This is a genomic window from Stenotrophomonas sp. 01N47, assembly GCF_056399165.1.
This window is the reverse complement of sequence record NZ_JBFTQU010000005.1, coordinates 227,380-341,625: the sequence shown is the minus strand read 5'-3', so window position 1 is coordinate 341,625 and position 114,246 is coordinate 227,380. Positions and strand designations below refer to the sequence as shown.

The 114,246-nt window shown below is 65.5% G+C and carries 101 protein-coding genes (2 of these 101 cut by a window edge); 60 read left to right on the top strand and 41 right to left on the bottom strand.

The genetic code is table 11. From position 1 onward, the window contains the following. Window positions 1–426: the 3' portion of a hypothetical protein gene (locus tag AC1DKR_RS11325; protein ID WP_108264897.1), read on the top strand. Its footprint begins 147 nt before the window's first position; only the last 426 of its 573 coding nucleotides appear in the window; its start codon lies beyond the left edge, outside the window; the stop codon is at window positions 424–426. A gap of 89 nt (window positions 427–515) precedes the next feature. On the opposite strand, the gene smpB is transcribed toward AC1DKR_RS11325, so the two are convergent. Beyond that, entirely contained in the window at window positions 516–1,019 is a 504-nt protein-coding gene (gene smpB / locus AC1DKR_RS11320) for an SsrA-binding protein SmpB (RefSeq protein WP_025878861.1), read from the bottom strand. A 57-nt stretch (window positions 1,020–1,076) separates the two neighbouring features. Here smpB and AC1DKR_RS11315 point away from each other — a divergent pair, with 57 nt between their 5' ends. Together AC1DKR_RS11315 and AC1DKR_RS11310 are read left to right on the top strand one after the other, a co-directional pair. Beyond that, complete coding sequence (locus tag AC1DKR_RS11315; protein WP_025878862.1) at window positions 1,077–1,502, top strand: type II toxin-antitoxin system RatA family toxin; 426 nt, start codon at window positions 1,077–1,079, stop codon at window positions 1,500–1,502. A gap of 3 nt (window positions 1,503–1,505) precedes the next feature. Next, the gene (locus tag AC1DKR_RS11310) at window positions 1,506–1,763 is read left to right on the top strand and encodes an RnfH family protein (RefSeq protein WP_025878863.1); all 258 of its coding nucleotides are present in this window, start codon (window positions 1,506–1,508) and stop codon (window positions 1,761–1,763) included. A 35-nt stretch (window positions 1,764–1,798) separates the two neighbouring features. On the opposite strand, the gene AC1DKR_RS11305 is transcribed toward AC1DKR_RS11310, so the two are convergent. Further along, a complete protein-coding gene (locus AC1DKR_RS11305) occupies window positions 1,799–2,194 on the bottom strand; it encodes an outer membrane protein assembly factor BamE (protein WP_428704189.1) in 396 nt (131 codons plus the stop codon). Window positions 2,195–2,297: 103 nt separating this feature from the next. On the opposite strand from AC1DKR_RS11305, the gene fur reads away from it, so the two are divergent. Next, on the top strand, window positions 2,298–2,705 hold the full coding sequence (gene fur, locus AC1DKR_RS11300; protein ID WP_025878865.1) for a ferric iron uptake transcriptional regulator: 408 nt from the start codon (window positions 2,298–2,300) through the stop codon (window positions 2,703–2,705). 63 nt (window positions 2,706–2,768) lie between these two features. On the opposite strand, the gene AC1DKR_RS11295 is transcribed toward fur, so the two are convergent. After that, window positions 2,769–4,019, bottom strand: coding sequence for an SGNH/GDSL hydrolase family protein (locus AC1DKR_RS11295; protein ID WP_478032909.1), 1,251 nt, complete (start codon window positions 4,017–4,019; stop codon window positions 2,769–2,771). Between the two features lie 97 nt (window positions 4,020–4,116). Between AC1DKR_RS11295 and AC1DKR_RS11290 the strand changes: the two genes are divergently transcribed. Continuing rightward, on the top strand, window positions 4,117–5,034 hold the full coding sequence (locus AC1DKR_RS11290; protein ID WP_394198357.1) for a LysR family transcriptional regulator: 918 nt from the start codon (window positions 4,117–4,119) through the stop codon (window positions 5,032–5,034). Between the two features lie 203 nt (window positions 5,035–5,237). On the opposite strand, the gene recN is transcribed toward AC1DKR_RS11290, so the two are convergent. Then, the gene (recN, locus tag AC1DKR_RS11285) at window positions 5,238–6,899 is read right to left on the bottom strand and encodes a DNA repair protein RecN (protein WP_100436113.1); all 1,662 of its coding nucleotides are present in this window, start codon (window positions 6,897–6,899) and stop codon (window positions 5,238–5,240) included. A 115-nt stretch (window positions 6,900–7,014) separates the two neighbouring features. Between recN and hrcA the strand changes: the two genes are divergently transcribed. From hrcA to dnaJ, 4 genes are all read left to right on the top strand, one after another. After that, window positions 7,015–8,079, top strand: a complete 1,065-nt coding sequence (gene hrcA / locus AC1DKR_RS11280) for a heat-inducible transcriptional repressor HrcA (protein ID WP_025878869.1) — start codon at window positions 7,015–7,017, stop codon at window positions 8,077–8,079. Between the two features lie 63 nt (window positions 8,080–8,142). Then, window positions 8,143–8,658 (top strand): nucleotide exchange factor GrpE, encoded by a 516-nt coding sequence (grpE, locus tag AC1DKR_RS11275; protein WP_478032906.1) that lies wholly within the window; start codon window positions 8,143–8,145, stop codon window positions 8,656–8,658. Window positions 8,659–8,861: 203 nt separating this feature from the next. Further along, complete coding sequence (gene dnaK / locus AC1DKR_RS11270; RefSeq protein ID WP_099820185.1) at window positions 8,862–10,787, top strand: molecular chaperone DnaK; 1,926 nt, start codon at window positions 8,862–8,864, stop codon at window positions 10,785–10,787. A 154-nt stretch (window positions 10,788–10,941) separates the two neighbouring features. After that, window positions 10,942–12,075 (top strand): molecular chaperone DnaJ, encoded by a 1,134-nt coding sequence (gene dnaJ, locus AC1DKR_RS11265; protein ID WP_025878872.1) that lies wholly within the window; start codon window positions 10,942–10,944, stop codon window positions 12,073–12,075. Window positions 12,076–12,174: 99 nt separating this feature from the next. Here dnaJ and AC1DKR_RS11260 read toward each other — a convergent pair whose 3' ends face one another. Further along, entirely contained in the window at window positions 12,175–12,972 is a 798-nt protein-coding gene (locus AC1DKR_RS11260) for an AraC family transcriptional regulator (protein ID WP_478032904.1), read from the bottom strand. Window positions 12,973–13,045: 73 nt separating this feature from the next. Here AC1DKR_RS11260 and AC1DKR_RS11255 point away from each other — a divergent pair, with 73 nt between their 5' ends. From AC1DKR_RS11255 to AC1DKR_RS11245, 3 genes are all read left to right on the top strand, one after another. After that, window positions 13,046–14,245 carry an MFS transporter gene (locus tag AC1DKR_RS11255; RefSeq protein ID WP_025878874.1) on the top strand — a complete coding sequence of 400 codons (1,200 nt, stop codon included), beginning with the start codon at window positions 13,046–13,048 and terminating at the stop codon, window positions 14,243–14,245. A 517-nt stretch (window positions 14,246–14,762) separates the two neighbouring features. Beyond that, window positions 14,763–15,671 carry a pyridoxal kinase gene (gene pdxY, locus AC1DKR_RS11250; RefSeq protein ID WP_032977637.1) on the top strand — a complete coding sequence of 303 codons (909 nt, stop codon included), beginning with the start codon at window positions 14,763–14,765 and terminating at the stop codon, window positions 15,669–15,671. Next, window positions 15,668–16,792, top strand: a complete 1,125-nt coding sequence (locus AC1DKR_RS11245) for a prephenate dehydrogenase (protein WP_478032902.1) — start codon at window positions 15,668–15,670, stop codon at window positions 16,790–16,792. Before pdxY ends, AC1DKR_RS11245 begins: the two co-directional genes overlap by 4 nt. Window positions 16,793–16,960: 168 nt before the next feature. Here the strand turns inward: AC1DKR_RS11245 and AC1DKR_RS11240 are convergent, their stop codons facing one another. The 5 genes from AC1DKR_RS11240 to AC1DKR_RS11220 all read right to left on the bottom strand — a co-directional run bounded on the left by AC1DKR_RS11240 (window position 16,961) and on the right by AC1DKR_RS11220 (window position 21,124). After that, window positions 16,961–17,155: a hypothetical protein gene (locus AC1DKR_RS11240; protein ID WP_025875144.1), complete on the bottom strand. Its 195-nt coding sequence runs from the start codon at window positions 17,153–17,155 to the stop codon at window positions 16,961–16,963. A gap of 68 nt (window positions 17,156–17,223) precedes the next feature. Further along, window positions 17,224–19,002 carry an ABC transporter transmembrane domain-containing protein gene (locus AC1DKR_RS11235; RefSeq protein ID WP_033830874.1) on the bottom strand — a complete coding sequence of 593 codons (1,779 nt, stop codon included), beginning with the start codon at window positions 19,000–19,002 and terminating at the stop codon, window positions 17,224–17,226. Next, on the bottom strand, window positions 18,995–19,591 hold the full coding sequence (locus AC1DKR_RS11230) for an IMPACT family protein (protein ID WP_478032900.1): 597 nt from the start codon (window positions 19,589–19,591) through the stop codon (window positions 18,995–18,997). The genes AC1DKR_RS11235 and AC1DKR_RS11230 overlap by 8 nt, the downstream gene beginning before the upstream one ends. A gap of 34 nt (window positions 19,592–19,625) precedes the next feature. Then, window positions 19,626–20,609: a hypothetical protein gene (locus AC1DKR_RS11225; RefSeq protein WP_478032898.1), complete on the bottom strand. Its 984-nt coding sequence runs from the start codon at window positions 20,607–20,609 to the stop codon at window positions 19,626–19,628. Further along, window positions 20,606–21,124, bottom strand: a complete 519-nt coding sequence (locus AC1DKR_RS11220; protein WP_229291374.1) for an RNA polymerase sigma factor — start codon at window positions 21,122–21,124, stop codon at window positions 20,606–20,608. Before AC1DKR_RS11220 ends, AC1DKR_RS11225 begins: the two co-directional genes overlap by 4 nt. Window positions 21,125–21,371: 247 nt before the next feature. Between AC1DKR_RS11220 and AC1DKR_RS11215 the strand changes: the two genes are divergently transcribed. Continuing rightward, a complete protein-coding gene (locus AC1DKR_RS11215) occupies window positions 21,372–24,218 on the top strand; it encodes a bifunctional diguanylate cyclase/phosphodiesterase (RefSeq protein WP_032977624.1) in 2,847 nt (948 codons plus the stop codon). A gap of 19 nt (window positions 24,219–24,237) precedes the next feature. Here the strand turns inward: AC1DKR_RS11215 and AC1DKR_RS11210 are convergent, their stop codons facing one another. After that, complete coding sequence (locus AC1DKR_RS11210; protein ID WP_025875132.1) at window positions 24,238–24,831, bottom strand: LOG family protein; 594 nt, start codon at window positions 24,829–24,831, stop codon at window positions 24,238–24,240. 194 nt (window positions 24,832–25,025) lie between these two features. Next, a complete protein-coding gene (locus AC1DKR_RS11205; protein WP_478032895.1) occupies window positions 25,026–26,522 on the bottom strand; it encodes an aminotransferase class III-fold pyridoxal phosphate-dependent enzyme in 1,497 nt (498 codons plus the stop codon). 210 nt (window positions 26,523–26,732) lie between these two features. Between AC1DKR_RS11205 and queA the strand changes: the two genes are divergently transcribed. The 6 genes from queA (at window position 26,733) to fabV (ending at window position 34,411) form a co-directional block, all read left to right on the top strand. After that, window positions 26,733–27,800, top strand: coding sequence for a tRNA preQ1(34) S-adenosylmethionine ribosyltransferase-isomerase QueA (gene queA / locus AC1DKR_RS11200; RefSeq protein WP_049466512.1), 1,068 nt, complete (start codon window positions 26,733–26,735; stop codon window positions 27,798–27,800). 140 nt (window positions 27,801–27,940) lie between these two features. After that, entirely contained in the window at window positions 27,941–29,071 is a 1,131-nt protein-coding gene (gene tgt / locus AC1DKR_RS11195; protein WP_478032892.1) for a tRNA guanosine(34) transglycosylase Tgt, read from the top strand. A gap of 136 nt (window positions 29,072–29,207) precedes the next feature. Next, the gene (gene yajC / locus AC1DKR_RS11190; RefSeq protein ID WP_025875124.1) at window positions 29,208–29,552 is read left to right on the top strand and encodes a preprotein translocase subunit YajC; all 345 of its coding nucleotides are present in this window, start codon (window positions 29,208–29,210) and stop codon (window positions 29,550–29,552) included. Window positions 29,553–29,613: 61 nt separating this feature from the next. Continuing rightward, window positions 29,614–31,470, top strand: coding sequence for a protein translocase subunit SecD (gene secD / locus AC1DKR_RS11185; protein WP_312786512.1), 1,857 nt, complete (start codon window positions 29,614–29,616; stop codon window positions 31,468–31,470). A 15-nt stretch (window positions 31,471–31,485) separates the two neighbouring features. Beyond that, window positions 31,486–32,466 carry a protein translocase subunit SecF gene (gene secF, locus AC1DKR_RS11180; RefSeq protein ID WP_025875120.1) on the top strand — a complete coding sequence of 327 codons (981 nt, stop codon included), beginning with the start codon at window positions 31,486–31,488 and terminating at the stop codon, window positions 32,464–32,466. A 685-nt stretch (window positions 32,467–33,151) separates the two neighbouring features. After that, window positions 33,152–34,411, top strand: a complete 1,260-nt coding sequence (gene fabV / locus AC1DKR_RS11175) for an enoyl-ACP reductase FabV (protein ID WP_223494866.1) — start codon at window positions 33,152–33,154, stop codon at window positions 34,409–34,411. 108 nt (window positions 34,412–34,519) lie between these two features. On the opposite strand, the gene AC1DKR_RS11170 is transcribed toward fabV, so the two are convergent. From AC1DKR_RS11170 to AC1DKR_RS11160, 3 genes are all read right to left on the bottom strand, one after another. Further along, entirely contained in the window at window positions 34,520–36,589 is a 2,070-nt protein-coding gene (locus AC1DKR_RS11170; protein WP_478032886.1) for an EAL domain-containing response regulator, read from the bottom strand. Between the two features lie 91 nt (window positions 36,590–36,680). Next, the gene (locus AC1DKR_RS11165) at window positions 36,681–37,865 is read right to left on the bottom strand and encodes a BaiN/RdsA family NAD(P)/FAD-dependent oxidoreductase (protein ID WP_093819896.1); all 1,185 of its coding nucleotides are present in this window, start codon (window positions 37,863–37,865) and stop codon (window positions 36,681–36,683) included. Continuing rightward, window positions 37,862–38,410, bottom strand: coding sequence for a YaeQ family protein (locus AC1DKR_RS11160; RefSeq protein WP_025875114.1), 549 nt, complete (start codon window positions 38,408–38,410; stop codon window positions 37,862–37,864). Before AC1DKR_RS11160 ends, AC1DKR_RS11165 begins: the two co-directional genes overlap by 4 nt. Window positions 38,411–38,590: 180 nt before the next feature. Here AC1DKR_RS11160 and AC1DKR_RS11155 point away from each other — a divergent pair, with 180 nt between their 5' ends. After that, window positions 38,591–39,460: a pseudouridine synthase gene (locus AC1DKR_RS11155; protein ID WP_478032881.1), complete on the top strand. Its 870-nt coding sequence runs from the start codon at window positions 38,591–38,593 to the stop codon at window positions 39,458–39,460. Window positions 39,461–39,473: 13 nt separating this feature from the next. Here the strand turns inward: AC1DKR_RS11155 and AC1DKR_RS11150 are convergent, their stop codons facing one another. Beyond that, on the bottom strand, window positions 39,474–39,962 hold the full coding sequence (locus tag AC1DKR_RS11150) for a YaiI/YqxD family protein (RefSeq protein ID WP_025875110.1): 489 nt from the start codon (window positions 39,960–39,962) through the stop codon (window positions 39,474–39,476). 304 nt (window positions 39,963–40,266) lie between these two features. Between AC1DKR_RS11150 and AC1DKR_RS11145 the strand changes: the two genes are divergently transcribed. Beyond that, on the top strand, window positions 40,267–40,476 hold the full coding sequence (locus tag AC1DKR_RS11145; protein ID WP_025875108.1) for a cold-shock protein: 210 nt from the start codon (window positions 40,267–40,269) through the stop codon (window positions 40,474–40,476). Window positions 40,477–40,554: 78 nt separating this feature from the next. On the opposite strand, the gene AC1DKR_RS11140 is transcribed toward AC1DKR_RS11145, so the two are convergent. Continuing rightward, window positions 40,555–40,974, bottom strand: a complete 420-nt coding sequence (locus AC1DKR_RS11140; RefSeq protein ID WP_478032879.1) for a hypothetical protein — start codon at window positions 40,972–40,974, stop codon at window positions 40,555–40,557. 91 nt (window positions 40,975–41,065) lie between these two features. Here AC1DKR_RS11140 and AC1DKR_RS11135 point away from each other — a divergent pair, with 91 nt between their 5' ends. The 3 genes from AC1DKR_RS11135 to AC1DKR_RS11125 all read left to right on the top strand — a co-directional run bounded on the left by AC1DKR_RS11135 (window position 41,066) and on the right by AC1DKR_RS11125 (window position 44,569). Beyond that, entirely contained in the window at window positions 41,066–41,755 is a 690-nt protein-coding gene (locus AC1DKR_RS11135) for a glutathione S-transferase (RefSeq protein WP_025875105.1), read from the top strand. Window positions 41,756–41,786: 31 nt separating this feature from the next. Then, a complete protein-coding gene (locus tag AC1DKR_RS11130; protein WP_478032877.1) occupies window positions 41,787–43,352 on the top strand; it encodes a protein adenylyltransferase SelO in 1,566 nt (521 codons plus the stop codon). Between the two features lie 680 nt (window positions 43,353–44,032). Next, window positions 44,033–44,569, top strand: a complete 537-nt coding sequence (locus tag AC1DKR_RS11125) for an adenine phosphoribosyltransferase (protein ID WP_478032875.1) — start codon at window positions 44,033–44,035, stop codon at window positions 44,567–44,569. 154 nt (window positions 44,570–44,723) lie between these two features. Here the strand turns inward: AC1DKR_RS11125 and dbpA are convergent, their stop codons facing one another. The 3 genes from dbpA to AC1DKR_RS11110 form a co-directional block, all read right to left on the bottom strand. Further along, window positions 44,724–46,100, bottom strand: a complete 1,377-nt coding sequence (dbpA, locus tag AC1DKR_RS11120; RefSeq protein WP_312787406.1) for an ATP-dependent RNA helicase DbpA — start codon at window positions 46,098–46,100, stop codon at window positions 44,724–44,726. A gap of 102 nt (window positions 46,101–46,202) precedes the next feature. After that, a complete protein-coding gene (locus AC1DKR_RS11115; RefSeq protein ID WP_312787408.1) occupies window positions 46,203–46,475 on the bottom strand; it encodes a hypothetical protein in 273 nt (90 codons plus the stop codon). 28 nt (window positions 46,476–46,503) lie between these two features. Further along, window positions 46,504–47,583 (bottom strand): YeiH family protein, encoded by a 1,080-nt coding sequence (locus AC1DKR_RS11110; protein ID WP_478032870.1) that lies wholly within the window; start codon window positions 47,581–47,583, stop codon window positions 46,504–46,506. A 102-nt stretch (window positions 47,584–47,685) separates the two neighbouring features. Between AC1DKR_RS11110 and AC1DKR_RS11105 the strand changes: the two genes are divergently transcribed. Then, a complete protein-coding gene (locus tag AC1DKR_RS11105) occupies window positions 47,686–48,561 on the top strand; it encodes a LysR family transcriptional regulator (RefSeq protein WP_313249130.1) in 876 nt (291 codons plus the stop codon). A 324-nt stretch (window positions 48,562–48,885) separates the two neighbouring features. Next, complete coding sequence (locus tag AC1DKR_RS11100) at window positions 48,886–50,766, top strand: ATP-binding cassette domain-containing protein (RefSeq protein ID WP_478032867.1); 1,881 nt, start codon at window positions 48,886–48,888, stop codon at window positions 50,764–50,766. 139 nt (window positions 50,767–50,905) lie between these two features. On the opposite strand, the gene AC1DKR_RS11095 is transcribed toward AC1DKR_RS11100, so the two are convergent. Further along, window positions 50,906–51,367, bottom strand: coding sequence for a c-type cytochrome (locus AC1DKR_RS11095; RefSeq protein ID WP_032977578.1), 462 nt, complete (start codon window positions 51,365–51,367; stop codon window positions 50,906–50,908). Window positions 51,368–51,376: 9 nt separating this feature from the next. Beyond that, window positions 51,377–51,763, bottom strand: coding sequence for a c-type cytochrome (locus tag AC1DKR_RS11090; RefSeq protein ID WP_315829314.1), 387 nt, complete (start codon window positions 51,761–51,763; stop codon window positions 51,377–51,379). A gap of 205 nt (window positions 51,764–51,968) precedes the next feature. Between AC1DKR_RS11090 and AC1DKR_RS11085 the strand changes: the two genes are divergently transcribed. From AC1DKR_RS11085 to AC1DKR_RS11075, 3 genes are read left to right on the top strand one after another with little or no spacing between them, the layout of a single operon-like run. Further along, the gene (locus AC1DKR_RS11085) at window positions 51,969–53,120 is read left to right on the top strand and encodes an efflux RND transporter periplasmic adaptor subunit (RefSeq protein ID WP_478032861.1); all 1,152 of its coding nucleotides are present in this window, start codon (window positions 51,969–51,971) and stop codon (window positions 53,118–53,120) included. Next, window positions 53,117–56,638, top strand: a complete 3,522-nt coding sequence (locus AC1DKR_RS11080) for an efflux RND transporter permease subunit (RefSeq protein WP_394198402.1) — start codon at window positions 53,117–53,119, stop codon at window positions 56,636–56,638. Before AC1DKR_RS11085 ends, AC1DKR_RS11080 begins: the two co-directional genes overlap by 4 nt. Further along, window positions 56,635–59,715: an efflux RND transporter permease subunit gene (locus AC1DKR_RS11075; protein ID WP_478032858.1), complete on the top strand. Its 3,081-nt coding sequence runs from the start codon at window positions 56,635–56,637 to the stop codon at window positions 59,713–59,715. Before AC1DKR_RS11080 ends, AC1DKR_RS11075 begins: the two co-directional genes overlap by 4 nt. Window positions 59,716–59,888: 173 nt before the next feature. Here the strand turns inward: AC1DKR_RS11075 and AC1DKR_RS11070 are convergent, their stop codons facing one another. The 6 genes from AC1DKR_RS11070 to ykgO all read right to left on the bottom strand — a co-directional run bounded on the left by AC1DKR_RS11070 (window position 59,889) and on the right by ykgO (window position 64,388). Further along, the gene (locus tag AC1DKR_RS11070) at window positions 59,889–61,109 is read right to left on the bottom strand and encodes a TraB/GumN family protein (protein ID WP_025875050.1); all 1,221 of its coding nucleotides are present in this window, start codon (window positions 61,107–61,109) and stop codon (window positions 59,889–59,891) included. Window positions 61,110–61,113: 4 nt separating this feature from the next. Then, the gene (locus tag AC1DKR_RS11065) at window positions 61,114–61,644 is read right to left on the bottom strand and encodes a GNAT family N-acetyltransferase (protein WP_312108244.1); all 531 of its coding nucleotides are present in this window, start codon (window positions 61,642–61,644) and stop codon (window positions 61,114–61,116) included. Between the two features lie 14 nt (window positions 61,645–61,658). Next, a complete protein-coding gene (locus AC1DKR_RS11060; RefSeq protein ID WP_025875046.1) occupies window positions 61,659–62,546 on the bottom strand; it encodes a carbon-nitrogen hydrolase in 888 nt (295 codons plus the stop codon). 163 nt (window positions 62,547–62,709) lie between these two features. Continuing rightward, window positions 62,710–63,747 (bottom strand): agmatine deiminase family protein, encoded by a 1,038-nt coding sequence (locus tag AC1DKR_RS11055; RefSeq protein ID WP_478032856.1) that lies wholly within the window; start codon window positions 63,745–63,747, stop codon window positions 62,710–62,712. Window positions 63,748–63,786: 39 nt separating this feature from the next. Then, the gene (locus AC1DKR_RS11050) at window positions 63,787–64,116 is read right to left on the bottom strand and encodes a hypothetical protein (RefSeq protein ID WP_025875042.1); all 330 of its coding nucleotides are present in this window, start codon (window positions 64,114–64,116) and stop codon (window positions 63,787–63,789) included. 146 nt (window positions 64,117–64,262) lie between these two features. Then, entirely contained in the window at window positions 64,263–64,388 is a 126-nt protein-coding gene (gene ykgO, locus AC1DKR_RS11045) for a type B 50S ribosomal protein L36 (RefSeq protein WP_005409283.1), read from the bottom strand. A 197-nt stretch (window positions 64,389–64,585) separates the two neighbouring features. On the opposite strand from ykgO, the gene cmk reads away from it, so the two are divergent. From cmk to galU, 8 genes are all read left to right on the top strand, one after another. Continuing rightward, entirely contained in the window at window positions 64,586–65,263 is a 678-nt protein-coding gene (gene cmk / locus AC1DKR_RS11040) for a (d)CMP kinase (protein ID WP_032977572.1), read from the top strand. Window positions 65,264–65,464: 201 nt separating this feature from the next. Then, entirely contained in the window at window positions 65,465–67,150 is a 1,686-nt protein-coding gene (rpsA, locus tag AC1DKR_RS11035; RefSeq protein WP_025875032.1) for a 30S ribosomal protein S1, read from the top strand. A gap of 89 nt (window positions 67,151–67,239) precedes the next feature. Beyond that, window positions 67,240–67,545: an integration host factor subunit beta gene (locus tag AC1DKR_RS11030; protein WP_005409286.1), complete on the top strand. Its 306-nt coding sequence runs from the start codon at window positions 67,240–67,242 to the stop codon at window positions 67,543–67,545. Window positions 67,546–67,622: 77 nt separating this feature from the next. Continuing rightward, on the top strand, window positions 67,623–67,907 hold the full coding sequence (locus AC1DKR_RS11025; RefSeq protein WP_478032854.1) for a lipopolysaccharide assembly protein LapA domain-containing protein: 285 nt from the start codon (window positions 67,623–67,625) through the stop codon (window positions 67,905–67,907). A gap of 6 nt (window positions 67,908–67,913) precedes the next feature. Continuing rightward, window positions 67,914–69,092 carry a lipopolysaccharide assembly protein LapB gene (gene lapB, locus AC1DKR_RS11020; protein ID WP_032977571.1) on the top strand — a complete coding sequence of 393 codons (1,179 nt, stop codon included), beginning with the start codon at window positions 67,914–67,916 and terminating at the stop codon, window positions 69,090–69,092. A gap of 2 nt (window positions 69,093–69,094) precedes the next feature. After that, on the top strand, window positions 69,095–70,072 hold the full coding sequence (locus AC1DKR_RS11015) for an MraY family glycosyltransferase (RefSeq protein WP_223497237.1): 978 nt from the start codon (window positions 69,095–69,097) through the stop codon (window positions 70,070–70,072). A gap of 15 nt (window positions 70,073–70,087) precedes the next feature. After that, window positions 70,088–72,001 carry a polysaccharide biosynthesis protein gene (locus AC1DKR_RS11010; protein WP_478032852.1) on the top strand — a complete coding sequence of 638 codons (1,914 nt, stop codon included), beginning with the start codon at window positions 70,088–70,090 and terminating at the stop codon, window positions 71,999–72,001. Continuing rightward, window positions 71,998–72,876 (top strand): UTP--glucose-1-phosphate uridylyltransferase GalU, encoded by an 879-nt coding sequence (gene galU / locus AC1DKR_RS11005; RefSeq protein WP_312108067.1) that lies wholly within the window; start codon window positions 71,998–72,000, stop codon window positions 72,874–72,876. Before AC1DKR_RS11010 ends, galU begins: the two co-directional genes overlap by 4 nt. A gap of 580 nt (window positions 72,877–73,456) precedes the next feature. On the opposite strand, the gene AC1DKR_RS11000 is transcribed toward galU, so the two are convergent. The 3 genes from AC1DKR_RS11000 to AC1DKR_RS10990 all read right to left on the bottom strand — a co-directional run bounded on the left by AC1DKR_RS11000 (window position 73,457) and on the right by AC1DKR_RS10990 (window position 77,830). Continuing rightward, entirely contained in the window at window positions 73,457–74,665 is a 1,209-nt protein-coding gene (locus tag AC1DKR_RS11000) for an acetyl-CoA C-acyltransferase (RefSeq protein WP_025875015.1), read from the bottom strand. A 100-nt stretch (window positions 74,666–74,765) separates the two neighbouring features. After that, entirely contained in the window at window positions 74,766–77,138 is a 2,373-nt protein-coding gene (locus tag AC1DKR_RS10995) for a 3-hydroxyacyl-CoA dehydrogenase/enoyl-CoA hydratase family protein (RefSeq protein WP_478032849.1), read from the bottom strand. 26 nt (window positions 77,139–77,164) lie between these two features. Beyond that, the gene (locus tag AC1DKR_RS10990; RefSeq protein ID WP_394198414.1) at window positions 77,165–77,830 is read right to left on the bottom strand and encodes a TetR/AcrR family transcriptional regulator; all 666 of its coding nucleotides are present in this window, start codon (window positions 77,828–77,830) and stop codon (window positions 77,165–77,167) included. A 314-nt stretch (window positions 77,831–78,144) separates the two neighbouring features. Here AC1DKR_RS10990 and ndk point away from each other — a divergent pair, with 314 nt between their 5' ends. From ndk to der, 7 genes are all read left to right on the top strand, one after another. Next, the gene (gene ndk, locus AC1DKR_RS10985) at window positions 78,145–78,570 is read left to right on the top strand and encodes a nucleoside-diphosphate kinase (RefSeq protein ID WP_008265389.1); all 426 of its coding nucleotides are present in this window, start codon (window positions 78,145–78,147) and stop codon (window positions 78,568–78,570) included. A 10-nt stretch (window positions 78,571–78,580) separates the two neighbouring features. Beyond that, entirely contained in the window at window positions 78,581–79,786 is a 1,206-nt protein-coding gene (gene rlmN, locus AC1DKR_RS10980) for a dual-specificity RNA methyltransferase RlmN (RefSeq protein WP_025875003.1), read from the top strand. Continuing rightward, complete coding sequence (gene pilW / locus AC1DKR_RS10975; RefSeq protein ID WP_428704208.1) at window positions 79,773–80,558, top strand: type IV pilus biogenesis/stability protein PilW; 786 nt, start codon at window positions 79,773–79,775, stop codon at window positions 80,556–80,558. Before rlmN ends, pilW begins: the two co-directional genes overlap by 14 nt. A gap of 18 nt (window positions 80,559–80,576) precedes the next feature. Then, window positions 80,577–81,437, top strand: a complete 861-nt coding sequence (locus AC1DKR_RS10970) for a helix-turn-helix domain-containing protein (RefSeq protein ID WP_478032846.1) — start codon at window positions 80,577–80,579, stop codon at window positions 81,435–81,437. A gap of 64 nt (window positions 81,438–81,501) precedes the next feature. Continuing rightward, the gene (locus tag AC1DKR_RS10965; RefSeq protein ID WP_025874997.1) at window positions 81,502–82,140 is read left to right on the top strand and encodes a YfgM family protein; all 639 of its coding nucleotides are present in this window, start codon (window positions 81,502–81,504) and stop codon (window positions 82,138–82,140) included. Further along, complete coding sequence (gene bamB, locus AC1DKR_RS10960; RefSeq protein WP_088100629.1) at window positions 82,140–83,348, top strand: outer membrane protein assembly factor BamB; 1,209 nt, start codon at window positions 82,140–82,142, stop codon at window positions 83,346–83,348. The genes AC1DKR_RS10965 and bamB overlap by 1 nt, the downstream gene beginning before the upstream one ends. Before the next feature lie 15 nt (window positions 83,349–83,363). Beyond that, on the top strand, window positions 83,364–84,761 hold the full coding sequence (gene der, locus AC1DKR_RS10955) for a ribosome biogenesis GTPase Der (RefSeq protein ID WP_478032843.1): 1,398 nt from the start codon (window positions 83,364–83,366) through the stop codon (window positions 84,759–84,761). A 78-nt stretch (window positions 84,762–84,839) separates the two neighbouring features. Here der and AC1DKR_RS10950 read toward each other — a convergent pair whose 3' ends face one another. Then, window positions 84,840–85,361: a GNAT family N-acetyltransferase gene (locus AC1DKR_RS10950; protein WP_478032841.1), complete on the bottom strand. Its 522-nt coding sequence runs from the start codon at window positions 85,359–85,361 to the stop codon at window positions 84,840–84,842. Between the two features lie 64 nt (window positions 85,362–85,425). Between AC1DKR_RS10950 and moeB the strand changes: the two genes are divergently transcribed. From moeB to AC1DKR_RS10895, 11 genes are all read left to right on the top strand, one after another. Further along, window positions 85,426–86,562: a molybdopterin-synthase adenylyltransferase MoeB gene (gene moeB, locus AC1DKR_RS10945; protein WP_478032839.1), complete on the top strand. Its 1,137-nt coding sequence runs from the start codon at window positions 85,426–85,428 to the stop codon at window positions 86,560–86,562. 217 nt (window positions 86,563–86,779) lie between these two features. After that, a complete protein-coding gene (locus AC1DKR_RS10940) occupies window positions 86,780–88,615 on the top strand; it encodes a monovalent cation:proton antiporter-2 (CPA2) family protein (RefSeq protein WP_478032838.1) in 1,836 nt (611 codons plus the stop codon). Window positions 88,616–88,788: 173 nt separating this feature from the next. Next, window positions 88,789–89,667, top strand: coding sequence for a bifunctional methylenetetrahydrofolate dehydrogenase/methenyltetrahydrofolate cyclohydrolase FolD (gene folD, locus AC1DKR_RS10935; RefSeq protein ID WP_025874985.1), 879 nt, complete (start codon window positions 88,789–88,791; stop codon window positions 89,665–89,667). Between the two features lie 177 nt (window positions 89,668–89,844). After that, window positions 89,845–91,302: an IMP dehydrogenase gene (gene guaB / locus AC1DKR_RS10930; RefSeq protein WP_140227099.1), complete on the top strand. Its 1,458-nt coding sequence runs from the start codon at window positions 89,845–89,847 to the stop codon at window positions 91,300–91,302. A 108-nt stretch (window positions 91,303–91,410) separates the two neighbouring features. Continuing rightward, window positions 91,411–92,976, top strand: coding sequence for a glutamine-hydrolyzing GMP synthase (gene guaA / locus AC1DKR_RS10925; protein WP_478032837.1), 1,566 nt, complete (start codon window positions 91,411–91,413; stop codon window positions 92,974–92,976). A gap of 383 nt (window positions 92,977–93,359) precedes the next feature. Then, window positions 93,360–96,188, top strand: a complete 2,829-nt coding sequence (locus AC1DKR_RS10920) for a class I SAM-dependent DNA methyltransferase (RefSeq protein WP_478032835.1) — start codon at window positions 93,360–93,362, stop codon at window positions 96,186–96,188. Next, window positions 96,185–98,278 (top strand): DEAD/DEAH box helicase, encoded by a 2,094-nt coding sequence (locus AC1DKR_RS10915; protein WP_478032834.1) that lies wholly within the window; start codon window positions 96,185–96,187, stop codon window positions 98,276–98,278. The genes AC1DKR_RS10920 and AC1DKR_RS10915 overlap by 4 nt, the downstream gene beginning before the upstream one ends. After that, a complete protein-coding gene (locus AC1DKR_RS10910) occupies window positions 98,271–99,458 on the top strand; it encodes a GIY-YIG nuclease family protein (RefSeq protein WP_478032833.1) in 1,188 nt (395 codons plus the stop codon). Before AC1DKR_RS10915 ends, AC1DKR_RS10910 begins: the two co-directional genes overlap by 8 nt. A 2-nt stretch (window positions 99,459–99,460) precedes the next feature. After that, window positions 99,461–100,741, top strand: coding sequence for an abortive infection family protein (locus AC1DKR_RS10905; RefSeq protein WP_478032831.1), 1,281 nt, complete (start codon window positions 99,461–99,463; stop codon window positions 100,739–100,741). A 140-nt stretch (window positions 100,742–100,881) separates the two neighbouring features. Next, on the top strand, window positions 100,882–101,283 hold the full coding sequence (locus tag AC1DKR_RS10900; RefSeq protein WP_478032829.1) for a hypothetical protein: 402 nt from the start codon (window positions 100,882–100,884) through the stop codon (window positions 101,281–101,283). Beyond that, window positions 101,280–102,086, top strand: a complete 807-nt coding sequence (locus tag AC1DKR_RS10895) for a hypothetical protein (RefSeq protein WP_478032827.1) — start codon at window positions 101,280–101,282, stop codon at window positions 102,084–102,086. The genes AC1DKR_RS10900 and AC1DKR_RS10895 overlap by 4 nt, the downstream gene beginning before the upstream one ends. Window positions 102,087–102,176: 90 nt before the next feature. Here AC1DKR_RS10895 and AC1DKR_RS10890 read toward each other — a convergent pair whose 3' ends face one another. Further along, complete coding sequence (locus AC1DKR_RS10890; protein ID WP_478032825.1) at window positions 102,177–102,533, bottom strand: hypothetical protein; 357 nt, start codon at window positions 102,531–102,533, stop codon at window positions 102,177–102,179. Between the two features lie 553 nt (window positions 102,534–103,086). Further along, window positions 103,087–104,010 (bottom strand): LysR family transcriptional regulator, encoded by a 924-nt coding sequence (locus tag AC1DKR_RS10885; RefSeq protein WP_478032823.1) that lies wholly within the window; start codon window positions 104,008–104,010, stop codon window positions 103,087–103,089. Window positions 104,011–104,106: 96 nt separating this feature from the next. On the opposite strand from AC1DKR_RS10885, the gene AC1DKR_RS10880 reads away from it, so the two are divergent. From AC1DKR_RS10880 to AC1DKR_RS10865, 4 genes are all read left to right on the top strand, one after another. Beyond that, window positions 104,107–104,946 carry a type 1 glutamine amidotransferase domain-containing protein gene (locus AC1DKR_RS10880; protein WP_478032821.1) on the top strand — a complete coding sequence of 280 codons (840 nt, stop codon included), beginning with the start codon at window positions 104,107–104,109 and terminating at the stop codon, window positions 104,944–104,946. A gap of 252 nt (window positions 104,947–105,198) precedes the next feature. Next, window positions 105,199–105,609 carry a hypothetical protein gene (locus AC1DKR_RS10875; protein WP_049453228.1) on the top strand — a complete coding sequence of 137 codons (411 nt, stop codon included), beginning with the start codon at window positions 105,199–105,201 and terminating at the stop codon, window positions 105,607–105,609. Window positions 105,610–105,858: 249 nt separating this feature from the next. Further along, window positions 105,859–106,596, top strand: a complete 738-nt coding sequence (locus tag AC1DKR_RS10870; protein WP_478033244.1) for a hypothetical protein — start codon at window positions 105,859–105,861, stop codon at window positions 106,594–106,596. Window positions 106,597–106,701: 105 nt separating this feature from the next. Further along, on the top strand, window positions 106,702–107,160 hold the full coding sequence (locus AC1DKR_RS10865) for a hypothetical protein (RefSeq protein WP_430766857.1): 459 nt from the start codon (window positions 106,702–106,704) through the stop codon (window positions 107,158–107,160). 88 nt (window positions 107,161–107,248) lie between these two features. On the opposite strand, the gene AC1DKR_RS10860 is transcribed toward AC1DKR_RS10865, so the two are convergent. The 3 genes from AC1DKR_RS10860 to AC1DKR_RS10850 all read right to left on the bottom strand — a co-directional run bounded on the left by AC1DKR_RS10860 (window position 107,249) and on the right by AC1DKR_RS10850 (window position 111,253). After that, complete coding sequence (locus AC1DKR_RS10860; RefSeq protein WP_478032819.1) at window positions 107,249–110,455, bottom strand: zeta toxin family protein; 3,207 nt, start codon at window positions 110,453–110,455, stop codon at window positions 107,249–107,251. Next, a complete protein-coding gene (locus AC1DKR_RS10855; RefSeq protein WP_394196413.1) occupies window positions 110,456–110,803 on the bottom strand; it encodes a hypothetical protein in 348 nt (115 codons plus the stop codon). Window positions 110,804–110,905: 102 nt separating this feature from the next. Next, complete coding sequence (locus AC1DKR_RS10850; RefSeq protein WP_394196412.1) at window positions 110,906–111,253, bottom strand: hypothetical protein; 348 nt, start codon at window positions 111,251–111,253, stop codon at window positions 110,906–110,908. Between the two features lie 320 nt (window positions 111,254–111,573). Here AC1DKR_RS10850 and AC1DKR_RS10845 point away from each other — a divergent pair, with 320 nt between their 5' ends. Next, the gene (locus tag AC1DKR_RS10845; RefSeq protein WP_478032816.1) at window positions 111,574–112,356 is read left to right on the top strand and encodes a 3-hydroxybutyrate dehydrogenase; all 783 of its coding nucleotides are present in this window, start codon (window positions 111,574–111,576) and stop codon (window positions 112,354–112,356) included. 205 nt (window positions 112,357–112,561) lie between these two features. Here the strand turns inward: AC1DKR_RS10845 and AC1DKR_RS10840 are convergent, their stop codons facing one another. The 4 genes from AC1DKR_RS10840 to AC1DKR_RS10825 form a co-directional block, all read right to left on the bottom strand. After that, window positions 112,562–112,933 (bottom strand): chemotaxis protein CheW, encoded by a 372-nt coding sequence (locus AC1DKR_RS10840; protein ID WP_478032814.1) that lies wholly within the window; start codon window positions 112,931–112,933, stop codon window positions 112,562–112,564. Between the two features lie 241 nt (window positions 112,934–113,174). After that, complete coding sequence (locus tag AC1DKR_RS10835; RefSeq protein WP_394196408.1) at window positions 113,175–113,633, bottom strand: SRPBCC family protein; 459 nt, start codon at window positions 113,631–113,633, stop codon at window positions 113,175–113,177. 2 nt (window positions 113,634–113,635) lie between these two features. Then, window positions 113,636–113,950 (bottom strand): ArsR/SmtB family transcription factor, encoded by a 315-nt coding sequence (locus AC1DKR_RS10830; protein ID WP_100436164.1) that lies wholly within the window; start codon window positions 113,948–113,950, stop codon window positions 113,636–113,638. Window positions 113,951–113,959: 9 nt separating this feature from the next. Then, a protein-coding gene (locus AC1DKR_RS10825; RefSeq protein WP_312108479.1) for an SRPBCC family protein crosses the window boundary here: on the bottom strand, window positions 113,960–114,246 show its 3' portion. The gene runs 169 nt beyond the window's last position; 287 of the gene's 456 nt are visible here — the last part of the coding sequence; its start codon lies off the right edge, out of view — the gene reads right to left on this strand; it ends in the stop codon at window positions 113,960–113,962.

Below are 114,246 nucleotides of genomic sequence, written 5' to 3'. Positions count from 1 at the left end.
ACGGCTGCAGCTGCGCTGATCGCCAGTGCGGTGGTGGTGCACTGGCCGCGGCGTGGCCGCTTCCACTGGCTGGGGTGGCGGCTGCCGGCGCTGGCGGTGCTGGCCGCGCTGTTGTGGGGCCCGGATGTGCTGTCACAGTGGTTCGAGCACGGCCTTGCCTTGACCCTGATGTCGCTGGCCAGCCTCAGCATCGGCGTGCACGTGTGGCAGTCGCGGCAGTTGGCGCGGCAGCTGCAGGCGTCCGCCGATGCGCTGGATGATGCCCAGTTGCTGGCCTTGCTGCCCGTTGATGCTGCGCGGCTGGCGCAGCAGTGGAGGGCGGGTGATGATCGCCATGCCCCGGAGCTGTCGGTGGTGATGCACCTGGCGGTGATGCACGCGGCGCTGTCACCGCGTCTGCGCGGGCAGGGCCTGCTGGCAGGCTGATCGGGGTCTTGTAGAGCCAGCCTGCGCTCGGCTGCTTCTTTGCCGAAGCCGAGCATGGCTCGGCTCTACACGAAAGCGGGTAGGCGTCCTTATGCGTCGCGGTTGCCGCGACGCATCACCCGCTGCTTCTCGATCGCCCAGTCACGATCCTTGGCGGCATCGCGCTTGTCGTGGGTCTGCTTGCCCTTGGCCAGCGCCACTTCCAGCTTGATCTTGTTCTTGCTCCAGTACATGGCCGTGGGCACGATCGTGTAGCCATCGCGCTCGACCTTGCCGACCAGCTTGTCGATCTCGCTCCGGTGCAGCAGCAGCTTGCGCTCGCGCCGGTCGTTGGCCACCACGTGGGTGGAGGCCTGGATCAGCGGGGTGATCTGCGCGCCGATCAGGAAGATCTCGCCATCCTTCACGTAGGCGTAGGCGTCGACGATGTTGCCGCGGCCAGCACGGATCGACTTCACTTCCCAGCCCTGCAGGGCCAGGCCGGCTTCAAAGCGGTCTTCGATGTGGTACTCGTGACGGGCACGCTTGTTCAACGCGATGGTCTTGTTGGCCGTCGCGCTCTTTGCTTTATCCTTGCCGGTGTTCTTGCTCATTTCCGTATTGTCTCCGATTCGGGCCCGCCCGGTCGATTGCCGAAGCGTCCTGTATTCATGCCTACTATCCGCCGCAGTGCCCTGGTCGAACATTCGGCCGCGCGCATGTTCGATCTGGTCAACGACGTCCAGGCCTATCCGCGCCGCTTCCGCTGGTGCTCCGACGCCCGCATCCTCGAGCAGGGCGAAGACCGGCTGGTCGCTCGCCTGGACCTGGGCCTGGGTTCGTTCAGCACCTGGTTCCAGACCGAAAACACCCTGCAACGCCCGCACAGCATCGACATGCAGCTGCGCGAGGGGCCGTTCAAGCAACTGCACGGCCGCTGGGAATTCCACGCCCTGGCGGAAGATGCCTGCAAGGTCACCCTCACCCTGGACTTCGAGCCGAGTTCACGCCTGCTGGGTCCGGCGCTGGCCATCGGCTTCCAGGGATTGGCCGATCGCATGGTCAACGATTTCGTCCGCGTCGCCGACGAGGGCTGAACGATGATCGAGGTCGAGGTCGTGCTGGCCTGGCCACAACAGGTGCTGTCGCGCCGGCTGCAGCTGGAGGAGGGGGCGACCGTAGCTGATGCCGTGGCAGCGGCCCGGCTCGAAGGCAGTGCCGACTGTCCTGCCGCCGCCGTGCATGGCGTACTGGCGCAGCCGCATCAGGTGCTGCTGGATGGTGATCGTGTGGAGCTGCTGCGTGGCCTGCAGGCCGACCCGAAGGACAACCGCCGGCGACGCGCGCGCGGCGGTTGATCTCCAAGGCCCGTCCGGAGGACGGGCAGGGTGGCTCAGCGGCCGCCCTTCTTCTTCTTGTCCTTCGGCAGATTGCGGCCGAACTGGCGCACGGTCTGCTGGGCAAGGGCCTTGTCGTTGGCCGGGAAGTAATCGCCATCCCAACGGGTGACCACATCATTTTCGAAGTACACGACGAAATTCTTCACGTCGGTACGGCCCAGGCGGTTCACGCGTTCGGTCGAGGTGTAGTCCCAACGCTGGGCGTGGAACGGATCCGGCACCGACGGGGTGCCCAGCAGGGCAGTGACCTGCTGCTTGCTCTGCCCGACCTGCAGTTTGGCAACGGCATCTTCCCGGATCAGGTTGCCCTGGTAGATGGGTTGCTTGTAGATGATGCCGCACCCGGCGGTGGACAAGGCGACGGCGGCGACCAACAGGAGATTGCGCATCGGGACTGGCGGTTGGGGAAATCAATCCGATGATACACTCCCGGCGTGCCACCGCGACCCAATCCGAGGCAGCTGGCGCTAAATCGCCAATGAACGGAGACCTATGGAAACCCACGACCTGCGTAAAGTCGGCCTGAAGGTGACCCATCCGCGGATGCGGATCCTGGCGCTGCTCGAGCAGCGCAATGCCCAGCACCACATGACCGCCGAAGACATCTACCGCCAGCTGCTGGAGCATGGCGACGAGATCGGCCTGGCCACGGTGTACCGGGTGCTGACCCAGTTCGAGGCCGCCGGCCTCGTGCTCAAGCACAATTTCGAAGGTGGCCAGGCCGTCTACGAACTCGACCGCGGCGGCCACCATGACCACATGGTCGATGTGGACAGCGGCAAGATCATCGAGTTCGAAAGCACCGAGATCGAAGACCTGCAGCGCAAGATCGCTGCCGATCACGGCTACGAGCTGGAAGAACACTCGCTGGTGCTGTACGTGCGCAAGAAGCGCAAGTAAGCCCCGCAGCCAGCTGATTGCGACGAAACCCCGGGCATACCCGGGGTTTTTGTTTGTCTGGCCTCAGCGTCGCGGTAGATCCACGCCATGCGTGGATGGCCCCATCAGGACGTCCAGATCCACCGCCTCGGCCATCGCCCGGTTCCCCGCATCGCCCGGGTGCAGGTGGTCACCGGAGTCGTAGGCAGCCGCCATCCGTGAGGGATCGGCCGGATCGCGCAGGGCCGCGTCGAGGTCGATCACCGCGTCGAACGGGCTGTCCGTGCGCAGCCAAGCGTTGAGCCGCTGGCGCAGGGCGTCCTTGTCCGCGGCGTAGTAGTCGTCCAGCGGGGTGCCGGGCAGGGCGCCGGCAAACGGGGTCAGGGTCGCGCCGAGGATGCGCAGGCCGCGCGCATGGGCGCGCTGGGCCAGGTCGCGGTAGCCGGCATGCAGCTCGGCCAGGCTGGGCCGGGCCAGCGTGCGGGCAAAGGCCGTGCCCGGCCAGCTGATGTCGTTGATGCCGATCAGCACGATCACACTGGCGACACCGGGCTGGTCGAGCACGTCACGCTGGAAGCGCTTGCGGGCCGATTCGCCCATGCCATCGCGCAGCAGGCGACCGCCGGATATGCCGGCATTGACCACCGCTACACCTTCTGGTGCCAGCCGCGCGGCGAGGTGATCGGTCCAGCGCTGGTCCTGGTCGAGGCTGGCGGTGGCGCCATCGGTGATTGAATCGCCGATCACCACCACGCTGCGCGCGATGGCCGGGGCCTCGACGTCGATAGCCGACAGGAGCAGGCGGGCCGTGGTGCTGCTGGCGTCCCGCAGCGCGGGCCGTTGATGCTGGTCGCCCGGCGCAATCCAACTGGTCTGCCGCCCTTCCCAATGGAAGGTCTGCAGCGGCGTGCGGTCGGGCAGGTAAACGCTGACCTGCACCGCCTGCCGATCAGCGGTGGGAAGGGGGAGCGGATCGCTCAGGCGGTCCTGCCCGGGCGCAATCACGACCCCGGGCTGGCCGTCGAAGCGCAGCGGCTGCGGCGTGTCCCCCGTATGGGCGGCGATGCTGGCAGCGCCGATCCGCAAAGGTTGGGTGCCGTAGGCATTGCTCAGCCGGACCCGCAGGCGCGACCCGCCCAAGCTGATGCGAGCGCTCTGGCGGAAGGTCTGGTCCTGCAGTTGGCCGGGAATGCGGGTAGGAAACAGGAAATCGCTGGCCCACACCGGCTGCGGACTGGCTTGCCAGCTGGCGACCCAGTGCGGGGCAGGTGACGCAGCGGCGGCGCCGGACAGGGCAAGCAGGGCGGTGGCGGTCAGTTGGCTCAGGCGATTCATCGGGATGACCCGGTGGGAGGGACGACCATGGTGCGTCCGGGGTCATCTGTGACCTAGACTGCGCATGGACAATCATCTGTGAATCGAATTCATTGACATGGCACGCACCGACATCAACCGATCCGGCGAACTGGAAGTGTTCGTGCGGGTGATCGAAACCGGCGGCTTTTCCGCCGCCGCCCGCAGCCTGGAGATGACGCCGTCGGCGGTCAGCAAGCTGGTTGCGCGGCTGGAGCAGCGGCTGGGCACGCGCCTGCTGCAGCGCTCCACCCGCCAGTTGCAGCTGACCCCGGAGGGCTGCGCGTTCTATGAGCGCGGCCTGCGGGTGCTGGCCGATCTGGAAGAGGCCGAACGCTGCGCCAGCGCCCACGCCGAGCCGCGTGGGCGGCTGCGGGTCAATGCCAACGTGCCGTTCGGCCAGCACTTCCTGCTGCCGCTGCTGCCGGAATTCCTGCAGCGCCATCCGCAGGTCGGTGTGGACCTGACGCTGACCGACGAGGTGATCGATCTGCTGGAGCAGCGCACGGACGTGGCGGTGCGGGCCGGTCCGTTGAAGAGTTCCAGCCTGGTCGCGCGCCGGCTGGGTGCAACGCGGATGATGATCGTGGCGGCACCGGCCTATGCGACACGACACGGACTGCCGGCCAATGCCGACGCGCTGCTGGCGCACAACCGGTTGGATATCGGCCATGCACGGTCGGTGCAGGGCTGGCCGCTGCTGCAGGATGGCCAGCAGTTGCGGGTGCTGCCGAGCGGGAATGCGCGCGCCAGCAATGGCGACGCGCTGCGTCAGCTGGTGTTGGGTGGGCTGGGCCTGGCCCGGCTGGCGGCGTTCCAGGTGCAGGCCGACATCGCGGCAGGCCGGTTGCTGCCGGTGCTGGAGGACGCCAACCCGGGCGACCTGGAAGAGGTGCACGCGGTGTTCCTGGGGCAGGGGGGCTACCTGCCGCTGCGGGTGCGCGCGTTCCTTGATTTCCTGGTGGAGAACGTCGACCTGACGCAGCCGCGGGGGTAGTGCCGGCCGCTGGCCGGCAGCGTCATGACCGTCGCCCATGCGCATCGGGTTGCCGGCCAGCGGCCGGCACTACCAGGTCCTCGTCCACGTGCGTCGGGTTGCCGGCCAGCGGCCGGCACTACCAGGCGTCAGGCCTGCAGTAGATCCACGCCATGCGTGGATGAATGCCCGCGATTCACGCGCGCCAACAGGCGTGCAGGGGCCTACACCTGCAGCAGCTTGCGCGCGGCGGCGCGGGCTTCCTTGCTCACTTCCACGCCACCCAGCATGCGCGCCAGCTCTTCCTCGCGGGCCTTTGCGTCGAGCTTCTCCACCGCGCTCTGGGTCATGCCTTCCACCGGTGCCTTGCTGACCCGGTAATGCGCGTGGCCCTTGGAGGCGACCTGCGGCAGATGGGTCACGCACAATACCTGGCGCTTTTCGCCGAGGGCGCGCAGCTTCTGGCCGACGATATCGGCCACCGCGCCACCGATGCCGGAGTCGACTTCGTCGAACACCATGGTCGGCACTGCATCCAGGTCGAGCGCGGCCACTTCGATGGCCAGCGAAATACGTGACAGCTCGCCACCGGAAGCGACCTTGCGCAGCGCACGCGGTGGCTGGCCCGCATTGGCTGCCACCAGGAACTCGACGCGCTCGGCGCCCTGCGGGTCCGGCTTGCCGTTGTCCTGCGGCTCCAGCTCGATCAGGAACTGGCCGCCGCCCATGCCCAGCTCGGCGATGATGCCGGTGGTGGTGGCCGACAGCTCGGCAGCAGCGGTGCGACGGCTGGTGGTCAGTGCTGCAGCCTCGACACGCCAGGCCGCTGCGGCCTTCTCAATTTCGCCGGCCAGACGCTGCAGGCGCTCGTCGGCGCCGCGCAGCTGTTCCACTTCGGCGTGCATGCGCTCACGCTGCGCACCCAGCTCATCCATCGGCACGCGGTGCTTGCGGGCCAGGTCGTGCAGGCGGCCGAGGCGGCGCTCGTTCTCCTCGAACTGGTCCGGATCGGCGTCCAGATCGTCATGCACCCGGTCGAGCAGGGCCAGGGCCTCGTGCAGCTGGATGGAAGCGCTGTCGATCAGGGCATCGACGTCGCCCAGCCGCGGGTCATGTTCGGCCACCCTGGCCAGTTCATGCCGCACCTGCTGCAGCAGATCCAGCGCCGAGTGGCCTTCGTCGCCGTTGAGCTGGTCCGAAGCTGCCTGGCAGGCGGCCAACAGGGCGCTGGCATGCGCCTGACGGCGATGGCTGGCGCCGAGCGCGGTGATCGACTCCGGCTCCAGATCCTCACGGTCCAGTTCGCGCAGCTGATGTTCGAGGAAGCCGATGCGGTCACTCACGTCGCCCTGTTGCGACAGTGCGAGGGATTCATCGACCAGCGCCTGCCAGGTGGCGGCAGCGCGGCGCACCTGGCGGCGTTCGCTTTCGTTGCGGGCATAGGCGTCCAGCAGGGCCAGCTGCGACGGGCGCGTCAGCAGGGCCTGCTGCTCATGCTGGCCATGGATTTCCACCAGCAGGCCGGCGAGGTCGGCCAGCTGCGCCAAGGTGACCGGGCGGCCGTTGATCCACGAGCGCGAGCCGCCGTCGGCGCGGATCACGCGGCGCAGCTGGCATTGGTCTTCATCGTCCAGCTCATTGCTGGCCAGCCACTGGCGGGCGGCCTGCAGCTGGTCCAGCGCGAATTCGGCCGACAGTTCGGCCCGGGCCGCGCCATGGCGGACCACGCCGCTGTCGGCGCGCAGGCCGGACAGGAAGCCCAGAGCGTCGACCATCAGCGACTTGCCCGCGCCGGTCTCGCCTGAAATCACGGTCATGCCCGGCCCGAACTCCAGTTCGGTGGCGCGGACGACGGCGAAATCCTTGATTGAAAGATGTCTGAGCATGGGTAAGGGGGTGTCTGCAGCCGCGCAACGCTAGCACGCGCAGCGGGGTCGTCCAATGACTTGCCAAGGGGATGCGTCGCCATTATCTAATGTCCCTGTCTCACAGGTTGATTCCATGCACGGTTCTCCCGACCAACTTGCCCCGCGCGCGCGGCACCTGCTGCGCACGCTGATCGCGCGCTACATCCAGGATGGCGAGCCCGTGGGTTCGCAGACGCTGGCGCGCGTGGCCGGCCTGGAGGTCAGTCCGGCCACCATCCGCAACATCCTCGGTGACCTGGAAGACCTGGGCCTGCTGGCCTCGCCGCATACGTCGGCGGGCCGGATTCCGACTGCGCATGGCTACCGGGTGTTCGTCGACAGCCTGTTGCAGATGCAGCCGCCGGGCGAAGGGGAGCTGGCCCGACTGCGTCAGGAGCTGGCCGGAGGCGGCAGTACCCAGGCGCTGCTCGGCAGTGCGTCGGAGCTGCTGTCGGCGATGAGCCACTTCGTTGGCGTGGTCAGCGCGCCGCGCCGCGAGCAGTTCGCCTTCCGCCAGATCGATTTCGTGGCGCTGGACGGGCGCCGGGTGCTGGCGATCCTGGTGTTTGCCGACAATGAAGTGCAGAACCGGGTGATCGAGACGCGCCAGGACTTCGCACCGGGGCAGCTGGAGCAGGTGGCCAACTACCTCAATGCCCACTTTGCCGGGCTGCCCCTGGCCGAGATCCGTACCCGCCTGCTGCTGGAGCTGCGCGACGCCCGTTCCGAGCTGGAACAGGTGCTGGCGCACAGCGTCGAGCTGGCCGAGCAGGCCTTGCAGCCGCCGGCCGACGACATGCTGGTGGCCGGCCAGACGCGTCTGATGGGGGTGCAGGACCTGTCCGACCTGGAGCGCCTGCGCGAGCTGTTCGAGCTGTTTTCCAGCAAGCGCGAGATCCTGCAGCTGCTGGAGCGGACCATCCAGGCCCCCGGCGTGCGCATCTTCATCGGCGAGGAAACCGGCGTGGTACCCCTGCAGGGCGTCTCGCTGGTCACCGCGCCGTACACCGCCAACGGCCAGGTACTGGGCGTGCTGGGCGTGATCGGGCCGAAGCGGATGGCCTACGACCGGATGATTCCGCTGGTCCAGGCCACCGCCGATGTGCTCGGCGCGGCCTTTTCGCCGGGCGGGCGAACTCCGGGTGCATCGGACGCTTGAAACGCAGCATCCCGCCCACACTAGGGTGGGTGGAGGCGGAGAGTGACCGCCAGGGACCCAGACATGAATCAAGATCAGCCAGACATCGCCGCCCAGCAGGCCGCCGCCGACGCAGCTGCCGCCGAGGGCGTCAACGAACAGATCGAACAGCTCCGTGCCGAAGTGGAGCAGGTCAAGGCCGAAGCGCTGCGTGAGCGCGCCGACCTCGACAACCAGCGCAAGCGCGTGGCCCGCGACATCGAACAGGCGCGCAAGTTCGCCAACGAGAAGCTGCTGGGCGAACTGCTGCCGGTATTCGACAGCCTCGATGCCGGCCTCAAGGCCGCCGGTGACGATGCCCACCCGCTTCGCGAGGGCCTGGAGCTGACCTACAAGCAGCTGTTGAAGGTCGCTGGTGACAACGGCCTGGTGCTGCTGGACCCGACCGGGCAGCCGTTCAACCCGGAACACCACCAGGCGATCAGCCAGGTCGCTGCCCCCGGCGCCGCCCCGGGCACCGTGGTGACCGTGTTCCAGAAGGGCTACCTGCTCAACGAGCGCCTGCTGCGGCCGGCGCTGGTGGTGGTTGCCGCCGATTGACCGCGGGCGCCGGGCCTGGCCTGGCGCGGGTTTTCCCGCCGCGACCGGGGCATCGGCACGACCGACGCTGAACGTGTTGGGCGAACGGAAACACAGCGTTCGGGGGATGGCTTGAATGTTCCACGAGCCTCCCCCACATCCCATTCATCCACCGGCCGAACGGCCGGACTGACAAAAACAACATCCTTCAAGGAGTCTCCCCCATGGGCAAGATCATTGGTATCGACCTCGGCACCACCAACTCGTGCGTGGCGATCATGGACGGCGGCAAGGCCCGCGTCATCGAAAATTCGGAAGGCGATCGCACCACCCCGTCGATCGTCGCCTACACCAAGGACGGCGAAGTCCTGGTCGGTGCCTCGGCCAAGCGCCAGGCCGTGACCAACCCGAAGAACACCTTCTACGCGGTGAAGCGCCTGATCGGCCGCAAGTTCACCGACGCCGAAGTGCAGAAGGACATCGCTCACGTCCCGTACAGCATCCTGGCCCATGACAATGGCGATGCCTGGGTGGCCACCAGCGATGCCAAGAAGATGGCACCGCAGGAAATCTCGGCCAAGGTGCTGGAGAAGATGAAGAAGACCGCCGAGGACTTCCTCGGTGAGAAGGTCACCGAAGCGGTCATCACCGTGCCGGCCTACTTCAACGACAGCCAGCGCCAGGCAACCAAGGACGCTGGCCGCATCGCCGGCCTGGACGTCAAGCGCATCATCAACGAGCCGACTGCGGCCGCGCTGGCCTATGGCCTGGACAAGGGCGACAACAAGGATCGCAAGATCGTTGTGTACGACCTGGGCGGCGGCACCTTCGACGTTTCGGTGATCGAGATCGCCAATGTCGACGGCGAGAAGCAGTTCGAAGTGCTGGCCACCAACGGCGACACCTTCCTGGGTGGCGAAGACTTCGACAACCGCGTCATCGAGTACCTGGTTGAAGAGTTCAACAAGGACCAGGGCATCGACCTGCGCAAGGATCCGCTGGCCCTGCAGCGCCTGAAGGATGCTGCCGAGCGCGCCAAGATCGAACTGTCCAGCGCCCAGCAGACCGAAGTGAACCTGCCGTACGTCACCGCCGACGCGTCGGGTCCGAAGCACCTGAACATCAAGCTGACCCGCGCCAAGCTGGAGTCGCTGGTGGAAGAGCTGATCAAGAAGTCGATCGAGCCGTGCCGCGTCGCCCTGAACGATGCCGGCCTGCGTTCGAGCGACATCAGCGAAGTGATCCTGGTCGGCGGCCAGACCCGCATGCCGAAGGTGCAGCAGGCTGTCACCGAGTTCTTCGGCAAGGAACCGCGCAAGGACGTCAACCCGGACGAAGCCGTGGCACTGGGTGCTGCGATCCAGGGCGGCGTGCTCGGCGGCGACGTCAAGGATGTGCTGCTGCTGGACGTGACCCCGCTGTCGCTGGGCATCGAAACCATGGGCGGTGTGTTCACCAAGATCATCGAAAAGAACACCACCATCCCGACCAAGGCCTCGCAGGTGTTCTCCACCGCCGAGGACAACCAGTCGGCCGTGACCGTGCACGTGCTGCAGGGTGAGCGCGAGCAGGCCCGCTTCAACAAGTCGCTGGCCAAGTTCGACCTGTCCGGCATCGAGCCGGCCCCGCGCGGCCTGCCGCAGGTGGAAGTGTCCTTCGACATCGACGCCAACGGCATCCTGCACGTGTCGGCCAAGGACAAGAAGACCAACAAGGAACAGAAGGTCGAGATCAAGGCCGGTTCGGGTCTGTCCGAGGAAGAGATCGCACGCATGGTCGCCGACGCGGAAGCCAACCGCGAAGAAGACAAGAAGTTCCAGGAGCTGGTGCAGGCCCGCAACCAGGCCGATGCCCTGATCCACGGCACCCGCAGCGCGATCACCGAGCACGGCAGCAAGGTTGGTGGCGAAGTGATCGGCAAGGTGGAAGCGGCCCTGGCCGATCTGGAAACCGCGATGAAGGGTGACGACAAGGCGCAGATCGAAGCCAAGTCGAAGGTGCTGGAAGAAGCTGGCCAGTCGCTGTTCGCTGCGGCTTCGGCCGACCAGGGCGGTGCCGCCCCGGGTGCCGATGCCGGCAACGCTGGCAAGGCGCAGGACGATGTGGTGGACGCTGAGTTCACCGAAGTGAAGGACGACAAGAAGTCCTGATCCGGACCGACACGGGACGCTGGTTGCCAGCGTCCCGTTGTCGTACCAGGGTCCTGACCGCCCTCTGGCGTGTCGGGGCGCCCGACGCAAGAGCGGACATGGTTCCGCTCTTCCGCTTTGACGAATCCCGACTTTCCGGAATGCGATCCACGATATGAGCAAGCGCGATTACTACGAAGTGCTGGGCGTTGCCCGCACCGCTACCGACGAAGAACTGAAGAAGTCCTATCGCCGTTGCGCGATGAAGTTCCACCCGGACCGCAACCCGGGTGATGCGGCGGCCGAAGCCTCCTTCAAGGAGTGCAAGGAAGCCTACGAAGTCCTGTCCGACGGCAACAAGCGCCGCATGTACGACAGCCATGGCCACGCCGCGTTCGAACACGGCATGGGCGGTGGTGGCGGTGGTCCGGGCGGCCCGGACATGAACGATATTTTCGGCGACATCTTCGGCAACATCTTTGGTGGTGCCGGCGGTGGTGGCCCGCGCCAGGCGCGTCGCGGCGCCGACATCGGTTACGTGATGGAGCTGGACCTGGAAGAAGCGGTGCGTGGCGTCGAGCGCCGCATCGAGATTCCGACCCTGGCCGAATGCGGCGACTGCGATGGCAGCGGCTCGGAAGACGGCAAGGTCGAGACCTGCAACGTCTGCCATGGTCGTGGCCAGGTGCGCATCCAGCGCGGCATCTTCGCCATGCAGCAGGCCTGCCACAACTGTGGTGGCCGTGGCCAGATCATCGCCAAGCCCTGCAAGACCTGCCACGGCAACGGCCGTGTCGAAGAAGACAAGGTGCTATCGGTGAAGGTGCCGGCGGGCGTGGATACCGGCGACCGCATCCGCCTGGCGGGTGAGGGCGAGGCAGGCCCTGCGGGGACGCCACCGGGCGATCTGTACGTGGAAGTGCGCGTGCGTGAGCACCACATCTTCCAGCGCGACGGCGACGACCTGCACTGCGAAGTGCCGATCCGCATTTCGCAGGCCGCACTGGGCGATACCGTGCGCGTGGCCACCCTCGGTGGCGAAGCGGAAATCCGTATCCCGGCCGAGACCCAGACCGGCAAGCTGTTCCGCCTGCGCGGCAAGGGTGTTCGTTCGGTACGCAGCCGCAGCGAGGGCGACCTGTACTGCCGCGTGGTGGTGGAGACGCCGGTCAACCTCACCAGCGACCAGCGCAAGCTGTTGGAGCAGTTCGAAGCCACCTTCAACGGCGAGGATGCGCGCAAGCATTCGCCGAAGTCGGCGACCTTCATCGACGGCGTCAAGGGCTTCTGGGATCGGATGACGTCCTGATCCCTTGAGGGAAATGTTGAACGACAGCGCCGGGCCATGCCCGGCGTTTTCGTTTCCGGCGCAGCAGATCCGCGCCATGCGTGAGCGCGGTGCAACGGATCAACGGAAAAACGCCGCTGGCGTCTGCCCCAGCTGGCGCTTGAACATGCTGGTGAATGCACTGGGGCTGTCGTAGCCCATCGCCAGCGCCACATCGATCACCTTCTCGCCGCGGGCCAGCCGTTCCATCGCGGCCAGCAGGCGCGCCTGCTGCCGCCACTGGCCAAACGTCATGCCCAGTTCGCTGGCGAAGTGGCGCTGGATGGTTTTCACGTCGATCGCCAACGCCTGCGCCCAGTCCTGCAGGGTCGCCTCGTCGCCGGGATGTTTCTGGATGTGCTGGCAGATCCTGTGCAGGCGCGGGTCGACGGGCTCGGGCAGGTGCAACGGCAGTACGTCCATGCGGCGCAGTTCGTCGAGCATCAGCCGCACCACGCGGCCATCGCGGCTGTCTTCTTCATGCGGCCCGTCGATCAGGATGGCTGCCTGCAGCAGTTCGCGCAGCAGGGGTGCCACCTGCACGGCGAAGGGCTCGGCGGGAAGCTGCGGGGCGAATGACGGTTCGATGTACAGGCTGCGCATGTGCACCTCGGCGATGCAGTCCACCGCATGCGCCATGCCCGCCGGCATCCAGATGGCGCGGGTGGAGGGCACCACCCAGCGGCCGACCTCCGAGCGCACCACCATCAGCCCGGACATGGAATAGACCAGCTGGTGCCGTCGGTGCTTGTGCGCCGCGATGTGGGTGCCGGCGCGGTAGTCGCGTGCGCGGCAGGTGACCGGGCGATGCACCGGCACCTCGTTCCACGGCGCGGTTTCGCGGACGGGGCAGGGGGTGTCCTTTTTGCGATAGGCCATGACCAGAACGCGGCAGAAGGGAGCGGATGCCCACCGTAGCATGCACGGCTCGCCCCCATCCTGACCGTGCGCAATGTCGACTCTGGCTTCTCCCGCCGTATCCGCCCGCCCCGTATCGCCAGGAGTGCTGGCGGCCATCTCCAGCTCGCACATGGTCAACGACATGATGCAGTCGCTGATCCTGGCCATCTATCCGGTGATCAAGGGCGGCTTCAATCTCAGCTTCACCCAGATCGGCCTGATCACGCTGACCTACCAGCTCACCGCCTCGATCTTCCAGCCGCTGGTCGGCCTTGCCACCGACCGCCGGCCGGCCCCGTACTCGCTGCCGATCGGCATGGCCTCGACCTTGTGCGGCATGCTGCTGCTCGGCTTTGCGCCCAACTACGCGATGGTGCTGCTGGCCGCCGCGTTGGTCGGCATCGGTTCGGCCATCTTCCATCCGGAAGCCTCGCGCATCGCACGTCTCGCCTCCGGCGGCCGTCATGGCCTGGCGCAGTCGGTGTTCCAGGTGGGAGGCAACTTCGGCACGGCGCTGGGGCCGTTGATCGCCGCAGCGGTGATCGTGCCCTATGGCCAGCATTCCGCATCTTGGTTTGCCGGTGCAGCGTTGATCGGCATTGCCCTGCTGACCTATGTCGGTCGCTGGTACTCGCTGCATCTGGGTGCGCCCCGGCCAGCAGCACACGGTGTGACTGCCGCGCGCCATCCGCCGCGCACGATCGCCCGGGTGCTGGCCATCCTGCTGGTGCTGATCTTCAGCAAGTATTTCTACATGGCCAGCATCGGCAGCTACTTCACCTTCTACCTGATGCATCATTTCGGCATTCCGGTGGCGCAGGCGCAGCTGCATCTGTTCGCCTTCCTGGTGGCGTCCGCCGCGGGTGGATTCTTCGGCGGTCCGCTGGGCGATCGTATCGGTCGCAAGCCGATCATCTGGGCCTCGATCCTGGGCGTGGCACCGTTCGCGCTGATGCTGCCGCATGCCGACCTGCTGTGGACGACGGTGCTGGCGGTGCTGATCGGCTTCGTGCTGTCTTCGGCCTTCTCCGCGATCGTGGTCTATGCGCAGGAAATGATGCCGCATCGCATTGGCATGGTGTCCGGGTTGTTCTTTGGCTTTGCCTTCGGCATGGGCGGCCTAGGCGCAGCGGTGCTTGGTCTGCTGGCTGACAAGACCAGCATCGAATTCGTTTACCAGCTGACCGCGTTCCTGCCGTTGCTGGGCATCGTCGCGGCCTGGCTGCCGCCGTCCAGGCCTACTGCGCACTGAGGGGTGTTCTTCGGCAGGGCTGCGCCCTGCACCGTCCGGTTGCGGGGGACGCTGCAAGTACGTCCCTGTAAGCTCGGTCGCGCCATCCATGGCGCTCACGCCCCCGCAACCGGACCCACCCCGCCTTCGACAGATTTCTGCAATCTGTCGGGATGGCATGACTTGCTGTTGGTGGGTGTCGACCTTGGTCGACACGTGGATCCACGCCATGCGTGGATGATTTTCGATTTGGATCTGAATATTCGATTTGGACAGAGATTGATCCACGCATGGCGTGGATCTACTGCTCGCGGGGTACTGTCGAAGGCGGGGCACTGTGGGTTTGCGGGGTGTGAGCCGCATGGATGCGGCGACCAAGCCTCCATGGACGGATTCACGGCGTCCCCGCAAACCCACAGTGCCCCGCCATCCCTCGGAGTGCCGCTGTTGCTGTTGCCTTGGCTGTGGCTGTTGCCTCTGCAGGTGCAGGTGCAGGGCGCAGCCCTGCCGAAAACCCCCTTGGGCGTAGAATGCGGGCATGAGCGAATCCCTCGACAACCACCTGGTCCACGGCCGCCGCCAGCGGCCCGACGGCCCTTCGCCGATCGATGTCATTTCGGTCCAATCACAACTGGTCTACGGCCATGCCGGCAACAGCGCCGCGCTGCCCCCGATGCGTGCGCTCGGCGTGCGCGTGGCCTCGATCCCGACCACGCTGCTGAGCAATGCGCCGTTCTACGAGACCACCCGTGGCCGTGTGCTGCCCAGCGACTGGTTTGCCGATCTGCTGCTCGGCACGCATGAACGTGGTCTTCCGCAGCGGGCGAAGATGCTTGTCTCCGGTTACTTCGGCAGCGCTGCCAACGGTGCTGCGTTTGCTGATTGGCTGGACGAGATCCTGCCGGCATGTCCGCAGCTGCGCTACTGCCTGGACCCGGTGATCGGCGATACCCACACCGGTCCCTACGTGGAGCCAGGACTGGAAGCGATCTTCGCTGAGCGCCTGCTGCCGCATGCATGGCTGGTTACCCCGAATGCCTTCGAACTCGGTCGCCTGACCGGCATGCCGGCGCTGGCCGAAGCCGATGCCATTGCTGCTTCGCGCGCGCTGCTGGCACGGGGGCCGCAGTGGGTGCTGGCACACAGCGTCGGCGGCAATCCGGGCGAGCTGGTGACGCTGGCTGTGGGGCGCGAGGAAACCTGGCGCTGGACCTCGCCGCTGCTGCCGGTGGATGTGGCAGGCACCGGCGACGTGCTGATGTCGCTGATGGTGTCCTTCCTGCTGCGTGGTGAGCCGATGCAGATGGCCATCTCGCGGGCCATCGCCGGCACCCATGCGGCGCTGGAGGCGACCCTGGCCCACGGCTTCGAAGAGTTCGACGTGATCGCGGCCGCACCGGCGGCACTGGCCGACGGCTTGCGCTTCCGCGCCGAACGGCTGGCATGAGCGATCTGCACGAACGCACGCCGCGCACGGTCGGCATCGTAGGCAGTGCCGGCGCCTATGGACGCTGGCTGACCCGGTTCTTCGAACAGCACATGCAGGTGCGCGTGATCGGCCACGATCCGGCCGATCCGGGTTCGCATGCGCCGGAGCAGTTGCTGGAACAGGCCGACGTGTTGGTGTTCTCCGCACCGATCCGGCACACGTCCACGTTGATCGCCGAGTACGCGCGCCTGTCCGCGGGCCGCGAGCAGGAACGCTTGTGGCTGGATGTGACCTCGGTGAAGGAAGCGCCGGTGCAGGCGATGCTGGCCTCGTGCGCCGAAGTGGTGGGCCTGCATCCGATGACGGCGCCGCCCAAGGCGCCGACCCTGAAGGGCCGGGTGATGGTGGTCTGCGAGGCGCGACTGCAGCACTGGCGGCCCTGGGTGGACGCGTTGTGCCTGGCACTGCAGGCCGAATGCGTGCGCGCCACCCCGCAGCACCACGACCAGATGATGGCGCTGGTGCAGGCGATGGTGCATGCGACCCACCTGGCCCAGGCGGGTGTGCTGCGCGAGTACCAACCGCAGCTGGGCACGCTGGCGGCGATGCTGCCGTATCGATCGGCCTCGTTCGAACTGGATACCGCGATCATCTCGCGCATCCTGTCGTTGAATCCGGCGATCTACGAAGACATCCAGTTCGGCAATCCCTATGTGGCGCCGATGCTGCAACGCCTGATCGGCCAGCTGCAGACGCTGCAGGTACAGGTGGGGCAGGGCGACGACGCTGCGCGGGGCGCGTTCCGCGATCACCTGCTGGAGGCCAACAGGAGTGCCTTCGGCGATCAGGCCCTGGCTGCGGGCAACTACACCTTCGAGCGCGTCGGCTATCTGCTGGCCGACCTGACGGAGCGCAATGCACTGTCGGTGCATCTGCCTGAAGACCGCGCCGGTTCGTTGCGTGAGCTGCTGAACGTGTTCGAGCAGCATGGCATCAGCCTCGCCTCGATCCACTCCTCGCGCACGCCCGCCGGCGAAGTGCATTTCCGCATCGGTTTCGTGGCCGGGAGCGAGCCAGGGGCTATCGCGGCAGCCGCCGCCGAAGTGGGTGCCAGCGGGATCGGCCGGGTGCTGGCGTAACGCCATTCATCCACAGGGCGTGTGGATGGCTTCTGCGCAAACATGTGGATAACCTGCGGCAGGTCTTGGCGTGCAAGGCTGTCAAGATGGTTGGTCAAAAAATGACCAACCTTTTTTCTGTCCGGAACAGCAGTAGAGCCGGGGCATGCCCGGCTCTGCGGTGGATCGCTAGATCGACAACCTGACCTCGCCGCCGCTGGTGGTGAACTCGCGGCCGTTGCGTACCAGCTGGCGTCCGTCATCAAGCTCATAACGCGGCGTCGCTTCGGAGCCATGCCCACTGCCGCTGGCCTCGGGCTTGAACTCGATGATGATGTGGCTTTCGCCATTGCTGTCGACAGCAGGGAACTGACGGAACGACATGCCTGGCCTCCTTCAGTGGTTCTTCGCTACGCCACCAGAGTGATCCGGCCGGTGTTAGCCGGCCGTCATCAATCGATGAACTGCAGGCGTGCAAGCTCCGCATACAGGCCGCCTTCAGCCAGCAGCTGCGTATGCGTGCCTTCGGCCACGATACGGCCATGGTCCATCACCACGATGCGGTCGGCCTTCAGCACGGTCGCCAGCCGATGGGCGATGACCACCGTGGTGCGCCCCGCCATCAAGCGTTCCAGCGCCTGCTGCACGCCATGTTCGCTCTGTGCATCCAGCGCGCTGGTGGCTTCGTCGAGCAGCAGGATCGGTGCGTCCTTCAGCAAGGCACGGGCGATCGCCACGCGCTGCTGCTGGCCACCGGACAGGCGGGCACCGCGCTCGCCCAGTTCGCTGTCGTAGCCCTCTGGCAGCGCACGCAGGAAGGCGTCGGCCTCGGCGGCACGGGCTGCGTCCTCCACCTCGGCGTCACTGGCCTCCAGCCGTCCATAGCGGATGTTGTCGCGTGCGCTGGCGGCGAACAATGTCGGTTGCTGCGGCACCAGCGCCAGCTGCGCGCGAAGCTCGGCCGGATCGACCTCGCGCACATCGATGCCGTCCACGCAGATGCGACCGCTTGCCGGATCGTGGAAGCGCAGCAGCATCGACAGCACCGTGCTCTTGCCGGCGCCTGACGGGCCGACCAGGGCGACGGTTTCACCCGGCCGCACGTGCAGGTTGAAATGATCCAGCGCTGCCTGATCCGGTCGCTGCGGGTAGTTGAATAGCACGTCGTCGAAACGGATCTCGCCACGCAGCGGCTGCGGCAGCGCACGCGGCTTGGCCGGCGCACGGATCTCGATGTCTTCCTGCAGCAGCTCGCCGATGCGGCCCATGCCGCCGGATGCGCGCTGCAGTTCGTTCCACACTTCGGCCAGCGCACCGACCGAACCACCACCGATCAGTGCGTACAGCACGAACTGGCCCAACGTACCGGCACTGAGCCGCCCGTCGATGACGTCGTGCGCGCCCAGCCACAACACCCCGACAATCGCACCGAACACCAGCAGGATGGCGCTGGCGGTCACCAGCGACTGCGCGCCGATGCGCCGGCGCGCGGCACGGATCGCATCGCCCAGCGCATGGTCGAAACGGCCGCGTTCATAGGGCTCGCGCGCATGCGCTTGCACGGTTCGCACCGCGCCCAGCGTTTCGCTGGCCAGGCTGTTGGCATCGGCAATGCGGTCCTGGCTGCTGCGCGCGATGGTACGCAGCTTGCGCGCGCCGATGATGATCGGCAGCACTGCCAGCGGGATGCCGAGCAGCGACCAGGCGGCCAGCCGCGGACTGGTGACGAACAGCATCGCCAGGCTGCCGACCACGGTGACGCTGCTGCGCAGCGCCACGGACATGGTCGAGCCGACCACGCTGCGCAGCAGTTCGCTGTCAGCGGTCAGGCGCGACACCAGTTCGCCGCTGCGGCTGCGGTCGTGGAAGCCGGCGCCGAGCTGGATCAGGTGGGCGTACAGGCGGCTGCGCAGATCCGCCACGACCTTCTCGCCGAGCAGCGAAACAAAGTAGAAACGCGCAGCCGTTGCCAACGCCAGCACCACGGCGACCAGCATCAGCAGAGCAAAGGCACGGTTGATCTGGCCACCGCTGCTGAAGCCGTGGTCGATCATCTGCTTCACCGCCGGCGGCAGGCTCAGGGTCGCCGCTGACGAAACGGCCAGGGCCAGCAGCCAGGCGCTGAACAATCCGCTGTGGCGGCGCACGAACGGCCACAGTGTGCGCAGGCTGCCGAGGCGGCGCAGCGGCGGGGAGGCCGGGTCGGTCGCCGGTGCGTCCTTGTCAGTCATCGAGGGGGTCATCTTGGATACGGATACGATCACGGGTGGCGTCGCGCAGGCGGATTTTCAATGCGTCGACCTGCTCTGCGGGCAATTCCACCCGCAATCTCACGCCATTGGCATCAAACTGTTCATCGCGTTTTTCGGCCGCGTGGGCCGGCAGGGCCGCATGCAGCGCGCCCAGGTCCTCGAATCCAGCCACCAGCTGCAGCCGCACCATCGCGACCAATGGCAGGCGTGGCGCGGTGCGCAGGCATTCGGCAGCGGCGCCGCCGTAAGCCCGGACCAGCCCACCGGCGCCCAGCTTGATGCCGCCGAACCAGCGGGTGACCACCACCATCACCCGGTCGAATCCCTGGCCATCGATGGCAGCCAGGATCGGGCGGCCCGCGGTGCCGGCGGGCTCGCCGTCATCGCTGGAGCGATAGTCCTGGCCGTGCCGGTAGGCCCAGCAGTTGTGGGTCGCATCGGCTACCGATACGTCCTGCAGAAATGCCATCGCCGCAGACGCGCTCTCGATCGGCGCGGCATGCGCGATGAAGCGGCTGTGCTTGACGTCCAGGGTGTGGTTGACCGGTTGGGCGAGGGTGTCGGGCATTCCCTTCATTCTACGGGCTTGCCGCCGACGTGCTTCAGTCGTCCAGCAACGGTCGCACATCCTTTGGCAGGCGTGCCTCTGGATAGGTCTGCAGGTAACGCTCCAGGCTCGCCCGGGCCAGGTCGCGCTGGCCGGCGTCGCGGCGCTCGCGGATCTTCTGCAGCCATTGCCGGCGTGGCAGCCCGGCATCGGCCTGCACTTCGGCCTGTACCGCGTCCGCGCTGAGGTTCGCGTCGCTTGCGCGGCGCATGACGCCAGGCGCGGTTCTGCCGGCCGCGTCCTGCTTGGCCGCGGTGAGCGCGACGCGGTCTTCGGCCGTGGCCTGCGCGGAGGGCATGGATTCGGCCGCCGCCGCAGTGGCCTTGCGGGCCCTCATCGTCGCGGCAGGAGCTGCAGGCGCAGGCGCCGAATAGGCTTCGGCTGCGGGGGGCGCCGCCGCCGGCATCGGAGGCGGCGCAAACGCTGTGTCGGCTGCAGGCGCAGGTGGCGGTGCCGGCGCCATCATCGGAGCAGGTGCCTGCCGGGGTGCGGCAGGCGCGGGTTTCACCGCCTCCGCGATGGCTGGTGCCGGAGCCGGTGCTGCCTTGGCTGCCGCAGGTGCCGGTGCTGCGGCCGGTGCAGGTACCGGTGCGGCTTCGGTGGCCGCGACGTCGGCGGCCGCGCTGTCGTAGGCCGTGCCTTCGGCGCTCGCATCGGCCGCCATTTCCTGTGCAGCCGGCGCGGTGGCAACTGCCTCGGCAGGGGCCGAGGGCGGCTCTGGACGCATCTGCCAGGCGATGCCAACGGCGAACACCGCCGATGCGGCCACGCCGAACACGGCCGGCCAGCGGCGGCGCGGGCGCAGCGTGCGCGGTGCCACCGGCGCTGGGGCCGCCTCGCGTGCTGGCGTCTCCACGGCCGCACGCGCAGCGGCGAGGATCGCCGCGTCCAGTGCCGGCGGAGGGCCCTGTTCGGTGCGGCGCCCAAGCAGGCGTACCAGTTCGCGTTCTTCCGGCGTCAGTGCATCGTCTCGGTTCATGCGTTCAGTCCCGCACGCAGCTTGTCCATCGCATAGCGCAGCCGCGATTTCACGGTTTCCCGGCCAACGCCGGTGATCTGGCCGATCTCCTCCAGGCTCAGTTCCTGTTCCAGCCGCAGCTGCAGCACTTCGCGCTGTTCTGCGGGCAGTTCTTCCATCGCCAGCTGGATGCGGCGACGTTGCTCGAATTCGGACAATTCCGCTTCCGGTGTCTGCCCATCTTCCAGCGCGGCCAGGCGCAGATCGGCATCGGCCGGTGCAGGGGGGCGATGGCGGGCGGCGCGCCAGTGGTCGTTCAGGCGGTTGTGGGCGATGCGGAACAGCCAGGTGCTGAAGGCTGCATCGGCCTGCCAGCCTGCACGCGCGCTGATCACCCGCTGCCAGACGTCCTGGAACATCTCCTCGGCCAGCGCGGTGTCGCGCAGCTGCCGCAGCAGGAAGCCGAACAGGCGCTTGCGATGACGGGCATACAGGCTTTCGAACGCGTGCACTTCACCGGCGGCCCAGGCCAGCATCAAGGCTTCATCGGTTGGCAGGGCGCTGGCATCCACGCCGTACAGGGTAAGCCCTGCAGGCGGTGGCGCATAGCCAGCGATGGGGTGGGACAGGGCGACAGTCACGGCAGGAACCGGGAGGGGATCGAGAGGAAAAACGCCCGAGGGCACGTTTCGGGGTTGCCGGGCTTCCATTGCCCCCCGGGTGGCGCGTTATGCTCGGTAATTCAGGGGAGGCGGCGCTCAGGCGGCGCCAAGAGAACGTCATTTGTCCACCGAAGCCGACCGCGCGCTGGAAGCGTCAAACAACGAGCCTGTGCTGAGCGCAGCGCTGGTGCGCGCGCTGCATGCGCTGCTGCCGGAAACGGCGATCGTGCGCGTCGGCTGGGACGATCCGCAGCTCGGCAGCGGGCAGGGCGGTTGGCCGATCGGCGGTGGCGAGGAGGACATCTGGCAGCCGCTGGCCGACCATGCTGAAGGCCGCCACGGCTGGGAATACGACGGCGCCCGGCTGCTGCTGTCGGTACGCGGCGCGACGCCTTCCCCGGCCTGGTGGGGGCTGGCCCGGCAGGCCATGGAGCTGGCCCTGCAGCGGGGCCGCCAGGCGGGGCAGATCAAGGCGCTGGAAGAAGCTGAGCGGTTGCAGCAGGCCCTGTTCCAGATTGCCGACCTGGCCGGTGCCGACCTGGAAATGAGCGAGATGCTGCGCCACGTGCATGGCGTGCTGGGCACGCTGATGTACGCGCAGAACTGCTACATCGTCGAGTATGACGATGCCCGCCGGCAGATCCGCTTCCTGTACTTCGCCGACCAGGTCGATGACTTCGTCGCCGATCCGGCGCAGGGCTACGACATCGACCAGATGCCGCGCAGCCTGACAGTGGCGCTGCTGCGGCATGGCCGGCCGTTGAGCGGGCCTTCGCGCGAACTGCTGGCGCGGGTAGACCAGGAGCACGACCCGCAGCGCGGCCCGGAGAGCCTGGACTGGCTGGGCGTGCCGATGCTGCGCGATGGCCGGGTGTGTGGTGCGATCGTGGTGCAGAGCTACGAGCATGCCGACCGCTACGGCGAGGCCGAACGGGCCCTGCTGGGTTTTGTCGCCCAGCACGTGCAGACCGCCATGGACCGCCGCCAGGCGCAGGTGCGGCTGGAGCAGCAGGTGGAACGGCGCACGCAGGAGCTGCAGCGCGCCAATCTCAGCCTGCAGGATGAAGTGGCCGAGCGCCGCCGCGCCGAGCAGTTGCAGACCGCGCTGTACAACATCGCCGAAATGGCGATGTCGGCCGACAGCCTGGCGCAGTTCTACGGGCAGGTGCACGGCGTGGTCGGGCGCTTGCTGGATGCGCGCAATTTCTATATCGCGCTGGTCAATGCCGAGGGCGATGGGCTGGATTTCGTCTATTCGGTCGATGAGCACAACGCGAGTCGTGCGCCCCGAGCGTTCAGTCGCGGCCTGACCGAATATGTAGTCCGCCATCGTCGGCCCTTGCTGGCCTCGCGTGCGCAGATCGATGCGCTGCTGGAAACCGGCGAGGTGCGCGAATCCGGCGCACGTTCGCAGTGCTGGCTCGGCGTGCCGTTGCTGCGCGACGACGAAGTGGTCGGTGCGATCGTGGTGCAGAGTTACACCGAGCAGATCGCCTTCAGCGTGCATGACCAGCGCCTGCTGATCTTCGTTGCGCAGAACATCGGCACCGGTCTTGCGCGCCAGCGCGACCAGCAACGACTGCGCTCGGCGCATGCCGAGCTGGAAAAGCGGGTGGAGGAGCGCACCCGCGAGCTGGGCGAGGTGAACGAAAAGCTGCTGGGCCAGATCGGCGAGCGCCTGCGCGCCGAGCAGCGACTGACCCACCAGGCGATGCACGACGCGCTGACCGGACTGCCCAATCGCCTGCACCTGCTGGACAGGCTGCAGGATGCGCTGGCGCTGGCCCGGCGCGAAGGTGGCCCGGTGTTCGCGGTGCTGTTCCTGGACCTTGACCGCTTCAAGCTGGTCAACGACAGCATCGGTCACGCCGCCGGCGATCGCATGCTGGTGGAAGTAGCCAAGCGCATCGTGTCCATGGCCGGCGACAATGATGTGGTGGCGCGCCTGGGCGGTGATGAGTTCGCCGTGCTGCTGCACTGTCCGGAGGGCCTGGCGCAGGCCCTGGATTTCGGCCAGCGGCTGTTGCTGGCGCTGCAGGAATCGATGTGGATCGCCGGTCGCGAGCTGTTCCCCTCCGGCAGCCTGGGCATCGCCTTGTGGAACCCGCGCTATCGCACCGGCGAGGAACTGCTGCGCGACGCCGATGCGGCGATGTACCGGGCCAAGGCCCAGGGCCACGACCGCTGCTCGATCTTCGATGAGGAGATGCGCGAGCAGGCGCTGCGCAGCCTGGATCTCGAGGCCGACCTGCGGCGGGCGATCAACAACCGTGATTTCGTGCCGTTCTACCAGCCGATCGTGCGCCTGTCCGACGGCGAGGTGGTCGGCCATGAGGCCCTGTTGCGCTGGAAGCACGAGCGCCGCGGCCTGTTGCTGCCGGGCGCGTTCCTGGAGCTGGGCGAGGAAAGCGGCCTGATCGAACAGGTCGACTGGTTGATCTACGAGCAGGTTATCGCCGGCCTTGCCGATGGTGGGCGTGGCTATGTGTCGGTCAACGTGTCGCCGCGGCATTTCCGCTCCGCCGAGTTCAGCGGGCGCCTGTATGGCCTGCTGGAGGCGAGCAACGCGGACCCGCGGCGGCTGCGCCTGGAGATCACCGAGGTGGCGCTGCTCGATGACGGTCCACACACGCTGCGCATCCTGAAGGGCCTGCGTGAACGCGGCATCCAAGTGCAGCTGGACGATTTCGGCACGGGCTTCTCGGCGCTGTCCTACCTGCACCGTTTCCCGATCAGCACGTTGAAGATCGACCAGAGCTTCATTGCCGGCCTGCACGGCCCGGAGGCGCAGAGCACGCGCGCGCTGGTCGAAGGCGTGCTGTCACTGGCACGCACGCTGGGCATCGAGACGATCGGCGAAGGCATCGAGACCGAGGCGCAGCGTGACACGCTGTTCGAGCTCGGCTGCGACTACGGCCAGGGCTACCTGCTGGGCCGGCCGGCACCGTGGACGCGCGCGGCAGCCTGAGCCACCGCGCACGTAGTCTTCAACGCAGCGCCGCGCGGCGCTTCTCGTCGATCCACTTCGAGGCCTGGGCCGGCTGGTAGTTCTTCATCCAGGCCAGCATCTCCTCGATGTCCGAGCCGTACCACAGGTCCTGGCGCTGCTCGGGGTGCAGGAAGCGCTCTTCCACCATGCGATCAATCATGCCGATCAACGGCGCATAGAAGCCGTCCACATCGAGGAACGCGCAGGGCTTGTTGCCGATGCCGAGTTGGCGCCAGGTCAGCATCTCGAAGATCTCTTCCATGGTGCCGAAGCCGCCGGGCAGGGCGACGAAGCCATCGGACAGATCGAACATGCGCGACTTGCGTTCATGCATCGAACCGACGATCTCCAGTTCGGTCAGGCCGCGATGGGCCACTTCCCAGTCGGCCAGCTGGCGCGGAATCACGCCGGTGACCTCACCGCCGGCGGCGAGCACGGCATTGGCCACGGTACCCATCAGGCCGACATTGCCGCCGCCGTACACCAGGCGCATGCCGTCGCGGGCGATGCGATCGCCCAGCGCGATGGCGCGTTCGGTGTAGACCGGCTTGCTGCCAGCGTTGGAACCGCAGTACACACAGATCGACTTCATGGATCTTCCTGTCTTGGCCGGAAACGAAAACGCCCCGCGGTCAACCAGTGAAGCCGGTCGCAGGGCGGGGTGTCCGGGCAATTATGAGGCTTTGCCGTTGTTCTCTGTAGCGCCGGGCTTTGCCCGGCGATATTTCGTTCAGATCAGGGCCAGCCCTTCAGCCGGGCAGCGCCCGGCTCTACGAGGGTCTGGGATTACGCGGCGGCAGCCTGTTCGCGGCGCGGCCCTTCACGCAGCGCACGGCCCACCATGCCTACCAGCAGGTCCAGCTCGCTGCTGTCCATGCCGAAGTGCGGGGTGAAGCGCAGCGAGTTCTCGCCACCATGGATCACGTTGATGCCGTGCTGGCGCAGCCATTCCTCGGTGGAATTGGCGCCATAGCACTTGAACTGCGGGGCCAGTTCGCAGGAGAACAGCAGGCCGGTGCCCTGCACCTTGGTGATCAGGCCGCCCAGTTCGTTCTTCAGCTGCTCCAGCTTGCGCACGGCCTCGGCACCGCGCTCGGTGATCGCTGCGCGGACCTGCGGGGTCAACTGGGCCAGGGTGGCGCAGGCCACGTCCAGCGCACGCGGATTGCTGGTCATGGTGTTGCCGTAGATGCCCTTGCGGTACAGCTGCGCGGCGTGCTCGGTCACGGCCAGCACCGACAGCGGATACTGCGCGGCGTTCAGTGCCTTGGAGTAGGTTTCCATGTCCGGCGCATCCAGCCCTTCGAAGCCGGGATAGTCGACCACCGACAGCACGCCATGGGCGCGCAGGCCGGCCTGGATCGAGTCCAGCAGCAGCAGGCTGCCGTGAGCGCGGGTCAGTTCGCGGGCCAGCGCATAGAACGCCGGCGGCACGGAGCGGCCCGGGTCACCTTCGCCCATCACCGGTTCCAGGAACACCGCTTCGATGAACCAGTTGTTCTGCGCGGCATCCTCGAACACCTTGCGCAGGCCGGCCTCGTCGTACGGGGCGACGGTGATCACCGACTCCTCGCCACGGTAGCTGGCCAGGTGCTGCATGTAGGTCTTGCGGCTGGAATCGGAATACAGCGCCGGTCGGTCGGTGCGGCCGTGGAAGCTGCCCTTGATGACCACGCGCTTGATTGCCGCACCGGCATGGCGGGCACCCGGGTCGGTCTGCAGCTTGGCGTTGACGTCGGCGATGCGTGCGGCCAGCCCAACCGCTTCAGAGCCGGAATTCAGGCACATGAAGCGCGTGAACGGGCAGCCGCCACGACGGTGGCCGATCTCGGCCCGCAGCGCGGCGATGAAGCGCTGCTGGGACAGGCTGGGGGTCATGATGTTGGCCATCACCTGCGGCCGTGACATCGCTTCCATGACGGCGTCCGGGGTGTGGCCGAAGCCCAGCATGCCGTACCCACCGGCGTCGTACAGCACCGCGCCCTTCAGGGTCACCACCCACGGACCGCGCGCGGCCAGCGCCACGTACGGGGTCACCGCATCATCGGCGTAGAAATTGACGAAGCCGTCCTGCATGGCATCGATCTGCGCCTGCTCATCCTGTGCCAGCAGCGGCCCCAGCTCAGCCTGCACGCGCGCGAATTCGGCAGCAGCGGCATCGACCGCGGCGACCAGCTGCGGGTGGTTGGCGGCGAGGGCGGTCAGGGTTGCGTCATCCAGGCCGTTTGTGAGGCGGGTGCCGGGCTGGGCGCGGAGGGGGGCGAGGCGTTCGATGAAGCTCATTGCAGATCTCCTGAAACGTTGGGTCGCACGGGCCTTCAAAAGCAAAACGCGCGTCTTCACGCGCGCTTGGGGCGGGCTCGTGCAGCGGACTTCCTCGTCGATGCTAGCACTTGTTTTTTTGCGCGATAACCCCGCAAAAGACTGCTGCATAGCAGCATTTTGCGCGACGTTCGGGTGCGCCCGTGCCGGCTCGCAGACGCTGGCCGTACAATGCGCGCCATTGTCGACCTGTTGCCGTCCACTGCCTTGAAGAAGTCCGATTTCCATTACGAACTGCCGGCCGAACTGATCGCCCAGGCCCCCTTGGCCGAACGCTCTGCGAGCCGCCTGCTGCTGGTGCCGCCGGCGCCGGCTGCCTTCACCGACCTGCAGGTGCGCGACCTGCCATCGCTGCTGCAACCGGGCGACCTGCTGGTGTTCAACGACACCCGGGTGATTCCGGCGCGCCTGTTCGGGCAGAAGGCCAGCGGTGGCCGCGTGGAGATCCTGATAGAACGCCTGCTCGGCGGCCAGCAGGCCCGGGCCCAGGTCGGTGCCAGCAAGTCGCCGAAGGCCGGCAGCCGCATCGCCCTGGATGCCGGTGGCGAAGCTGAAGTAATGGGCCGCGACGGCGAGTTCTACGTGCTGCAGTTCCATGTGCCGGAATCACTGGAACAGTGGCTGCTGCATGCTGGCCGGTTGCCGTTGCCGCCCTACATCCAGCGCGAGCCCGGTGTGGACGACCGCGAGCGCTACCAGACCGTGTTCGCGCGCGAAGTGGGCGCCGTGGCGGCGCCGACTGCAGGCCTGCATTTCGACGAGCCGCTGCTGGCCGCGCTGAAAGAGAAGGGCGTGGACTTCGGCCACGTCACCCTGCACGTGGGCGCGGGTACCTTCCAGCCGGTGCGCGCCGACGACCTGAAGGACCACGTCATGCACCGCGAGTGGCTGAACGTCGGTGCCGAGCTGGTGCAGCAGGTGCGACGCACGCGTGCGGCCGGTGGCCGGGTGATCGGCGTCGGCACGACGGTGGTGCGCGCGCTGGAAAGTGCGATGCGTGAGGGGGAGCTGCTGCCGTTCGCGGGCGAAACGCAGATCTTCATCACCCCGGGCTACCGGATCCGCAGCGTCGACGCGATGGTGACCAATTTCCACCTGCCGGAAAGCACGCTGCTGATGATGATCTCCGCGTTCGCCGGCAAGGACCGCGTGTTCGAGGCCTACCAGCACGCGATCGAACAGCGCTATCGCTTCTTCAGCTACGGCGACGCGATGCTGCTGTTCCCGCAGGCGGGGTAGGGCGCCGGCATTCGCTTGTGGTGGGTGCGTACCGTTGGTGCGCACTTGCGGGTCATCCGCCGGGCATGGCCCGGCGCTACCGGAGCAGGAAAGGCGGTTTTGGGAGACAATGGGCGACTATTTGCCCGAACGACCGCTCCATGTCCCGATTGCAGTTCCAGCTCCAGACCCGTGATGGCCGCGCCCGCCGTGGCCGCCTGACCTTCCCGCGTGGCACGGTGGAAACGCCGGCCTTCATGCCGGTGGGGACCTATGGCTCGGTCAAGGGCATCCTGCCGGACCAGGTGCGTGCGCTGGGCGCCGAGATCATCCTCGGCAACACCTTCCACCTGTACCTGCGACCGGGCCTGGACATCATCGCCGACCACGGCGGCCTGCACGGCTTCTGCCGCTGGGATGGCCCGATCCTGACCGACTCAGGCGGCTTCCAGGTGTTCTCGCTGGCCCACCGCCGCAAGATCACCGAGCAGGGCGTGACCTTCGCCTCGCCGACCGACGGTGCCCGGGTGTTCCTGGGCCCGGAGGAGAGCATGAAGATCCAGAGGGTGCTCGATTCGGACGTGGTGATGATCTTCGACGAGTGCACGCCGTACCCGGCCACCGAGGACGTCGCCCGCCGGTCGATGGAACTGAGCCTGCGCTGGGCCCAGCGCAGCCGCAATGCGCATGACGAGCTCGGCAATGACGCCGCCCTGTTCGGCATTGTCCAGGGCGGGGTGCATACCGACCTGCGCAGCCGTTCGGCCGAGGCCCTGCAGGGGATCGGCTTCGACGGCTATGCCATCGGCGGCCTGGCCGTGGGTGAGCCGGAAGACGAGCGCAACGCCATGCTCGACCATCTGGACCCCGAATTGCCCGCCGACCGTCCGCGCTACCTGATGGGCGTCGGCCGCCCCGAGGACCTGGTCGAGGGTGTCGCACGTGGCGTGGACATGTTCGACTGCGTGATGCCGACCCGGAATGCGCGCAACGGCCACTATTTCACCTCGTTCGGCACCGTCCGCATCCGCAATTCACAGTACGCGCGGGACATGGACCCGATCGAGCCGGGCTGTGGCTGCGTGGCCTGCGCCGGCGGCTATACCCGCTCGTACCTGCGTCATCTGGACCGCTGCAACGAGATGCTGGCGCCGATGCTGGGCACCCAGCACAACCTCTTCTATTACGAAAAACTGATGGCTGACATCCGCGCGGCCATCGAGGCGGGAACCTTCCTGGCCTTCCGCGAGTCCTTCTACGCAGCACGCGGGGCGGTAGCGCCGCCCCTGTAAACCCGCAGCACCCCCTGCCAAACGGCCCAAGGACGAATGCCCGGGGCCGTGGCATACTTCAAGGCTGACCCAGATCCGCGGTCGACACCTCGTGCCCGTGAAACGGCCGAAGCGCCGCCCAACCAAAGGACCAACGATGAACCTGCTTGCCTTCCTGATTCCCGCCGCCCACGCCCAGGCCGCTGGCGGCCAACCGCAGGGCATGGGCCTGACCACGCTGCTGTTCCCGATCATCCTGATCGCCATCATGTACTTCCTGATGATCCGCCCGCAGATGAAGCGGCAGAAGGAGCACAAGGCCATGCTGGAGAAGATCAAGCGCGGCGACGAAGTGCTGACCAACGGCGGCATCGCCGGCAAGGTCACCGATATCGGCGACAACTTCGTCACCGTCGAAGTGGCCGAGAACGTGCGCATCCGCGTGCAGAAGGGCGCTGTCGGCAGCGTGCTGCCGACCGGCACCCTGGATTCGGCCAAGTAAGCCACTCCCTTTCTGAAGCACAACCGCGGCGCCGGGGATGGCGCCGCGCGGGACCCAAGCAATGCTCGAATTTCCACGCTGGAAGTACGTCGTCATCGTGATCGTACTGGCGCTCAGCACGCTGTACGCACTGCCCAACATCTACCAGAAGGACCCGGCCATCCAGATCACCGCCAACCGTGGCGGGCAGATCGACGATGCGCTGCGCGACCGTGTGCTGGCCGACCTGAAAAAGGCCGGTGTCACCACGATCGGTGCAGAGAAGGAAGGGGACAGCCTGATCGTCCGCCTGTCGGACCTGAAGTCGCAGTCTGCCGCCAGCGATGCGCTGCGTGACAGCGTGGGTGAGAACTACACGGTGGCCCTGAACCTGGCCTCGACCGTGCCGGACTGGCTGGCCAAGCTCGGCGGCCGCCCGATGGTGCTGGGCCTGGACCTGCAGGGCGGCGTGCACTTCGTGCTGCAGGTCGACCAGAAAGCCGCGCTGGACAAGCGCCTGGACGCCTACACCGAGGACGTGCGCAGCACCCTGCGTGATGCGCGCATCGCCTACCAGTCGGTCGAGCGTCGTGCCGACAACACCATCGTCGCCAACCTGAGCCCCTCGGCCGGCGAAGACGCCGGTACCCGTGCCCGCGCCGCGCTGGCCAAGGCGCAGCCGACCCTCGGCTATGACGTCAGTGGCAACCGCATCACGGTCTCCATTCCGGAAGCGGAAATCACGCAGATCGCCAACGGCGCCATCGAGCAGAACATCAACACCCTGCGCAACCGCGTGAACCAGCTCGGCGTGTCCGAGCCGATCATCCAGCGCCAGGGTGCTGATCGCGTGGTGGTGCAGCTGCCGGGCGTGCAGGACACGGCCGAAGCCAAGCGCATGATCGGTGCCACCGCCACCCTGGAATACCGGGCCGTGGTGGAAGGCAACGCGCAGGACGCCATCGCGTCGGGTCGTATTCCGCCGGAAGCGAAGGTCTACCAGCGCCGTGACAACGGCGGTCCGGTGCTGCTGAACAAGCGCGTGATCGTCACCGGTGACCAGATGGTGGCCGCGCAGGCGGTGACCGACTCCACCAGCGGCACCCCGGCAGTCAGCGTGACGCTGAACAACGTCGGTGGCCAGCGCATGTTCGACTTCACCAGCGCCAACGTTAACAAGCCGATGGCAGTGGTCTACACCGAGCGCGTGCCGACCGTGACCGTCGTCGACGGCCAGGAAGTGCGTGGCTTCAAGGTCAACGAGGAAGTGATCTCGGTGGCCAACATCAACGGCGTGTTCGGCAAGAACTTCCAGACCACCGGTCTGCAGAAGAAGGAAGCCGAGGACCTGGCCAAGCTGCTGAAGTCGGGCTCGCTGGCTGCACCGATGGACTTCGTCGAAGAGCGTGTGGTCGGCCCGAGCCTGGGTGCGGAGAACGTCAAGAACGGCATCACCGCGGTGGTCTACGCGTTCATGTTCACTCTGGTGTTCTTCACCATCTACTACCGCATGTTCGGTCTGATCACCTCGATCGCGATGCTGTTCAACCTGCTGATCGTGGTGGCGGTGATGTCGCTGTTCGGCGCGACCATGACCCTGCCGGGCTTTGCCGGCCTGGCGTTGTCGGTCGGTCTGTCGGTCGACGCCAACGTGCTGATCAACGAGCGTATCCGTGAAGAACTGCGTGCCGGCGTGCCGGGCAAGACCGCGATCGTGACCGGTTACGAGCGTGCGTCGGGCACCATCCTCGACGCCAACCTGACCGGCCTGATCGTCGGTGTGGCCCTGTTCGCATTCGGTACCGGTCCGCTGAAGGGCTTCGCGCTGACCATGATCATCGGTATTTTCGCTTCCATGTTCACCGCGATCACCGTATCGCGTGCACTGGCGACGCTGATCTACGGTCGTCGCAAGAAGCTCCAGAACGTGGCCATCTGACGGGACGACACGCACATGAAACTGTTTCCGCTGCACATCCTCCCGAACGATACCAAGATCGACTTCATGCGCTGGCGCCATGTCGCGATGGTCGTCACGATCATCGTGTTCCTGGCCTCGATCGGCATCATCGGCTTCAAGGGCTTCAACTACGCTCTGGACTTCACCGGCGGCACCCTGATCGAAGCCCGCTTCGAACACGCGGTGGATGTCGAGGACGTCCGCAGCAAACTTGAGCAGAACGGCTTCGACGGCGCCCAGGTACAGAGCGTCGGTGGCAACACCGACCTGCTGATCCGCCTGGCCCCGCACGGTGAGCACGCTCCGGGTACCGGTGGCGCCTCGGCCGAGGACAAGGCGACTGCCGCGGCCGTGGTCAAGGCGGTCTCTTCGGCTGACAACCAGGCCACCGTGCTGCGCAACGAGTTCGTTGGTCCGCAGATCGGCAAGGACCTGGCGATGAATGGCCTGTACGCCACCATCTTCATGCTGGCCGGCTTCCTGATCTACATCGCGGTGCGTTTCGAATGGAAGTTCGCGGTCACCGCGAGCATCGTGGCGATGTTCGACCTGATCGTGACGGTGGCCTACGTGTCGCTGCTGGGCCGTGAGTTCGACCTGACCGTGCTGGCCGGCCTGCTGTCGGTGATGGGCTTTGCGATCAACGACATCATCGTGGTGTTCGACCGCGTCCGCGAGAACTTCCGCAGCCTGCGCGTGGAGCCGATGGAAGTGCTGAACCGTTCGATCAACCAGACGCTGTCGCGTACGGTGATCACCGCGGTGATGTTCTTCCTGTCCGCACTCGCCCTGTACCTGTACGGCGGCAGCTCGATGGAAGGCCTGGCCGAGACGCACATGATCGGTGCGGTGATCGTGGTGCTGTCCTCGATCCTGGTGGCAGTGCCGATGCTGACCGTGGGTGCCCTGCGCGTGACCAAGCAGGACCTGCTGCCCAAGGCCAAGGACGTCGAGGCCCTGGCGCGCCGTCCGTAAGCATCTGCTGCACGCAGTACACAGAGAACCCCGCGCAAGCGGGGTTTTTTGTTGGCAGGGCTGCGCCCTGCACCTGCCGAAGCAACAGCAACAGCCAAATCCAAAGCGAAGCGGCATTCCGTGGGATGGCGGGGCACTGTGAGTTTGCGGGGACGCCGTAAACCCATCCATGGGGGCTTGGTCGCCGCATCCATGCGGCTCACACCCCGCAAACCCACAGTGCCCCGCCTTCGACAGGTTCACGCGGCTATTGGTGGGTGCCGACCGTTGGTCGGCACATCTGTCAGATATCGATACAAACAAATGGGGTCAGATCCGTTTTCCTTCGGAAAACGGATCTGACCCCAAGAGCTGTTCCAACAGATCGCGGAAGACTGTCGAAGGCGGGGTGGGTCCGGTGGAGGGGGTGTGAGCGGCATGGATGCCGCGACCAAGCCCCCATGGACGGGTTCACGGCGTCCCCCTCCACCGGACCCATCCCGCCATCTCACAGGAACCCAGCTTTTGACGTTGCTCCGGTCTCTGCAGGTGCAGGGTGCAACCCTGCAAAAGAAATACCACCCTACGCCGCCGTCGGTTGTGCAATCTCTCCCCGCGCACTACGATCCTGCGGTTCGCGCGCACGCGCGCGCCACGTATTCCTGCTGAGCGCCCCGTGCGCCGCACCTGCCAACCCGAGGTATCCATGGTCATCAAACCGCGCGTCCGCGGCTTCATCTGCGTCACCACCCACCCGACCGGCTGCGACGCCGCCGTCAAGCAGCAGATCGACTACATCCGTGCGCGCCCGCCGATCCAGAACGGCCCCAAGCGCGTGCTGGTGATCGGCGCCTCGACCGGCTACGGCCTGGCCGCGCGCATCACTGCCGCCTTCGGCAGTGGCGCGGCAACCCTGGGCATCTTCTTCGAGCGCCCGGGCAGCGAAACCAAGCCGGGCACGGCGGGCTGGTACAACTCGGCGGCGTTCCACAAGTACGCCGACGAAGCGGGTCTGTATGCCAAGAGCATCAACGGCGATGCGTTCTCCGATGAGGTGAAGGCCAAGACCATCGAGATGATCAAGGCCGATCTCGGCCAGGTCGACCAGGTGGTCTACAGCCTGGCTGCACCGCGCCGCAAGCATCCCAAGACCGGCGAGATCATCAGCTCCACGCTGAAGCCGATCGGCGAGCCGATCACCCTGCGTGGCCTGGATACCGACAAGGAAGTGCTGACCGAAACCCACCTGCAGCCGGCCACCCCGGAAGAAATCGCCGGCACCGTCGCGGTGATGGGCGGCGAGGACTGGCAGATGTGGATCGACGCGCTGGCCGATGCCGGCGTGCTGGCCAACGGCTGCACCACCACGGCCTTCACCTATGTGGGCGAAGAGATCACCCAGGCGATCTACTGGAATGGCTCCATCGGTGCTGCCAAGAAGGATCTGGACGACAAGGTGCTGGGGCTGCGCGAGAAGCTGGCCAAGATCGGCGGCGATGCGCGCGTGTCGGTGCTGAAGGCGGTGGTGACCCAGGCCAGCTCGGCCATTCCGACCATGCCGCTGTACCTGTCGCTGCTGTTCAAGGTGATGAAGGAAAAGGGCACCCACGAAGGCTGCATCGAGCAGCTCGACGTGCTGTACGACATCCTGTACGGCGCCAAGGCTGATGGCGTGGCGGTCGATCGCCTGCGCCACGACCTGGTCGACGGCGATGGCCATACCGTTGCGCTGATCGATGAGGAAGGCCGCCTGCGCGCCGACTACAAGGAAATGGCCGCTGACGTGCAGGGCAAGGTGCTGGCGCTGTGGCCGCAGGTGACCAACGAGAATCTGTACGAGATCAGCGACCTGGCCGGCTACAAGGCCGATTTCCTGCGCCTGTTCGGTTTCGGTGTCGAGGGCGTCGATTACGAAGCCGACGTCAACCCGGATGTGAAGATCGATAATCTGGTCGATCTGACCTGATCGAAAAAGGCCGGCGCAAGCCGGTCTTTTTTTGCGCTGGGGTGCCGGTCGCTGGTCGGCAACCCAAGGCTTCCCGAGCTGCCGGCCAGCGGCCGGCACTACCTTCTGTCAACCGAACTCGAAGTTCATCGCCGGCGCTGCCGGGCCGACGAAATCGCCCTGCACGTAATCGACGCCGGCACTGAACAGCAGTGTCATCGAGTTGGCGTCGCTGACGAACTCAGCCATGGTGCGGATGCCGGCTTCCTGCGCGCGTGCGGTGATCTGGCTGACCCGGTCGATGTTCTCGCGGGTGGCGGCCAGGTCGCTGGTGAAACCGCGATCGAGCTTGAGGAACTGCGGCTGGAAGTGGGCCAGCAACTGGAACGAATCCAGGCCCGAGCCGAACTGTTCCAGGCCGATCCGGCAGCCGAGCGGTGCCGCTTCCGCCAGGAACTGCTGGGCGCTGCGCAGGTGGGTGAACACCTTCGATTCCGGCGCATGCAGCCACAGGCGTTCGCCCGGCACGCCGTGTGCCTGCAACTGCTGGCGCAGCGTGGCGATCATCTTTGGATCATCGAACGATTCCGGCGTGACCTTCACCAGCATCTGTGTGGGATGACCCGCGCGGGCACGCGCACCCAGTTCCGTGATTGCCTGCGAGACGACCCAGCGATTGATGTCCGCCAGCAGGCCATGCTCTTCGGCAATGCCGAGGAACGCGGTCGGGCTCAGCAGCTCTCCGTTGTGTTCCAGCCGCAGGTAGGCTTCGTACAGCTCCAGCGACTCGCCCTGCAGGTTCAGCACCGGCTGGTAATGCAGGTGGAAGCCATCGCCTGCCAAGGCTTCGCGGATGCGCGCGACCCAGCGTTGCACGCGCTCTTCCTCCACGCGATCAACAGCGGCTGGGTCGAAGATGCGGCAGGTATTGCCGAGGGCGGCTGCGGCCTGCGTGCATTCGCTGGCGCGCGCCAGCACCTGGCCGATGCTGGCGATCTTCTCGCCCACCTGCACCCCGCCAATGCTGACGGTCACCGTGGCCGAGCGCGCGCCGATGCTGAAGACGTGTGCGGCGTAGGCTTCACGGATGCGCTCGGCCAGTGCCACAGTCTGTGCATAGGGGCCGGACTGCAGCACGGCGAAACTGTGTTCGCCGAAACGGGCCAGCTGCGCATCTTCGCCAACGACGTCGGCCAGTAGCGCGGCGAGTGCGCCGATCAGGGCGTCGGCCGAGGCCAGTCCGATATCCGGGATCAGGCGCGCGTAGTGGTCCGGCTCGACCATCAGCAGGCCGAACTGACCCTCGCTGCGCCCCGCCTGGGCAACTGCGTCCTCGACCTGCAGCATGAAGGTCGGGCGGTTGAGCAGGCCGGTGACCTGGTCGCGTTGGCGCAGGTCTTCGACCTCACGCGCCAGCTCCGGGTCGAATTCCATGCGCCGGCGGAACACCACCTGCAGGCAGGATTCGCCCTCGTAGGTGGCCGCGGTGAACTCCATCGTCGCCGGGAAGGCGCTGCCGTCCTGGTGGCGGGCATCCAACTGGTACTGCGGCGGCGGTGCTTCGCCGCGGCTCAGTGACTTCAGCAGCTGCTTGAAATCATCCACGTGCTGGGCGGCGACCATGTCCAGCAGCGAGATGCCTTCGACTTCCTCGAAATCCTCGTAACCGAACATTTCCAGGTAGGCATCGTTGGCGCGGATATGCATGCCTTCGTGGACATAGGCAATCGGCTCGCGCGACGAGGCGATCAGCGCGTCACAGCGACGCTCGGTCTCGCGCATCTGCGCTTCGATCCTGCGCAGGCCGCGGCGTGCCTGCAGGTCGACCCACTGGTCGCGGACCACGGCCAGCAGGTGTTCGGCGCGCTGGCGCAGGGCGAGGGCGCGAACGCCGTTGCTGCTGGCCTGTACCAGTTCGTCCTCGTCGATGCGCTCGGCCAGCAGCACCAGCGGGATGTCCTTGCCGCTGGCGGCGATGTGCTGGGCCACCAGTGGCAGCGGGATGCTCTGCGAGGGCGCAGCCAGCACCAGGTCGATCGCCTGGCTGGCCAGTACCTGCGACAGCTCGGCCGAGTCCTGCGGGCGCCATGGGCGCACGGCGATGCCGCTGTTGCGCAGGGTGCTGACGATGGCTTCGGCGTTCTCGCCGCTGTCATCGACGATCAGCAGGCGGATGGTGATGTCGTTCGCGTTCTGCATGCACTGCTCCCCAATCTGCAAATCTAGATACACGATGCGTGGCGGCGCGTCCATGCGCGCAACGCTTGCGTGCCCGGAACGGCGATGCGGTTCACACCACGCCGCCGGCCGCGTGCCCGCTGGCCCAGGCCCACTGGAAGTTGTAGCCGCCCAGCCAACCGGTCACGTCCAGCACCTCGCCGACGAAATGCAGGCCGGGTACGCGCTTGGATTCCAGCGTCGAGGAAGAGACCTCGTTGGTATCGACACCGCCCAGGGTGACTTCGGCGGTGCGGTAGCCCTCGGTGCCGCTGGCCACCAGTGGGAACGCTGAAAGTACCTGTGCTGCCTTGCGCAGGTCCGGCTCGTCCAGCTGGCGTACCGGGCGGTCGGGCAGCCAGTGCTCGCACAGGCGCTGCGCCAGTCGCTTGGGCAGCACATCGCCCAGCACCGTACGCAGTTCCGCGGCGGGGCGTTCACGCTTCATCTGCCGCAGCCACTCGGCGGCATCCTGGCCAGGCAGCAGATCCAGCGACAGCGCGTCACCGGGTTGCCAGAACGAGGAGATCTGCAGGATGGCCGGGCCACTGACGCCGCGATGGGTCAGCAGCATGAAGTTGCGGAAACTCGTGCCATTGCAGCTGGCCTCGACCGGCAGGGCGACGCCGCTGAGCTCGGCCAGACGCTCCTGGTGGGTGCCGCTGAGGGTCAACGGCACCAGGCCGGCACGGGTGGGCAGCACCTGGTGGCCGAACTGGCGCGCAATCTCATAGCCGAACCCGGTTGCACCCAGGCTGGGAATGGACAGGCCGCCGGTGGCGACCACCAGCGAGGCGCAATGGAACAGGCCGTGGGTGGTGTGCACGCGGAAGCCGTCAGTGCCGTGCTCGATGCGCTCCACGCTGCACTGCGTGCGGATCTGCACGCCGGCCTGCTGGCACTCGTCCACCAGCATCTTCACGATCTGCTTGGACGACACATCGCAGAACAGCTGGCCCAGTTCCTTCTCGTGATAGGCGATGCCATGGCGCTCGACCATCTCAATGAAGTGGTAGGGCGAGTAACGCGCCAGTGCCGATTTGCAGAAATGCGGATTGGCCGACAGGAAGTTGGCCGGAGTGGTGCCGGTGTTGGTGAAGTTGCAGCGGCCACCGCCGGACATCAGGATCTTCTTGCCGATCTTGTTGGCGTGGTCGATCACCTGCACATGCCGGCCTCGCTGGCCCGCCGTGATCGCGGTCATCAGCCCGGCCGCGCCGGCACCGATCACCAGCACGTCGCAGCGGATCGTGCTCATGCCTTGGCGCGCTTGCGCCAATTGGGGATCACGTCCAGCTGCATCTGATCGTTGAGCAGCTGCACTTCGGCGTCCTGGATCAGCACGCTCCAGCGCATCGCACGCTGGATCTGCTGGCCCCACAGATCGACGAAGCCGCCGTCCAGGTCGACCACCGACAGGTTGTCGAAGCGGGCCAGGCCCTTGCCCTGCTTCTGCCACCAGATGTCCGATGCATTGCCGCCGTAGTTGACCACCTGCACCTGCCGGCTGCGATTGCTGGCCTTGCGGATGCGTGACTCGTCCGGATGGCCGAGGTCGATCCACTGCAGGATGTCGCCGGTGTAGTCGTGCTCCCAGAGGTCGGGCTCATCGTCGGTGCTCAGGCCGCGGCCGAACTCCAGGCGGTCGCCAGCGTTCAGCGCGAAGGCGAGCAGGCGCACCATCAGGCGTTCGTCGGTTTCAGACGGATGCTGGGCCAGGGTCAGGTTGTGGGTCGCGTAGTAGCCGCGATCCATGTCGCTGATCTGCAGTTCGGCCTTGCGGATGGTGGCGGTGAGGGCCATGAAGATCCAGAGGGGTAAAGACCGTCAATGATAGAGGTTTGCCCCGGGGGTGTCCGGTATGGGGGTGTCGGCAGGGCGTGATCGGTGGCACGCTGGCCGTCCTGATTCTTCCGACTTGCCCTGTCGTATGTCCCTTTCACGTCCGCGCCGACTGCAGATCGATGGCGCCCCGATCGCGCCATGACCACGCCCAGCCGACTGCAGCTGCCGCCCGGTGACTGGGGTTCCCTGCTGGAGGGGTTGTGCGCGCGCTTCCCGCGCATCGACCGGCTGCAATGGGAGAGTCGCTTCGCACGCGGGCGGATACAGGACGCACAGGGCAGGGCGCTGGCACCGGACATGCCGTGGCAGGTGGGACTGGAGATACGCTACTTCCGTGAAGTGGCCGATGAGCCGGTGATTCCCTTCGAAGAGAACATCCTGCATCACGACGCGCACCTGCTGGTGGCCGACAAGCCGCACTTCCTGCCGACCGCGCCGGCCGGCGCATTTGTGCGCCAGACCCTGCTGGCGCGCCTGGTCGAGCGCACTGGTAACGCCGACCTGGTGCCATTGCACCGGCTGGACCGGCTGACGGCCGGCCTGGTGCTGTTTTCCACCCAGCCGCAAACGCGCGACGCGTACCAGAGGCTGTTTCGTGAGCGCCGCATCGAGAAGACCTACGAGGCGCTGGCGCCGGCCTTGCCGAACCTGCGGTTTCCGCTGGAGCGGCATAGCCGGCTGCAGCCGGGGGAACCGTTCTTCCGTATGGCTGAAGTTCCCGGCGAGCCGAATGCGCTGACCCGTGTCGAGGTCATTGATGCGCACGGTCCGGTCTGGCGCTACCGGCTTGCGCCCGAATCCGGCCGCAAGCATCAGCTGCGCGTCCATATGGCCGCGCTCGGGGCGCCGATCCTGGGGGATGAGCTCTATCCGCAGCTGCAGGAGCGCATGCCGGGTGGGAGCGGGCAGCCCTTGCAACTGCTGGCGCAGGCGCTGGCCTTCGATGATCCGCTGACCGGCCAGCGACGCAGCTTCCGCAGCACGCGCACCTTGTGCGTTCCCGGCTGACGCACCGCCGGATTCACCTGCCCGGTCGTCGCGCCAGCCAGCGGTCCAGCTCGGCAGCGAACAACTGGCGGTCGCGCGCGCCGAGCGGCGGCGGCCCGCCGGTCTGGACGCCGGCGCCACGCAGTTCTTCCATGAAATTGCGCATCGACAGCCGCTCGGCCATGTTGTTCGGGGTGTACAGCTGGCCGCGCGGGTTCAGGGCCACGCCCTTCTTCTCCAGCACCAGGGCCGCCAAGGGGATGTCCTGGGTGACCACCAGGTCGCCGGCAGCCATCCGTTCGACAATGGCGCTGTCAGCCACATCCAGTCCCTGCGGTACCTGGATGGAGCGCAGCCAGCGCGAAGGTGGGGTGCGGATCCACTGGTTGGCGACCAGGGTCAGCTCCACGCCGACCCGTTCAGCTGCGCGGAACAGGATGTCGCGGATGACAACAGGGCAGGCGTCTGCGTCCACCCAGATGCGGGGGAGCAGGGGTTCAGCTCGGGTTTCAGCTTCAGTCATTTACCCAGTGTAGGGTAGGAAAAACCTGAATGGGGGCCCGGGTTTAGCCTCGATCTGGTGCAACCCCTTGGCCTGTCTAGGGGCTAGCCGTTTGACGCTGAATATCATGGCTATCGCTTTTTGCTCAAAACACGCGTATCGTCTGGCCCACTGTGTTTGCTAGGGTCACCGTGAATCGTGGCCTGGTGCAGTTGATCTCACGATCCGCTCATCGATCCGCTTTACCAACGCCTGCAACTCAGTCTCGGCCCCGATACCCGGTGGCTGCGATTTTTTTCAACATGTGTTTCAGGAGTTAGTAAATATGTCTGATCGTCAGACCGGCACTGTCAAGTGGTTCAACGACGCCAAGGGCTTCGGCTTCATCACCCCGGAAAGCGGCCCGGACCTGTTCGTGCATTTCCGCGCGATCCAGGGCACCGGCTTCAAGACCCTGCAGGAAGGCCAGAAGGTTACCTTCGTCGCCGTCCAGGGCCAGAAGGGTATGCAGGCTGACCAGGTGCAGGCGGTCTAATCCGTCTGCTACCGTTTGGTAGCCAGAACGCCGGGAGCGAAAGCTCCCGGCGTTTTTCGTTTGCGTCGCACGACGGGTTCAACCCGCAGCCAGCGCCCGCTCCAGCAGCTGGGTTATTTCCTGGTACTCGGCGCGTTCGGCTGCCGGAATGCGCGACAGGATCTCGCGCAGGGCATCAACCACCTCCGGACCCACCGGCACTTCCATCCATTGCAGGTGATAGGCCGCCAGTATCCGGCTGTCGTCATCGCTGGAATGGAGCTGACTGAACAGCAGCGGCAAGGCTTCGGGCCTCATGCATTCACCCAGCGCGTCGGTGCAGCGTTGCTGCCAGAACGCGGGCTGCGCTGCGATCATCTTCTGCAGGCGCTGCCAATCGTGCGCTTCGAATCTGCGCAGGACGCCCTTGGCGACGTGTTCGCAGATGTACTGCGTCCAGTTGTGGTCCTCGGATTGCCCGAGGTAACCAAGCAGTGCATCGAACGGCGGGGTGTCCATGCTGGCAGGCCTTCCACGGCCGGGCAGGGTAGCAGACACCTGCGTGCACCAGGCCGCGCTACCATCGGGCACCTTTCTGCGGAAGCCGCCCATGCGCATCGTCCATCATCTGGAAAATTCCCGTTCGCTTCGCGTGCTGTGGATGCTGGAAGAGCTGGGACTGGACTACGAACTGCGCCGCTACCCGCGCGACCCGAAGACCCTGCTGGCGCCGCCGGAACTGCGCCAGGTGCATCCGCTGGGCAAGGCGCCGGTGCTGCAGGATGGCGACCTCATCCTGGCCGAATCCGGCGCCATCCTCGACTACCTGGTTGACCGCTACGACGTGCATCGCCAGCTGTCGCCGTCGCCGGTACCGGCCGAAGGCAAAGAGCGCATCGATTACCGCTACTGGCTGCACTATGCCGAAGGTTCGGCCATGCCGCCGATGCTGCTGACCCTGGTGATCAGCCGCATCCGCAGCGCGCCGATGCCGTTCTTCGCGCGGCCGATCGCCCGCAGCATCGCCGACAAGGCCGAGCGCGGTTTCATCGGCCCGCAGCGACGCCTGCATCTGGACTGGATGGAACGGCGTCTGGCCGAAAGCCCGTGGTTTGCAGGCGAACGCTTCACCGCTGCGGACATCCAGATGAGCTTCCCGATCCAGGCGGCGGCCGCACGCGGCGGCGGGCTGGACGACAAGCCGGCATTGCGTGGCTTCCTCAAGCGCATCGGCGAGCGACCGGCCTACCGGCGCGCCGAGGCGCACGGCGGGGCATTGCAGGCCCTGCGCGGCGATTGAGGATGGCCGTCGCCGCCCCCATGCTGTGCTCATGGATACCACAGCTCCCCAGTTCGACAACCGCCTGCTGAATCTGCTGCCGGGCGATCCCGAGTCCGGCCCGCGTCGGCGCGAAGTGCTGGGTGCGGCCTGGTCGTCGGTGATGCCGACGCCTGTCGCAGCGCCGGTGCTGTTGGCGTGGTCGCCTGAGGTTGCCGGGATGCTGGGGTTCGATCCTGCGCAGGTCGATGACGAAGGCTTCGCCGAGGTGTTCGGCGGCAACGCGTTATATGCGGGCATGCAGCCGTGGGCGGCCAACTATGGGGGCCATCAGTTCGGCCATTGGGCCGGCCAGCTCGGTGATGGCCGCGCCATCTCGCTGGGCGAGGTGATCGCCCCCGATGGCCGGCACTGGGAGCTGCAGCTGAAGGGTGCCGGGCCGACGCCGTATTCGCGCGGCGCCGACGGCCGTGCGGTGCTGCGCTCGTCGATCCGTGAATTCCTGTGCAGCGAGGCCATGCATCACCTGGGTGTGCCGACCACGCGCGCCCTGTCGCTGGTCGGCACCGGCGAAGACGTGGTGCGCGACATGTTCTACGACGGTCATCCGCGTGCGGAACCTGGCGCGATCGTCTGCCGGGTATCGCCCTCGTTCCTGCGCTTTGGTTCGTTTGAACTGCCTGCTTCACGTGGCGAGACCGCACTGCTGAAGCAACTGGTCGAGGCGTGCATCGCCCGCGATTTCCCGGAACTGACGGGGCAGGGCGAAGCGCTGTATGGCGACTGGTTCGCACAGATCGCCGTGCGTACCGCAGAGATGATCGCGCACTGGATGCGCGTCGGTTTCGTGCATGGGGTGATGAACACCGACAACCTCTCGGTGCTCGGCGTGACCCTCGACTATGGCCCCTATGGCTGGGTCGAAGACTTCGATCCGGACTGGACCCCGAACACCACCGATGCGCAGGGACGCCGCTATCGTTTCGGCACCCAGCCGCAGGTGGCGTACTGGAATCTCAACCGGCTTGCGCAGGCGCTGTCGCCGTTGTTCGCCGACGTGCAGCCGCTGCAGGCAGGGCTGGCCGCTTACCAGGCGACCTTTGTCGCCTGCACCCGTCGCGATGTTGCGGCCAAGCTGGGTCTGGCGGCGGCCGACGATGCCGACCTGCAGCTCTACCAGCGTTGGCAGCAGCTGATGCAGGATGGCGGCATGGACATGACCCTGGCATGGCGTGCGCTGATGCGCATCGATGCCAATGCACCCGATGCGGGGGTACTGGCCGAAGTCTTCTATGACCCCGAGCAGCAGCACGCGGTGCAGGAACTTCTGCAGCAGTGGTTGCAGGATTACGCGGCCCGGCTGCGTGCCGATCCGCTGCCGGCACCCGAGCGCGTCGCGAAGATGGGCGCAGCCAATCCGCTGTATGTGCTGCGCAACTGGCTGGCACAGGAAGCGATCGATCGCGCCGAACAGGGAGACCTGGGCGGTGTGCACGCCCTGCAGGACGTGTTGCGTGATCCGTACACTGAACGCCCGGGGCTGGAGCACTACGCCGGCAAGCGCCCGGCGTGGGCAGACAATCGCGCAGGCTGTTCAATGCTGTCCTGCAGTTCCTGAGGGTGGGTTTTGGCAGGGCTGCGCCCTGCACCTGCAGAGGCCAGGTCAACAGCCAGAGCAAAAGCTGGATTCCGTGGTTTGGCGGGGCGGTGTCGGAGTGCGGGGACGCCGCAAGTACGTCCTTTTAGGCTTGGCAGCCGCTTGCTCGTGTGCGCGTTCCTGCGCACACGGCAAGACCGGGGTTGGGCGTCCTGCCCAACCCGCCCGACGCATGCGTCGGGCCCATGCGGCTGACACCCCGCACTCCGACACCGCCCCACCTCCGACAGATTCCCGCTGCTGTGGGTGGGTGTCGACCTTGGTCGACACGGTAGATCCACGCCATGCGTGGATGCTCTTCGTTCAATTCTCGAAATATTCGATTTCGATAGAGATTCATCCACGCATGGCGTGGATCTACTGGCTACCGGCAAACTGTCGAAGGCGGGGCACTGTGGGTTTGCGGGGTGTGAGCCGCATGGATGCGGCGACCAAGCCTCCATGGACGGATTCACGGCGCCCCCGCAGACCCACAGTGCCCCGCCATCCCACGGAATGCACGCCGTTGCTGTTGCCGTTGCCGTTGCTTGGCTTGGCTTGAAAGCCTCTGCAGGTGCCGGGCGCAGCCCGGCCGAACCCCTCAACAGGCAGCCGGCGCCCGGAACAGGTACCCTATGCCGCCATCAGACAACCGAATCGCCATGACCGACGCCATCGTCGCTCCGCAGTGGGCCTCGCGCCTGCGCGACATCGCCGACTTCCCCAAGCCGGGCATCCTGTTCAAGGACATCATGCCGCTGCTCGCCCACAGCGACGATTTCCGTGGCGCGATCGTTGCGATGTCCGAGCGCTGGCGCGAGCAGAAGCTGGACGCAGTGGTCGGCATCGAATCGCGCGGCTTCATCCTTGGCGCCGCCATGGCGCTTGAGCTCGGCGTGGGCTTCGTGCCGGTACGCAAGCCGGGCAAGCTGCCGGGCAAGGTGCTGCGCGAGGAATACACCCTGGAATACCGCAGCGACTGCATTGAAGTGCATGCCGACGCGCTGCCCGCAGGTGCGCGCGTGGCGATCATCGACGACGTGCTGGCAACCGGCGGTACGCTGGTTGCTGCGTTGTCGCTGGTGCGCCGCCTGGGCGTGGACGTGGTCGGCGCCGGCGTGCTGGTCGAGCTGGACGGCCTGGGCGGCCGTGGCCGCTGGGAAGCGGATCTGCCGCTGCACACCGAACTGGTGTTCTGATTCCGCAGGTGCCAACCAAGGTTGGCACCTGCCCGAGCCAATCGCGGCGAACCGGTAGTTGCCAACCTTGGTTGGCACTGCATGGATGGGCCAACCAAGGTTGGCCACTACCAGGTCACCTCGCTGCCAACCGTGATCGGCAGCGCTCCTTCAATCACATCATCCGCACGCGGAAACGACGGCCCTTGATCTTGCCCGCTTCCAGCTTCGCCACCGCCTTGTTGACCTGCTCGCGGGCGATCGCCACGTAGGAGCGGGTCGGGAAGATCGCGATCTTGCCGATGTGCTTGGCCGACAGGCCCGCGTCACCAGTCAGTGCGCCGAGGATGTCGCCTGCGCGCAGCTTGTCGGTCTTGCCGCCATCGATGCGCAGGGTGCGCATCGCCGCCTGCGGCAGCTCGGCCGGGCGCGAGGTCGCCAGCGGCGTCTTCTGCCAGTCCAACGGCTGGCCCATTTGGGCTTCAACGGCGTCGGCACGAGTCTTCTCGCGTCCGGCCACCAGGCTGATCGCCAGCCCGCTGGCGCCGGCACGACCGGTGCGGCCGACGCGGTGCTGGTAGCTCTCGACGTCGGTCGGCAGCTCGTAGTTGATCACCGCGGCCAGTTCTTCCACATCCAGCCCGCGTGCGGCGACATCGCTGGCAACCAGCACGTTGCAGCTGCGGTTGGCCAGGCGCAGCAGCACTTCCTCGCGGTCGCGCTGCTCCATGTCGCCATGCAGGGCGAGCGCGGAGAAGCCGAACTGCTGCAGCGAGTTGGCCACTTCGTCCACGTCCTTGCGGGTGTTGCAGAACACCACGGCCGATTCGGGCGTGTACTTCAGCAGCAGGCCGGCCAGCGCCTTCTGCCGGTGCGCCGGTTCGACCTCGCAGAACAGGTGTCGGATGGCCGGTGCCTGGTCGGCGCCTTCCACGGTCACTTCCACGGCCTCGCGCAGCAGGTCGCGGGCCATGGCGCGGATGGTGTCGGGGAAGGTGGCCGAGAACAGCAGGCTCTGGCGATCGCGGTGGGTACGGCCGGCGATCTCACGGATCGGTTCCTCGAAACCCATGTCGAGCATGCGGTCGGCCTCATCCAGCACCAGCGTGCGCACGGCGCCAAGATTCAGTGCGCGCTTGCGTGCCAGTTCCTGTACGCGGCCGGGCGTGCCGACCACCACGTGCGGATCGTGGCTTTCCAGCGATGCCAGTTGCGGGCCCAGCGGCGTGCCGCCGGTCAGCAGCAGCAGCTTCAGGTTGGGGATGCCGGTAGCCAGCTTGCGGATCTGCTTTGCGACCTGGTCGGCCAGCTCGCGGGTGGGGCACAGCACCAGCCCCTGCACGCGGATCAGGCTGGGGTCGATGGATTGCAGCAGGCCAAGGCCGAAGGCGGCGGTCTTGCCGCTGCCGGTCGGGGCCTGGGCGATCACATCGCGGCCATCAAGGATGGCGGGCAGGCTCTGCGCCTGGATCGGCGTGAGGGTGGTATAGCCGAGGGCATCCAGGCCGGGCTGCAGGGCCGGGCTCAGCGGCAGGGTCGAGAAATCAGTCATGGCGCATTGTACCTGTGCGCGCGCCCGCTCCCGCCGTCGTTCACGATTGTGGGGGCGCCCGGTAGCGGCCGACCTTGGTCGGCACCTTGGCCGAACGTCTCCTCAGCCCAGCCCGATGGCCACCAGCCGCGCAGCCATCGCCTGCAACTGCTCCCGGGTGGCCGGTTTTCCAGCGACCCGGGGCTCCAGCAGCAGCTGGTGGAACCACGGGTTGGCGTGCCGCGTGTCGACGTCGAACGAGCAGGTCGCCTGCGCGCCCATCACCGCTTGAACGATCTCGACCAGCGTGTCTTCGGCTTCATCGACATTGCCCCGCCCATATCGATCATCCAGCAGGCGCAGCGGGATCTGCAGCAGGGCGGGGGAGACTGGCATGCCTCAAGTCTAACGATCCACGTTGCCCTCAGCCCAGCACCGCCAGCACACCCTGGTGGATCGCCAGGCCACCCAGCAGCAACCAGGCGAACAGGATCGATGCCAGCAGCAGCGGCTTCAAGCCGGCCTGGCGCAGCGCAGACACATGGGTGGTCAGGCCCAGCGCGGCCATCGCCATGGCCAGCAGCACGGTATCCAGCTGCACCAGCCCGGCCTGCACACCCGCCGGCAGCAGATGCAGCGAGTTGATCCCGGCAACCGCCACGAAACCGAACGCGAACCACGGCACCACGATCCGGGCCTTGCCACCGTCCGCCGCTGCCTTGCCACCACGCGCCAGCCACAAGGAAAGTGCGATCAGGAACGGTGCCAGCAGCATCACCCGCACCATCTTGGTGATGACCGCGGTATCGGCGGCTGACTCGCCCACCGCACGTCCGGCAGCCACGACCTGTGCCACTTCATGCACGGTGGCACCGGTGAACAGGCCGTACTGCCGCGCGTCCATCGCAAGCCAGCCGTGCGACTGCACCAGCGCATACAGCGCCGGGTACAGGAACATGGCCAGCGTGCCGAACACCACCACCGTCGATACCGCTACCGTCACCTGCGCAGCACGGCCGCGCACCACCGGCTCGGCGGCCATCACCGCCGCCGCACCGCAGATCGCGCTGCCGGCACCGATCAGCATGGCGGCCTCGCGCTCCATCTTGAACACCCGTACACCCAGCCAGCACGCCAGGCCGAAGGTGCTCGCCACCACCAGCACGTCCATCAGCACGCCGGCGACGCCGACGTGGCCGATGTCCTGGAAGGTCAGCCGCAGGCCGTACAGCACGATGCCCGCACGCAGCAGCCAGTGCTTGGAGAAGCCCACGCCCGCCGCGCTGGCAGGGGCCAGTCGCGGGTACACGGTGTTGCCGACCACGATGCCGGCGACGATGGCGACGGTCAGCGCACTCAGGCCATGCGCCTGCAGCCAGGGCAGCTCGGCCAGGTACAGCGACGCCGCCGCCACCAGGCCGACCAGCAGCAGGCCGGGCAGGCGCGGTTGCCAGCGTTGGCGCAGGGCGGGCAGAGACCAGGGGGACAGGGCAGGCGCGTTCATGGCGGGTGGGATGCGGGAGAGATGCGTACAGCCTGCATCCATGCGATCGACCCGTAAAACGAATAATATCGGTGAAACCTACCCATAACACAGGTAATGGGCATGCGCCTGACGCTCCGCCAGCTGCAGGTCTTCGTTGCCATCGCCGACCAGGGCAGCACCACCGCCGCTGGCCAGGCCATCGCGCTTTCCCAGTCCGCCAGCAGCGCCGCCCTGCAGGAGCTGGAGGCGCACTTCGGCACGCCGCTGTTCGACCGCATCGGCCGTCGCCTGGCGCTGAACGGCCACGGCCGGGCCTTGCTGGAACCGGCGCGCGCGTTGTTGGTCAATGCCGCCGATCTGGAGCGGCAATTGGCGGCAGGCGGTGACCCGTCCCAAGGCGCGCCGCTACGGCTGGTGTTGGCGGCCAGCACCACCATCGGCAACTACCTGCTGCCGCCGCGTATCGCCGAGCTGCTGCGTCAGGCACCGCAGGCCGAGGTCGATCTGCGCATCGACAACAGCGCAGGCGTGGTCGCGGCCGTTCAACGGTTGGACGTGGATGCAGGATTGATCGAAGGCCCATGCCACGAACGCGGGCTGCAGGTGACCGCCTGGCAGCAGGACCCGCTGGTGATCGTGGCGGCTGCGGATGCGCCCCCGCGCTGGTCCCTGGATGAACTGCGCGCAGCGCGCTGGCTGTTGCGCGAACCCGGCTCAGGCACCCGCGAGGCTGTCGAACAGGCATTGCTGCCGCATCTGCGCGGCTTCGCCCAGACCCTGCAGCTGGGCAATACCGAAGCCATCAAGCAAGCCGCCATCGCCGGCCTCGGCCTGGCCTGCCTGTCGCGCCATGCCCTGGAAGAGCCCTTGGCCCTCGGCCGCCTGCGCGTGCTCGAGACCCCGCTTCCTATCCTGCAGCGCACCCTCTGGCTGGTACGCCACCCCGGCAAGCAGTGGTTGCCGGGTTTGCAGGCGTTGTTGGGGGAAGTGCAGTAATCCGCCCAATCCAGTCGATTCCATCAATTCACCCTGCAGCGATCATTCACGCATGGCGTGGATCTACGTGTCGACCAAGGTCGACACCTACCAACAGCAGCGGCGATCTGTCGAAGGCGGGGTGGTGTGGGGCTGCAGGACCGTTGGCGCCATGGATGGCGCCATCGAGCCCCCATGGAAGGGTTTACGGCGTGTCCTGAAGCCCCACACCACCCCGCCATCCCTCCAGCAAGTCGGGGTTGGCTGTTGCTGTTGCTGCGGCCGTGGCCTCTGCGGGTGCCGGGCGCCGCCCGGCCAGGCCCCGCAACCCGCTACAATGGCCGGATGCCTCTGATTACTCTGCAAAACGTCGACTTCAGCGTCGGCGGCCCGCTGTTGCTGGAAAAAGCCGAACTGTCGATCGAGCCGGGCGAGCGTATCGCCCTGATCGGCCGCAACGGCGCCGGCAAATCGACCCTGCTCAAGCTGCTGTCCGGCGACCACAAGCCCGATGACGGCGAAGTCCGCGTGCAGCAGGGCGTGCGCGTCACCCGCCTGGAGCAGGAGGTGCCGCATGGCGCCGCTGGCAGCGTGTTTGACGTCGTCGCCGATGGCCTGGGCGAACTGGGCCAATGGCTCGCCGAATTCCATCACCTCAGCCACGCCGACGTGTTCGATGGCGAAGCGCTGGGCAACGTGCAGGCGAAGATCGATGCCGCCAACGGCTGGGGCCTGGACCAGCGCGTCAGCGAGACCCTGACCAAGCTCGACCTCGATGGCGACGCGGAGTTCGCGCGCCTGTCCGGCGGCATGAAGCGCCGTGTGCTGCTCGGCCGTGCGCTGGTCTCCAGCCCCGACCTGCTGCTGCTGGACGAACCGACCAACCATCTGGACATCGAAGCCATCGACTGGCTCGAAATGTTCCTCAAGAACTGGAATGGCAGCGTGGTGTTCGTCACCCATGACCGCCGCTTCCTGCGTGCACTGGCCACCCGTATCGTCGAGATCGATCGCGGTCAGGTCACCAGCTGGCCGGGAGACTGGGCCAACTACGAGCGCCGTCGCGAAGAACGCCTCAATGCGCAGGCGCAGGAAAATGCACGTTTCGACAAGCTGCTGGCGCAGGAAGAAGTGTGGATCCGCCAAGGCATCAAGGCACGCCGCACCCGTGACGAAGGCCGCGTGCGCCGCTTGAAGGCGATGCGCAACGAGCGTTCGGAGCGCCGCGACCTCAGTGGCAACGTCAAGATGGAAGCGGCCCAGGGCGTGAGCTCGGGCAAGAAGGTCATCGACATCAAGGACATCTCGTTCGCCTTCGGTGATCGCACGATGGTCCGCGATTTCTCCACCACCATCCTGCGTGGCGACCGCATCGGCCTGATCGGCCCCAACGGCAGTGGCAAGACCACGCTGCTGAAGCTGCTGCTGGGCGAACTGCAGCCGCAGAAGGGTGAAGTCAACGCCGGCACCAACCTGCAGGTTGCGTACTTCGACCAGTACCGTGCAGTGCTGCGCGAGGACTGGAGCGCGATCGAGAACGTGGCGGAAGGCCGCGATTTCCTCGAGTTCAATGGCAAGCGCAAGCACGTGCACGCCTACCTGCAGGACTTCATGTTCACCCCCGAGCGCGCGCGTGCGCCGATCACCCGTCTGTCCGGTGGCGAGCGCAACCGCCTGCTGCTGGCCAAGCTGTTCGCGCAGCCGTCCAACCTGCTGGTGATGGACGAACCGACCAACGACCTGGACGTGGAAACCCTGGAGCTGCTGGAAGAGCTGCTGGGCGAATACAACGGCACCTTGCTGCTGGTCAGCCATGATCGCGACTTCATCGACAACGTGGTGACGTCCACCCTGGTGATGGAAGGCGATGGCGTGATCGGTGAGTACGTGGGTGGCTACAGCGACTGGCAGCGCTACGCGGCCAGCGTCGCTGCCGCGCCTGCGGTGGTTGCCGCGGCCAAGCCCGCTGCCGCTGCGCCGGCGGCGGCTGCGGAGCCGGCAGCGCCCAAGCGCAAGCTTCCCTACAAGGAGGCACGTGAGCTGGAGCAGTTGCCGAAGACAATTGAAAAGCTCGAAGGCGATGTCGAAGGCCTGACTGCAGCGATGAACGATCCGTCGTTCTACACGCGCAGCAGCGCCGAAGTGACCGCGCACACCCAGCAGCTGGCCAAGGTGCAGGCCGAACTGGATGCCGCGTACGCACGCTGGGAAGAGCTGGAAGGCTGAGCGAGAGCCGGGTCATGCCCGGCTCAGTAGATCCACGCCATGCGTGGATATCCGGATCCGTGCGGACCAACGGTCCGCACCCACGTGGATGCCTGGATCAGTGCGGACCAAGGTCCGCACCCACCGGGGCGCCCGGCGATCATTTGACCCCGTGCAGATCCCGCAGCTGGCTCGGCCGGCTGCCGAAGTAGGCGGCCAGATCGGCGATGTCCTGATCGCTCAGGTCCTTCGCCTGCGGTGTCATCAGCGCGTGCTGGCGGTCACCGGCACGGTAGGCCTGCAGCGCGTGCGCCAGGTAATCGCCATATTGCCCGCCCAGTTTCGGGTAGGTCGGATCGATCGGCGCATTGCCGTCGGCACCGTGGCAATCGATGCAGCTCTGGCTGGTGGCCTTGCTCTTGACCTTGGCGCGGGCCTCACCGGCGGCTTCACGTCCGGCAGGCAGGCCTGCGGATGAAGACGATCCGTGCTCGCCGCTGGCATGGCCGGGATCGCCGGCGGATTTCTCGCTGTTCTCCACCTGTGACTGCGAGCAGGCCGCCAGCAGCAGGGCGACGGACAGGGCGATGGCGTGACGCAGTGGATGCGCGGCTTTCGACATGGGCGGGCCTTACTTGACGGTGGACAGGTAAACAGCGAGATCGGCGATCTCCTGTTCGCTGAAACTCATCGACTGCGCCTGCATCGTCGGATGCCGGCGCTTGCCCTGGCGGTACTCGGTCAGGGCCTGGGTCAGGTACTGCTGGGTCTGGCCACCGATCTTCGGTACCCGGTAACTGGGGTAGGCGTTCTTGTAACCGGTGATGCCGTGGCAACCCTGGCAGGTGTAGGCCAGCACACGGCCATTGTCGAAACTGCCGGTGGGCGTGGCAGCCGCCGGCACAGGGGCCGGTGCCGGGGCGGGTGGTGCTGCAGGAGCAGGTGCGGGCTGTGCGGCGGCCCCGAGGGGCAGGAGGACGGCCAGAGCGAGACAAGCGGCGAGCGGCTGCGGGCGCATGGTGTCTTTTCCGGGGATTCGGGTCTGGTCGTTCCGGCGTGGGGTACGGAACGACCCGAGTATAGCCTCAGGTTTCATCTAGCTGAAATGGGGTCGGCCCGACCGGCGGCGTGAAGACACCATGACCTTTGGGATATGGTGTTGCCGTGAAGTGGTGCATTACTTTGCTACCACACCTGCCCACGCATCCTCCAGGGATCTGACGATGTCGCACCAAACCTTCCTGCCCGGCCCCCGCAGCGGACTCTGCGCTGCCGCGCTGCTGCTCTCCACCTCCCTGCTGCTGAGCGGTTGCGCCGCTGGGCCCAACAACGAGGCCAAGGCGGCCGAGACCAAGGACGAGAAGAAGGTCGACGCGGTGCCGGTGGAAGTGGCCGTGGCCAGCCACCGCGCGGTGGCCGCCAGCTACACCGGAACGGCGGCACTGGAGCCGCGCGCCGAATCGCAGGTGGTCGCCAAGACCTCGGGCGTCGCGCTGGCGGTACTGGTCGAGGAAGGGCAGCGGGTCAGCGCCGGGCAGCCTCTGGTGCGGCTGGATCCGGACCGCGCACGCCTGGCCGTTGCCCAGAGCGAGGCGCAGATGCGCAAGCTGGAGAACAACTACCAGCGCGCACAGAAGCTGGTCGGCCAGCAGATGGTCAGCGCTGCCGATGTCGACCAGCTGCGCTACGACCTGGAAAACGTGCGCGCGCAGTACCGCCTGGCCACGCTGGAACTGTCCTACACCACCGTGGTCGCACCGATTTCCGGCGTGATCGCCTCGCGATCGATCAAGACCGGCAACTTCGTGCAGATCAACACGCCGATCTTCCGCATCGTCGACAACTCGCGGCTGGAAGCCACCCTCAACGTGCCCGAGCGCGAGCTGGCGACCTTGCGCGCAGGCCAGCCGGTCACGCTGTCGGCCGATGCGCTGCCGGGCCAGACCTTCACTGGTGTGGTGGACCGTATCGCGCCGGTGGTGGATTCGGGCAGCGGTACCTTCCGTGTGGTCAGTGCTTTCGATGGCGCCGCGCAGTCGCTGCAGCCGGGCATGTTCGGCCGTATCCGCATCGACTACGACCAGCGTGCCGATGCACTGGTGGTACCGCGCCTGGCGCTGCTGGACGATGGTGAGCCGGCAGTGTTCCGCGTGCGCGAGGGCAAGGTCGCGCGGGTGCCGGTCAAGCTTGGCTACGCCGAAGGGCCGTGGGTGGAAGTCCGTGAGGGACTGGCGGCGGGTGACCAGATTGTCACCGCCGGCAAGGTCGCCCTGCGCGACGGCACCGCGGTGCAGGTGATCGCCGATCCGAAGGCCAAGGCGAAGACCGTAACCGCCTCGGCCAAGCCGGCAGAGAAGGCCGGGAGCACGCAATGACCGCGCCCGGCCACGATCACGGTGCCTCGCCCGGGAGCGATGGCGCCGCCGCAGGCATGCGTGGCGGCCTGGTGGAGTTCGCCACCCGCCGCCGCGTCACCATCGCCATGTGCACGGTCACCCTGCTGCTGTTCGGCCTGATCGCACTGGGCAACCTCAAGGTCAACCTGCTGCCCGACCTGAGCTATCCGACGCTGACCGTGCGCACCGAGTACACCGGTGCGGCGCCGACGGAAATGGAAACCCTGATCACCCAGCCGGTCGAAGAAGCCGTGGGCGTGGTCAAGAACCTGCGCAAGCTGAAGTCGGTCTCGCGCACCGGCCAGAGTGATGTGGTTCTCGAGTTCGCCTGGGGCACCAACATGGACCAGGCCAGCCTGGAAGTGCGCGACAAGATGGAAGCGCTGAACCTGCCCCTGGAAGCCAAGGCGCCGGTGCTGCTGCGCTTCAATCCCTCCACTGAGCCGATCATGCGCCTGGTGCTGTCGACCAAGGCCGCGCCTGCGACCGACGAAGAAGCGATCCGTGAACTGACCGGCCTGCGTCGCTATGCCGACGAAGACCTGAAGAAGAAGCTGGAGCCGGTTACCGGCGTGGCGGCGGTGAAGGTTGGCGGTGGCCTGGAAGACGAGATCCAGGTCGACATCGACCAGCAGAAACTGGCCCAGCTCAACCTGCCGATCGACACCGTCATCAAGCGGTTGAAGGAAGAGAACATCAACATTTCCGGCGGCCGCCTGGAGGAGGGCTCGCAGCGCTTCCTGGTGCGCACCGTCAACCAGTTCGCCGACCTGGAAGAAATCCGCAACCTGCTGGTCACCACCCAGTCCGCCAACGGCAGCGCGGCCGACTCGGCGCTGCAGCAGATGTTCAACATCGCTGCCTCTACGGGCTCGGCTGCAGCCGTCGCCGCCGCTTCCGCTGCACAGAGCGCTTCCTCTGGCGGCGCCTCCAGCGTGGTCGCCAACGGCGTGCCGGTGCGCCTGAAGGACGTGGCCACCGTGCGCCAGGGCTACAAGGAACGCGAAGCGGTCATCCGCCTGGGCGGCAAGGAATCGGTCGAACTGGCGATCTACAAGGAAGGCGACGCCAATACCGTGGCCACCGCCGAAGCGCTGCGCAAGCGTCTGGAGCAGATCAAGGCAACGTTCCCGGCCGATGCCGAACTGACCACCATCGAAGACCAGTCGCGCTTCATCGAGCACGCCATCGCCGACGTCAAGAAGGATGCGGTGATCGGTGGCCTGCTGGCGATCCTGATCATCTTCCTGTTCCTGCGCGACGGCTGGAGCACGTTCGTGATCAGCCTGTCGTTGCCGGTCTCGATCATCGCCACGTTCTTCTTCATGGGCCAGCTTGGCCTGAGCTTGAACGTGATGTCGCTGGGCGGCCTGGCACTGGCCACCGGCCTGGTGGTGGATGACTCCATCGTGGTGCTGGAGAGCATCGCCAAGGCGCGCGAACGCGGCCTGGGCATCCTGCAGGCGGCGATCGCCGGTACCCGAGAAGTGAGCATGGCCGTGGTCGCCTCGACCCTGACCACCATCGCGGTGTTCCTGCCCCTGGTGTTCGTCGACGGCATCGCCGGCCAGCTGTTCCGCGACCAGGCGTTGACCGTGGCCATCGCCATCGCGATTTCGCTGCTGGTGTCGATGACCCTGATCCCGATGCTGAGCTCGCTGAAGGGCCGGCCGCCGCTGGCCTTCCCGGAAGAAGCCGCGGCCGAGCCGTGGCAGCCGCAGAGCCGCTGGCAGAAGCCGGTCGCACTCGGCCGTCGTGGTGTGGTGGCGACGATACGCTGGAGCTTCTACGCGCTGGCATGGCTGGTGGTGCGCCTCTGCCGTGGCGTGTCTGCAGTGGTCGGCCCGGTGATGCGCAAGGCCAGCGACATCGCCATGAAGCCATACGCCGGTGCCGAACGTGGCTACCTGCGGCTGCTGCCGGGTGCGTTGGCCCATCCCGGCAAGGTGCTGGGCCTGGCCGCACTGGCGTTCGTCGGCACGATGGCGCTGGTGCCGATGCTCGGCGCCGACCTGATCCCGCAGCTGGCGCAGGACCGTTTCGAAATGACGGTCAAGCTGCCGGCCGGCACGCCGCTGAAGCAGACCGATGCGCTGGTGCGTGAGCTGCAGTTGGCGCATGGCAAGGGCGAAGGCGTGGCATCGCTGTACGGTGTCAGCGGCAGCGGTACCCGCCTGGATGCCAGCCCGACCGAGAGTGGCGAGAACATCGGCAAGCTGACCATCGTGATGGAAGGCGGCGGCAACCCGCAGACCGAAGCGGAGATTACCGAGCGCCTGCGCGACACCATGGGCCAGCACCCGGGTGCGCAGGTCGACTTCGCGCGGCCGGCATTGTTCAGCTTCTCCACGCCGCTGGAAATCGAACTGCGCGGGCAGGACATGGCGACCCTGGAAGTGGCAGGCCAGCGCCTGGCGGCGCTGCTGCGCGGCAATGCGCACTACGCCGACGTCAAATCCACCGTGGAAGAGGGCTTCCCGGAAATCCAGATCCGCTTCGACCAGGAGCGAGCCGGTGCACTGGGCCTGACCACGCGGCAGATCGCCGATGTGGTGGTGAAGAAGGTGCGCGGCGATGTCGCCACCCGCTACAGCTTCCGCGACCGCAAGATCGACGTGCTGGTGCGCGCGCAGGAAACCGATCGTGCCAGCGTGGAGAGCATCCGCCGCTTGATCGTCAATCCGGGCAGCACCCGTCCGGTCACCCTGGATGCGGTGGCCGACGTGGTGGCCACCACTGGCCCCAGCGAAATCCATCGTGCCGACCAGACCCGGGTGGCCGTGGTCTCGGCCAACCTGCGCGACATCGACCTGGGAGCGGCCATGCGCGAAGTACAGCAGATGGTGTCCGAACAGCCGCTGGGCGCTGGCGTGGGCCTGCACATCGGCGGCCAGGGCGAGGAACTGGCACAGGCGGCGAAGTCGCTGATCTTCGCCTTCGGCCTGGCGATCTTCCTGGTCTACCTGGTGATGGCGTCGCAGTTCGAATCGCTGCTGCATCCGTTCGTGATCCTGTTCACCATCCCGCTGGCGCTGGTCGGCGCGATCCTGGCGCTGATGCTGACCGGCAAGCCGATCTCGGTGGTGGTGTTCATCGGCCTGATCCTGCTGGTCGGCCTGGTCACCAAGAACGCGATCATCCTGATCGACAAGGTCAACCAGCTGCGCGAGGCCGGCGTGGCCAAGCACGAGGCACTGGTGGAAGGTGCGCGTTCGCGCCTGCGGCCGATCATCATGACCACCCTGTGCACGCTGTTCGGCTTCCTGCCGCTGGCGGTGGCGATGGGCGAGGGCGCCGAAGTGCGCGCACCGATGGCGATCACCGTGATCGGTGGCCTGCTGGTGTCGACCCTGCTGACCCTGCTGGTGATCCCGGTGGTGTACGACCTGATGGACCGCCGCGGCGATGCCTACTATCGCGAACGTGGCCGCAAGCATGCCGGCGAAGGTCTGCATGCCGCGCAGGGCAGCAGCGCGGGCGGGGAGGAGCCAGCATGAGTATTGCCGAGTTCTCCATCCGCCGCCCAGTCACCACCATCATGTGTTTCGTGTCGCTGGTGGTGGTCGGCCTGATCGCCTCGTTCCGGCTGCCACTGGAAGCGCTGCCGGACATCTCCGCACCGTTCCTGTTCGTGCAGATTCCCTATACCGGCTCCACGCCGGAAGAAGTCGAGCGGACCATCATCCGGCCGGTGGAGGAGTCGTTGGCGACGATGACCGGCATCAAGCGCATGCGGTCGTCGGCGACCTCCGAAGCTGCGTCGATCTTCATCGAGTTCAGTGACTGGGATCGCGATATCGCCATCGCCGCTTCAGATGCGCGCGAGCGCATCGACGCGATCCGCAGCGACCTGCCTGACGATGTGCAGCGCTACAACGTGTTCAAGTGGTCCAGCAGCGACCAGCCGGTGCTGAAGGTGCGCCTGGCCAGCACCACCGACCTGACCACTGCCTATGACATGCTCGACCGCGAATTCAAGCGGCGTATCGAGCGGATTCCGGGCGTGGCCCGGGTCGAGATCACCGGCGCGCCGCCGAACGAGGTGGAGATCGCGATCGATCCGAACCGCCTGAACGCCCACGGCCTGAGCATCAATGAGCTGAGCGATCGCCTGCGGACGCTGAATTTCTCGATCTCGGCCGGGCAGATCGATGACAACGGCCAGCGGGTGCGCGTGCAGCCGGTGGGCGAGATCACCGACCTGCAGGAAATGCGTGACCTGGTCATCAATGCCAAGGGGCTGCGCCTGGGTGACATTGCCGATGTGCGGCTGAAGCCGGCGCGGATGAGCTACGGCCGGCGCCTCGATGGCAATCCTGCCGTCGGCCTGGACATCTACAAGGAGCGCAGCGCCAACCTGGTGGACGTCTCGCGCGGCGCGCTTGCCGAGGTTGAAGCAATCCGCGCGCAGGACTCGATGCGCGACGTGCAGATCAAGGTGATCGACAACCAGGGCAAGGCAGTGACCTCGTCCCTGCTGGAGCTGGCCGAGGCCGGCGGCGTCGGCCTGATCCTGTCGGTGACGGTGCTGTTCTTCTTCCTGCGCCACTGGCCGTCCACGCTGATGGTGACCTTGGCCATTCCGATCTGTTTCACCATCACCCTCGGCTTCATGTACTTCGCCGGCGTCACGCTCAACATCCTGACCATGATGGGCCTGCTGCTGGCCGTGGGCATGCTGGTCGACAACGCCGTGGTGGTGGTCGAGAGCATCTACCAGGAACGCGAGCGACTGCCGGACCAGCCACGCCTGGCCTCGATCATCGGCACCCGCAACGTTGCCATCGCGCTCAGCGCCGGCACCTTGTGCCACTGCATCGTGTTCGTGCCCAACCTGTTCGGCGAAACCAACAACATCAGCATCTTCATGGCGCAGATCGCGATCACCATCTCGGTCTCGCTGCTGGCCTCGTGGCTGGTGGCGGTCAGCCTGATCCCGATGCTGTCCGCACGCATGGCCACACCGAAGCTGGTGCACTCGCAGACCGGCGTGATCGCGCGCCTGCAGCGTCGATACGCGCAGCTGTTGGACTGGTCACTGCGCCATCGTGGCTGGAGCCTGCTGGGCATCCTGCTGGTGGTGCTGGTCAGCCTGGTACCGATGAAGCTGACCAAGATCGACATGTTCGGTGGTGATGGTGGCAAGGACATCTTCATCGGCTACATGTGGAAGGGCGCCTACACCTACCGGCAGATGTCCGAGGAAGTGGCCCGCGTCGAAGCCTGGGTCGAGCAGAACCGCGAGCGTCTGCACGTGCAGCAGGTCTACTCCTGGTACAGCGAGCAGGAAGGCAGTTCGACCGTGGTCACCCTGGACGAGAAGTACGCCAAGGACATCAAGGCGCTGCAGGAGGAGCTGCGCAAGGGCCTGCCGAAGTCCGCGCGCACCGACTACTTCGTCGGCAACCAGGGCGGTGATGGTGGTGGTGGCGGCAACCAGGGCGTGCAGGTGCAGCTGGTCGGCGACTCCAGCGCGATGCTGCAGGAGATCGGCCAGGAAGTCCTGCCGCTGCTGGCCCAACGCACTGAGCTGCGCGATGTGCGCATCGACAATGGCGAGAAGGGTGGCGAGCTGAAAGTGCACGTCGACCGCGAGCGTGCAGCGGCGTTCGGATTCAATGCCGAGCAGGTGGCCAGCTTCGTCGGCCTGGCGCTGCGTGGCGCGCCGATGCGCGAGTTCCGTCGTGGTGACAACGAAGTGCCGGTGTGGGTGCGCTTTGCCGGTGCCGAACAGAGCAGCCCCGAAGACCTGGCGGGTTTCAGCGTACGCACCGGCGATGGCCGCAGCGTGCCGCTGCTGAGCCTGGTCAGTGTCGACGTTGGTTCATCGGCGACCCAGATCGGCCGCACCAACCGCCAGACCACGTTGACCATCAAGGCCAACCTGGCCGAGAAGATCACCGCGCCGGACGGCCGCAAGGCCATGGAAGCAGTGCTCAAGCCGATGAACTTCCCGGCCGGCTACGGCTTCACCTTCGACGGCGGCGACTACGGCGATGACAACGAGGCGATGCAGCAGATGGTGTTCAACCTGCTGATCGCGCTGGTGATGATCTACGTGGTGATGGCTGCGGTGTTCGAATCGCTGCTGTTCCCGGCGGCGATCATGAGCGGCGTGCTGTTCTCGATCTTCGGCGTGTTCTGGCTGTTCTGGATCACTGGCACCTCGTTCGGGATCATGTCCTTCATCGGCATCCTGGTGCTGATGGGCGTGGTGGTGAACAACGGCATCGTGATGATCGAGCACATCAACAATCTGCGCCGGGGCGGGATGGGCCGTACCCAGGCGCTGGTGGAGGGCTCACGCGAGCGTCTGCGCCCGATCATGATGACCATGGGCACGGCGATCCTGGCGATGGTGCCGATTTCGCTGACCGATACGCAGATGTTCGGCAACGGGCCGGAGTACTCGCCGATGGCGCGTGCGATTGCCGGTGGCCTGGCGTTCTCGACCGTGGTCAGCCTGCTGTTCCTGCCGACGATCTACGCGGTGCTTGATGACCTACGCAATGCGGTGGTGCGGCTGATCCAGCGCGCTCGCGGCCGCGAGGTCGTGGCGGGAACCCCTGTGTAGTGGTCGAGCTTGCTCGACCGTAGGGGCGGAAACGTGTTGTGGTGGGGGGAGACCGGTCGTAGTGGGGCGGTCTCCCCTTTTTTTTGCCGGGCATGGCCCGGCTCTACCATCGCCGTGGGTGTAAATGACGTGCCTACCGGTAGCGCCGGGCCATGCCCGGCGGGGCAGCCCGATCAGCTCGCCACCTTGCTCCACACCTTGCCTGCAGTCAGCCACAGGCCCAGCATGCTGCCCAGGTTGGTCAGCATGAAGGTCAGCACCACGCGGGTCACGCGATTGCGGTACCAACCCTTCAACGACTGTGCATCGTCACGCAGCTTGAGGAAATCCTCGTAGGTCGGCTTGCGCAGGCGCGCTTCCACCAATGCCGCGAATGCGCCGGTGGGGATGCTCAGGCGGAACGGCTTGAACGGAGCCACCACAATCGCGGTGAGGATGCTCAGCGGGTGGCTGCCGGCCACCAGGCAGCCCAGGCCAGCCAGGCCGCCGGTATACATCGCCCAGGTCGCCAGCAGCTCGGTGCCCACGCCCAGTCCACCACGATAGAAGCCAACACCGATGCCGGTGGCCACGATGGCGAGGATCGCCAGGGTGAACCACGGGATGTTGCGCTTCTTCGGCACCGCTTCCAGTTGCTCGCGCAACGGCGCAGGCGCCTCGGTATCGGTTTCCAGGTAACGCGCCAGGCCGGCCAGATGGCCGGCGCCGACCACCGCCAGCACTTCGCGCTGCTGCGGATCATGCGCTTCACGCAGGCGCGTGGCCATGTAGCGGTCGCGCTCGCCGATGATCGTTTCGTACAACGCCGGGTTCTCGCTGGCGAACTCGCCGAAGCTCGATTCCAGCATGTCGCCCTGCTTCAGCTTCTCGATCTCGTCTTCGCCGACATCCTCGGACGAGAACAGGCCGGCGCCAAGCCCGGCGACCAGCTTCAGCTTGCCGAAGAAGCCCAGTCGCTGCGAAGCACGGCGGAATGTCAGGCCGACTTCGCGGTCGATCAGGTGCACCGGCAGGTTGCGCTCGCGCGCCAGGTCCACCGCACGCTTCAGTTCCGCGCCTGGCTCGATGCCGAGCTGTTCGGCCAGTCGGCGCTGGTAGGCCGACAACGCGAGGTTGGCCGCGAACAACGCGACGCGGCCCTTGCGGATCACTTCCACCAGGTCCAGTTTGGCCAGCGTGTCCGGGTCGCTCAGCGCCTGCAAGCGCTGCGGGTCCAGCTCGACGGCCACCGCATCGAATCGTCCGCTATCGATGGCTTTCTCCACCGCCTCGACGCTGGCATGGGAGACGTGGGCAGTGCCCAGCAGGGTGTAGCGCACGCCATCGCGCTCGACGACGCGCACTGGCTGGCCGGCGAACAGATCGTCGCCGGTTTCGGGAAGGGTTTCGGTCATGGAATCATTCATTGGAAGGAGCGGAATCGGCGCCATCGCCGAGCGCGCGCTGCATCTGTACGGTGTCCAGCCAGCGGCCGTGCTTGCGGCCGAGGCCACGGAACACGCCCACCAGTTCGAACCCGAAGCGTTCGTGCAGCTTGATGGAAGCGGTATTGGTCGGTTCACCGATCACCGCGATCATCTGTCGGAAGCCGTGTGCGGTGCAGGTATCGATCAGCGCCTGCAGCAGGCCCTTGCCGACGCCACGGCCCTGGAAGCGGGCATCGACATAGACCGAGTTCTCAACGGTCCACTGGTACGCGATGCGCGTACGGTAGGTGTTGGCATACGCATAGCCGGCCACCTGGCCGTCGACCTCGGCCACCAGGTAGGGGAAGCCGCGGTCGATGATGTCACGCATGCGGCGCAGCATCTCGGCCTGGTCGGGAATCTCGTACTCGTAGGTGTTGACGAAGTCGGTCACTTCCACCGCGTAGATCGCGGTGATCGCAGCGATGTCGGCAGGGCCGGCATCACGGATGAGTACGGCCATGCGCGGGCTCCGGGTCAGTCGATGTAGCGCTTGAGCAGGTCGCCGTAGGCGTCGATGCGACGATCGCGCAGGAACGGCCAGATGCGGCGCACGTGTTCGCTGCGCTGCAGGTCGACCTCGCACATCAGGATGGTCGCGTCGGTGCCGGCTTCGGCCAGGAACTCGCCCTGCGGGCCCAGCACGTGGCTGTTGCCCCAGAACTGGATGCCCGAGGCGCCCAGCGGCGAGGCCTCGTGGCCGACGCGGTTGCAGCTGAGCACCGGCACGCCATTGGCTACGGCATGGCCACGGTGGCTCAGTACCCAGGCATCGCGCTGGCGGGTCTTCTCGTCCTGCACATCATCCGGGTCCCAGCCGATCGCGGTGGGGTAGAGCAGCAGCTCAGCACCGGCCAGCGCCATCAAGCGCGCCGCTTCCGGGTACCACTGGTCCCAGCACACCAGCACGCCGAGGCGGCCGACCGAGGTGTCGATCGGCTTGAACCCGATATCGCCCGGGGTGAAATAGAACTTTTCGTAGAAGCCCGGGTCATCCGGAATGTGCATCTTGCGGTACTTGCCCAGCAAGGTGCCGTCCTTCTCGAAGACCACGGCAGTGTTGTGGTACAGACCGGCAGCGCGGCGCTCGAACAGCGAGCCGACCAGCACCACGCCGTGCTTCTTTGCCAGCGCGCCCAGGCGCTCGGTGCTCGGGCCCGGAATCGGCTCGGCCAGGTCGAATTCATCGACCGATTCGTGCTGGCAGAAGTAGGGACCGTTGTGAAGTTCCTGCAGCAGCACCAGCTTCGCGCCCTGTGCCGCGGCGTCGGCAACACGCGCTTCGATCACCGCCAGGTTGGCGGCGGCATCACCGTGGTTGCGCTCCTGGATCAGGGCGACGGTAAGGGGGCTGCGCGAGTTCATGCGGGGCGATCCTGCGGGGGAAAACCCGCATGTTAACGCGGATGCGCCACAACAGCGTGTTGGCTGCTGAATGGTTGAAGGGAGGTGCCGGCCGTAGCCGGCAACTCCGTCAATCCATCAGGCATCGCCTTGGTTGCCGGCCAGCGGCCGGCACTACCGTGGTTTATGCCTTCAACAGCCCAGCCGGCAGCTGCATGGTGATGCAGTGCAGGCTGCCGTTCTGCCAGATCAGCGAGCGGCAGGGCACCTGCACGATCTCGCGGCCCGGGTGGGCCTGTGCCAGCACCTCGCGGGCCAGGTCGTCGGCCGGGTCGCCATAGGCCGGCATCAGCACCGCGCCGTTGACGATCAGGTAATTGGCATACGAAGCAGCCAGGCGGCGGCCTTCATCGATCACCGGCTTTGCCCACGGCAACGGGAACAGGCGGTACGGCTTTCCGTCAGCCGTGCGCATTGCGGCCAGCTCGGCGCCCATCGCCTGCAGCTCGGCGTAGTGCGAATCGCTGGCGTCGTCGCAGGCCTGGTAGACGATGCTGTCGGCCGAGGCGAAGCGGGCGAGGGTGTCGATATGGGCGTCGGTGTCGTCGCCTTCCAGATAGCCATGATCCAGCCACAGCACGCGTTCCTGCTGCAGCCAGTCGGCCAGGTCGGCGCTCAGGCTGTCGCGGTCACGGTCGGGATGGCGCTCGTGCAGGCACTTCCAGGTGGTCAGCAGGGTGCCTTCGCCATCGGTCTCGATGCCGCCGCCCTCCAGCGCGAACGGAATGCTGCGCACCGTCGCGTCGTTGAACACGCCGGCCTGGTCGAGCGCGCCGACCAGCTGGTCATCCAGGGTGGCGTCGAACTTGCCGCCCCAGCCGGTGAAGCGGAAGTCCAGCAGCTGGAAGCTGCCGTCGGCACGGCGCAGGGTGATCGGGCCCGAATCACGCAGCCACGTGTCGTCGTAGGCGGCGGTGGTGAAGTGGACCTTGTCCATGTCGATGCGGTTGGAGCGCAACCGCATTTCGGCGTAGGTCTCCACGTCATCGTCGGCCACGCAGATCAGCACCGGCTGGAAGCGGGTGATCGCTGCAACCAGGGCGATGTAGGTCTCTTCCACCTGGCCCAGGCGGTCGGCCCAGTCGGTGTCGGCGGTGGGCCAGGCAATCAGGACGCCGCTCTGGGCTTCCCATTCGGCAGGAAAACGAAGGGTCTGGTTCATGGTCTCGCTACACGCGCCCGCCGGTGGCGGGCATGGGGGTCAACGGATCGGCGGCTTGGGGCCGATTTCGTTCGGATCCGCCTGGTTTGCCACCACGTCGATCACCTTCTGCTTCTCGAAGTAGACGGTGAACTGCGGGTACACCCAGCGGTGGATGGTCGGCCATTGCCGTTTCTGCCCGCCGCGCGGCTGCAGCTGCTCTGCCGGCGCGCCGAACTGGGACTGCACCTGCTGCATGCTCTGGCCGCGGACGGGCAGGGCGCCGGCCGGCTTTTCGCGGGCGCGGTCGACAAGCAGGGTATCGGCCATCGCCGGAGTGGCGGCAGCCAGGGTGGCCAGTACGGCCAGGGTGCACAGGTAACGCGTCATCTCGATCTACTCCCCAGTGGTCAAGAACAGCGATTACAGCAAAAACGGCAGGAAAAAACCGCATAAACAAAAAACCGCCCGAAGGCGGCTTTTTGCATCGGGTCGGCCCCGCGTGGGGCCAGCCGCGGTCACAAGGACCGTTGGGCTTAGCGCTGACGCGCCTTGAAACGCGGGTTCGACTTGCAGATGACGAAGATCTTGCCACGACGACGCACGACCTTGCAGTCACGGTGACGGGCCTTCGCCGACTTCAGGGAGGACAGAACTTTCATGGCATACCTCGGCGTAAACAGTAGTTGTTCGGGTGGAGCGTGGCCGCGATATGCGAAAGACAATCGGCAGTGGACGCTCGTTCAAGCCCGCCATTCTACCGGGCTTTTCCCCATGGTTTCAAGTGGTTGCACAAAAGGCCCGTTGCGGGGTGTCTGGCAGGGGCTAGAATGCCCCCTTCACACGCGCAAGGACCCCCATGAATCCACTCGTTCCCGTCCTGACCATCGACGGCCCGTCAGGGGCCGGCAAGGGTACCATCAGCCGCATCGTGGCGCGCCGGTTAGGCTGGCACTACCTGGATTCGGGCGCTCTGTACCGCGCGGTCGGCGTAGCGGCCAGCTGGGCCGACATCGACACCTCCGATGCCTCCGCGCTGGTGCGCTGCACCTTTGATACGCATGTCCAGTTCGTCGAGCAGGGCGATGCCATGCGGGTCCTGGTCAATGGCACCGACGCCACCGACGAGCTGCGGCTGGAGACCACTGGGGCGCTGGCGTCGGCGATTGCCGCCATCCCCGAGGTCCGGGCCGCCCTGAAGGAGCGCCAGCGCGCATTCAGGATGGAGCCGGGACTGGTCGCCGACGGCCGCGACATGGGTACGGTGATCTTCCCGGACGCCCCCTACAAGGTCTTCCTGACCGCCAGTGCCGAGGAGCGCGCCGAGCGCCGGCATAAGCAGTTGAAAGACAAGGGGGTTTCTGTTAACTTTGAAGACCTCCTGCGCGAGATCATGGCCCGCGACGCCCGTGATGCTCAGCGTACCGTGGCGCCCCTGAAGCCGGCAGACGATGCTGTCCTCATCGACACCACAGGCATCGGCATCGAAGATGTCGTTGCCAGAGTGATGGATCTGCTTCCGGTTCCGGCTGCCTGATCCGTTCGCGCGGGAGCTCTGCCAGCAGCATCGGTGGAGGTCGCGCATCTGCAGTGCTGTAAAAGCTCCGTCGCGCAATGATGCGTGGCGGTTTTCCTACTTCCACACACGACCTGCATTTCCGGGGTCGACCAACAGGCGGGCGGTAGCCATTCCCTGAAGGGAAGCCAACCGACCCATGTGTCCAACAGAGTAAATCTAATGACCGAATCATTTGCCGAACTGTTTGAAGCCAGCCAGGCCAACCTGGCCAAGCTGAAGCCGGGCGCCATCGTCAGCGGTACCGTTGTTGAAGTCCGCGGCGACGTCGTGGTGATCAACGCCGGGCTGAAGTCGGAAGGCATCGTGCCGATCGAACAGTTCCGTAACGACGCTGGCGAAATCGATGTTGCCGAAGGCGACATCGTCAAGGTCGCCCTCGACTCGATCGAGAACGGCTTCGGTGAAACCGTCCTGTCGCGCGAGAAGGCCAAGCGCGCGATGGTGTGGGACGAGCTGGAAGAAGCGTTGGAAAAGAACGAAACCATCACCGGTCGCATCAGCGGCAAGGTCAAGGGTGGTTTCACCGTGGACATCAAGGATGTCCGCGCCTTCCTGCCGGGTTCCCTGGTCGATGTGCGCCCCGTGCGCGATCCGGCCTACCTGGAAGGCAAGGAGCTGGAATTCAAGCTCATCAAGCTTGACCGCAAGCGCAACAACGTCGTGGTCTCGCGCCGCGCTGTCGTCGAAAGCGAGCACTCGGAAGAGCGCGAGCAGCTGATGGACAAGCTGCAGGAAGGCGCGATCCTGAAGGGTGTCGTCAAGAACCTGACCGATTACGGCGCATTCGTGGACCTGGGCGGTATCGACGGCCTGCTGCACATCACCGACATGGCATGGAAGCGCGTGCGCCATCCGTCCGAAGTCGTGAACGTCGGCGACGAGCTGGACGTGCGCGTGCTGAAGTTCGACCGCGAGCGCAACCGCGTTTCGCTGGGCCTGAAGCAGCTGGGCGAAGATCCGTGGGATAACATCGCCCGTCGTTACCCGGCCAACAGCCGCGTGTTCGGCAAGGTCTCCAACGTCACCGATTACGGCGCATTCGTCGAAATCGAGCCGGGCGTCGAAGGTCTGGTGCACGTTTCCGAGATGGATTGGACCAACAAGAACGTCAACCCGTCCAAGGTTGTGCAGGTCGGTGACGAAGTTGAAGTCATGGTCCTGGACGTCGACGAGGAGCGTCGCCGCATCTCGCTGGGCATGAAGCAGGTTGCCGCCAATCCGTGGGAAACCTTCGCTGCCACCCACAAGAAGGGTGACAAGGTGTCGGGCCAGATCAAGTCGATCACCGACTTCGGCATCTTCATCGGCCTGGACGGCGGCATCGACGGCCTGGTTCACCTGTCCGACATCAGCTGGGCGACCACTGGCGAAGACATCGTTCGCAACTTCAAGAAGGGCGACAACCTGGACGCAGTCGTCCTGGCCGTCGATCCGGAGCGCGAGCGCATTTCGCTGGGCGTCAAGCAGCTGGAGCAGGATCCGTTCGGCCAGTACATGGCGACCAATCCGAAGGGCTCCAAGGTCGAAGGCGTGGTGAAGGAAGTCGACGCCAAGGGCGCGATCATCGAGCTGTCCGACGGCATCGAAGGCTATGTTGCAGCTCGCGACATCGCCAACGAGCGTGTCGACGACGCGACCCAGCACCTGAAGGTCGGCGACAAGGTTGAAGCCAAGTTCGTGGGCATGGATCGCAAGGGTCGTACCCTGCAGCTGTCGATCAAGGCCAAGGACGACGCGGAAATGCGCGAAGTGCTGGAGGAATACCAGTCCTCTTCGGCTTCCAGCGGCACCACCCAGCTGGGCGCGCTGCTGCGTGCACAGCTGAACGGCAACAAGTCCGAGTAATATCGGCCTTACGCTGTTCGTTGTTTCCTGGACGGCCCGGGCACTGCCCGGGCCGTTTCAGGCTGAGATGCCCCTGATGTGAGCCGGTAATGACCAAATCCGAACTGATCGAAATCCTTGCGCGCCGGCAGGCGCACCTGAAGGCCGATGATGTCGATCTGGCGGTCAAGTCATTGCTGGAAATGATGGGGGGCTCACTGTCGGCCGGCGATCGCATCGAGATCCGCGGCTTCGGCAGCTTTTCGCTGCACTACCGTCCGCCGCGCCTGGGTCGGAACCCGAAGACCGGCGAATCGGTTGCCCTGCCGGGCAAGCATGTCCCTCATTTCAAGCCAGGCAAGGAATTGCGCGAGCGGGTCAGCAGTGTGCTGCCGCTGGACGCAGATCCGGCCTGAGCCATCCGTCGCGCGACTTCGTGCGAATCCCACCACGAGTCGGATAAGCTACGGCCTCCTGCCAATGGAGCTGTCGCATGAAAGTTTTTCGTCTGCTGGTCCTGCTGGCGGTTCTGATCCTTGGTCTGATCATCGGTGCGGTCAACATGACGGCCATGTCGATCAACCTGCTGTTTACCCAATTGAACACGTCCGTCGGCGTGGCGCTGATTGCCGCCCTGCTGATCGGTGTCGTGGTCGGCGCTGGCCTGGTGCTTGTAAGCGTGGTCATTCCGCTCTACAGCCAGCTGCGCCGTGCCAACAAGTCGGCGGTTGCACCGTCGACGCCGGTGGCCCCCTCCCAATCTTTTGATGGACGTTGATCGAAGATGGAATTCGTTTCCGAGTGGTTCTGGTTCTTCCTCTGTCTTCCGTTGGCGGCTCTGGCCGGCTGGGTGATCGGACGCCGCGGTGGTCAACGCCACGGTGACAACCAGGTCAGCCACCTGTCCAGCACCTATTTCCGTGGCCTGAACTACCTGCTCAACGAGCAGCCGGACAAGGCCATCGAACTGTTCCTGCACATCGCCGAGCTGGACAAGGAAACCTTCGAGACCCAGGTCGCGTTGGGTCATCTGTTCCGTCGCCGTGGTGAAGTGGATCGCGCGATCCGTCTGCACCAGGGGCTGGTCAACCGCCAGGACCTGAGCGACGCGCAGCGCGTGCAGGCGCTGCTGGCACTGGGCGAGGACTATATGAAGTCCGGCCTGCTGGACCGTGCCGAAACCGTGTTCACCGAACTGGCGCAGCTGGATCAGCGCGCACCGCAGGCACTCAAGCACCTGATCGGCATCTACCAGGCCGAGCGCGACTGGGAAAAGGCGATCGACAACGCTACCCGCTTCGAAGATGTCACCGGCGAGCCGATGGGCAAGCTGATCGGACAGTTCGAATGCGAGCTCGCCGAGCGCTTCCGTGGTGCGGGCAAGCTGGAAGAGGCGAGGGCGGCCATCGCCCGCGCCTACCAGGCCGATGCCATGTCGGTCCGTGCCGGCATCATCGAGGGTCGCCTGGAAACCGATGCAGGCAATGCCGAGGCCGCCGTGCGCGCCTTCGAGCGTGCTGCCCGCAACGATCCGGAATACCTGCCGGAAGTGCTGCCGGCACTGATGGAGAATTACCGCAAGGTCGGCGACCTGGGCGGCGCGCGCGCCTTCCTGTCCGAGATGACCGAGCACTACCGCGGTATCGCCCCGGTACTGGCCCTGACCCGCCTGATGGAAGAGCAGGAAGGTGTCGCGCCTGCCCGTGCCTACCTCGGCCGCCAGCTGAAGGATCGCCCGTCGGTGCGTGGCGAATCGGCACTGATCGACCTCACCCTGGCCGAGGGCGCAGATTCCACTGCCACCCTGCACGACCTCAAGCACATCACCGACCAGTTGCTGGTGCGCAATCCTGCCTACCGCTGTACCCGCTGCGGATTTGGCGCGCGCACCCATCACTGGCAATGCCCGAGCTGCAAGGAGTGGGGTACGGTCAAGCCGCTGCTGAATTACGCGGTGCTCTGATCATGCCCTGGCTCGTGATGGCCGCGTTGCTGGGCGTGGCCCTGCTCAGCGCGGCGTTGACCTGGGCGGCGCGCGTGTATGCCCTGCGCAGGCAGTTGCTGGACCAGCCCGGCGAGCGCCGCAGCCACAGTGTCGCCACCCCGCGTGGTGGCGGCATCGCCATCGTGATCAGTCTGCTGGTTGCTGCGGCCGTGGCCGCTTGCGTCTGGCCGGGCGCTGCGCTCAGCCTCGCTGTCGCCGGTCTCGGCCTGTTGCTGGTCGCCGGCATCGGCTGGTGGGATGACCATCGACCGCTGCCAGCCATGCGCCGGTTGCTGGTGCATTTCCTCGCCGCCGCCCTGCTGGCGGGGCTGGTCAAGATGCACGGCGGCGGCTGGTTGTTGAGCCTGTTGGTGCTGTTCTTCACCGCCTCGCTGATCAACATCTGGAACTTCATGGATGGGATCAACGGGATCGCCAGCAGTCAGGCGGTCATCGTTGCGCTGGGCTTCGCGACGGTGCTGCCCTGGCCCTATTCGCTGGTGGCCATCGTGCTTGGCCTGGCCTGCCTGGGTTTTCTGCCATTCAATTTCCCGCAGGCGCGGATCTTCATGGGTGATGTCGGCAGTGGCGCGCTGGGTTATGCCGTGGCGGTGGTGCTGGCCGTCGCTGCAGTGCACACCGACATCAACTGGATCCTGCTGCTGCTGCCGTTGTCCGCCTTCCTTGTGGACGCGGGCTTCACGCTGTTGGCGCGCATGCTTTCCGGGCAACGCTGGATGGAACCCCACACCCAGCATGTCTACCAGCGCGCGGTCCAGGCAGGAGCCAGCCACGCTCTGGTGACAGGGATGTACTTTGTTTTGGGCCTGTTCAGTATTACAGTGTTCAATATCTGCACCAATTTGCAGCCGAGGTGGGAGGCTGTCGTAGCGGTCGCGTGGTTTGTCGCGCTGACCCTGCTGTGGCTACTCCTGCGCAATGGATTGCGCCACCGATAAGGAATTACTCGATCTATGTCTTCACCCTGGCGGGACAGAATCCTCGGCCTGATGCCGCGTACGGCCATCGTCTGCCACGACTTGTTCATGGTATGGGCCTGTTGGCAGCTGTTGCATGCGGGTCGCTACTCGATCCTCGCCGACGCTCCCGCATTGCCGCTGTGGAACGTGGATACCACGCTGGTGCTGGCGCTGCAGGGCCTGGTGTTCTGGCGTATCGGCCTCTATCGCGGCCTGTGGCGTTTTGCCAGCGTCAGCGACCTGCTGAACATCTTCAAGGCCAGCTTCATCGGCCTGATCGCCATTGTTCTGGTGCTGGCCTGGAAGCGCTTCAACGGCGTGCCGATGTCGGTGCTGGTGATCTATCCGTTCGCGCTGTCGGCACTGCTGGGCGCGCCGCGCCTGTTGTACCGCGCGTGGAAGGACTACCAGTCGCTGCAGTCCGATTCGACCGCGCGCCGGGTGCTGATTCTCGGCGCCGGCCAGGCTGCTGAAACCCTGGTGCGCGACCTGCGCCGATCCGGCAATTTCGAGCCGGTCGGCCTGCTTGATGATGCACCGCACCTGCGTGGCGCCAAGCTGCAGAGCCTGCCGATCCTGGGCACGCTGGACGACGCACCGGCGGTGGCCCGCGAGACCGCGGCCAAGCTGCTGGTGATTGCCATGCCCTCGCTGGATGCCGTCGGCATGCAGCGCGTGGTGGCCATCTGCGAGAGCACTGGCATTCCGTTCCGGACCGTGCCCAAGCTCAGCGACATCCTGCAGGGACAGTCGCTGCCGGGCCAGTTGAAGGAAGTGGCGATCGAAGATCTGCTCGGGCGCAAGCCGATCATGCCGGACTGGAACCTCATCCGCGGCTGGTTGGGCGGGCGCACGGTGATGGTGACCGGCGCCGGTGGCTCGATCGGATCCGAGTTGTGCCGCCAGTGTGCGCGCCACGGTGCGGGTCGTATCGTGCTGCTGGAGATCAGCGAACTGCTGCTGTTGACCATCGAAGGCGAGCTGCGCCGCAGCTTCCCCGATGTCGAGATCGAAGCCGTGCTCGGTGACTGTGGCGATCCCGCAGTGATCCGCCATGCGTTGTCGCTGCACCCGGTGGACACCGCTTTCCATGCGGCTGCCTACAAGCATGTGCCGGTGCTGGAGCGTCAGCTGCGCGAAGCCGTGCGCAACAACATCCTGGCCACCGAGAACGTGGCCCGCGCCTGTCTGGAAGCGCGCGTCGAGCACTTTGTGTTCATTTCGACCGACAAGGCGGTGGACCCGGTCAATGCGCTGGGCGCCAGCAAGCGCTATGCGGAGATGATCTGCCAGAGCCTGGACCAGAAGTCCACACACACCCGTTTCGTGACCGTGCGCTTCGGCAACGTGCTGGCGTCGGCCGGCAGCGTGGTGCCGTTGTTCCGCGAGCAGATCCTCAAGGGCGGGCCGGTCACGGTGACCGATCCGGAGGTCAGCCGCTATTTCATGACGATTCCCGAGGCGTGCCAGCTGATCCTGCAGGCGGCCGCGTCGGCGTCGCACGGCGCGATCTACACCTTGGACATGGGCGAGCCTGTGCCGATCCGGGTGCTGGCCGAACAGATGATCCGCCTGGCGGGCAAGCAGCCCTACAAGGAAATTCCGATCATCTATACCGGCCTGCGCCAGGGCGAGAAGCTGCACGAGACGCTGTTCTATTCCGACGAGGACTACCGGCCGACCGCGCACCCGAAGATCCTCGAGGCCGGCGTCCGTTCGTTCTCGCGGGACATCGTGCTGGGCAACGTGCCGAAGCTGCGCGAGGCCATTGCCCGGTACGACATCGATACGATCCAGGAAATCCTGTTTGCGACCATGCCGGAATTCTCGCCAATCGAACAGGATGCTTACATTTCATCCGCTAAGGTTGTGCCCTTTCCGGCACGTGAGGCCAACAGGCACCAATGAGCAAGCGCATTCGCAAGGCGGTATTCCCGGTAGCGGGTCTGGGCACGCGTTTTCTTCCGGCGACCAAGACGGTGCCGAAGGAGATGCTGCCGATCATCGATCGGCCGCTGATCCAGTACGCCGTGGATGAGGCGATCGAAGCAGGCTGTGACACCCTGGTGTTCATCACCAACCGTTACAAGCACGCCGTCGCCGACTATTTCGACAAGGCCTACGAACTGGAGCAGAAGCTCGAGCGCGCGGGCAAGCACGAACAGCTCGAATTGATCCGCCATGTGCTGCCGGAAGGCGTGCGCGCGATCTTCGTCACCCAGGCCGAGGCTCTGGGCCTGGGCCATGCGGTGCTGTGCGCCAAGGCGGTCATCGGTGACGAGCCGTTCGCCGTGCTGTTGCCAGATGATCTGATCTGGAACCGCGGCGCGGGTGCACTGAAGCAGATGGCCGACCTCAACGAAGCCAGCGGCGCCAGCGTGATCGCCGTGGAAGACGTGCCACACGACCAGACGGCCAGCTACGGCATCGTTGCTACCGAGGCGTTCGATGGCCGCAAGGGGCGTATCTCGCAGATCGTGGAGAAGCCCAAGCCGGAAGACGCGCCGAGTGATCTGGCTGTGGTGGGGCGCTACGTGTTGAGCCCGAAGATCTTCGAGCTGCTTGAGCAGACCCGGACCGGTGCCGGTGGCGAGATCCAGCTGACCGATGCGATCGCCGAACTGCTGAAGACCGACGAGGTCGATGCCTATCGTTTCGAGGGCACCCGTTTCGACTGCGGCACCCATCTGGGGCTGGTCGAGGCGACGATCCGCTTTGCGCTGGACAACCCGAAGCTGGCCGGGCCGGCGCGGGAGAAGCTGGCGGCGATGCTGGCGGAGTAAGGGTTTTTCGAGCGCTCCGGCAGCGCCTTCCTGCATAGCTGGGGGAGGCGCAGGCAGGCCGCTGCAGGACACGCCGTAAACCCATCCTTGGGGGCTCGATGGCGCCATCCATGGCGCCAACGGTCCTGCAGCGGCCTGCCCACGCCTCTCGACAGTTTCCTGCGGGCGCGGACGGGCAGGGCGGAATCAAAGGCAGAAGCAAGAGCAAAAAGGCAGCCATTGGCTGCCTTTTTTCGTGGGTTGGGGTCGGATCCCTTTGCGCAGCAAAGGGCTCTGACCCCAAGGCCGAAAGCATCCACGCATGGCGTGGATCTACTACCTTTGCTCACCCCTCCGCCGCGCGGAATGTTGGGTGGCGCGGGTGGGTGAGGCTGGCCGGGACTGTCAGCGGCATGGGCCCGAGGTGCACCTCGGGCGGGTTGGGCAGGACGCCCAACCCCGGTCTTGCCGTGTGCGCAGGACAGCGCACACGAGCAAGCCGCTGCCAAGCCCCCAGGGACGGGTTTACGGCGTGTCCCGGGCAGCCTCACCCGCCCGGGCCTTCCGCAAACCGACAGGTCCGCCGGCAACGCCTTGAACCTTACAGCGCCTCGAAAATGCCCGCCGCACCCATGCCGGTGCCGATGCACATCGTCACCATGCCGTACTTCTGCTGGCGACGGCGCAGGCCGTGCAGCAGGGTCGCGGTACGGATCGCGCCGGTCGCACCCAGCGGATGGCCCAGCGCAATCGCGCCGCCCAGCGGGTTGACCTTGCTCGGGTCCAGGCCGCAGTCACGGATCACGGCCAGCGACTGCGCGGCGAAGGCTTCGTTGAGCTCGATCCAGTCCAGCTGGTCCTGGGTCAGGCCGGCCTGCTTCAGTGCCTTCGGAATCGCGGCGATCGGGCCGATGCCCATCACTTCCGGGCGCACGCCGGCCACCGAGAAGCTGACGAAACGGGCAAGCGGGGTCAGGCCGTAATCCTTGATCGCCTGTTCCGACGCCAGCAATACCGCACCGGCACCATCGCTCATCTGCGAGGAGTTGCCGGCAGTGACGGTGCCGCCGAACTGGCCGTTGCGGAACACCGGGCGCAGCTTGGCCAGGCCTTCAGCGGAGGAATCCGGACGCGGGCCTTCGTCGGTGTCGGCCACCTTGTTGCGGGTGATGATGCGCTTGCCGTCGGCGAGGTCGGGCTGGTGCGAGACGATCTCGTACGGGCTGATCTCATCCTTGAAGTCGCCATTCTGGATGGCGGCCATGGCCTTCTGGTGCGAGGCCAGGGCGAACGCGTCCTGTTCTTCGCGTGAGACCTTCCACTCTTCAGCGACCTTCTCGGCGGTGATGCCCATGCCGTAGGCGATGGCGACGTGGTCGTTGTCGAACACGCTCGGGGCCATCGCGATCTTGTTGCCCATCATCGGCACCATCGACATCGATTCGGTGCCGCCGGCCAGCATCAGGTCGGCGTTGCCAAGGCGGATCGCGTCGGCCGCCTGCGCCACGGCCTGCAGGCCGGAGGAGCAGAAGCGGTTCACGGTCTGCGCGGCGATGGTGTTCGGCAGGCCGGCCAGCAGCACGCCGATGCGGGCCACGTTCATGCCCTGCTCGGCTTCGGGCATCGCGCAGCCGATGATCGCGTCATCGATGCGGTTGACGTCCACGCCCGGCGCCTGCGCCACGACGCTGCGCAGCACGTGGGCGAGCATGTCGTCGGGGCGGGTGTTGCGGAACATGCCCTTGGGCGCCTTGCCAACCGGGGTACGGGTGGCGGCGACGATGTAGGCGTCCTGGATTTGCTTGGTCATTGCAGTGATCTCTCGAAGTTTTGTACCGGTGTGCCCACCAAGGTGGGCACCTACCAGAAGCAGGGGGTGGTGCCGACCTGGGGCCGGCACCCGCCATCAATCAGTTGCGCAGCGGCTTGCCGGTCTTGAGCATGTGCGCGATGCGGGCCTGGGTCTTTTCCTGCTGGGCCAGTTCGACGAAGTGCTTGCGCTCCAGGGTCAGCAGCCACTCTTCGTCGACCAGGGTGCCGCGGTCGACCTTGCCGCCGCACAGCACGGTGGCGATGCGCTCGGCGATCTCGTAGTCGTACGGGCTGATGAAGCGGCCTTCCAGCATGTTGACCAGCATCATCTTGAAGGTCGCGATGCCGACGTCACCGGCCACCTGGATGCGGCGTGCCGGCAGCGGCGGACGGTAGCCCGCTTCGGCCAGGGCGCGTGCTTCGGCCTTGGCGATGTACAGGGCCTCGTAGCTGTTGAACACCACCTTGTCGGTGCTGCGCAGCAGGCCCAGTTCCTGGGCGTTGACCGCCGAGTTGGACACCTTGGCCATCGCCACGGTCTCGAAGGTCTTCTTCAGTTCGGCGAACACGTCACCGCCCGGGCCAGCGGCCTGCGAGGCACGCACGGCCAGCTCCTTCAGGCCGCCGCCTGCCGGCAGCAGGCCGACGCCGGCTTCGACCAGACCAATGTAGCTTTCCAGGAAGGCCACGGTCTTGGCGCTGTGCATCTGGAACTCGCAGCCGCCACCCAGGGCCAGGCCACGCACCGCAGCCACCACCGGCACCAGCGAGTACTTGATGCGCTGGCTGGTGCGCTGGAAGTTGTGCACCATCGCTTCGAACTGGTCGACCTTGCCGGCCTGCAGCAGGCCGAGCGCGCCGGCCAGATCGGCACCGGCGGAGAAGGGCTCCTTCTGCTGCCAGATCACCAGGCCCTGGAAGTCCTTCTCGGCGCGGGTGACGCATTCCTGCAGGCCATCCAGCACGTGGTCGGACACGGTGTTCATCTTGGTCTTGAAGCTGACCACGGCGATGCCATCGCCGTCGTGCCACATGCGCAGGCCGTCGTTCTCGAACACGGTCTCGCCCGGCGCGAACTTCTCACCCAGCAGCGGATCGGGGAAGCGCTGGCGCTGGTACACCGGCAGCGACGAACGCGGCAGCTTGGCGTTGCGCGACGGGCTGTAGCTGCCCTCGGCGGCATGCACGCCGTCACGGCCGTCAAATACCCAATCCGGCAGCGGGGCGTTGCTCATGCTCTTGCCGGCCACGATGTCATCGGCAATCCACTGCGCGACCTGCTTCCAGCCGGCAGCCTGCCAGGTTTCGAACGGGCCCAGCGACCAGCCGTAGCCCCAGCGGATGGCCAGATCGACGTCGCGCGCGGTCTCGGCGATGTCGGCCAGGTGGTAGGCGCTGTAGTGGAACAGGTCGCGGAAGGTCGCCCACAGGAACTGCGCCTGCGGGTGCTGGCTCTCGCGCAGCTTGGCGAACTTCTCGGCCGGGTTCTTGACCTTCAGGATCTCGACCACTTCCGGTGCGGCGGCGCGGTCGGCCGGACGGTAGTCCTGCTTTTCCAGGTCCAGCACCACGATGTCCTTGCCGACCTTGCGGAAGATGCCGGCGCCGGTTTTCTGGCCCAGTGCGCCCTTGGCGATCAGCGCGTCCAGCCACTTCGGCGACTTGAAGAATTCATGCCACGGGTCGTTGGGCAGGGTATCGCCCATGGTCTTGATGACGTGGGCCATGGTGTCCAGGCCGACCACGTCGGAGGTGCGGTAGGTCGCCGACTTCGGGCGGCCGACCAGCGGGCCGGTCAGGCCGTCCACTTCGTCGAAGCCCAGGCCGAATTCCTGGGTGTGGTGGATGGTGGACAGGATCGAGAACACGCCGATGCGGTTGCCGATGAAGTTCGGGGTGTCCTTGGCGTACACGACGCCCTTGCCCAGGGTGGTGACCAGGAACGCTTCCAGGCCTTCCAGCACGCTGGCGTCGGTGGTGGTGGCCGGGATCAGCTCGGCCAGGTGCATGTAGCGCGGCGGGTTGAAGAAATGCACGCCGCAGAAGCGGTGGCGCAGCTGTTCGGGCAGCACGTCGGCCAGCTTGTTGATGCCCAGGCCCGAGGTGTTGGAGGCCAGCACGGCGTGGTCGGCCACGAACGGGGCGATCTTCTTGTACAGGTCCTGCTTCCAGTCCATGCGCTCGGCGATGGCCTCGATGATCAGGTCGCAGTCCTTCAGCTGTTCCAGGCCGGTCTCGTAGTTGGCCGGGGTGATGGCTTCGGCCAGCGACTTGCTGGCCAGCGGCGCCGGGCTCAGCTTGCCGAGGTTGGCGATCGACTTCAGCACGATGCCATCGGCCGGACCTTCCTTGGCAGGCAGGTCGAACAGCACGGTGTCGACGCCGGCATTGGTGAGGTGGGCGGCGATCTGGGCACCCATGACGCCGGCACCCAGCACGGCGGCGCGGCGGACTAGCAGGGAATTGGACATGGTGTAGGGCCTTTGTTGGTCAGCAGTTACTGGGTGGAATCAATGGAAGCGGGCGGTGCGCTGTCGCGTGCGGCGGCGCGGAACCCGGCTTCGGCGAAATGGATCAGCTCATGGGCGGCATGGGCACGATGCGCCGCTTCGGTGACACCGGCGGGTCGCTTGATCAGCCCGAAGTCGGCCATGGCGTAGGTGAGCGAACCGGCGAGGAAGTCCAGGCGCCAGTAAAGCTCTTCCTTGCTCAGGCCCGGCACGCACTCGGCGATGGCCTTGCCGAACGCGCGCAGCACGTGGCCGTAGTGGTCGGACAGGAACTTGCGCAGGTTGTCGTTCTTTTCGGCGTAGGCCCGGGCGATCACGCGGACGAAGGCGCCGCCGTTCTGGCGGTCCTGGGCCAGTGCCAGGGCCGGCTCGACGAAGGCGGCGAGCACCGGCCGCAGTTGCCCGGGGTGTTCGTTGCGGGCACGCTCAAGCTGGGCCAGGCGGGCGCCGGTCATCTCGTCCATGCGGCGGCGGAACACCTCGTTGACCAGGTTTTCCTTGGAGCCGAAGTGGTAGTTGACCGCAGCGATGTTGACGTCGGCCTGGCTGGTGACCTGGCGCAGCGAGGTGCCGGCGAAGCCGTGCTGGGCGAACAGCTCCTCGGCGGCGCCGAGGATCCGGTCCTTGGTCGAGAAGTGGGCGGGCTTGGCCATCGGGCGGGCGGACCTTAATCAAACGATTGTTTGATACTAGAACCAGACGGTACCGTATGGCATTTTGCAGTGCAGCAAAAATGCCTTGGCTGGTCAGAATCCGCTCAGGTGGGTGAATGGGGGTAGTGCCGGCCGCTGGCCGGCAGCCCCGAGGTTGAATGGCGGCCAATGCCGGCCAGTGGCCGGCACTACCACCCTGCCGCGTTATCTTTTACAATCCGCGCACGTTTATCAGGCTAAGCCCGCGTTTCGACGCGGCTTTTTTTTTGTTACCCTTCGGGCCATCAGCGGCCCGATTCCATTGGAGACATCCCATGGCGCTGGAGCGCACCCTTTCGATCATCAAGCCGGACGCCGTTGCCAAGAACGTCATCGGCGAAATCTACGCCCGCTTCGAAAAGGCCGGCCTGAAGGTCGTGGCCGCCAAGTACAAGCAGCTGTCGCGTCGTGAAGCCGAAGGCTTCTACGCCGTGCACCGCGAGCGTCCGTTCTTCAACGCACTGGTCGAGTTCATGATCTCCGGCCCGGTGATGATCCAGGCCCTGGAAGGCGAGAACGCCGTCCTGGCCCACCGCGACCTGCTGGGCGCCACCAACCCGAAGGAAGCCGCTGCGGGCACCATCCGCGCCGACTTCGCCGAATCCATCGATGCCAATGCCGCCCACGGCTCGGACTCGGTCGAGAATGCCGCGATTGAAATCGCGTACTTCTTCGCCGCCACCGAAGTCGTCTCGCGCTGAGAGTAATGCCGTGAACGAGGTCGTACAGAAAATCGCCATCCAGCCGCTGCCGAAGTCGGCACCCACGGCTGGCAAGCAGAACCTGCTCGACCTCGATCGCGCGGGCCTGGAGAAGTTTTTCGTCGAGGTTCTCGGCGAGAAGAAGTTCCGCGCCCATCAGGTGATGAAGTGGATCCACCATCGCTACGTCACCGAGTTCGATGAGATGACCGACCTCGGCAAGGTCCTGCGCGCCAAGCTGCAGGAGCATGCCGAGGTCCTCGTCCCGAACATCATCTTCGACAAGCCCTCCGCCGACGGCACCCACAAGTGGCTGCTGGCGATGGGCGTGGATGGCAAGAACGCCATCGAGACCGTGTACATCCCCGACAAGACCCGCGGCACGCTGTGCGTGTCCTCGCAGGTCGGTTGTGGCCTGAACTGCACGTTCTGCTCCACCGCCACCCAGGGCTTCAACCGCAACCTGACCACCGCCGAGATCATCGGCCAGGTGTGGATCGCGGCGCGCCACCTGGGCAACGTGCCGCACCAGATGCGCCGCCTCACCAACGTGGTGATGATGGGCATGGGCGAGCCGCTGATGAATTTCGACAACGTCGTGCGCGCCATGAGCGTGATGCGCGACGATCTGGGCTACGGCCTGGCCAACAAGCGCGTGACCCTGTCGACCTCCGGCCTGGTGCCGCAGATCGACCGCCTGTCCACCGAAAGCGACGTGTCGCTGGCGGTGTCGCTGCATGCGCCGAACGACGAGCTGCGCGAGACCCTCGTGCCGCTCAACAAGAAGTATCCGATCGCCGAGCTGATGGCTTCGTGCGCACGTTACCTGCGCGCCAACAAGCGCCGCGAATCGGTCACCTTCGAATACACCCTGATGAAGGGCATCAACGACAAGCCCGAGCATGCCCGCGAGCTGGCCCGCCTGATGCGCCAGTTCGACAACGCGGTGCAGGCCAAGGATTCGGGCAAGGTCAACCTGATCCCGTTCAACCCGTTCCCGGGCACCCGCTACGAGCGTTCCGAAGAGGCGCATATCCGCGCTTTCCAGAAGATCCTGCTCGACAGCAACGTGCTGACGATGGTGCGCCGTACCCGTGGCGACGATATCGACGCCGCCTGCGGACAGCTCAAGGGCCAGGTGATGGATCGCACCCGCCGCCAGGCTGAGTTCAACAAGACACTGCAGGCAGGGAAGGGGAGCGATGCCGCGGCCTGATCGCTTCTGGCTGGCACTGCTTGCAGGCGTGCTGGCCCTCTCGGTCACCGCTTGCAAGTCGCAACCCAAAGCCAAGCTGGGCCCCAGCCAGGCGACGGTCTATTCGGTCCGCGACCCCGAAGGTGTTCGCCGGCAGGTCCGCGCCGCGGATCTGCTTGCCCTGGCTGTCCGCGACATGCAGAGCGGCAACCTGGATGCTGCCGAGCGCAAGACGCGCGACGCGATCAAGCTGACCCCTGCTGACCCCGATGCCCTGGTGCTGCTGGCCGGCATCGATGATCAGCGTGGCCGCACCCGGCAGGCCGGGGAAGGCTTCCGCATGGCCGCCGAGCTGGCGCCGCAGCGGGGTGACGTACTCAATAATTATGGTGCTTGGCTGTGCCAGAACGGGCAGGCCGCCGAGTCGTTGGCCTGGTTCGACCGTGCGCTGCAGGCGCCCAACTACACCACGCCGGCCGAGGCGCAGGCCAACGGCGGCAGCTGTGCGTTGGACGCTGGCCAGCTTGAACGTGCCGAACGCAACCTGCGTGCCGCCCTGTCCCAGGTGCCTGGCAACCCGGTCGCGCTGGAGGCAATGGCCCAGCTGAGCTTCCGCCGCGGTCAGTTCATGGAGGCCCGCGCCTTCGCCGAACGTAGGATTGCGGCTGCACCGGCCACGCGTTCCGTGTTACAACTTGCGTCTCAAATCGAGGCGCGGCTGGGTGATCAGGCGGCATCTGATCGCTATCTTCAGCGGATTCGACAGGAATTTCCGCAGGACGCGGGCTCCTAACTCCAGGGTTGATGCATTGTGATTGATGACCAGACTGTGAGCGATCTCGAGACTGTGGCCGGCTGCGGCACCCGCCTGCGCCAGGCCCGCGAGGCCGCCGGACTGACCCTCGAAGACGTCGGCCAGCGCCTGCGCATGCCGGTTCAAGTGGTGAAGTCGCTCGAGCAGGAGCAGTGGCAGAAGCTCGGTGCGCCGGTGTTCGTGCGCGGCCAGCTGCGCAGCTATGCCCGCCTGCTCGGTGTCGACGTCAGCGAACTGCTGGAACAGGCCCAGGTTGGCCCGGTGGTTCCGCCGACCCTGGTCAGTCACACCCATACCCCGCGTGCGCGCCGCATTGCCGAGAATCTCGGCCGCCGTGCGCTGTATGTCGGTATTACCGCCGTGCTGGCCGTCCCGGTCTGGTTCGCCACCCGTGGCCACTTCGATGGCGTCGCGCCCTCGCCGAACACCGCCTCGCTGGACGTGATCCCGGCCGCCGTACCGGTAACCCCGGCTGGTCCCGGGTCCGCCGCCGCGGCGCCCGCCGAAGTGGCGGCCGCACCTGTCGTCAAGCCGACTGCTACCCCCTACGTTGCCTCGCTGGCCCCGGTGCCGCGCGCTGCGCCGGCCGCTGCCGCCAATCTGGACATGCAGTTCAGTGGCGACAGCTGGGTCGATATCGCCGGTCCGGATGGCGGCAGCGTCGAGAAGGCGTTGATCAAGGCGGGCGAGACCCGCAGCTTCACCCCCGGCCAGGTGGCCCGGGTCACCTTGGGCAACGCCTCGGCGGTCCAGGTTCAGCAGAATGGCGCTATCGTCGATCTGACGCCCTATCAGCGAGCCAACGTGGCACGCTTTCAGGTATCCTCTGAAGGCTCCGTTGTCCCGGTTTCACACTGAGGCGCGGTTTCACCACCTTCGATAATCCCAATAGTCCCTCCCGATGGGCGGGGCGAGAGTACGCATGGCGATCGACGACCTGCTCGACGAGCACGAACAAAGTGAACGCGTCCGCAGCTGGCTGCGGAAGAATGGTGCCAGCATCCTCGGTGGCGTAGTCATCGCCATCGGTGCCATTGCCGGCTGGCAGTGGTACCAGAAGGATCAGGGCGGCAAGCTGGCCTCGGCCAATGTCGAGTACCAGAAGGCCCTGGTGGGCCTGCAGCAGAACAAGCTCGACGACGCTGCGAAGGCGGTCAAGGCGCTGGAGGCTGGCCCGTCCAGCATCTACGGCGACCTGGCTGCGCTGCAGCTGGCCAAGGCCCAGGTCGATGCCGGCAAGAATGAAGAGGCGCTGGCCACCCTGCGCGCGGTGAAGGTCGAAGGCGACCTGCAGCGCGTGGTCGACCAGCGCGTGGCACGCCTGCTGGTGGCTACCGGCAAGGGCGATGAAGCGATCAAGCTGCTGGGCAGCGCCACCGACAGCAGCAGCCTGGAAATCCATGGCGATGCGCTGATGGCGCAGGGCAAGCGTGACGCGGCCCGCGAACAGTATGAGAAGGCGCTGAAGACGCTGGACGTGGCAGCGCCGCAGCGGCGACTGCTGGAAACCAAGGTTATGGACGCCGGCGGCACCGTCGCCGCCCCTGCGGAGTCGGTTTGATGAGTCAGAAGGTCATGATCACGCGCGTCGCCACCGTACTCCTGCTCGGTATGGCGCTGTCCGGTTGCAGCACCATGAAGGGCTGGTTCGCGGGCAAGGACGCAGCAGCGAAGAAGGCACAGGAGCCGGCGGAACTGGTCAAGTTCGAGCCGACCCTGAAGGTCAACAAGGCCTGGTCGGTCAACCTGGGCAAGGGCGAGCGCCGCATCGGCGTACGCCAGGGCCCGGCAGTGGCCAATGGCCACGTGTTCGCCGCGGCGATCACCGGTGGCGTGCACGCCATCGACCTGCAGACCGGCAAGAAGGTCTGGACCTGGGAGCCGAAGAAGGAAAAGAAGAAGGCCAAGCTGCGGCTGTCCGGTGGTCCGGGCGTCGGCGAGAACCTGGTGGTTATCGGTACCCTCGATGGCCAGGTGATCGCGCTGGACATCAACGATGGCAGCGAGAAGTGGCGCGCACGCGTGCCGAACGAAGTCATCGCCGCACCAGCCATTGCCCAGGGCATGGTCTTCGTGCGCAGCAATGATGGTCGCGTCACCGCGTTCGATGCCGGCAACGGCACCCAGAAGTGGTTCAACCCGAGCGAGCTGCCGGCGCTGACCGTGCGTGGCAACGCGGCGGTGGTGGCCGGTCCGGGCGTGCTGTTCATCGGCAAGGACGAGGGCAGCGTTGCTGCGCTGGCCATGCAGGACGGCCGCACGCTGTGGGACCAGAACGTGGGTACCGGCGAAGGCCGTACCGAGCTGGACCGCATGGCCGACGTCGATGGCGCCCCGGTGCTCGACGGCAATACGCTGTTCGTGAGCAGCTTCAAGAACCAGACCATGGCCATCGAAGGCCCGACCGGTCGCCCGATGTGGGCGCGTGACCACGGCGGTGCCGGCGGTGTGGCGGTGTCTTCGGGCAATGTTTTCGTTACCGACAACAAGGGCGGCGTGTTCGGCCTGGACAAGGCCAGCGGCGCGGCGATGTGGTCGCAGACCGCACTGGCCCGGCGCTCGCTGACCGGTCCGGCGCTGCACGGCGACTACGTGGTGGTCGGTGACTACAAGGGATACCTGCATTGGCTGCAGGCCTCCGATGGCGCGATGGCGGCGCGGGCGAAAAGCGGCGGTGATGCGCTTCTGGCCCAGCCAATCGTCGTCGATGGAGTGCTGCTGGTGCAGAACGTTGATGGCAAGCTGACCGCATTCCGGTTGGCAAATTAATACGGAGTAATCGCGATGCTGCCTTTGGTCGCCCTGGTTGGACGGCCGAATGTCGGCAAGTCGACCATATTCAATGCACTGACCCGTACACGTGACGCCCTGGTCCATGACCAGCCCGGCGTCACCCGGGACCGCAACTATGGCGTCTGCCGGCTTGACGAGGACAACCATTTCCTCGTCGTCGATACCGGCGGCATCGCAGAGGAAGAAGAAGGCCTGGCTGGTGCTACCACGCGCCAGGCCCGCGCTGCCGCTGGCGAAGCTGACCTGATCCTGTTCGTCGTCGATGCCCGCGAGGGTACCTCGGCGATGGACGATGAGATCCTGGCCTGGCTGCGCAAGCTGTCGCGCCCGACGCTGCTGCTGATCAACAAGATCGACGGCACCGACGAGGACACCGTGCGTTCGGAGTTCGCCCGCTACGGCTTCAGCGAGATGCTGACCGTGTCGGCTGCCCATCGCCAGGGCCTGGACGACCTGCTGGACGAGGTCATCCAGCGCCTGCCGGAAGAGGGCAGCGGCGAAGAGCTGGACAACGATCCGAATCGCGTGCGCATCGCCTTCGTCGGCCGCCCCAACGTGGGCAAGTCGACCCTGGTCAACCGCATCCTCGGCGAAGAGCGCATGATCGCCTCGGACGTGCCGGGCACCACCCGCGATTCGATCTCGGTGGACCTGGAGCGTGACGGCCGCGAGTACCGCCTGATCGACACCGCCGGCCTGCGTCGCCGTTCGCGCGTGGACGAGGTCGTCGAGAAGTTCTCGGTGGTCAAGACCATGCAGTCGATCGAGCAGTGCCAGGTGGCCGTGCTGATGCTCGATGCTACCGAAGGCGTGACCGACCAGGACGCCACCGTGCTCGGCGCCGTGCTGGATGCCGGCCGCGCGCTGGTGATCGCGATCAACAAGTGGGACGGCCTGACCGACTACCAGCGTGAGCAGGCCGAAACGATGCTGTCGCTGCGCTTGGGCTTCGTGCCGTGGGCCGAATCGGTGCGCATCTCGGCCAAGCATGGCTCGGGCCTGCGTGAGCTGTTCCGTGCGGTGCACCGCGCGCACGAATCGGCGAACAAGACCTTCACCACCAGCGAAGTGAACAAGGCGCTGGAAGTGGCCTACGAGACCAACCCGCCGCCGACCATCCGCGGCCACGACTCCAAGCTGCGTTACGTGCACCCGGCCGGCGCCAACCCGCCGACCTTCATCGTGCACGGCACCCGCCTGAAGGAACTGCAGGAGTCGTACAAGCGCTACCTGGAGAACTTCTTCCGCAAGCGCTTCAAGCTGATCGGTACGCCGGTGCAGTTCATCTTCCGCGAGGGTGCCAACCCGTACGAAGGCAAGAAGAACGTGCTGACCGAACGGCAGGTCAAGGCCAAGCGGCGCTTGATGAAGCACGTCAAGGGCAAGTGATCCACGAGAAGGCGGCCGCAGGGCCGCCTTTTTCGTTGTGGCGATCCTGTCGGTAGTGCCGGCCGCTGGCCGGCAACCTCAGCCAGGCAGCCCCGGCACCGGAATCCGATAGACCACCGACGCAAACTTCGCGTTCTGCTCGGTGCCGACCACCTGGCCGCCCAGTGCTTCGGCAATCCGCCGGCTGGCCACGTTGTCCACCGCCACCGGGTAGCGATAGCTGACCGCAGCGAGCCGTTCCGCGCACCAGTGGACGACGGCACGCACGGCCTCGCGGCCGTAGCCCTGTCCCTGCTCGCGCTCGCTTATCCAGATGCCAAGCTCGGGTTCGCCCTCGGTAGCGCGGTGCACGGCGGCGATGCCCACAAAGCGTCCGTCCTGCAGATGTCGGATCACGAACGTGTATTCCGAGCCTTGCTCGATCAGGCGCAGCCATTGCTGGCCGATCTTTTCGAATGCCGCAAAAGAGTCCGGCGTGTCGAATGCCATGAAGCGGGTCAGCGTTGGCGTGATGCCGGCGAAGACCTCGGGGCCGTCGGCGCATGAGAACGGCCGGAGCAGCAGGTGCTCGGTCTGTACGGGATTGATCGATGGTTTCACCGGCCAGAGGGTCCTGCGCGCCGTCGGCTCCGTCAACATGGGCCCCGGCTCTACAATGGACGCCATGAGCATTCCAGAGCTTTCCCCCGAGCGGGCGCGCGCGCGCGTGGCCCATGGTGCGGTGCTGATCGACGTGCGCGAGGCGCATGAGCGGGCCGGCGGCATGGCCGAGGGCGCGCGTGGCGTGGCCAAGGATGAACTTCTGGCCGACCCCGCCGCGCACCTGCCTGTGCCGGAACAGGAAATCCTGCTGATCTGCCATAGCGGCAAGCGCTCTGCCGATGCAGCGCAGGCGCTGCTGGATGCGGGCTATACCAACGTCGCCTCCGTTGCCGGCGGGACGGTGGCCTGGCGCGAGCAGGCGCTGCCGCTGGTGCAGCCACTGAGCAGCGCCGCCGACCGCGATTTCTATGACCGCTATTCGCGCCACCTGCTGCTGCCGCAGGTGGGCGAGGCTGGCCAGCGCCGCCTGCAGCAGTCACGGGTGCTGGTGCTGGGCGCGGGCGGCCTGGGCGCGCCGGCCGGGTTCTACCTGGCGGCCGCCGGGGTAGGGCACCTGCGTTTTGCCGACCACGACCGTGTCGAGCGCAGCAACCTGCACCGGCAGATCGTGCATACCGAGGCCAGCGTCGGCCAGCTGAAGGTCGATTCGGCACGTGAGCGGCTGCTGGCGTTGAACCCGTCCATCGAGGTCGAGGCCGTGCCCGAGCGGGTCACCTCGGAGAACGTGGACCGCCTGCTGCAGGACGTCGACGTGGTGCTGGACGGTTCGGACAACTTCCCGTTGCGCTACCTGCTCAACGACGCCTGCATCAAGCACGCCACGCCGATGGTCTACGCCGCCATCGAGCGTTTCGATGGCCAGGTGAGCGTGTTCGATGCCGGCCGCCAGCGTGGCGTGGCGCCGTGCTACCGCTGCCTGTTCCCGGAGCCGCCGCCGCCGGAGTTCGCGCCCAACTGTTCCGAGGCCGGCGTGCTGGGCGTGCTGCCCGGCCTGGCGGGTGTGCTGCAGGCCACCGAGGGGCTGAAGCTGCTGCTGGGCATCGGCGAACCGTTGGTGGGGCGCCTGCTGCGCTTTGACGCGCTGGGCATGCGCTTCCGCGAGACCGGCATCGGGCCGGACCCGCAGTGCCCGGTGTGCGCGCCGGGTGTGCCGTTCCCGGGGTATATCGATTACGCCGCGTTCTGCCGGGGCGGGTGAACCGGTCGGCGCGTCATCCACGCATGGCGTGGATCTACTAATGCGTTGGTAGATCCACGCCATGCGTGGATGGATGCGTCCGGTTTCGGGATGATATTGGGGGTCATCCCTGGCATCGTTCCATCTCCAAGACAATAAAACGCAACACACGTGCTATTGCCGTCATCGGTGTTGCTCTATCGTTGAGGCCGATTTCGATTTCCGGGGAACCCACCGCATGGCGGTAGAAGCAGCGACCAGCGAGCTGGTCAAGGTCGTCGCCCTGTTGGGCGCAGCGGTGGTGATGGTGCCGCTGTTCCGTCGGCTCGGCCTGGGCTCGGTGCTGGGCTACTTCGCCGCCGGCCTGGCGATCGGCCCGTTCGGGCTGGGCTGGTTCTCCGACCCGCAGGCGATCCTGCATACCGCCGAACTCGGCGTGGTCATGTTCCTGTTCGTCATCGGCCTGGAAATGCGGCCCTCGCACCTGTGGAGCCTGCGCAAGGAAATCTTCGGGCTGGGCACGCTGCAGATCGTCACCTGCGCGCTGGTGCTGACCAGCATCGCCAAGCTGTTCGGGCTGCCGTGGCAGATCGCTTTCATCGGCGCCACCGGTTTCGTGCTCACCTCCACCGCAGTGGTGATGCAGCTGCTGGCCGAGCGCGGCGATATCGCGCTGCCATCGGGGCAGAAGATCGTCTCGATCCTGCTGTTCGAAGATCTGCTGATCGTGCCGTTGCTGGCGCTGGTCGCGTGGATGGCGCCGGCGGCCGGCAGTGCCGATGGCGAGGGCTCGCGCTGGATGTCGGTGGCGATCGGCGTGGGCGCCATCGTCGGCCTGGTGCTGGTCGGCCGCTTCCTGCTTAATCCGCTGTTCCGCGTGCTGGCCGAATCGAAAGCGCGCGAAGTGATGACCGCCGCCGCACTGCTGGTGGTGCTGGGCGCGGCGCTGCTGATGCAGCTGTCCGGGTTGTCGATGGCGATGGGCGCGTTCCTGGCCGGTGTGCTGCTGAGCGAATCGACCTTCCGCCACCAGATCGAAGCAGACATCGAACCGTTCCGCGGCATCCTGCTGGGCCTGTTCTTCCTCAGCGTGGGCATGGCGCTGGACCTGGGCGTGGTGGCCGGCAACTGGCCGATGATCCTCGGCCTGGTGGTCGCGCTGATGGCGGCCAAGGCGCTGTGCATCTATGTTGTGGCGCGCTTGATGGGCAGTGACCATGCGCAGGCACTGGACCGTGGCGTGCTGATGGCGCAGGGCGGCGAGTTCGCCTTCGTGCTGTTCTCGGCCGCAGCCAGTGCCGGGGTGATCAGCCTGGACATCAATGCCAACTTCACTGCCGTGGTGGTGCTGTCGATGGCGCTGACGCCGCTGGTGGTGCTGGTCTACAAGCGCGTGGCGCCGACGCCGACCGTCAGCCTGGAAGGCGTGGATACCGCCGATGGCCTGTCCGGCAGCGTGCTGCTGATCGGCTTCGGCCGCTTCGGCCAGGTGGCCAGTCAGTCGCTGCTGGCCCGCGACGTGGACGTGACCATCATCGACAACGATGTGGAGATGATCCACAACGCCGAGCGTTTCGGTTTCAAGATCTATTACGGCGACGGCACCCGGCTGGACGTGCTGCATGCCTCCGGCGCGGGCAGTGCGCGGGCGATTGCGGTGTGCGTGAACAATGCCGAGGACGCCGACCGCATCGTCGAACTTGTCGCGCATCAGTTCCCGCAGGCCAAGCTGCTGGTGCGCTCGTTCGACCGCGAACATTCGCTGCAGTTGATCCATGCTGGCGTGGACTTCCAGATCCGCGAAACGTTCGAGTCGGCACTGCTGTTCGGGCAGGCGGCACTGGTGGAGCTGGGCGCGGACGAAGATGACGCGCGCGAGATTGCCGAGCAGATCCGCGAGCGCGATGCCGAGCGCTTCGAACTGGAAATGGCCGGTGGCAGCCTGAGGGCCGGCGCGCACATGGTGTTCGGCAGCGCGCTGCCGGGTGTGCCGACGCCGACGCCGTTTACCGCGCCCAAGCGCAAGGCACGCACGCTCAATGCGGATGAAGTGCCGGAAGAAGAAGAGGAATGATCTGAAGCATGGTAGTGCCGGCCGCTGGCCGGCAACTGCACGGTGCGTCCTGCGCTCATGAGGTTGCCGGCCAGCGGCCGGCACTACCGAAGCGGCGGCGGCCCGCATTCCCGGTGGGCGAGGGGGCGTGAATCGGGGACAATAGCGTCCCCGCCGCCCCACGCCCGCACCCGATGACCGACTCCGCCCCCCAGCTTCCTGCCCGAATCCTCGATGGCCGCCGTATCGCCGAGGACCTGCTCGACAGCCTGAAGGTGCGGGTCGACGCCCGTGTCGCCGCCGGTGGCAGCCGCCCGGGCCTGGCCGTGGTGCTGGTGGGGGGCGACCCGGCCTCGACCGTGTACGTGCGCAACAAGCGCCGCGCGGCCGAGAAGGTGGGCATCGAGGCCTATGACTACGACCTGCCGGCCGGCACCACCGAGGCCGAGCTGCTCGACCTGATCGACCAGCTCAACGCCGACCCGAAGATCAACGGCATCCTGATCCAGCTGCCGCTGCCGGGCATTCCCGATGCGCGCCGGCTGATCCAGCGCATCGACCCGCGCAAGGACGTGGACGGCTTCCACCCGGAAAACGTCGGCCACCTGGCCCTGCGCGAGTTCGGCCTGCGCCCGTGCACCCCGCGCGGCATCACCACGCTGCTGGGCCACACCGACCAGCCGGTGCGGGGCCGCAACGCCACCATCGTCGGCGTCAGCAACCACGTTGGCCGGCCGATGGGCCTGGAGCTGCTGATTGCGGGTTGCACCGTGACCAGCTGCCACAAATTCACCCCCAAGGACGTGCTGGAACAGGCCGTGCGCAACGCCGACATCCTGGTGGTGGCGGTCGGCCGGCCGGACATCGTGCCGGGCGAGTGGGTGAAGCCGGGCGCGGTGGTGATCGACGTGGGCATCAACCGCTTGGATGACGGCCGTCTGGTGGGCGATGTCGGGTTCGAGGCCGCAGCGCAGCGGGCGAGCTGGATCACCCCGGTACCGGGTGGCGTAGGCCCGATGACCGTGGCCACGCTGATGCAGAACACGTTGGAAGCGGCGGAAGCTGGGGTTTGACGACCCGGTATGCCATCCGAAGGTTCATGAGGTTGCCGGCCAGCGGCCGGCACTACCCGCTTCGGTAGGTGCCCTGAACAGATCTTCGCCCGCGCGACACTGCGTCGCATCTACCCCCTGCCACAGGCCGCGAAAACAGGGTAAAATGTCGCGCTTCCCCACATCTCGGGTATGCCGATGCTGCGCATCCAGGCTGAAGCACTCACTTACGACGACGTCTCGCTCGTCCCCGCTCATTCGACCATCCTGCCCAAGGACGTCAACCTCGAAACGCGGTTGACGCGCGACCTGAAGCTCAAGCTTCCGATCCTGTCCGCCGCCATGGATACCGTCACCGAAGCACGCCTGGCCATCGCCATGGCACAGCTGGGTGGCATGGGCATCATCCACAAGAACCTGAGCGTGGAGCAGCAGGCCGCGGAAGTGGCCAAGGTCAAGAAGTTCGAGGCCGGCGTCATCCGCGACCCGATCACCGTCGGCCCGGAAACCACCATCCGCGACGTGCTGGCCCTGACCCAGGCGCACAACATCTCCGGCGTGCCGGTGGTGGGCAGCGACGGCCTGCTGGCCGGCATCGTGACCCATCGCGACATGCGCTTCGAGACCGAGCTGGACGATCCGGTCCGCCACATCATGACCAAGAAGGATCGCCTGATCACGGTCAAGGAAGGCGCCGCGTCGGATGAAGTGCTGCAGCTGCTGCACCGCAACCGCATCGAAAAGGTGCTGGTGGTCAATGACGAGTTCGCCCTGCGTGGCCTGATCACCGTCAAGGACATCCAGAAGAACACCGACTTCCCGAACGCTGCCAAGGACATCGCCACCCGCCTGCTGGTCGGCGCGGCCGTCGGCGTGGGCGGCGATACCGACCGTCGCGTGGAAGCGCTGGTGGCTGCCGGCGTGGACGTGATCGTGGTCGATACCGCGCACGGCCATTCGCAGGGCGTGCTGGACCGCGTCAGCTGGGTCAAGAAGAACTTCCCGAACGTGCAGGTCATCGGTGGCAACATCTGCACCGGTGAAGCCGCGCTGGCGCTGCTGGACAGCGGCGCGGATGCAGTGAAGGTCGGCATCGGCCCGGGCTCGATCTGCACCACCCGCGTGGTGGCAGGCGTGGGCGTGCCGCAGATCACCGCGATCGACCTGGTGGCCGAAGCGCTGCAGGACCGCATCCCGCTGATCGCCGACGGTGGCATCCGTTACTCCGGCGACATCGGCAAGGCACTGGCCGCCGGTGCTTCCACCATCATGATTGGTGGCCTGCTGGCCGGTACCGAGGAATCGCCGGGTGAAACCGAGCTGTTCCAGGGCCGTTCGTACAAGAGCTACCGCGGCATGGGCTCGCTGGCTGCGATGGAGAAGGGGTCCAAGGACCGCTACTTCCAGGACGCCGCCACCGCCGACAAGCTGGTACCCGAAGGCATTGAAGGCCGCGTGCCGTACCGCGGCCCGGTGGGCGGCATCATCCACCAGCTGATGGGCGGCCTGCGCGCCACCATGGGCTACGTGGGTTGCGCCACCGTCGAGGACATGCGCAGCAAGCCCAAGTTCGTGAAGATCAGCGGCGCTGGCCAGCGCGAGAGCCACGTCCACGACGTGACGATCACCAAAGAGCCGCCGAACTACCGCTCCTGATGCGGGACGAGCAAAGAGGAACGAGGAAGCTGATTCCCGTTCCTCTTTCTCCATCTGCCGCTGAAAAATCTGACGTTTTCGTTTTCCCTACTGCATTGCCGGGGCGCCATGACCAACATCCATAACGACAAGATCCTCATCCTCGATTTCGGCGCGCAGTACACGCAGCTGATTGCCCGCCGCATCCGCGAGCTGGGCGTCTACTGCGAAATCTGGGCGTGGGACCACAACCCGGCCGAGATCGCCGGCTTTGGCGCCAAGGGCATCATCCTGTCCGGTGGCCCGGAATCGACCACGCTGCCGGGCGCGCCCGCCGCGCCGCAGGAAGTGTTCGACAGCGGCCTGCCGATCTTCGGCATCTGCTACGGCATGCAGACCCTGGCCGCGCAGCTGGGCGGTGCCACCGAAGCGGCTGACCAGCGCGAATTCGGCCACGCCGAAGTGAACGTGATCAACCCGGATGCGCTGTTCAAGGGCCTGAGCGACCACGGCGGCGAGCCGAAGTTGAATGTCTGGATGAGCCACGGCGACCACGTTTCCGTTGCGCCGCCGGGCTTCACCATCACCGCCACCACCGACCGCATTCCGGTGGCCGCCATGGCCAACGAAGAAAAGCGCTGGTACGGCGTGCAGTTCCACCCGGAAGTGACCCACACCCTGCAGGGCCAGGCGCTGCTGCGCCGCTTCGTGGTGGACGTGTGCGGCTGCCAGACCCTGTGGACCGCCGCCAACATCATCGACGACCAGATCGCCCGCGTGCGCGAGCAGGTGGGCGATGACGAAGTGATCCTGGGCCTGTCCGGCGGCGTCGATTCGTCCGTGGTGGCTGCACTGCTGCACAAGGCCATCGGCGAGAAGCTGACCTGCGTGTTCGTGGACACCGGCCTGCTGCGCTGGCAGGAAGGCGACCAGGTGATGGCGATGTTTGCCGAGCACATGGGCGTGAAGGTGGTGCGCGTGAATGCCGCCGACCGTTACTTCAGCGCGCTGGAAGGCGTGACCGACCCGGAAGCCAAGCGCAAGATCATCGGCAACCTGTTCGTTGAGATCTTCGACGAAGAGTCGAACAAACTGAAGAACGCCAAGTGGCTGGCGCAGGGCACCATCTACCCCGACGTGATCGAGTCGGCCGGCAGCAAGACCGGCAAGGCCCACGTGATCAAGAGCCACCACAACGTGGGCGGCCTGCCGGAGCACATGAAGCTGGGCCTGGTCGAGCCGCTGCGTGAGCTGTTTAAGGACGAAGTGCGCCGCCTGGGCGTTGAGCTGGGCCTGCCGCGCAGCATGGTCTACCGCCATCCGTTCCCGGGCCCGGGCCTGGGCGTGCGTATCCTGGGCGAAGTGAAGCGCGAATACGCCGAGCTGCTGGCCAAGGCCGATGCCATCTTCATTGATGAGCTGCGCAAGGCGGATCTGTACGACAAGACCAGCCAGGCGTTTGCCGTGTTCCTGCCGGTGAAGTCGGTGGGCGTGGTGGGCGATGCGCGGGCGTATGAGTGGGTGATTGCGCTGCGGGCCGTGGAGACGATCGACTTCATGACGGCGCATTGGGCGCATCTGCCGTATGAATTCCTGGGTACGGTGAGCAACCGGATCATCAATGAGTTGCGGGGGGTGTCGCGGGTTGTCTATGACATCTCGGGGAAGCCTCCGGCGACTATTGAGTGGGAATGAGTTGAAAGAACGAGGGCGCCGAGAGGCGCCCTTTTTTTTGCTCAGGGCCACCGGCTGGGCCGTCCGAGGACATCCCTCTGCCTAAGGTGCCCCGGCCAGACCGTGGAGGTCGAAAGGGTATGCAAGGCACGGCTGCCGGCGGACCTTGGGTCTGCGCAATCGGTGGTGAAGCTCATCTGTCAGCGATCGGGCAACCCTTGGAAAACAAAGGGTTGTGGCGTCTCACGGCTTGCGAAACTGGCCCTCCATCCTGCGGCTGAACGATACTAGGCGCTTGCCTTACGAGATCAGCGGATGCCACGTTTTCACGCCCCCATGGGACAGTCCCACCGCCCCATTGAACCTGCCACTGACGGCATGGTTGTCCGTGGAGGTTGCTCTGCATGAATGCGGTGGAGATGGAGGTGGCCTTGGCCGAAGTGGCTGCAGGTGTGTTTGACCCAGGCGAGTTCCCATTCCAGTTCCTTGCCGCGTTCGGCAATAACGGCATCACGCTCCAGCGCTTGCGCAAGGTAGGTGCGGGCGGGAGCAACTTTTCGGACGTGCCCGGCGGGGTGCTTCAGCGCAACAACATACACTTGGCCGCGTGCGCGCCGGGCGACGTGCATGCCACGCTGGAAGCGCTGCGGGCTAGCCCTAGGAACCGGCCCAACAAGGCCAAGTTGATATTGGTCACTGACGGCGAATCGGTGGAAGCCGAATACCTGGCCACGGGGGAGCCCCTGTCCTGCCCGTTCGCGCAGCTGGCCGACCACTTCGAGTTCTTCCTGCCCTACGCCGGCATCACCACGCTGCAGGCGATCAAGGACAATCCCATTGACGTTCGGGCGACGGTTCGCCTGAACAAACTCTACGTGGAGTTGCTGACGAATAACCCCGATTGGGACACCGAAGAACGCCGCTCGGACATGAACCACTTCCTGGCGCGTCTCATCTTCTGCTTTTTCGCCGAGGACACGGACATCTTCCACGGCGACAGCCTGTTCACGCGCGCCGTAGACCGCATGACCGAGCCAGATGGCTCCAACACGTGCCACGTGCTCGAAACGCTGTTCGCCACCATGAACCTGGAGATGGCCGAAAGGGCCGCAGCGGAGCTCCCCACGTGGGCCCAGCCGTTCCCCTACGTCAACGGTGGGTTGTTCGCCGATCGCATCGACGTGCCGCGTTTCACACGCGCTGCGCGCTCCTATTTGTTGCGCGTGGGCGAGTTGAACTGGCGCCAGATCAACCCCGATATTTTCGGGTCCATGATTCAAGCGGTTGCAGACAAGGAACAGCGTGGCGCGTTGGGCATGCACTACACCAGCGTGCCCAACATCCTCAAGGCGCTCAATCCGCTGTTCCTGGACGGCTTGCGCGCCCAGTTGGAGGCCGCTGGGGAACACAAGGGAAAGTTGCTGGCGTTGCGCCGGCGCATGGCCCACATCCGCGTCTTTGACCCCGCGTGCGGTTCGGGCAACTTCCTGGTCATCGCCTACAAGGAGTTGCGCAAGATCGAGGCCGAGGTCAATCGTCGGCGCGGGGAGGAAGATCGCAAGTCCGACATCCCGATCAACAACTTCCGCGGCATCGAGCTTCACGACTTCCCGGCCGAGATTGCGCGCCTGGCGCTAATCATCGCCAAGTTCCAGTGCGACGTGCTCTACCGCGGGCAGCAGCAAGCCCTGGCCACGGTGCTGCCGCTGGACCGCATGAACTGGATCACCCGCGGCAACGCCCTGCAAATCGACTGGCTGACCGCGTGCCCGCCCACCGGCACGGAGGTCAGCGTCCGGGGCGACGACCTGTTCACTACCCCGGCAGACCAGCCCGACATCGACTTCGAGAACGAGGGCGGGGAAACCTACCTGTGCGGCAACCCACCGTATGTCGGTTCCAACGCCAAGCCGCCGAAGGGGGCTACCAAGGAGCAGAAAGCCCGTATGAAACGGGAGGCCGAGTCGCGCAAGGCCGACATGAAAGCCGTGTTCGACAAGCGCACCAAGAAGTGGGGCTCGCTGGATTACGTGGCCGCTTGGTTTATGAAGGCCGCCGACTATGGCAAGGCCACGAAGGCTGCAACCGCGTTCGTGGCCACCAACTCCATTTGCCAAGGGCGTCAAGTCGCCACCCTCTGGCCCCTGGTGTTCGACACCGGCCACGCCATTGCGTTTGCGCACACCTCGTTCAAGTGGAAGAACCTGGCGGCAAAGAACGCCGGCGTATCGGTGGTCATCATCGGCATTTCGAACGCGCCGGGGAAGGAGCGGTTACTCTACAGCGATGGCGAGGACGGCCAGACGGTTCTCAAGGCCACAGACAACATTAATGCTTACTTGCTAGCCGGGCCGAATGTGTTTGTGGAGGAGCGCTCAAAGCCAGTGAGTGAGCTGATTCCCATGAGTTTCGGAAACATGGCCAACGATGGTGGCGGTTTGTTGCCCACGTCGGAGCAAGTTGAAGACGCTGTTGTTAACCACGGCGTGCCACGGCGTTTCATCCGGCCGTTTTTGGGGGCGGAGGAGGCTATTGGCGGAAAATGGCGCTATTGCATCTGGGTGGACGAGGCCTCGTATGGAGAGGCAGCGGCCAACCCATGGTTGGCTGATCGCTTCGCCATCGTGCGAAACCACCGCGCAGCTAGTGATCGAGCAACCACCCAGACACTCGCAAAAACTCCTCATCGTTTTGGTGAGGTCCGGCAAACGGGCGACGAAATCCCCGTTGTCGTGCCGCGCCACAGTTCTGAAAACCGTGATTATTTGCCTTTTGCTTTGGCGAGTTGCGGAGACATCGTGGCCGATAGTGCGTCGGCCTTGTTTAATGCGCCTTTGTGGAACGTTGCGGTTTTTGCCTCGCGCATGCACTTGGTGTGGATCGCCACCATTTGTGGAAAGATAAAAACAGACTTTCGCTATTCCAGCACTTTGGGCTGGAATACCTTCCCAGTGCCCAAGCTCACCGATCAGCAGAAGGCTGATCTGACGCGCTGCGCCGAGGGCATCCTGCTGGCGCGCGAATCTCACTTCCCCCAGACGATCGCCGAGCTCTACGACAAGATGCCGGAGGACCTGCGCCGGGCGCATGAGCGCAACGACGAGGTGATGGAGCGAATCTACGTTGGGCGAAGGTTTCGTAACGACTCCGAGCGCTTGGGCAAGTTGTTCGAGCTCTACACCAAGATGGCGCCTGCCCAAGGCAAGCCCCGATACAGAGGCAAAAAGGCATGACCGACAACCCGACCAATCAAAACTCGGTGCCCTCCGTTGAGATGGCCCTCGCGCGCACGGGCGCGTCGAGCAAGGTGGACGCCTACGGCATGCGCCCCATGCAAGCCCGCGCGTTCGCCAGTCGAGGCGCCCAATACCTGTTGATTAAGTCGCCGCCAGCGTCGGGCAAATCCCGCGCGCTGATGTTCATCGCCTTGGACAAGTTGAAGAATCAGGGCTTAAGGCAGGCTCTCATCGTTGTGCCAGAGCGCTCCATCGGTGGCAGCTTCGCCGACGAAATGCTGACAGAACACGGTTTCTGGGACGACTGGGTCGTGCGCCCGCAGTGGAACTTGTGCAACGCCCCGGGTGAAGACAACGGCAAGGTCGCGAAGTCCAAGATTCAGGCGGTAGGAGCGTTTCTGGCCAGTGACGACTCCGTACTCGTGTGCACCCACGCCACGTTCCGGTTCGCCGTGGATGAGTTCGGTATCGAGGCTTTCGACGACCGTCTGATCGCGGTGGACGAGTTTCACCACGTCAGCAGCAACCCGGAGAACAAGCTGGGCAGCCAGCTGGGACAGCTCATCGCGCGCAACCGGGTCCACGTGGTTGCCATGACCGGCTCTTACTTTCGTGGCGACACGGTGGCCGTGCTCGCGCCGGCGGATGAGGCGCGTTTCGAGACGGTGTCCTACACCTACTACGAGCAATTGAACGGCTACACCTACCTCAAGTCGCTCAAAATCGGCTATTTCTTCTACACCGGCCGCTATCTGGACGCGATCGTGAAGGTGCTGGATCCCGCGCTGAAAACCATCGTCCACATCCCCAACGTCAACGCCCGCGAAAGCCTCAAGGACAAGCACCGTGAGGTCGAGGAAATCATGTCCCGCCTGGGAATCTGGAAAGGCTTGGATCCGGTCACTGGCTTCCACCAACTCCAGCTGCCCGACGGGCGCATGCTCAAGGTCGCCGACCTAGTCGACGACAGCGACGAGGCCCAGCGCTCCCGGGTGCTGGCCGCGCTGAAAGATCCGACGCAGAAAGACAATCGTGACCACGTGGATGTCATTATCGCACTGGGCATGGCGAAAGAGGGGTTCGACTGGATCTGGTGCGAGCATGCCCTGACCATTGGATACCGCAGCAGCCTCACCGAAATCGTGCAGATCATCGGTAGGGCCACCCGGGACGCACCGGGCAAGGAGATTTCCCGGTTTACCAACCTCATCGCCGAACCCGCGGCCGACGAAGCGATGGTGGTAGACGCCGTGAACGACACCCTCAAGGCAATCGCGGCCAGCCTACTCATGGAGCAGGTGCTTGCGCCGCGCTTCGAGTTCACGCCGAAGAATGTGGGCGAAATGACGGGCTTCAACTATGGGGAGAATGGTTACCAAGAGGGCGGCAGAAACGTGGGTGTGAACGAGGCTACCGGTCAGGTTCACGTTGAAATTGGCGGGCTGGCCATGCCGAGCTCGCCCGAGGCTACCCGCATTTGCCGCGAGGATCTGAACGAGGTCATCACCACGTTCATCCAAGACAAGACGGCGTTGGAGCGGGGCCTGTTCGACAAGGAGAACACGCTGCCGGAGGACCTGACCCAAGTGCAGTTGGGCAAGATCGTGCGCGACCGCTATCCGGAGTTGAGCGCCGAGGACCAGGAGGCGGTGCGTCAGCACGCCATCGCCGCCCTCAACGTGACGCAGCAAGCCAAGCAGATTTTGGCCGAGGAGGTCCCCGGGGGCGAGACCGGCAGCACTTCGCTCATCGATGGCGCGCGCAAGTTCGTCAACGTTCGCGACCTGAACATCGATCTCATCGACCGGATCAACCCGTTCGACGCCGCCTACGCGGTCTTGGCCAAGGCCATGGATGAGAAGATCCTGCGCCAAGTTCAGGCCAGCATTTCGGCAAAGCGCGTGGCAATCCCCTACGAGGAGGCCAAGGCCTTGGCGCTGCGCGCACGCGCCTTCCAGGCCGAGAAGAAGCGCCCGCCGGATATCACGTCCACGGATCCGTGGGAGCGCAAGATGGCCGAAGGCGTCGTGGCCCTCCACAAGCACGTCCAGCAGCGCAAAACCGCCGGGGGCGATGGCAATGGTTGACATCGACGACGAGGCCCTGCTGGCGGAACTGGGCTATCAACCCAACCCCGTCAAGGTAGCGGCGCGCACGCCACAGGAAGAACGCATCTTGGTGGGCTTCCAGGAGATCGTGCGTTTTGCCGCCGACCACGGCCGGGCCCCGCAGCACGGCGAAGATCGCGACATCGGCGAGCGGTTGCTTGCTGTGCGCCTGGATCGATTGCGCGCGTTGAAGCAGGCGCACCCACTCCTGCTGCCGCTGGACACTCACCGGCTGCTCCAGGACGCGCCCACCTTGCCCGCGGACGACTCCGGCGACGCCGTGGACGACGAGACACTCCTGGCCGCGCTGGGCGCGCCATTGGGTGGGGAGGACGACATTACCCAGTTGCGCCACGTGCGGACCTTCGAGGAGCGCAAGGCTGCAGAGGAAATTGCCAATCGCACCGAGTGCGAAGACTTTGATCGCTTCCAGCCCCTGTTCGAGCGCGTGGAAGCTGATCTCAAGTCGGGCCTCCGCAAGGCCTTGCGGTTCGGCAGAGACGCCAGCGTAGAGAAGGGCAACTTCTTCATTCTGGGAGGGCAGATGGCATACGTCGCCGAGGTGGGCGAGCCGGTGCGAACGCCCAACGGCGAATCCAACGCCAGGCTGCGGGTGATCTATTCCAACGGCACCGAGAGTGATTTGCTTGAGCGCTCCTTGCAGCGGGCCCTCTACAAGGACGACACCGGCCGACGCATCACCGACGACGATTACGGTCCTCTGTTTGGGGATGCTTTGGAAACGGACGACGTGGTGAACGGCACCATCTATGTGCTGAGGAGCCTCTCTCGCCATTCATACGTCCAGAAGAATCAGCAACTGATCCACAAGATCGGCGTTACCGGGGGTAAGGTCGAGACCAGGATTGCTAACGCGGAGAGGGAGTCGACCTATATGTTGGCAAAGGTGGAGGTCATCGCCACCTACAAGCTCGCCAATATTAATCCCATTCGCCTTGAGAACATCTTTCATCGCATCTTCCAGCCTGCGCGTCTTGAGCTAACGCTCCGAGATCGGATGGGAGTTCCTGTGAAGCCGCGGGAGTGGTTCTTGATCCCGCTTCCTGTGATTGACGAGGCAGTCAAGCGCATCCAAGACGGGAGCATCACCGACTACGTCTATGACCCCGCCCAAGCCATGCTGGTTCGCCGGAGCTGATCGTGCTGACGAACCCTCTCGATGAACAGGTGTTGGAGCGGTGCTTGGGCGCCGCTTACGTGCTGCTCCAGGAGAGTGGGCATGCCGACGCGGCCGATCTTCTTCGCACCTCCACCGCATCTATCCAGCACGATACCTCTGACAACTGGAACGGGGGCACGAATTGCTGGAACGTCCTGCTGGAGGTGCCGGCGCCGGAGTTTGCGCGCTTGCGTCCCAAGCTCAAGGACGTTTGCGAACAGATCACCGAGGCATTGACGGAAGCCATTCCCCCGAATGGCCACGACTTCTTCGCCGCCCGGTTGATTCCCATCGTTGGCCAGAACGAAGATTGGCGCTCCTCCTCTCCAGTTGTCATTCCCCGTGCCGTTCGCCGGAACATCTTCGATGGGCTCCGATTGGAGCAGGTGAACGTGTTCGGCGCGTTGGACGACACCGAGTTCCTGAGCCGCATCTACGAGCTTCGTCGGTTGCCATCCACTGATTCGCGCTACAAGGACGCGGCTGGAGACATCTACCAGCACCGGGTCAATAATTTTGACTGGGACGATTACTGGATCTTCGACGACGACCGATTCCCGTTGCTCGATGGTCCGGCCGATACCTTCCTAAGGTTCCTGGCGGAAATGGTCCACCCGGTGGTGAGGCCTGACCGGGAGGAGGCCGCCACCATCGTTGAGCACCTCAACGACCAATTGCGGCAAGCTGGTTGGCACCTGGTCGAAGTCGAGCGGATCGCAGGACGGGCCCGGTACGAACCACGCCCGTTGACCTCCAACGATCACCGATCCTTTGAGAGGGGAAGGTCTGCGGCCGATTCCTTGGACGCCGGCGCCATCGCCAAGCAGATACAGCGCATGGAGTACGCGGTCGAGAAAGATCCCGAGCTGGCCATCGGCAGCGCCAAGGAGCTGGTGGAGTCTTGCTGTAAGACCATCCTGGGCAAGATGGGGGTGGAGATAGGCAAGAGCGATGACATGAACGACTTGGCCAAGAAACTGGCCAAGAGCTTGGACCTGGTGCCCGAAGGGATCGATGACCAAGCCAAGGGGGCCGAGTGCATCAAACGCATCCTGAGCAACCTGAACCAGATCGCCGGTAACCTGGCCAACCTTCGCCGCCTCTACGGCACCGGCCATGGCAAAGACGGCAAGCACCGTGGGCTACAGCCCCGGCATGCACGCTTGGCGGTGGCGTCTGCCGTGGCGTTTGTGGACTTCGTCACCGAGACCTACCGGGACCGCACGCAAGCACGGCCGGCCAAATCGGAGGTGGATGGGTGACAACTCAATCGGCAAGGAAGCCGAAGTCGGCGCAGCCTTCGGGCAAGAAGGGTCCTGTTGAGCGTTCCTCCAAAAAGCGGGTGTCAAAGGAGGGGCAGCGCAACGGACCGATTGTTCTGATCTCAGTCCAAGAGAGGTTCTTGGAAACGATCATCGTCGAGGGGATGACACGCATGCGGTGGTCCCGGACCTACGCGGAGCGCCGTGCGCGCATTTTTCTCCGCAAGGCCAATTCACCGTCGAAACTGCGCATGGTGGCTGCCAAGCTTGGCATGCTCGATGAAGCGCCGCCTACTCTGCAACCGAAGCCGCTTGAGAAGAAGGTGCCGGGGAAGACAAAGCTTCGCAAGAATCGGTTCAAGCCCTCGACCAAAATGACCAAGGCTGAGATAGCCAAGCTGCCGCCCGTCGATGCCAGGCCACCGCCCAAGACGGCACTGCAACGTCTAGAGCGTGCGCTGGGTCCGGATGATGGGAGGCGGCGGCGAGGAGGCAGCCCCGTGGTGCAAGGTGGCAGTCCGGGGTTGGGAAGGCGCCGATGAACGCGACCTTCAACCAAGTTCTCATCGTGGACTCCCTCCCGGAAGGCCAACTCAACACTGCGGCCCGCCTGTTTGCGGATGCCCAGGACTGGGCGCGGGTGATCAGCGACGTTCCCCACATCGCCAGCGTTCGTATTCCTTCCGGCGGTGCTTTTCTCGATTTGTTGGCCCAACTTGCTCATCAAGCATCCAGGGAGCCATACGCGCCGTTGCTTCACATCGAGTGCCACGGTGGGGAAGGCGGACTGGAGTTTGCTGACGGATCTTGGTTGACGTGGGACGACATGAAGCCAGCCTTCGTGGACCTCAACGTGGCCACGCGCTTGAACCTCATCACGGTGGTGGCTGCATGTCATGGCGGGGCCATCGCGAGTTTTGTTCGTGCCGAGCATCGGGCGCCGTTCTGGGCATTCTTGGCCCCGAAGCGGCGGATCTCGGCCGGGGATTTGGAGACGGCACTATCGGCCTTCTATCAAGCCCTCCTGATGACCCGGTCGTCGGAGCGGGCTATGGGCGCCCTTCGCGCAACGCGTGCAGGAAACGAGTTTTGGCAGTTGAGCGCGCAGACCATCTACCGCTTGATTGTCGAATACTATGCAGAACGACACCTCACGGATGAGGCAGTGCAGCTTCGTGCTGAAGCTCTGCGGGCACGCGCAGCGGAGCGAGGCGCCGATTGGACGCAGGCACAAGTCGAAGCCATGATTCGTGATCCAGGAATCTTTGAGAGATTTCGAATGGAATTTTTCATGATCGATCTGTATCCGGAACATGCCGAGCGTTTCCCACCGCTTGCAATCTAGATTTGCTTCGTGGTCGCTGTGGGCTTGAATCTAATTTGCACACCCTTGCCTTCCCTTGACGGCCCGATGGTCAAAGAATCGCGGTGGTGATCACTCCGGCCTAACCTCCCGGCAAGCCCACTCAGCCAACCCCCGGCAAGCCAGGAATAGCCCATCCACAACCCCCTCATCCAGATGCCTCTCCGGCTCCGCTGCCACACGGCAGCGGTCCGCCGAATGCAGCACCTCCAGCACCGTTAGCAGCCCGACCAACGCGCGCTCGGTTCTCGCCAGGCTCACGCGGCGGCCGGGTGACACGTCGTTCTCCGGCCAAGGCAGCCCATCAGCCCCCTCGCATCCGCGCATCCGCTTGAGAATGCCCAAGAAGGTGCTCAGATCCGGCAGTGGGGTGTCGTCGTTGATCGGCTCAACAGCGGCGTACGAGGAGAAGGTGTCGGATTCGCTCATGGCGTCGGTTTCCTTGGCTGTGCTTAACAGCGCCACCGCGTAGGCGGGGTGGCGGACGATGCGTGGCTGCAAACCGGTTGATGCAGCGCTATTGGCCGGTGAGTCCGAAGACTCCCACGCACCGCCCGCCAGAAAGGCCGACGGATTGCCCGCCGGCACCGGTTAAGGACGGTGCCGACGGGCAAGCGTAAACAACTTGCGCGTGCATCAAACGGGTTTGCAGACCCGTTGCCACCCGTTGTCGGTGGCGCGCCATGGTGTTTACGTTGTCGCTTCGAATGCAAATTGAAATTCGCGAAGAAATCGCGTGATTCGAGAGCGAAGAACTATTGTCGCACGCACCATTCGTGCAGCACGCGACGCTAGAAGACGCATTCGCGCAGCCGCTATGTTGATAGCGAATCAAAGTGGCGCAATCGCCCGTGCCACAAGCGAATAGTGCGATGGCCTTCTTTGCAACAGTTCTTAGTCGGCCTCGGTGGGGAGCGGCACCGGATCAGCCGCGTGGTCCGAAAATCGGTTCAAACCCGACACCATTAACAAGCCCCGGGCTTCAACCAACGCCATCCTCAACCGCGCTCGGATTCCCCACCAGCAACTCAATCATCGCCCGCGCCGCTGCCGACTGCCGCCGATGCGGCGCATAGATCACCGAGAACGGTCGCGATCTCCCACGCAGCTGCGGCAGCACTTCCACCAGCTGCCCACGCTGCAATCGATCACGCACGATGAACTCGTAGCTCTGGCAGATGCCGATGCCCTGTTCGGCCAGCGACACCACGCCCAGCACATCGTCGGAGGTCTCGATGGACGAACGCGGCAGCCAATCAACATCCCGCCCGCCATGCCGAAACACCCACGGCGCCAGCCGCCCAGTTCGCGGCATAACAAACGGCAGGCACAGGTGCTGCTGCAGGTCGTCCAGCGTCTGCGGCGTGCCGCGGCGTTGCAGGTAGTCCGGCGCGGCCACCAGCAGCAGTGGCGCGTCTTCCAGCTTTCGCGCCACCAGCCCGCTGTCCGGCAGCTGGCCCAGGCGGATGGCCAGGTCGAAGCCCTCGGCCACCAGGTCCACGTTGCGGTTGGTGATGTTCAGTTCCACCTGCACCTGCGGATACTGCTGCGCAAAGCGCGCCAGCACGGGCGGCAACCGGTAGTGGCCATAGGTGGTGGGTACGCTCAGGCGCACGCGGCCGGCCAGCGCACCGTCCTGGGCCAGTACGTCGCGCTCGGCGTCGTCCAGCAGGCCGAAGGCGGTGCGCACCTGTTCCCGATAGAGCCGCCCGGCGTCGGTCAGGCCCACGCGGCGGGTGGTCCGCTGCAGCAGCTGCCGGCCCAGTCGCGCTTCCAAGCGGGTGACCGCGCGGCTCAGCACCGAAGGCGTGGTGGACAGCGCCACCGCGCCGGCGGTGAACGAGCCGTGCTCGACCACCGCCAGGAACACCTCCACATCGCCCAGATAGTCGAACTTGCGGCTCATTTGGCTCTCCGGGGAACAGATGTTTTGCGATGGCACCAATTTATCGCCGCTGGAGCGATGAATAAAGTGGCGGCCATTCCCCGATAGGAGCTCTCCATGAACCTGATGACCCGGCTGGCCGCAGCGCTGGCCCTGACCCTGGCCGCGACCGGCGCGCATGCCGCCAACGTGCTGGTGGTGCTGTCCGACGAGAACCACCTGGACCTGAAGGACGGCAAGGTGCTGTCCACCGGCTTCTATCTCAACGAGCTGATGCAGCCGGTCAAGCTGTTGCTGGACGCGGGCCACGAGGTGACCTTCGCCACGCCGCAGGGGCGGGCGCCGACGGTGGATGCGTCCTCGGTGACGCCGGCGTACTTCGGCAACGATGCCGCGCAGCTGACGCTGCACAAGGAGCTGCTGGAGAAACTGGCGTTGACCTCGCCGACCGCCTCGCCGGTGGTCAGTCTGGCGCGCGTGGAGCAGCAGGGCTACGCGCGTTTCGATGCGGTCTACGTTCCCGGTGGTCACGCGCCGATGCAGGACCTGCTGAAGAGCCCGGCACTGGGCCGGCTGCTGGCCGACTTCCACCAGCGCAACAAGACCACCGCGCTGGTCTGCCATGGGCCGATCGCGCTGCTGTCCACGCTGCCGGATGCGGATGGTTTCGTGGCGAAGCTGGAAGCGGGTGCGACGCCGGCTACGCCGAAGTGGATCTACAGCGGCTACCAGATGACGGTGATCAGCAACCAGGAAGAAGAGCAGGCCAAGCCGCTGCTGAGCGGTGGTGAGATGAAGTTCTACCCGCAGACCGCGTTGCAGCGAGCGGGTGCGCGGTTCAGCAGCAATGCCACGCCCTGGACGGGGCATGTAGTGGTGGATCGTGAGCTGATTACCGGGCAGAACCCGGCTTCGGCGTTGGAGGTGGGGCAGCGGTTGGTTGAGCGGTTGAAGTAAGGTAGGTTCTTCAATGTAATATGTCAGCCTCAGCCGTCGCAGAACAACTTTCTTGCTCTGTGCAGGGACGTATCAACTATGTTCTCAGGAATGCGAGAGGATCTGCACAAGTGGCAAATGCGGTTGCTGTCTTTGACTCGTTCTTGAACAAACTCTGATACGCGAGAGGGAAATTCGGTGCTTTTGCAGAAGCGTCCATCACGCGAGGTGTTTAACTCCTCGTGCATGGCCGTCTGAATCGAGGAGTAGCGTATGGGTGTTTCAAGCGGTGTCATAGTGACCTTTGCGGAACCGATTCTGTACGAGGGACGTCCCGGGGCCAAATCTCGGGATTTCTACCTCAATCTCAGCCTGCTAGGAATCTGCCGCGACGGCATTCGCTTGATAGACCGTTTCAATCTTCCACTCGTGTCGGATCCACATGCGCTCGCTGATTGGTCGCGTGAGATCACCGAGGCCGAGTATCTTGATCTCGTGGGGCCGCCTGATATCGAGGCTTTACTGGCCAAGCATCGCGGCTTTCGGTCGATGATGGAATGGCGGAGCGAGCCGGGACACGAGGACCATTACACTCAGGTTGAGAAGATTTTTCATCTCGTTTCAGAGTTCAAGCGGGGCAATCGCGCTGTGCGCTATCGGCTCACAGTTTCCGATATGGGATGACTGGCGCGTGGCAAGTGCGCTTGCGCTCGGCGCGCTTTCCGGCGACGCAATCGATGCCTCTCGGAAGTGTGCGGTTCTATCGACGGCCCGGTGGCAGCGCAGGCCGGCCAGAGGGCTTTGCAAGAACAACCGATGGCGTGGGTCTCCACCGCCGCAGCTTGGAGCGCGAACGACCGCCGTGGCACTATGGCGGACTGGCTTTGTCCCTATGGCCGAGGCCATTTTCCCAGGGAATCCCTCGAACACGACATGCGAGCGTCCATCCGCTTCATTCTCTCCGCCCTGTGCCTGGGCTTGCTGTCTGGCTGCGCCAGTGGGCCGGACTACCACCATTCCAGTCGCGAGATTACCGGCGCGTTCGTGGCCGACGACGGCAAGCTGTACCTGTTGCCCGTCTATGACGAGCCGATGCGCTTCGATGCCGCGCCGTTCCGTGATTACCGCACCCTGATGGACAGCCCGCTGCGCGAGGCAGTGGTCTGCGCGCAGCTGTATTTCCGTGAGGACTGGCGCGTGCCGGCCGACAGGAGCAAGGTGCATGGCAGCTACGCGCTGTTGCTGCGGCCGGAGCAGGTGACGCCGGAACAGGCGGCGCAGTTCAAGCTGGAGCGGTTGGAGATCAGCCCGCGGGTGGCCAAGGCCATCGACGAGTTGACGCGCCGGCCGTACATCCTTGAAGCCCGGACCCGCTACGAACTGGCGGCCGACCCGGACTGCAATCTTTCCAGGAAGGGCGGCAGCTATTACAGCGCGCTGTTCGAGGGGGATGGCGAGCGGGTGCAATTGCCGGACGCTGCTGCCCTGGCCGCGAAGGCGAAGCTGCCGCAGTCGATTACCGCGCGGGCTGAGCGGATCCAGCCGGAGGAGGCGGATAAGCCCGGGGCGGGTACGGCGGCCGGCAAGGTGCTGGGCGCGGCGTTGATACCTGTGGCGGTTCCGGTGTTTGTGTTGAGCCTGCCGTTCCTGGGGCCGGATCATTGGAAGTGATGGGGCGTTGAGGAGAGCCATCCACGCATGGCGTGGATCTACTTGGGCATCGCCAATGCCTGAACGTTCACCCTGGAGATCTGTGTGGCCAGCACATTGGAAACTGTGTTGAAGACCGTAGGCTTGATTGTCCTTGCGGCGCTTCCGTTGTTGACCATCTGGTTCATCCAGCGGCGAAGGACCCAGAGAGCCCGTTCCGCGTTGGAATCTGGGCTGCGCTTGAACCCGCCTCGCCGGATTTCCGGTACGTCCATGACCTTGGTGATGGTTAATGGGAAAGAGGATCGAGAGCACTACTTCTTTGATACAGATACCTTCTATCTGCAGCGGGGCCCAGTGCCCACGGCGGTGCCGCTCTCGCAGATCACCTCCGTCACCCGAACCTCTGACATGATCTACGAGCGCTATGTCTGGCAGGTGTGCTTCAGCAAAGCAGCGGTCAGAAAGAGCGTAACGTTCACCAACAACCTGACGCTGTTCAACCGCGACTTCCTGCTCTTCCTGGAGGCGGTGCGGAAAGCCAATCCGCTAGCGACGGTCGATCGAGCGGGCCTGCGCTTCTAATCGCGCGGCGACATCAGCGGTGCCGATTGGTAAACAGAGGGGCTAGGTGGACGGTTGTCGTAGATGATTTCGCACGTGTCTCACCCACTCAGCCCATGCTGGCGGCGCGGATCTGGATATCCTGCTGCACGCGCTGATCTTCCAGCTGCTGCTCAAGTTGGTTGGCAATGGCGCGCTGCTGCGCCTCGCGGCTGACCGCGTCGAACTGCTGCATTGATTCTTCAACCGAGGTCTGTGCGGCCAGCTCGGTGGGTATTGCGGCGCGCTGGTGTGCGGGGTCGCTGGGCTCGCCCTGGACCACAAACAGGGTGTGACCGGTGGGCTTGTCGGCTGTGGCGTTGCTCAGCAGCACGTGGTCGACACGGTCCAGGTCGTTGTCTTTGGCCAGCACCAGCAAGCTGGCGGTCATGCGCTCGCTGGCTTCGTCGAAGGTGCGGCCGTGCTTGGCGTCCAACCTTGCCACGCCTTCTCGTACCTGTTGGTAGAGGGCGTGATCGGGATGCTCGGGCTGGGTCGGCAGCAGGGGAGCGGGCGGTGCTTCAGGCTGTTGAAAGGCCATTGCGGTGGACGGCGGGGTGGGCTGCACGTCCATTGGCGATGGCGTGTAAGGACGCTCGTGCTCCGAGACCTTGGGCGCGGCGTCTGTTGCCGGCGGGGGCGCAGCCGGCTCGACTGCGGCGCGGTTAGCTGGAATTTCTGACTTGGGCTGGATCGGCGCCGGCTTTGCGTCGTTTTCGTGGAGGCGAGCAGTCACTGGCGCGGCGTCGGCCACTTCGGTCTGGTTCGCTGGGGCCAGGGAGTGGGCGTGAGTCGCAACTGGATCCTGCGCGGGAGCGTGGCGCTCAACACCGGAAGCAGGCAGCGCACTCGCCTCGGGCTGGGCGCGAGATTGCTCAGCCGCGGGAATGGAGGGTGATGGCGCGGGCGCAGACGGCGTCTGCTGCGCAGGAGAGTCTGCATCCGTGCGCACTTTCTGCTCGCTCGAATCTTCCTGCGTTGGGGGCGCTTTAGCTGCAGTTGGCTCGGGTCGTAGCCCTTCCGGGCGCGTCGGTTCCTGTGCCGGCTCGGCACGAACCGACGGGGTCGGTGCTGCAGGCGCGGGAGTGCGGTGCTCCTGCACCAGGGGTGGTGCGCTGGGCGCCGGCGCAGCTCGCTCCTCGGCGTGCGCATCGACTACTGCCTGCGGCGTCAGGCGCTCCTCGGCGTGTTCGCCGCGCACCTCGGCTACCGCTGCGGCGGCCAGTTGCTGCGCCTGGGGAGCCGCGACGCCCAGCCGGTTCGCTTCCTGCGTGGCCTGATCGTAGGCATCGCGCTCGTTTGCGGTCAGGGCTTCAATACGTCGCTCATGGGAGCCGGGTGTGGGAGCCTCCTGCTGCTGGATCGCCCGGATCTGCGGATAGGTGCCATTCAACTCGTCGCGGATGTTGCCCTCGGCCAGCGAATCGTAGATCCAACCGTCATGCAGCCATTCGCCATCGTGCTGGCGCTGATAGGTGCGCCCATCGGATGCCAGAACGTGATCGGGATGGTTCCGGGCGAAGACCACCTCCTCCGGAATCTCGCCGTACTGGGACCAGCCTTGCGTGGTGTATACCTGCTCGTACTGCTTGGCGAAGGCGGCTGAACTACGGGCGGCGTTGAAGGCCATGATGCCTTGAGCGGTCTCATCGAGATGGGCCGCCTTGGCGGCATCGGCCACTTCCACCGTCGTGTTCTTGATGCCGTGCTCAAGGACTTGATGGACGACCTCACGTCGCCATTCGCCGGTTTCCGGACTGCGCTCCCAGGAGCGCGGCAGTGCGCTGGGTGTGTCGGTGGCGTCGCCGGCAATGCTGAAAGGATTTATCGGTTGATCAGGCTCCCGCATCCGCAGGCCAACGGCCAAGCTTGAGGCTTGGTAGTTCAGTTGCTGGGTCAATTCGGCATCGGCCGTCAGCAGCGTAGCCGGGCCGTAGATCGGGCGATCGGCCAAGGTGCCGACAGTGCCTATGATTTCCCGCTCGCTGTGCGTCCAGCCCTTCTCAGGATGCGCGGGATCAAACGTCCAGACTCTGCCGGTGCCGTCGCCCTGGTTGTTGATCTTGTACTTCTCGACCCATTCGACAACTTCGCTGGCGCCCCACGCACCCAGTCCGGCACCGATAATGCCGGTGACAATCGCGCCGGGGCCGGACTCGATGCCCAGCAGCGTGCCCGCCTTGGCGCCCAGCGCTGCCCCGGTCCAGCCGCCGACACTGCGCGCACCGAAGTCCAATATCGCAGCTTCCGCACCTGTGCGGTTGTCGCGCGCGTACAGGTCGGCAATCTTTGCCCCTTCCGTGGCTGCTTCAACAACAGTTGCTGCGGCACCGCCGATGATGGCGCCCCGCACCATGTTTGGACGGACGCGGATGGTGTGGTCGACGCTGCGTGCTTCCTGGATGTTGGGCGTTATGCCCTCAACAACCTTGAGCGTTGCGCGTTCATCGAAAACGGCTGCCGCTGTTGGTGGACTGACCTTGTCGTTGAGGGGTAGGGTGTCCCCAAGCTCGGCGTGCCAGCGGCCTTGTGTGCGCCAGCCATCGCGCACTGCTTGGGTGATTCGAGGGTCTTTCAGCCGAGCTTCGCGTTCGGCTTCCAGTGCTGCGCCCGGTAGGCGGGCGTCGTTCTGGCTGTCGTAGACCTGAGCGCCTTCGCGCCCGTAGAGCCGAATCTGGATGCCGGTCTCGGCCTGGACCTGATTTAGATTCCCGGGCAAGGCTTGGTAGACGTGTTTGCGCACGTCCTCGGGGACGTAGCGGCCGAAGCCCCTGCTATCCACGGAGTTGGAAAAGCGGGCATCCACGCCAAGTTCACTTTCCAGTCGATGCGCGACGACGCCTCGAATCTCTACGTCGTAGCCTTTGGACTGAAGGTCTTTGATCAGTGTGACCGCACTATCACCGTTGCCGAGCGTGGTATCGAGGATGAGATTCCTACGACCCTCGACTGCTGCCGAACGCAGCTCTTTGGCCCATTGGCTGGCGTCTTCATGTGTGTGGCCAGCCCATGTGTATGGGTGCTGCTGGCGCAGGTGCGGAGCATCAGGATGAGCGCCGCGAAGCTCGTCAGGATCAACCTTCACAACATCATCAGAAAATTCAAACTCAACAGCACGGACCAGCCCCCCCTTACCTGCGCCGGGTTGTCCCGCCAGAATGATGGCTCGGGGCATCGGCTGACGTTGAGCTTGGTCCAAACCACTTTCCGGAAGGATGACACCCCTTAGGCGGGCGGAATGATCTTCCGGACTTAATCGCGGGTGCGGCGTATCCACTTAGTGCTGTTCCTTCGCTGCTTTGAAGTACTCGTATAGTTCATGGAGCCCCTTCATTCCGCCATTACCGGAGCGCGCTCGGAACATCAGTTTGAATTTCTCGTCAGCTGTTGCAATGGATTGCGCATCACCCGATGCCTGAGCTGCAGTTAGCTCACCCTGAGCATCATTGATGAATCCATCGAGACAGTCCTCCAGCTTCCACACTGCATCCTCAAATGGTGGTAGGGACTTCATGTGTCTATTGCTCACCGAATTGAGCGCTTCCTGTAGGCTCTTGATGTGATCTGGGTAGTCTCTGAGCATTTCTCGGAGTTTCGCCGGAACGGGGGGATGGGAATGAGGCATGGTCGACACCTATTTGGCGGATTGACGCGTTTCCATGAGTATCTGAACTTGCAGTGACAAGTTCAATGCCACCGATAGCCAGCCGACTATCGGAAGGCGTCGTTAGGCGCCTCTTGAATGAAGGTCAAAGTACTTCCTGAGATCGTCGAGTCTGGCCATGCCAATGTTGCTGGACCTGGCAAATGACATCAGTCGTTCCTTTTCTTTGGCTCGTTCGATCGCTCGCGGATCGCCTGATGCCACAGCGGCATCAATTTCAGCGCGCGCTTCACTCTTGAATGCACTAAGACAGTCCTCCAACAGCCAGACTGCGGCCTCAAAGGGGGGAGCGTAATTCTGCCGCCCGTCGTTCACTGAGATGAGGGCCTTCTGCAGTTGTTCGATGTGATCCGGATAGTCCTTGAGCAATTCAAGGAGCTTTGCCGGTAGCGGGGGGGAAGAATGAGGCATGGCTTTCACCTGTTCAGCGGTTTGACACGCTTTAATGAGTATCTGTGCTTGCGGTGACGAGTTCTTGAGCCTGGGCAATGGCCTTCGGGACGGGAGGGGAAGAGGGGCCGCGACTGTCACCTTTTCTGCAGATCCATGCGGATTCGAGAGTATCCGTACATGACTCGCTGGGTCCAATGTCTTTTGCGACATCGGCTGGGTGAGGTGCTTGCCGCCTTGAGCGGGATCATTGGGGCAAGCGGCGTTTAGGGAGAGCATCCACGCATGGCGTGGATCTACTGTAGCTACACTGGCCGTCTACATCCGATGGAATCTCGCCCATGTTCAATGGAAAAGTCGCGGTAGTTACCGGCTCCACCAGCGGTATCGGTCTTGGCATTGCCAGCGCGCTGGCGCGGCAGGGCGCCGACATCGTGCTGAATGGATTTGGCGATGCGGCGGAGATCGAACGCATACGTTCCAGCCTCGAAGCCGAATTCGGCGTACGGGTGGCGCATGATGGCGCCGACCTGTCCCGTGGTGAGGCGGTGCGGGATATGATCGCCAACGCCGTTGCGAAGATGGGGCGCATCGACATCCTGGTGAACAACGCGGGCATCCAGCACACCGCGTTGATCGAGGAGTTTCCCGTAGCGAAGTGGGATGCGATCCTCGCGCTGAATCTGTCGGCGGTGTTCCACTCAACGGCGGCGGCGTTGTCCTACATGAAGCAGCAGGGATCCGGCCGCATCATCAATATCGCGTCGGTGCATGGACTGGTTGGCTCGGCGAACAAGTCCGCCTATGTGGCGGCCAAGCATGGCGTGGTTGGTTTTACCAAGGTGACCGCGCTGGAGAACGCGGGCACGGGCATCACCGCCAATGCCATCTGCCCGGGGTGGGTGCGAACTGCGCTGGTCGAGCAGCAGATCACGGCATTGGCTGAGCGCGAGGGTACGGATCAGGAGTCCGCCGCTCGTGCGCTGCTGGCCGAGAAACAGCCCTCGTTGCAGTTCGTGACGCCTGAGCAGCTGGGGGAGATGGTGGTGTTCCTGGCCTCGGATGCTGCGGCTCAGATTACGGGTACGGCGCTGCCGGTGGATGGGGGCTGGACGGCGCGCTAGCTGGCCGGCTGCCCGCCGGGCATGGCCCGGCGCTACCGGGAGATCGGTGCGGGGTCCAGTGCTACCGGGAGATCGGTGCGGGGTCCAGTGCTACCGGGAGATCGGTGTGGGTCCGGTGTTACCGGGAGATCGGTGAGGGTCCGGTGTTACCGGGAGGTCGGTGTGGGGTCCGGTGTTATCGGGAGGTCGGTGCGGTGGTTCGGCGTTATCGAAGCCGGCTGGGATCGATCAGGGGAATCTCGCCCAGCGCATCCAGCGTGACGCGATGACTGCAGAATCCGAACGGGATATCTGCGGCGGGCTGCACCTTGTGGCGTGGCACGCTTTCGATTTCCCGCACCTCGTCGACGGCCAGAGCGAAGGACTCCGCGCCGGCCTGCATCAGCAGCATGGCCGGGCAGCCGTGGGCGAATGCGCTCAAACCGCTGGCCTGGCGCAGGTCGACCACCGGCAGGGCGTGGCCGCGCACGGTGAGGTGCGGGCGCGCGCTACTGCCGGGGCGATCAAAGGATTCCGGGCCGCGGATTTCAATCGCGGCTTCGACATCGATGGCAAACAGGTGGGTACCGGCCCGCACAACAACAACTTCAATGAAGGCCGGCGACGACGGGGCCGGTTCACCGGCCGAAGGGGAAGAGGGCTGCAAGAGGAACCTGTGGAAGGGTATTTAGACTGCGTCGCAATGATGCCGTGTTGACGTGGTGTAACGCGTGCTTGACGGGTGAGCGGCCAACACGCGTTGCATGCGTCGTTCAGTGGAATCAAGGCGCCTTCACGGTTCAGGTTGGGCCGGGGGGATTGCCAGCCATGGGCTGGCACTACTGGGGTTTGGCGAAGACGTCCAGGCCCTTGCCGGTTTCCAGCAACGACTTCAGGCTCGACAGCACGATCGGCCAGCCCTGGCGGATGCCGGTATCCATGCCGCTGCCCGGTTCCAGCTCGTCATGGGTCACCGTCAGCTTGACCATGTCCCCATACGGCACGATCTCGAACGTCACCCGGCTGTAGGCCTTCGGGTTGTCTGCCTGCGAGGCGGCCGCCCAGGTGATCACCAGCCGCGAGGGTGGGGTGTTTTCCACCACTTCGCCAACCAGCTCGACCTTGCGTTCGTCGTTGGCGCGCACGTGCTGCCAGCGCGAGCCGGGTGTCCAGTCCGATACGTTTTCATGGCCCCAGTAGGTGCGGGCAATCTCTGGCCGGGTGATGGCCTCGAACACTTTCTGCGGCGTGGAGGCGATATAGATCACGTGGATGAAACGGGTGGATTCAGCGCTCATCGTCATTCTCCTTCCAGTTCCTGTTTGAGGTCATGCAGCAGGCTCAGGCGCTGCTGCTCGAACTTGCTTACCCAGCGTGTATAGACATCGTGCAGCGGCACCGGGTTGATGAAGTGCAGCTTCTCGCGGCCACGCCTTACCGTGCTGATCAGGTTGGCGTCTTCCAGCAGGCCCAGGTGCTGGGTAACCGATTGCCGGGCCATCTGCAGGTGCTCGCAGAGCTGCCCCAGCGTCTGTCCGTTGCGCTCGCACAGCAGGTCCAACAACGTGCGGCGCGTGGGGTCGGCCAGTGCCTTGAACACCTTGTCTGCATCCATGGGGTGCCTTCAGTTCCAGTTGTCGATCTTGACGTCGTGCGGGCTGGGCTGGCCGCGGCCGGTTTCCAGCAGGGATTTCAGGCTCATCAGGAAGATGGCCCACTTGGTGCTGCAGTGGTGCATGAATTCCACGCGTTCCTTCCAGCCTTCATGGCTGAACAGCACGATGCAGTAGTCGCCGTCCTGGTGCAGGGCGAAGCGCGCGGTGGTGCCGATCCATTCCGGTGGGCCGTCGACGAATTCCCACAGCACCCGCTCGTTCGGCTGCAGCTGCAGCAGCTTCATCTGCATGGCGC

Coding starts and splice junctions, on each gene's coding strand:
- galU (WP_312108067.1), top strand. CDS start 71,998: ATGAGCAAGCGCATTCGCAAGGCGGTATTCCCGGTAGCGGGTCTGGGC.
- der (WP_478032843.1), top strand. CDS start 83,364: ATGCTGCCTTTGGTCGCCCTGGTTGGACGGCCGAATGTCGGCAAGTCG.
- AC1DKR_RS11170 (WP_478032886.1), bottom strand. CDS start 36,589: ATGCAGAACGCGAACGACATCACCATCCGCCTGCTGATCGTCGATGAC.
- tgt (WP_478032892.1), top strand. CDS start 27,941: ATGTCCCGATTGCAGTTCCAGCTCCAGACCCGTGATGGCCGCGCCCGC.
- AC1DKR_RS11225 (WP_478032898.1), bottom strand. CDS start 20,609: ATGAACCGAGACGATGCACTGACGCCGGAAGAACGCGAACTGGTACGC.
- AC1DKR_RS11220 (WP_229291374.1), bottom strand. CDS start 21,124: ATGCTGGCCTGGGCCGCCGGTGAAGTGCACGCGTTCGAAAGCCTGTAT.
- rpsA (WP_025875032.1), top strand. CDS start 65,465: ATGACCGAATCATTTGCCGAACTGTTTGAAGCCAGCCAGGCCAACCTG.
- fur (WP_025878865.1), top strand. CDS start 2,298: ATGGAAACCCACGACCTGCGTAAAGTCGGCCTGAAGGTGACCCATCCG.
- AC1DKR_RS11260 (WP_478032904.1), bottom strand. CDS start 12,972: ATGGCCTATCGCAAAAAGGACACCCCCTGCCCCGTCCGCGAAACCGCG.
- AC1DKR_RS11065 (WP_312108244.1), bottom strand. CDS start 61,644: ATGGCCGTACTCATCCGTGATGCCGGCCCTGCCGACATCGCTGCGATC.
- AC1DKR_RS11235 (WP_033830874.1), bottom strand. CDS start 19,002: ATGACTGACAAGGACGCACCGGCGACCGACCCGGCCTCCCCGCCGCTG.
- AC1DKR_RS11055 (WP_478032856.1), bottom strand. CDS start 63,747: ATGAACCAGACCCTTCGTTTTCCTGCCGAATGGGAAGCCCAGAGCGGC.
- AC1DKR_RS10855 (WP_394196413.1), bottom strand. CDS start 110,803: ATGCCTCATTCCCATCCCCCCGTTCCGGCGAAACTCCGAGAAATGCTC.
- dbpA (WP_312787406.1), bottom strand. CDS start 46,100: ATGACTGATTTCTCGACCCTGCCGCTGAGCCCGGCCCTGCAGCCCGGC.
- AC1DKR_RS10965 (WP_025874997.1), top strand. CDS start 81,502: ATGGCGATCGACGACCTGCTCGACGAGCACGAACAAAGTGAACGCGTC.
- ndk (WP_008265389.1), top strand. CDS start 78,145: ATGGCGCTGGAGCGCACCCTTTCGATCATCAAGCCGGACGCCGTTGCC.
- bamB (WP_088100629.1), top strand. CDS start 82,140: ATGAGTCAGAAGGTCATGATCACGCGCGTCGCCACCGTACTCCTGCTC.
- smpB (WP_025878861.1), bottom strand. CDS start 1,019: ATGAGCAAGAACACCGGCAAGGATAAAGCAAAGAGCGCGACGGCCAAC.
- dnaK (WP_099820185.1), top strand. CDS start 8,862: ATGGGCAAGATCATTGGTATCGACCTCGGCACCACCAACTCGTGCGTG.
- queA (WP_049466512.1), top strand. CDS start 26,733: ATGCGCGCCATTGTCGACCTGTTGCCGTCCACTGCCTTGAAGAAGTCC.
- AC1DKR_RS11290 (WP_394198357.1), top strand. CDS start 4,117: ATGGCACGCACCGACATCAACCGATCCGGCGAACTGGAAGTGTTCGTG.
- AC1DKR_RS11080 (WP_394198402.1), top strand. CDS start 53,117: ATGACCGCGCCCGGCCACGATCACGGTGCCTCGCCCGGGAGCGATGGC.
- AC1DKR_RS11000 (WP_025875015.1), bottom strand. CDS start 74,665: ATGACCAAGCAAATCCAGGACGCCTACATCGTCGCCGCCACCCGTACC.
- AC1DKR_RS11100 (WP_478032867.1), top strand. CDS start 48,886: ATGCCTCTGATTACTCTGCAAAACGTCGACTTCAGCGTCGGCGGCCCG.
- AC1DKR_RS10835 (WP_394196408.1), bottom strand. CDS start 113,633: ATGAGCGCTGAATCCACCCGTTTCATCCACGTGATCTATATCGCCTCC.
- AC1DKR_RS11075 (WP_478032858.1), top strand. CDS start 56,635: ATGAGTATTGCCGAGTTCTCCATCCGCCGCCCAGTCACCACCATCATG.
- cmk (WP_032977572.1), top strand. CDS start 64,586: ATGAATCCACTCGTTCCCGTCCTGACCATCGACGGCCCGTCAGGGGCC.
- AC1DKR_RS11115 (WP_312787408.1), bottom strand. CDS start 46,475: ATGCCAGTCTCCCCCGCCCTGCTGCAGATCCCGCTGCGCCTGCTGGAT.
- folD (WP_025874985.1), top strand. CDS start 88,789: ATGACCGACTCCGCCCCCCAGCTTCCTGCCCGAATCCTCGATGGCCGC.
- secD (WP_312786512.1), top strand. CDS start 29,614: ATGCTCGAATTTCCACGCTGGAAGTACGTCGTCATCGTGATCGTACTG.
- AC1DKR_RS11030 (WP_005409286.1), top strand. CDS start 67,240: ATGACCAAATCCGAACTGATCGAAATCCTTGCGCGCCGGCAGGCGCAC.
- AC1DKR_RS11210 (WP_025875132.1), bottom strand. CDS start 24,831: ATGAAGTCGATCTGTGTGTACTGCGGTTCCAACGCTGGCAGCAAGCCG.
- hrcA (WP_025878869.1), top strand. CDS start 7,015: ATGCACGGTTCTCCCGACCAACTTGCCCCGCGCGCGCGGCACCTGCTG.
- AC1DKR_RS11145 (WP_025875108.1), top strand. CDS start 40,267: ATGTCTGATCGTCAGACCGGCACTGTCAAGTGGTTCAACGACGCCAAG.
- AC1DKR_RS10895 (WP_478032827.1), top strand. CDS start 101,280: ATGAACGCGACCTTCAACCAAGTTCTCATCGTGGACTCCCTCCCGGAA.
- AC1DKR_RS11090 (WP_315829314.1), bottom strand. CDS start 51,763: ATGCGCCCGCAGCCGCTCGCCGCTTGTCTCGCTCTGGCCGTCCTCCTG.
- AC1DKR_RS10940 (WP_478032838.1), top strand. CDS start 86,780: ATGGCGGTAGAAGCAGCGACCAGCGAGCTGGTCAAGGTCGTCGCCCTG.
- AC1DKR_RS11160 (WP_025875114.1), bottom strand. CDS start 38,410: ATGGCCCTCACCGCCACCATCCGCAAGGCCGAACTGCAGATCAGCGAC.
- AC1DKR_RS11125 (WP_478032875.1), top strand. CDS start 44,033: ATGACCGACGCCATCGTCGCTCCGCAGTGGGCCTCGCGCCTGCGCGAC.
- grpE (WP_478032906.1), top strand. CDS start 8,143: ATGAATCAAGATCAGCCAGACATCGCCGCCCAGCAGGCCGCCGCCGAC.
- AC1DKR_RS11025 (WP_478032854.1), top strand. CDS start 67,623: ATGAAAGTTTTTCGTCTGCTGGTCCTGCTGGCGGTTCTGATCCTTGGT.
- AC1DKR_RS11245 (WP_478032902.1), top strand. CDS start 15,668: ATGAGCGATCTGCACGAACGCACGCCGCGCACGGTCGGCATCGTAGGC.
- AC1DKR_RS11060 (WP_025875046.1), bottom strand. CDS start 62,546: ATGAACTCGCGCAGCCCCCTTACCGTCGCCCTGATCCAGGAGCGCAAC.
- lapB (WP_032977571.1), top strand. CDS start 67,914: ATGGAATTCGTTTCCGAGTGGTTCTGGTTCTTCCTCTGTCTTCCGTTG.
- guaA (WP_478032837.1), top strand. CDS start 91,411: ATGACCAACATCCATAACGACAAGATCCTCATCCTCGATTTCGGCGCG.
- AC1DKR_RS10920 (WP_478032835.1), top strand. CDS start 93,360: ATGAATGCGGTGGAGATGGAGGTGGCCTTGGCCGAAGTGGCTGCAGGT.
- AC1DKR_RS11085 (WP_478032861.1), top strand. CDS start 51,969: ATGTCGCACCAAACCTTCCTGCCCGGCCCCCGCAGCGGACTCTGCGCT.
- AC1DKR_RS10910 (WP_478032833.1), top strand. CDS start 98,271: ATGGTTGACATCGACGACGAGGCCCTGCTGGCGGAACTGGGCTATCAA.
- AC1DKR_RS10870 (WP_478033244.1), top strand. CDS start 105,859: ATGCGAGCGTCCATCCGCTTCATTCTCTCCGCCCTGTGCCTGGGCTTG.
- AC1DKR_RS10845 (WP_478032816.1), top strand. CDS start 111,574: ATGTTCAATGGAAAAGTCGCGGTAGTTACCGGCTCCACCAGCGGTATC.
- AC1DKR_RS11050 (WP_025875042.1), bottom strand. CDS start 64,116: ATGACGCGTTACCTGTGCACCCTGGCCGTACTGGCCACCCTGGCTGCC.
- AC1DKR_RS11095 (WP_032977578.1), bottom strand. CDS start 51,367: ATGTCGAAAGCCGCGCATCCACTGCGTCACGCCATCGCCCTGTCCGTC.
- AC1DKR_RS11305 (WP_428704189.1), bottom strand. CDS start 2,194: ATGCGCAATCTCCTGTTGGTCGCCGCCGTCGCCTTGTCCACCGCCGGG.
- AC1DKR_RS11295 (WP_478032909.1), bottom strand. CDS start 4,019: ATGAATCGCCTGAGCCAACTGACCGCCACCGCCCTGCTTGCCCTGTCC.
- ykgO (WP_005409283.1), bottom strand. CDS start 64,388: ATGAAAGTTCTGTCCTCCCTGAAGTCGGCGAAGGCCCGTCACCGTGAC.
- AC1DKR_RS11010 (WP_478032852.1), top strand. CDS start 70,088: ATGTCTTCACCCTGGCGGGACAGAATCCTCGGCCTGATGCCGCGTACG.
- pilW (WP_428704208.1), top strand. CDS start 79,773: ATGCCGCGGCCTGATCGCTTCTGGCTGGCACTGCTTGCAGGCGTGCTG.
- AC1DKR_RS10885 (WP_478032823.1), bottom strand. CDS start 104,010: ATGAGCCGCAAGTTCGACTATCTGGGCGATGTGGAGGTGTTCCTGGCG.
- AC1DKR_RS11105 (WP_313249130.1), top strand. CDS start 47,686: ATGCGCCTGACGCTCCGCCAGCTGCAGGTCTTCGTTGCCATCGCCGAC.
- fabV (WP_223494866.1), top strand. CDS start 33,152: ATGGTCATCAAACCGCGCGTCCGCGGCTTCATCTGCGTCACCACCCAC.
- AC1DKR_RS10880 (WP_478032821.1), top strand. CDS start 104,107: ATGAACCTGATGACCCGGCTGGCCGCAGCGCTGGCCCTGACCCTGGCC.
- AC1DKR_RS10990 (WP_394198414.1), bottom strand. CDS start 77,830: ATGGCCAAGCCCGCCCACTTCTCGACCAAGGACCGGATCCTCGGCGCC.
- dnaJ (WP_025878872.1), top strand. CDS start 10,942: ATGAGCAAGCGCGATTACTACGAAGTGCTGGGCGTTGCCCGCACCGCT.
- AC1DKR_RS10875 (WP_049453228.1), top strand. CDS start 105,199: ATGGGTGTTTCAAGCGGTGTCATAGTGACCTTTGCGGAACCGATTCTG.
- AC1DKR_RS11240 (WP_025875144.1), bottom strand. CDS start 17,155: ATGTCGTTCCGTCAGTTCCCTGCTGTCGACAGCAATGGCGAAAGCCAC.
- AC1DKR_RS11255 (WP_025878874.1), top strand. CDS start 13,046: ATGTCGACTCTGGCTTCTCCCGCCGTATCCGCCCGCCCCGTATCGCCA.
- AC1DKR_RS11070 (WP_025875050.1), bottom strand. CDS start 61,109: ATGACCGAAACCCTTCCCGAAACCGGCGACGATCTGTTCGCCGGCCAG.
- AC1DKR_RS11130 (WP_478032877.1), top strand. CDS start 41,787: ATGGATACCACAGCTCCCCAGTTCGACAACCGCCTGCTGAATCTGCTG.
- AC1DKR_RS11015 (WP_223497237.1), top strand. CDS start 69,095: ATGCCCTGGCTCGTGATGGCCGCGTTGCTGGGCGTGGCCCTGCTCAGC.
- secF (WP_025875120.1), top strand. CDS start 31,486: ATGAAACTGTTTCCGCTGCACATCCTCCCGAACGATACCAAGATCGAC.
- yajC (WP_025875124.1), top strand. CDS start 29,208: ATGAACCTGCTTGCCTTCCTGATTCCCGCCGCCCACGCCCAGGCCGCT.
- AC1DKR_RS11110 (WP_478032870.1), bottom strand. CDS start 47,583: ATGAACGCGCCTGCCCTGTCCCCCTGGTCTCTGCCCGCCCTGCGCCAA.
- AC1DKR_RS11165 (WP_093819896.1), bottom strand. CDS start 37,865: ATGAGCACGATCCGCTGCGACGTGCTGGTGATCGGTGCCGGCGCGGCC.
- AC1DKR_RS11150 (WP_025875110.1), bottom strand. CDS start 39,962: ATGACTGAAGCTGAAACCCGAGCTGAACCCCTGCTCCCCCGCATCTGG.
- pdxY (WP_032977637.1), top strand. CDS start 14,763: ATGAGCGAATCCCTCGACAACCACCTGGTCCACGGCCGCCGCCAGCGG.
- AC1DKR_RS11135 (WP_025875105.1), top strand. CDS start 41,066: ATGCGCATCGTCCATCATCTGGAAAATTCCCGTTCGCTTCGCGTGCTG.
- AC1DKR_RS11315 (WP_025878862.1), top strand. CDS start 1,077: ATGCCTACTATCCGCCGCAGTGCCCTGGTCGAACATTCGGCCGCGCGC.
- AC1DKR_RS10995 (WP_478032849.1), bottom strand. CDS start 77,138: ATGTCCAATTCCCTGCTAGTCCGCCGCGCCGCCGTGCTGGGTGCCGGC.
- AC1DKR_RS11205 (WP_478032895.1), bottom strand. CDS start 26,522: ATGAGCTTCATCGAACGCCTCGCCCCCCTCCGCGCCCAGCCCGGCACC.
- recN (WP_100436113.1), bottom strand. CDS start 6,899: ATGCTCAGACATCTTTCAATCAAGGATTTCGCCGTCGTCCGCGCCACC.
- AC1DKR_RS10830 (WP_100436164.1), bottom strand. CDS start 113,950: ATGGATGCAGACAAGGTGTTCAAGGCACTGGCCGACCCCACGCGCCGC.
- moeB (WP_478032839.1), top strand. CDS start 85,426: ATGAGCATTCCAGAGCTTTCCCCCGAGCGGGCGCGCGCGCGCGTGGCC.
- AC1DKR_RS11310 (WP_025878863.1), top strand. CDS start 1,506: ATGATCGAGGTCGAGGTCGTGCTGGCCTGGCCACAACAGGTGCTGTCG.
- AC1DKR_RS11230 (WP_478032900.1), bottom strand. CDS start 19,591: ATGCCCGACACCCTCGCCCAACCGGTCAACCACACCCTGGACGTCAAG.
- AC1DKR_RS11140 (WP_478032879.1), bottom strand. CDS start 40,974: ATGGACACCCCGCCGTTCGATGCACTGCTTGGTTACCTCGGGCAATCC.
- guaB (WP_140227099.1), top strand. CDS start 89,845: ATGCTGCGCATCCAGGCTGAAGCACTCACTTACGACGACGTCTCGCTC.
- AC1DKR_RS10890 (WP_478032825.1), bottom strand. CDS start 102,533: ATGAGCGAATCCGACACCTTCTCCTCGTACGCCGCTGTTGAGCCGATC.
- AC1DKR_RS10915 (WP_478032834.1), top strand. CDS start 96,185: ATGACCGACAACCCGACCAATCAAAACTCGGTGCCCTCCGTTGAGATG.
- AC1DKR_RS11155 (WP_478032881.1), top strand. CDS start 38,591: ATGACCACGCCCAGCCGACTGCAGCTGCCGCCCGGTGACTGGGGTTCC.
- AC1DKR_RS10850 (WP_394196412.1), bottom strand. CDS start 111,253: ATGCCTCATTCTTCCCCCCCGCTACCGGCAAAGCTCCTTGAATTGCTC.